Source organism: Microbulbifer sp. GL-2 (assembly GCF_007183175.1).
In the GTDB taxonomy this organism is placed as follows: Bacteria; Pseudomonadota; Gammaproteobacteria; order Pseudomonadales; family Cellvibrionaceae; genus Microbulbifer.
The window spans coordinates 1,110,343-1,225,685 of sequence record NZ_AP019807.1 but is presented as its reverse complement, the minus strand read 5'-3'; the positions used below and the strand labels follow the sequence as shown (position 1 = coordinate 1,225,685).

The following is a 115,343-nucleotide window of genomic DNA, read 5'->3' as shown; positions in this document are numbered from 1 at the left end:
TTCCGAGCAGCTGGGCCTGGATAAGGATAAAGGAGAGGACTCAGAATGAGCACAGAAGTAGAAAATGTAGCGGAAAGCGAAGCAGAGGAGCAATCGTCCAACCTGCTGGAGCAGGCGATTGCCGCAACCAAACAAACTGAGCCACAGGAAGCGCAGGACCTGCTCGCGAACCTCACCGAGCAAGTTCTAAAAGGCACCGTCACCTGGGATCGCAACCTGACCCAGACCATCAAGACAGCGGTCAGCGCTATCGACCAGGCCATGTCCAAGCAGCTGTCTGCCATTTTGCACGATGAAAAATTCCAGAAGCTGGAAGGTTCCTGGCGGGGCCTCAATCACTTGGTGATGAATTCTGAAACCGGGGCAACAATGAAGATCCGCATGCTCAACCTGAGCAAGCGTGAATTGTTCCGCGACCTGGACAAGGCTGTTGAGTTCGACCAGAGCCAGACCTTCAAAAAAATCTATGAAGAAGAATTTGGCACCGCTGGTGGCGAGCCCTACGGCTGCATGATCGGTGATTTTGAATTTACCAGCCACCCTGAAGATATCGAGCTTTTGAGTAAGATGTCCAACGTTGCTGCTGCAGGTTTCTGTCCATTTATTTCCGCAGCTGGTTCCGGCATGTTCGGCTTCGATGACTACACCGAGCTGTCCAAACCTCGTGACCTCGGCGGTATCTTCGAATCAGCCGAGTACATCAAATGGCGCGGTTTCCGCGATAGTGATGACTCCCGTTTCGTCACCCTGGTAATGCCGCGCACCCTGGCTCGCACCCCTTATGGTGCTAACACCAAGCCGATCGAAGCTTTCGATTTTGAAGAGTTTGAAGTTGATGAGTCCGGTGTTTCCCGTCCAGCGGAACATGACCAGTACTGCTGGATGAACGCCTCTTATGTAATGGGTACCACTATGACCAGGGCTTTCGCTGAGAACTCCTGGTGTACCGCAATTCGTGGTGCAGAAGGTGGCGGTAAGGTTGAAGGTTTACCCTCTCATGTATTCAAAAGTGATGATGGCGACCTGGACCAGAAATGCCCTACCGAAATCGGTATTACTGATCGCCGTGAAGCTGAGCTTAGTGCACAGGGCTTCCTGCCTCTTTGCCATTACAAGAATACTGATTATTCAGTGTTCTTCGGTTCCCAGAGCGCGCAGAAAGCCAAGGCTTACGATGATCCGGATGCAACCGCAAACGCTGCTATCTCCGCGCGCCTGCCCTACCTGATGGCCACCTCCCGTATTGCCCACTACCTGAAAGTAATGGCGCGTGACAAGGTTGGTTCTTTCATGGAAGCCAGTGACTGTGAGCGCTGGCTGAACAAGTGGATTTCCCAATACACCAACTCCAACCCTGAAGCGAGCCCGGAAATGAAAGCGAAGTACCCGCTTTCTGAGGCCCGCGTGGAAGTGAAGGAAATTCCTGGACAGCCCGGTAGCTACAGTGCGGTGGCTTACCTGAAGCCCTGGCTGCAGATGGAAGAGCTGACTACATCCATGCGTATGGTGGCTAACATCCCGTCTGCAGGATAATGCCACAGGCCCGCCTGCTACAGGCGGGCCTCCTCCTCAAAAGGCCTTGCTCAAGGCCAGGATTCTATTGAGTCTCTCAGGGACAATGCTTTTGGGAGTATTCCGGTGCCCTGTGCAACACATGACCAGATAATGGAAGATCACGTAGACGTACTACCGGAAAAGTTGGCCAAGGGGGAGCAGAGCGAGCTTCGGCGTTTTTTGCGTGAGCCAGATGACCTGTTTGCCTTTGAATATTGGCTTACTGAAATTTGCCCCTGTTCAAACAAGGAAAATTTTTCCGTTCGCCAATACCTTAGCCGCATGATTATGGAGCTGGATGAGCTGATTTGCGATCAGGTCAACCGGATTATTCATCATCCCCGCTTCCAGCAACTTGAAGCCTGTTGGCGTGGCTTGTCCATGCTGGTTTTCAATACACCACACTCAGAAAGCATCAAGATAAAGCTTTTGGATGCAAGCTGGCGCGACTTGAGCAAAGACATGGAAAGAGCCCCGGACTTCGATCAGTCCGGCCTGTTTCATCTGGTTTACAACGAGGAGTTTGGTACTCCTGGTGGTGAACCTTTTGGTTTGTTATTGGGTGACTATTATGTCAGCCATAGACCGATGCCGGACCATCCCTATGATGATGTTTTTACTCTGCAAGGGATAGCACATACGGCAGCTGCCGCTTTTGCTCCCTTTGTATGTGCAGCCACTCCGCACCTGTTTGGTATCGACCATTTTGATGACCTGGCAAAACCGATCCAATTTTCCGAAGTTTTTCGCCAGAAAGAATATATTCGCTGGAATAGTTTGCGTGATCTGGAAGACAGCCGCTTTGTAGCGATTACCTTGCCGCACGTACTGATGCGTGAGCCCTACAATGTTGAATTCTCTCGCTATCGTGGCCTGCGTTTCCAAGAACAGGTAAACGCCTCTCACAACAGGCATTATTTATGGGGTAATGCCTGTTTTGCCTTGGGTGCAGTTTTATTGCGTGAATTTAGCGAGGTCGGCTGGTTTTCCCATATTCGCGGTGTTGCTCGCGATCACATGGGCGGTGGCCTGGTGACCCAATTGCCGAAAATACCTTATCGGCCAGATAGCCAACCGACCATGGTGCGTATGTCAGCATCGATCCTGGTTACGGATTTTGCCGAACGGGATTTATCTGAACTGGGCTTTGCCTGCTTAAGCCACTGTTACGATACACCCTACAGTGCATTTAACAGTGTGCCGTCTTTGCAGAAAGCTAAGCAGTACACATCTAAGGCAGCCACCGCCAACGCACGGATCAGTTCCATGTTGCAACAGATTCTGTGCGCATCCCGCTTTGCACACTATATCAAGGTGATGATCAGGGATAAGGTCGGGGCATATATGAATGCTGCCGACTGCGAGCGTCAGCTGCAACATTGGTTGGATCGTTACACGACTGGCCGCGACGACCTCTCATGGGAAATGCTTGCGCGTTATCCACTGCGCGAAGCGCGGGTCAGGGTGGTTGATGAGCCGGGTAAGGCGGGTAGCTATCAGAGCGTTATTCACTTAAAGAGCCACTACACAGTTGATCACTTGGTATCTGAACTGAAACTTACTACGGCACTGGCGACCATAGGTGTGGGAGGTACATAAATTTATGGCAAAGGAAAAACGTCTATTGGCGCCTGTGTTGGACAGATTACTGGAGTCCTCCAATAGGTTGGATATGCATCAATCACATCAGGTGTTGCGGCAGTTGCGTGAGGGAGTTCGACGCGACCTCGAATACCTGTTTAATACTCGCTATCGTTGTATCTCTGTTCCTGATGGATTGGAAAACCTCGAATACTCCAATATTAATTACGGTCTCCCGGATTTATCCACGGTGAATTTATCCTCACTGAGCAGTAGGAAGCAGTTTTGCCGAGATATAGAGAAAACGATCTTAAATTTTGAACCGAGAATACGTTCTGTAAAAGTTACCACCCAGGAAAAGGTTGATGCAGAGGATCCGAGTATACGCTTCCGTGTGGAAGCAGTTTTACACGTAAATCCGGCCGCAGAAGTGATTGTTTTCGATTCGGCCCTGAATCCAGTGACCCAAATGGTAGACGTGTCTGAGATTATGTAATGAGTGAAAAATTAATAGATCTCTACGAGCGTGAATTAGCCTTTATTCAGCAAACTTCTGCTGAGTTTGCCCGAATGCATCCCGCAGCTGCTTCACGCCTGCAATTGGATGCTGAAACAGTTGACGACCCGCTGGTAGGACGTTTGCTATCGGGTTTTGCCTATATGAATGCGCGGGTGCAGCAAAAACTCAGCGATGATTTTCCAGAGCTGACAGATGCGATGCTGGAAACTCTATATCCGCATTACCTGCGGCCAATTCCCTCGTTTGCCATTGTCCAGTTTGAACCGGAAGCAGATCTCGACGCTATCACTCCAGTTGAGGCAAGAACTCTATTGGAAAGTGAGAGTTTCCAAGGGCAGACCTGCCGCTTTACTACCAGTTACCCCGTAGATATCAGTCCATTCCAGCCGGTTAGCGCAAGCTTGATGCCGCGGCCTTTTATTGCACCAGGCTGTAATGATATCCAGGGGGCTAATGCGGTTCTAAAACTTTCCTTAAAAGCTTTAAGTCCAGATTTGAGCTTTGCGGAAATGAAACCGGAAAATTTACGCTTTTTTCTGCGCGGTCAAGCCTCGCATGTTTATGCCCTTTATGACCTGTTACTGACAAAGTGTGTAAAGCTTGTTGTTGCTAATGGCGAAAGTGACCCCAAGCCGACCTTCCTTACTCCAGAAGATATTAGGCAGGTAGGGCTGGATGAAGACCAGGGGTTGTTGCCGTATCCAGATACCGCGTTTAACGGTTATCGACTACTTACTGAGTATTTTGCATTTCCGGAAAAATTCCTGTTTCTGGATGTTGCCAATTTGCACAAGGCTTTGAATGATAACTACGGAGATACTTTAAATCTCTATTTTTATCTCTCCGAAACCCATGAAGAACTGGAAAAACAGCTGGTCCCCAGTATGTTTGCACTCGGTTGTACACCGGTTGTTAACCTGTTCAGCCAGAGTGCAGACCCAATACCTCTGAGTCACACACAATATAATTACCAAATTGTGCCCGATGCCCGGCGCAGTGATGGCCTGGAAATATATTCCATTGATGAGGTGGCTGCGACAGATGGAGATGGGGAGACGACTAACTATCGGCCATTTTATGGAATCAAGCACAGCCAGCACCATGCCGAGCAGTCCGCTTTTTGGTACAGTCGGCGCCGCGACGTCATTGAAGGTGAGCATCGCAATGAGCAGGCATCCGAGGTGGACATCAGCCTGGTAGATCTCGACTTCAATCCACACAGAATCAGTGATCAGACACTGGACATAAAGCTGACCTGCTGCAATCGCAATCTGCCAAAAAAATTACCCAGCGGGAATGCTCAGCCTTATCTTGAAGTCGTGGATGGAGATGTTCCAGCCAGTCGAATCAGCAGTGTAGTGGCTCCTACCGCTACGTTGAGACCACCTAGGAGGGAGCGTGGTTACTGGCGATTAATCTCCCACCTGAACCTGAACCATCTCTCCCTTTCTGGTGATCAGGGTTGCGATGCACTGAAAGAGATATTCAGATTGTATGATTTCCGTGACTCTGCCAGTACCCGTAACCTGATCGAGTCACTGTTAAAATTGAATACCAAGCCTGTTACCGCGCCAATTCAGATTGACCAAAGCGTTGTTCTTTGTCGGGGTACCGAAGTGGAGATTGAGCTTGATTCAATGATGCTGACTGGTACCAGCCCACTTTTACTAGCCAGTATTATTGAGCGCTTTTTGGGCCTCTATTGTTCTATTAATTCGTTTACCAAATTGATTGCCACCATGAGTGGAAGAGATGGAGACTTGAAAAGATGGCCACCTCGCGCCGGCGAAAAAGCTTTACTGTAATAGAGCGGCTGCGTCGAGAGCCCTACAATTTTGATTTTTTCCAGGCCGTTCGCCTTGTGGAGCGAGCTGTTTCCATGTCCGATGGGGATTTCTGCAATGAACCCATCGCTGGGGCTGCGCCGCCGTCAAAGGAGTTAATCCGCTTTAGCGCACAGTCTGGGCTGTCATTTGTTGGTTCAGATGTGCTGCGCTTAGAGAAAAAGCAGTCTGCTGGTACAGAAGCGCAAGAACATGATTTAAACCAGTGGCATATGGAGGTTGGCTTTACGGGGCTGATCGGTAGTCAGGGAGTGATGCCTTATTACCTGACCGAGCTGGTACAAAAGGAACTAAGAGAAAATAATACTGCTCTGCGTGATTTTCTCGATATGTTCAATCACCGCCATGTGTCACTCTTTTATCAGGCTTGGTACAAATATCAGCTGCCGGTCAATTATGAGCGTCAGCGTCTGCGCACTGAACGTGATCCCGATCTCTTTACCCAGGCAATTGCCTCCCTGGCTGGACTTGGCACCAGTGAAATGCGTTATCGCATGCCGGTGCCTGATGAGGCAATGTTGGGGATGGCCGGCCATCTTAGCCAGGGGCACTGCTCCGCTGCTGCTCTGACCAGTATGATTAAACACTATTTTGATCTTACTGTGAGTGTTGAGCAATTTCAGGGGCAATGGGATGAATTACCCAAAGATATTCTCTGTCGCCTGCCCTGTGATGAAGCGCCCAGTGGGGTGAATAATTGCCTGGGTATAAATACGATTTTGGGTACACACTGTTTCCAGGCACAGAATAAATTCCGTGTGATTATTGAGCCGATGGCTTATGAGCAATTTATGACAATTGCACCGGGAACCCAGAAACTTGAAGCGTTAAAAGCATTTATTAAATTTAGCGCCGGTGTTGAAATGGACTTTGAACTTTCCGTGTCTTTACCAACTGAGCAGATATCCCCGGTACAGTTAAACAGGAAATCTGAAAGTGAACCCTTATTGGGATGGAATACCCATATGGCCAGTGAGCATGAGGCTGTGGATCCGGTACAAATTACATTGAGTGCTGAAAATTTGTCTCCCGATGAAGCTTTACCAACAGCATAAGTAATATTTAACAATAATTTTTAAAAGGACCTTTACGCCGTGATTAATATTGATCTGAAGCGGTTAGTGGATACCATGACACCGCACATGCGTGATTCTCTTGAGGGTGCTGCCGGCCTGTGTCTGGCACAGAACCAGTACAATGTTGAGCTGGAGCACTGGCTGCTTAAGCTCCTGGATCAGTCCGATACGGACCTATATCACCTGTTAGAAAAGCATGACTGTAATCCGGCCAATTTTGCCAAGCAGCTGGCTACGGCAATTGCTGCATTCCGTTCCGGCAGCAGCCGGCCACCGGCGCTTTCTCCTACGATTGTGGAAGCAGGCAAAAATGCCTGGATGCTTGCCTCTATTGACTACGGCCATAGGGCAATTAGTTCGGGCCACTTCCTGGCGGCTCTATTGTTGGAGGAAACCTCCCGTCGACAAATTCTGGAGTCCTGTCCGGAACTTAAAAATATTGCCCCGGAATCTATTCGCGAAACTGCCAGAGCCATGTTTGGCCAGAGCGGGGAATCCAGCCATATCGGTGCCGCCGCAGCCAGTAGCGATGGTGCTTCCGCGGTAGCTGCTGCGGCGAGTAAGGCACCAGCGCTGGATAAGTACACAATTAACCTTACCGAAAGAGCCAAGAAAGGCGAGATTGATCCGGTACTTGGCCGGGATGAGGAAATTCGCCAGTGTATCGATATCCTCACCCGTCGCCGCCAGAATAATCCGATTCTCACAGGTGAGGCGGGTGTCGGTAAAACCGCAGTCGTGGAGGGCTTTGCCCTGCGCATAGCTAGTGGCGATGTGCCTGCGCCACTACGCGGTGTGGCAGTACGCACTCTCGATCTTGGTCTGTTGCAAGCGGGAGCCAGTGTTAAAGGTGAATTCGAAAACCGCTTGAAATCCGTTATCGAGGAAGTTCGTGCTTCGGCTACACCGATAATCCTCTTTATCGATGAGGCCCACACTATGATTGGTGCTGGTGGTAAAGAAGGGCAGGGCGATGCAGCTAACCTTCTGAAGCCAGCACTGGCCAGGGGAGAATTACGGACTCTCGCGGCAACCACATGGGCGGAATACAAAAAATATTTCGAGCGCGACCCGGCCCTGACTCGACGTTTTCAAGTCGTAAAAGTGGAAGAGCCGGACGAAAACAATGCGATTGATATGATGCGTGGTATTGCCACATCCCTGGAACAGCACCACAAGGTGCGAATTTTGGATGAAGCGATAATCGCATCGGTAAAATTATCGCATCGCTATATTCCAGGTCGTCAACTTCCCGACAAATCTGTAAGCCTGTTAGACACAGCCTGTGCGCGGGTGGCTCTGAGCCAATCTGCAACTCCAGGAGCAATTGAAGACGCTCGCATCAATATCGATCGTACGAATAACACGCTGGCCAAATTAGAGCGTGAAAATGCGGCCATGGGTGAGCATGAGGAACAATTGATTGAATTGCGGGAATTCAAACAGGTTGAAGAACAGCGCCTGGAATCCCTGGAGCAGCAGCTTATACAAGAAAATGAGCTGATTGAGCAGATCCAGAAACTGCGTGATCAAATTGATGCAGAATTTATTAAAACCCAGAGCGGTGAAGAGAGCCCAGATGCCGCTTTGCTATCTGATTACCAGCAACAGCTGAAGACACTTACAGCAGACCTGATAGGAATCCAAGGGGATACCCCATTAATGCAGCCTGCCGTAGATGAGCAGGCTATTGCAGCGGTTGTCGCCAATTGGACTGGAATTCCAGTGGGCAAGATGGTGAGCGATGAAATTGTCGCAATAAAGACACTGGCTGAGCGTTTGAATAAACGTGTTATTGGACAGCCGCATGCAATTGAAGCTGTTGCCCAGGCAATCCGTACTTCACGTGCTGGACTGACAGACCCCCGTAAGCCGGTAGGGGTATTTATGTTCTGTGGAACCAGTGGCGTGGGTAAAACGGAAACCGCTCTGGCACTGGCTGATGAATTGTATGGAGGTGAACAGAGTATAACCACAATTAATATGGCAGAGTTCAAGGAAGAGCATAAGGTGTCCATGTTGCTCGGTTCTCCTCCCGGGTATGTTGGCTATGGTGAAGGTGGTGTACTCACTGAAGCGGCACGCCGTAAGCCTTACTCAGTAATCCTGTTGGATGAAATGGAGAAAGCACATCCTGGAGTACAGGATATTTTCTATAATTTGTTCGATAAGGGCACTATTAAGGATGGTGAGGGTCGTGATATCGACTTTAAGAATACTGTCATCATCATGACTTCAAACGCTGGTGAAGATGCTATCAGAGCTATCTTTAATCAGGTCGAAGAAAAGCCAGAGCCTGACGTCCTGTTGGATAATGTCCGCCCTCATCTGTTACAGAAGTTTAAGCCTGCATTCCTTGGTAGAGCCAATGTGGTAGCTTACTACCCATTGGATGACGAGGATCTGGTTGAAATCTGTAAAATCAATATGCGTAAAATTGAGAAACGGGTTCGTGAGCACTATGGTGCTACTTTCTCATATGATGAGGATGTGCTTATTAATATTGTGGCACGTTGTCATGAGGCGGATACTGGCGCCCGTAATATTGAGGTGATTTTAAACAAAACTCTACTACCAGAATTAGCCAGTGAATGCCTGGATAAGATGGCGAAAGGTGAAGAGGTTAAAGTAATTAAAGTTTCTGCGACTGAGGAAGGCGACTTTGCCTATAGCGTAGAATAATCAGAAAACTAGCCCAGCAGTGGAGTCCACTGGATTGCACTACTGGGCTGGGTACCACTTAATGCCATATTGCTATAGTTACTTATGCTAAACCAGATTAATGGATCATTCGTCCTGCTCTCATTACCAAGTCAGAGATGACCCTGTGCATACGCAAGAACACCATGCGTATAAATGAGACGGTGATATCCACGCCTTCTACGATAGTCATACCGATTAACTGCGCAAATCTACGTATAAGGCGCATTACCCAGAAAGAAATATCTTTACTAACTTGGTAGGCGTTGTGTAAGAATATTGCTAATCTGTCTAAGATTGTAAATGTTGTACTTCCTGCGACAACTAGAGAGATTCCAGCCAAGTGACCAATCTTCTTTAATACCCAGAGTAACGCCTCTCCTGCGATCCAAGCGGTATTCATGGATAATGATAGAATACCATCAGATTTGAGCCATGCCTCGATGCTTTTATCCAAATTGCCTTTTGGCTTTCTTTGTTTAACCATGTCCCAATCAAGGCTCGTTTCATTCGGTGCGACAGAGTCAATATAGGTTTCACTACTATGATTAGTAAGAGGATTATAGCTTGGGCTTGGTAGTTCAAAATCACCTGCTCCGCCGTTAGGTACATGAACAAATGGCCAAGTAGGTACCATGGGAACAGCATCGGCTCGATGATAAACTCGGTAGATATTGTCAGGAGTTAATCGACGTTTACAATTATTGGAGAATTGATCAAGTCCAACCCTGGGGCTCCCATAAGTGTAAAGCTTTACAGTTTTTCCTGTGTTAGAGGAGAGCCAGTCCGCAGCTAGAGTCGCTAAAGCCCCACCTAGGCTATGCCCAATGCAGTGTATTGTATGTATATTAGATGGAAGATTTTGAGAAAAATTTTCTAGCTGGGGAAAGAAGCTTTCGAATGTATAGTAGAAGCCCTGATGTACTGACCCACCAGTATGGAATCGTTTAATACCTGCATTTAGATCTGTTAACAGATCGTAACCGCTGGCAGTTCCTTTTAAAGCTACAAAAGCCTGCCCTTTAAAATTATCTTTACCACATGTCGCGATGCCCATCGCGTGAGTGCTTTTTATTAGAGTAAAAGCACCTGTTTTTCCTTGCATTTTATTAGGGAGGTTTTCTTTTATGTCAAAATCGTCCTTGTATAGATCAAAGAAAAGCTTTTGATCATTAGGTTTCTTGATTAAGTAAATATCTGCAGCAAGCTGAGCACTATATTGTGGTGTGAGCATTGTTTTTTGATCCTTTTTAGTTTTAAATAAATTTGCACGAGGTCTTTACCGCTGACTTGAACTTTCTTTCTGTTTTTGGCTCGTCAGAGAGTTCGCACGTTAGATTAATCGGGTTACCGTTCATCTCTGAATTTTCACCAGGATTTCTTTTTGCATAAATCCAAATTAAATAGTTATTGTTTTTATATTCTACGTTTATGCTTTGCGAGGAAATAAATTCAACAGGTAGCGCCTGAGTAAATGAGCTTTCAAATTTTGCAGGAAGATCAATATTCCCATCTTCATCTGAAGTAAAGAAGTCAACTTGCTCATCTTTCCAGTCAATTGTCCGAATAACTTTTGCACCTGCGGCGGGTTCGCCATTTAAGGTGAGTCGAATTTTCATTTCTGAAAACGTGCATGCTTTAAGGGGGTTTAAAAACGCCATTCCGTAAGTTCCTCCTGAGATAAATAGAAGAGATAAAATTATTGATGTTATTTTGAGAGGTGATATTTTATTGTACATAAGGGTTAGTTTTTCACGTTAGGATATATGAGCTCAATTTTCAGATTTTTCATTTTAAGCCTGATTGGGTTTTTTCATCGTATCTGGCCTGCTTAAAACTCTCTGTAGATGAATGCCTTGGATGCACACACTAACTAAAGGATAATTTCGAAGATTTTCTATGGCAAGTTAGCCTTTATTTGTTAAGCGGTTATTTATCTCGTCGTAGCTGCAGGGCTGAACTATATGAAGTGCATTAAAGAGTTTGAAGTTAATGTTTTTACTTCACGCTAAATGGATGCGAATATATAAATTAATATGCAGCTAATTAACTTTGAAGCTAGTAGATATCAGGCTAAAAACATAAAGGAGCTACTTGGTTTTTATGTGTGGCTCGCTTTTTCGTAACTATCTGTGAGTTGTATTTAAGGTAAATAATTACCTGCTTGCCCAAACAAAGGTGGCTTTTTTTATTTTATGCCCAGACAATCTATTTTTTATATCAAAGCACTATGGGTAGAATATTAATTAACCGCCAATCAAAACTGTCGGACATCCAATTACGATCTTGCCCCCATGGCCAGTTGTATCTCCCATGCGGGCAGCAGGCTTTTTTTGCAGCAATACGGTAGTACTGCCCATAGCTACGGTATCGGGCGGTCCCACACAGGTACAGGCACTGCCGACTGTGGCTGAGGGCATACCGCCGATAATAACGGTGGGTGCTCCGGGGCTTAAAATTGGCCCGCCCACATGGGGCACGGTGCCTGTCACCATTGGACAGACATGCATGTCCGTAATACGCGAAGCCGGCTTGCCCATTATTTAGTCCTCTATCCTGCCATTGCCGCCGCGTGCCAGGTCCAGCCCTTGACTCATATATCGGGCGAATCTTTTGCCGGGATCGACTGGGTCAGATAAAACTGCCGCGAGAGTGACACTACCGGCGACGGCGTGTGCATAAAGATGCTCTGGTGGCTCAACCACAGGCTCGCCTTCAGCCGCCAGACTTCCATGACACCAACTCGCCGCTGTAGCAGCCCAGCTCGCGGGGGTTTTGTGCTTGGTTTTATCGCCCAGTGTTTTGCACTTCAAGCGAATCTCTTCATTGGGCTTCTTGGCCCAGCTTTCTGCGGCTATTAATGCATTTACATTGTCTTCATCAGTTTCAGGACCCTGGATATCCCGAGCCGCGAGACAGGCCCACCAAACAGCTTCACGTTTGGGGAGTCCGTGTGCTAATAGTTTGATGGCATCTGGGTAAAGACACGCATCAACCAGTTGATTAATACTGACTTCGGGAGCGGTATCGGGTACCAGGTGTTCTTCCGCTTCCTCGCTCACCTCAAAATTTTTCAGTAATTCTGCTGCGGTCAATGCCTGTACTTTAATCAGGTCAGTCATTAGTGATTAATCCCCATCAGTTGATCATAGTCACGCCGCCTTTCAGGGTAAGCATGCCGCCGCCCTTCACTTCGGCAGTGGCGTCGCCTTTGCAAGAAAGCATGGTGCCTTTGATGGTGATTCCCGCTGGGGTTAATTTGATACTGCTTCCCCCGACCTTTAATTCAATTGAAGCTTTTGAGGATATCTTGATAGCGCCCATGGCATCTGTGGTTTGTGAGCCCTTGCTAATTTTGAGTGTGTGATTACCTGAACCAATAGTGACAGTCTGGTTTCCTTTATCCACATTCAATTTTTGGTCACCTTTGGCAATAGTGACTACTTCGCTACCATCAGTTACGGTAATGCTACGATCCTGTTTAACTTCGAGGGTCTGTTTATTTTCTATTTTACCGGACTGGTCATTATGGATAACAAAGTTGTGATCCTTGCCGGCCTCCATATAGATTTCTTCGTTGCCACCTTTGTCATCAAACCGCAACTCATTGAAGGTGCTGCCTTCATATTCGGTTTTCCAGCCGCTCTGAGTGGCGGTGTAATTGGGGCCGGGATTATCGCCGTTGTACACCGCTCCGGTAATTAAAGGACGGTCGGGGTCGCCATTGATGTAGGTAACAACCACTTCCTGGTTTACCCTGGGTACAAAGTTTGCTCCCCAGTTTTTGCCTGCAAAGGACTGCATCACTCTAACCCAGCAACTATTTTGTTGTGAGTTCCAGGGGAACTTCACTTTCAGTTGGGTGTAGGGGTCCTGAGAGCTGTCGGATGCGGTTGCTTTAACTTCCAATACACGTGCCACTTGCGGTGAGTGTATTTTCTTCGCAGAGACATTCGGCTGTGGGCGTGGCATTACCGCAGATGGAATACAGCTGAAGGTATTGTGGAAGTGTGTTTCGTTACTGTTACCGTCTGCAGCTGAAACATGCACAGACGTAATAAGATACTTCCCTTTTTCGGACGACAGGCTGTGGTCAAAATTAAAACGCCCGCCGGCAGTAAAGGAAGGGCAGTCGCTACGTCCATGGCTCACATCAAATAGTGCTTCCTGAGCCTCCATGGCGCGCTCCGCCAGAGCCTTGTGGTAGCTATCCGTGAATTTGTGTTTGTGTTCGCCATCAGCCTGGAAGTGGTTCAGGCCATATAAACCACGCAGATAGTTAGAGACATCATTCAGCTTGCTGGTGGTTTTAACTTGCTGCTTATTGTCTTTGGTGGCAGTAAATTCACTGTAATCTTTGAGCTCAAAGCCGCCGCCATGGTAGTTGAAGTTTCTTCTCCAGCTACTCACTGTGTTTTTTGTGGGGTGGCTGCCACCTCCGTCATACTCAATTTTTGCACTTTCACAGTCGTAAAAATCCTGAGGATCATCGCAGAGCACCAGCTCATGCTGTCCTTCAGAGTGCTTGAAGTAGTAGGAGATGCCCTCTTCTGCCATTAAGCGATTGATAAATTCAAAGTCGCTCTCGTCAAACTGTACGCAGTATTCACGGGTGATGTATTCGGCATTTAGCTTTAAGGTCAGTTTGATAACCTTGCTGTATTCACCGAGCACTTCCTCGAGAATTTGCTTGGCAGACTTCTTTTCGAAAACTCTGTTGGAGCCTCCGAGGCTCGTGAACCACAGGCCAGGTTGAAGAATTGCGCTATAACTGCGCACGCCTTCGGCGTTTACATCGTGAAGGGAGAACTGGGTAACATAGCCATTAATATGGCGCGGTGTCTCGGAGTGGTGGATAGAGACGGTTACCGGTTTGCCAACAAGGTCCTTTTGTTCGATTGCGTGATCATCCGACAGAAGCTGTACTTCATAGCGAAAAAGCTTGGAGACATGCTCCTCACCTTGTAAGGTCGTTGCAATCAGCGCATCCGTGCCGACAGGGCTGTCGACCGTAATCATTCTTTTATCTTGATTGAGTGTAGCCATGGGCAGCCCCAACTATCCCTACGGTGCCAAATAAGAAATGAGATTTTGAAAATCTGCAGTTCTTTAGGTCAGTGCTCGTGTAAGCACTCAGCTAAAGAACTGGAGGGCGGTAGCCCGCAGATACTCTGCAGGCCACCGTTCAACCCGAAAAGAGTCGAACCAATTACAGCGGAGTCGCTGTAGTGAGGTCGTATCCAACCTTCATGTTCTTCGGGTTCTTGTTGCTCTTATCAGCGTGGTCCAGCTCTGCTTCGATTTTGGCGAAGCTCAGGGAGATAGATTCCTGAGGTGCACCACCGGCAGAAGCGCCAATGCTGTAAGAAGAGATGATTACGTCGGTCAGCTTGTAAACAGCGTATTTTTCTACAGAGTTAGCACCGGTCTGTACTACGTGGATCTCTACAGGTACGCCTTCGTCACCAGTTACAGAGGACTTGAACAGGCCACCGGAAGCTGCGTCGATGCGCTTGGTGAGGCTAACTTCGCTCAGGCTTGGACGAGAGGCTTCGCGGTTGGAGGTAGCACCGGCTTCCATGGTGATACCGCGGCCAACACCAAAGTTGAAGCTGTCAACTTCGATCCAGTCTTCGTAACCTTTGGCGGTGACGTTACCTTTGGTGGCTTTGTTATTGAAGTTCAGGTAGATAGCCATGGGGATTCCCTCTTGTTTGGCTTTTGATGTTGGTGGTTAATCCTTTACCACGGCGAAGAGTCAGTAGCTCAGGTAACGTCGCAGTGGCAACTGGGGTGATTTAAACAGAGGGAAAAGCAAAAAAAAACAGTATTTTTCTGTTATTAAATCGACTCTGGCACCAATTATTCAAAGCACTTATTCACTTGTCGGGATTATGCCAGCTGTGCGTATTCGACTCTGACACCAATATAATTTGAAATGAAGAAACACTATTGGTGAATCAGGGGGTAGTGAATCTGGTGAAATTTGAAAGGAATGTGAAACCATTAAGAATTGTTAGTTTTTTTAACCTAATTAAACTTATTTTGATTTGGTTGTGTATAAAAAACATGCTGTAAGGCTGCGTAATTGTCTGTATTTATCTGAAGGGCTTACGGTTCGCTGCATCAGTACTGGGGAAGCGTATTGATGGCATCTGTAGGCAAATTATTTCGAGTATACCTTCATTGTTGCTCCCAAGTCTGTTCGATATACTTTGCTCCTTTAATCACCACACCTACTTAGCTCGTAACAGATTTGTTGCGGCATTTGGATATGTCGTAATACTTTCCCAAGGAGGCGGAATTGAACGATAAGACACGTATTGTTCGGCCGAGTGGCACTCCGCCCGGCTCAGACCATCCCGAGAGTGGGCTGACAGAAGATGGTGATGTCACTGTCGTCGTGCGCCAGGATGCCACTGGAGCCAACGACCACCCGCGGATTCGTGGAGCACAGCCGATAACCCCCAATGCCGCTGCAGATTTTGAAGCTGATGCGACAGTCTTCAGTCCTGCTCCACATAAAGCTTCCAGTCACCAAAAGGTCGGCGCTCAATTATCCGGAGGGATTCCGGCAAATCCCACTGAAACCCCAGATTCCTTCGAACCTCTGCCCTCAGGTGCGGTCACCAAGACAGTGATCAAAGGGCGCTTCGAACTGGATAAACTCCTGGGTGTTGGTGGTATGGGGGCAGTATATAAGGCCCTCGACCGCCGTAAGCTGGAAGCCAATGACAGCGAACCCTATGTTGCCATCAAGCTGCTGAACGATGACTTCCAGAAGCATCCTGATGCCTTTGTCTCCTTACAGCGCGAAGCGCGTAAGTCGCAAACACTGGCTCACCCCAATATCGTAACGGTCTACGATTTTGACCGTGATGGGGATCGTGTTTTTATGACAATGGAGTTCCTGGAAGGTGCTCCTCTTGACAAGCTACTGCGTGATCATACGGATGTAGGCCTTGAGCCTGAAAAAGCACGGTCGGTGTTTTCAGATATCTGTCAGGCGCTGATCTATGCACACTCGCATAAAATTGTCCATTCAGACTTTAAGCCAGGCAATATCTTCGTCACCAAAAATAAAGGGGCGAAGGTTTTCGATTTTGGCATCGCCCGGGCTGTATCGGAAGGGGGGATTGCCAACAAGACTGGCGAGACTACGGTATTTGATGCCGGTAGCCTTGGTGCCCTGACTCCCGCCTACGCGAGTTATGAAATGTTAAAAGGGGGTGAGCCTGCGCCCTCTGATGATGTCTATGCCTTGGGTTGTGTGGCCTATGAACTGTTTTGTGGCCGCCATCCCTATGACAAGACTCCTGCAGACAAGGCTTTTGAGCAGAAGTTGCGACTCAAGCGAATCAAGGGGCTTAACCGTCGTGAATGGCGTGCTCTTGAGTCTGCTCTAGAGCTGAAACGGGAAAATCGCACTGATACAGTCGAGAAATTTGTACAGGCCTTTTTTGTCAGCAACACCTGGAAATGGATTCTGGGAAGTGCCTTTGCCATGATGCTTGTTGGCGCTGGGGTTGGTTACAACTATTTGGAACAGCAGAATACGGCTGAACAAGAGAGGGTAAAAGTTGAGCTAGAGCTTAAATTGCAGAAGGAGCTGTTGGAACGGCGTATCAGCGATAAGAAAGAAGCGATTAGCCGACTGATCAAGTTGAGTATCTTGACACCAGCCTGGGAAAATGACCTTCGTTTGGAGCTTAGAGAGTATTCAGAGCTGAACCCAAGTGATGAAAATTTTCTGGATAATTCACGGCGTGAAATATCTGAGCTTTTCCTTGCCGCGGCAACCGGTCAGTTAAACCTGGGTAATCTGGATCAAGCGGATTTAATGTTGAGGAGTGCTGCGAACTGGTATGGAGTATCTAGCCAGGCAGTGGCTATCAAGTCTCAGCTCACCACAGATAGGGAAAACCTGCAAGCCCGACTAGAAACTGAGCGGCTGGAAGCTGAACGGGAAGCCGAGCGTCTTCGCCGACAGGAAGAGCGAGCCGAGCAGCGTCGCCTAACGGCAATCAAGCAGAAACAGATAGATACAATTCTTAATGAGATGGAAGCGACTCTTACTTGTGGCTTCGATATGAATGTGGCCGCTGTTGGAGCCCAACTTTCAAAACTAGCAAAAGTAGATGGTATCAAGGCTCAGCAGATACGTCCGGTTATCGGCCAAGAGCTGAGTAATTGTGCTTCCAGATTAGGCGCCAAGGACCCGATTCAGACAGAGGCCTTAGTAGGTGAGTTCAGGGCTCTTCTCCCCGGCTATCAGCCTCTTAAAGAGTTTAAGTTGGATTTTTGTGGGCATCTGGTACCAGGCAGTGGTGGCAGGGGGGGCGGTTTAGCTGCCGTGATCGCCTTGCAGATGGCGCCAAGGGGCCAGCAATGGTTGTTATTAAAGGGGTAAGTGGCAGACCCCTGGCTATCGGTAAATATGAGGTCAGTAACCGAGACCTCAAGCAGTTCTGCGGTATTACCAAACAGTGCTCCTCAGCGGAGTTCGGTGCAGAAGATTTTCCCGCAAATAACCTGACACTAGCGAACGCTGAGGCTTACCTAAGTTGGTTAAGTGATGAAACAGGTTATGTCTATCGTTTACCTACAGAGCAAGAGTGGTTTGCTGCAGCCAGTGCCAATGGTCAGGAGGAAGTGGCTGATAGAAACTGCCATCTTAAATATGGTGGGATTGAAAAAGGAGCAGAGTTCGTTCCAGCACAGTCCGGCTCCCCTAATAGATTTGGTCTGGTGAATTCAGTTGGCAATATCCAGGAGTGGGCACGAGGCACTGATAATGAGTTGTTGGCGCTAGGTGGTAACCGTCTGGACCCTATGAGCCGTTGTCTTGCTACGACTAAACGACTTCATAATGGTCAAGCTGATGAGTTTACAGGGTTTCGCATCGTCAGGGATGTAAATTGAACAATTAAAAACCGGCCCTTCCCAATAAGAAGTTCAGGGTCGGAATAACAAACAGAATTATCTTGGGGGAGTTATGTTCGGGCTTGAAAAAAGCAGGTTGGCGCTATTTATTGGTGCCAGCTTCCTATTGATGCAACTGCCAGTTTGTGCCCAGGAAGAGGATTCCAGCTTCCGCAGCCGTGTAAGGCAGGCATTTGACCAAAATACACCCACTATTAATGAGGTGGATGTAACTAAAGATTATCTTCAACGGACTTTCGAAGCGGAAGATCCTAACCTCAATACTGAAATACCAGAAATTTCCCAGCGTAATCAGGGACCGCGTATTACTGTTAAGGAATTTCAATTCCATCGGCTGGAAGAATATCCAGAATTTGGTATTGAGCGCGAAAAAATTGAACAGATGGCCGAAGAACTTCGCGTGAAGTTTATGAAAGAGGACAAAATCCTCGCCAGCGGTTATACCGTAGAAAACCTGGAAGAGCTGGCAGTTTTACTAGGTAATATGAATGCCCAGTTTAATCCAAATGGTCTGGGTCCGGCAGAATTAAAAAAGCTTGTCAGCGTTATAGAGAAGCAGAATAAAGAGCGTGGTTTGAGTTATGGGGATCTGGAAGATATAGCAGCGGAACTCACTAACTTTTATCGTCGCCAGGGACTCTTCCTGGCTCAAGTGCAAATACCGGCTCAAGATGTTGAAAATGGAATGGTCACTCTTACCGTACAAGAGGGGCTTCTAGGGCAGGTTGTTGCAGAAGATAATGAAGATTACTCAGACGAAAAACTGGCAGAACCCTTCGATGAACAGCGTGGCCACCTAGTAAATCATGAGAATATCGAGGAAGGGTTATATTTACTTAATGATCTGCCAGGATTAAATGTTACCGGGTATTTTAGTGCGGGTGATAACCCTGGTGAAACCAAGCTTAATTTAAAGGTTCGAGAGACGGATTCCTGGCGTGCATCGTTCAGAGCTGATAATCACGGCTCTCTGTATACCGGTAGTGAAAGGGTTTATGCGACTGTTGACTGGTTGAACCCCCTTGGATTTGGTGATGCTTTAACTTTAGGGTACTTAAAGTCAAACCCAGGGTCTGACAGTTACTATGGGTCTGATCTTGGTCAATTTAGATATAGTTTTCCCCTATTTGGTCCCCGTACCCGACTGGAAATATCAGCTGACCATAATGAGTTCGAGCTTGCTAATGATGAAGATGACAATGATGTGATTAATTTGCTGGAAATTACCGGCGTAAATACAAGTTACGCGCTTTCTTTGGATCATAAGTTTCGACGTTCCAGGGGTTTTAATCTAACAGGCTCCTTCGGCCTAACAGAAAAAAAATCTGACCTAGAAGGTATTATCGAGTTTACCAGTGACCACGTTTATGGCGGGGAAGTTGGTATTTATATGGATAGTCTTTCTAATGGCTTCCTTTCAATGCTGAATATATTAAGTGCTACCGTACAGTACGGTGAGCATCAAAATACGGTTGAAGAGGGTAGGGGGGACGACTTCAATAAGTTGGCAATTAACACCAGTTCCCTGATCTTCCTGCCCATGCCTTTTACCGATGACCACTCAAGGCTGATAGTAAAAGGAAGAGCCCAATACAGTGAAAGCAACCTGCCTGGGTTTGAGCAATTGTCACTGGGTGGAGCCAATGGTGTGCGTGCTTTCTCTGCAAGAGATTTTTCTGCAGATATGGGCGCAGTTGTTTCCGCAGAGTGGTATGTCAACTTCCCTGAATTCATGAATCCGATCCTGTTTAATCAGCGTTTAAATGATATTTTCCAAGTAGCATTGATTGCCGATGTTGGGTATGGCTATGTGAATAACTATGAGGAAACTGTGGAGGATGACTGGGCTCGATTCTCTGGGGGCGGGATGCTTTTTAAGATGAATTGGAGTGACAGATTCTCAAGTAAAATTTCTGTTGCTTGGCCAATTATGTCGAGTTCTTCGATAACAAATATTGCAATTGGTGAAGACGAGCCCACCGTCTACGCTGATTTCTCCGTTTTTTATAACTAAACAAATATTGTTTTCTGGAAACCTAAAAGTAGCAAGGTTCCTCTTCGCAAGGTGCTGGTATGAAAGCCAAAAACAAAAAGCTTGAGTTAAGAAAATTAGCAAGTGCCATTAAGGTATCAAGTTTTGCTTATGCAGGCCTGTTTGCAGGGCTGATCAGCCCTATGGCCCACGCCGGGCCTGAAGGCGGAACGGTAACCGGTGGTAGCGGCACCATTGATGTGAATGGCACGACGACAACGGTCGACCAGGTTACTGACCTGCTATCAATCGATTGGGATTCTTTTAATTTAACTAAAGAAGAACTGGTCCAATTCCTACAGCCAGACTCCTCCTCTATCGTGCTTAACCGGATTTTGGATCAGGATGTCACCACGATCCAAGGCGCGATAGAGGCCAATGGCCACGTTATCTTGGTAAACCCGCGAGGGGTTCTCTTTACTGAAACCGCCACCGTTAATGTCGGCGCGATAACCGCATCCGGACTCGATATGAGTCCTGAAGACTTTATGAATGGTGATTTTGCCTTTAAAGGCGAGTCGGGTTCTTCTGGGGTTGTTATTAACCGAGGTGTGATCAATGCGTCCAGCGCAGTCCTGGTTGGTAAGCAGGTTACAAACGCCTCTACCGGTTTGATCAGTGCTGAACTCGTCAGCCTGGCAGCAGCGGATGAAGCCTTATTAACTTTTGATGCCGATGGAATGATCGGCATCAAGGTCACTAAAGAGGTTATGGAAAATGATCTCGGCCTCGATAGTGCTGTTTTAAACGAAGGGGCCATCGACGGTGCCCAGGTTTTAATGGAAGCCAGCGTTTCCGGTGACCTGTTTACTGCTGCAGTGAACAATGAAGGCACAATAACCGCTCATGGTATTGATACCAGCGGAGGTAAGATCCGTCTGTTTGGTTCGGGATCCGGAGTTGTGAATAGTGGAACTCTGGATGCATCCGGCAGTGTGGGTGGTGAGGTAGTGCTGGAGGGTGACTTTGCCGAGCACAGTGGAGATATTTCAGTAGCGGCTGACTCTGGCAGCGGTGGTGAAGTTAACATTTTAGGTGATGAAGTGGTTGTCAGCGGGGATATTAATGCCCGCGGTACTACCTCCGGTGGTGAGGTCCTTATTGGCGGTGACTACCAGGGGGGCAACGAAGATATTCGAAATGCCAAAACCACCACGGTTACGGCAGAAGCCACTATCGATGCCAGTGGTATTGGCGATGCCGATGGCGGCACTGTTATTGTTTGGGCTGATGACACAACCAATTTTGGCGGCACGATTTTCGCCGAGTCCGGGGAAGATGGCGGTGATGGCGGCCTGGTAGAAACCTCCGGCAAGATTTACCTGAATCTGGATGAAGACAATATGTTTGTCTCCACCCTGAGTCACGGGGATGGAGAGACAGGCCTCTGGCTGTTGGACCCAGGTTGGATGGAGATCACCAGTAGTTGTGCTATTGATGCTAGCAATTGTGTTTCAACTGGGGCCCTTGTAGATGCTCTGGCCACTAGCGACGTTACTATCCAAGTGACGGATGCAGATTCGGGGTCATACAATGGAGATGGTTTGGAGCCAGGTGTCGGTGATGATGCGGATGCTTTTTCCTATGGTATCAGTGTCGTTGACGACATAGATTGGGGTGGTTTTACCACTCTTTTCTTACAGTCATATGCCGATGTTTCTATCGCTGATGGCGTAACAATTTCTGCCGACAATGGTGCTCTGGATATTCAGGCGGGAGGGTCATTTACCAACGCTGGAAGCATCGACGTTGTTGAATTTAACCTCGCTGTCGGGGTCGACCCTTTTAGCGGAACGATATCTGATACCACTAATACACTGGGCGATATTAAGGCTAATACAGCTACTGTCACTGGTGGAAGTGGCACTGATATTTTTATATTGTCAGATAATGATGATGCAATAACAATCGACGACGATAATGAGTTTACACTCGTCACCACTCCTTCTGGTGCTAATAATTCTAGTGCCACTATTTCCTTCACGGGTATTGAAGAAGTCGATTTAGGTGAAGGTGACAATAGCATTGCGGCCATTAGCAATACGACTGCGAGCCTTAGTGGAGTTGATAACGAAGCCAAAATCAGTGCTATTGATTTCAGTAATATCAGTAGCGTGACAGGCGGCAGTCTGGAAGGCTCTGATAGCGCAGATACTTTGGTGGTGACAAGTGGCACCAGCGTGACCGCTAACGGCATTAGCTTCAGCAGTTTATCCAGCACTACGATTGATACAAAAGACGGTGAGGATACTGTCACCGGTGCTGATGATAAAGATTGGACCTTAACCGGTAACAATTACCAAGCCACGAACAATGGCATCACCTTCAGCAATGTAGAATTCCTGACTGCAGTTAATGCAGATCTGATCGGCACGGGTGGTAACGATGCCTTTGTGCTGCAATCTGACACAGACGTTGCCATCTACAACATGACCATCTCCGGCATGTCTTCTGTTGAAGGTAATGGCGGTACGGATAGCCTGGATGCCAGCGCTTACAGCGCAGGTCTGGCTCTGACGGGTGCTGACAACCAGGTAACAGCCGAATCCGGCAACCTGACCTTCAACGCTATCGCCAGCGCGGTGACTGCGGTTCTAACCGGTACCAGCAGCGCGGACAGTTTTACCGTCGATGGCGATAACGCAGTTACCAGTTATGACATTGCCTTCACTGGTGTGAATACAGTGGATGCAGGTTCTGGCGGCGGCAGTGTTGCTGCACAGAGTATTGTGTCCCTGACCGGCACGGATAAAGAAGCTACCACCAACTTAATCGCCTTCAGCAATATCGACAGCGTATCGGGTGGCAGCCTGGAAGGGTCTGATAATGCAGATACCTTTGAGGTGAATAGTGGCACCTCCGTGACCGCCAACGGCATTAGCTTTAGCAGTTTATCCAGCACCACGATCGATACAAAAGACGGTGAGGATACTGTCACCGGTGCCGATGGCGAAGACTGGACCTTAACCGGTAACAATTACCAAGCCACGAACAATGGCATTACCTTCAGCAATGTAGAATTCCTGACCGCAGTGAATGCTGATCTGATCGGCACGACCGGCGCCGATGCCTTTGTGCTGCAGTCTGACGCAGACGTTGCCATCTACAACATGACCATCTCCGGTATGTCTTCTGTTGAAGGCAATGGCGGTACGGATAGCCTGGATGCCAGCGCTTACAGCGTAGGTCTGGCTCTGACAGGAACCGACAATCAGGCTAGCGCCGAATCCGGCAATCTGACCTTCAACGCTATCGCCAGTGCGGTGACTGCGGTTCTAACCGGTACCAGCGGAGCAGATAGCTTTACGGTAAGTGGCGATAATGCGGCCTCAGCATATGGTGTTGCTTTCACAGGCCTGAATACGATTGATGCGGCCGGCGGCACCGACAGTGTTACCGGTGCCAGCGGCGCAGATTGGGCCCTGACCGGGACTAACAAAGAAGCGACCAGTAGCAATATTACTTTTAGCGCTATTGAGACGATCACCGTAGTCAATGGCGACCTGGTAGGTACAGCGGGTGAAGATGACTTCGTACTGCAAGCCGATGCAGATGTTGCAGTCTATGAGATGACCGTTTCCGGCATGTCTGCAGTCGATGGCAATGGCGGCACGGATAGCCTGGATGCCAGCGCCTACAGCGCAGGCCTGGCTCTGACAGGAACCGATAATCAGGTAACTGCCGAGTCCGGCACTTTGACGTTCGACGGAATTGTGAGCGCGGTAACCTCCGCTCTGACAGGTACCAGCGGCGCGGATAGTTTTGTCGTGAATGGCGACAACACCGTGACCAGCTATGACATCGCCTTTACCAATGTGAGCACTGTCGACGGTGACGGCGATAGTGACAGCGTTACCGGTGCCAATGGCGAAGACTGGACCCTGACCGGCACGAATTACCAAGCCACCGGCAGCGGCATGATCTTTAGCAATGTCGAAGCTCTGACCGCCACCAATGCAGACTTGATTGGCACAACGGGTAACGATGCCTTTGTGCTGCAATCTGACGCAGACGTTGCCATCTACAATATGACCATCTCCGGCATGTCTGCGGTGGAAGGCAATGGCGGTACGGATAGCCTGGACGCCAGCACCTACAGTGATGGCCTGGCTCTGACGGGAACCGATAATCAGGTAACAGCCGAATCCGGCAGCCTGACCTTTAACGCTATTGCCAGCGCAATAACCGCCACCCTAACTGGTACCAGCAGCGCGGACAGTTTTACCGTTGATGGCGATAACGAAGTTACCAGTTATGAGATTGCCTTCACTGGTGTGAATACAGTGGATGCAGGTTCTGGCGGTGGCAATGTTGTTGCACAGAGTATTGTGTCCCTGACCGGCACGGATAAAGAAGCTACCACCAACTTAATCGCCTTCAGCAATATCGACAGCGTATCGGGTGGCAGCCTGGAAGGGTCTGATAATGCAGATACCTTTGAGGTGAATAGTGGCACAGCCGTGACCGCTAACGGCATTAGCTTTAGCAGTTTATCCAGCACTACGATTGATACAAAAGACGGTGAGGATACTGTCACCGGTGCCGATGGCGAAGACTGGACCTTAACCGGCAATAGTTACGAAGCCACTAACAATGGCATCACCTTTAGCAATGTAGAAACGTTGGCTGCCACTAATGCCGATCTGGTTGGTACGACGGGTGCCGATACCTTCGTTCTGCAGTCTGATGCAGATGTTGAAATCTACGGCATGACAATCTCCGGAATGTCAGCGGTGGAAGGTAATGGCGGCACGGATAGCCTGGATGCCAGCGCATACAGCGATGGCCTGGCCTTAACGGGTACCGACAATCAGGTGACAGCCGAATCCGGCAGCCTGACCTTCAACGCTATTGCCAGCGCAGTAACCGCCACCCTAACTGGTACCATCGGTGCGGATAGCTTTGCCGTCGATGGCGATAACGCAGTTACCAGTTATGACATTGCTTTCACCGGTGTTAGTACGGTCGATGCGGGTAACGGCGTCGATAGTGTAACGGCTCTAAGTGTTGTCACTCTCACCGGCACAGATAATCAAGCCTCAACGAACTCGATTCTATTCAGCAAAATTGATAGCGTGAGTGAGGGCAGCCTTCAAGCCTCCTCCGGTAATGATTCGTTTGAAGTCACTGGTGCCAATGCACTGACAGCGAATGAAATCGCATTTAGCAGTATCAGCAGTGTGGATGCGTTGGGTGGTGATGACAGCGTTACTGGTGCTGATGGCGAAGACTGGACCTTAACCGGTAACAATTACCAAGCCACGAACAATGGCATTACCTTCAGCAATGTAGAATTCCTGACCGCAGTTAATGCAGATCTGATCGGCACGACCGGCGCCGATGCCTTTGTGCTGCAGTCTGACGCAGACGTTGCCATCTACAACATGACCATCTCCGGTATGTCTGCGGTGGAAGGCAATGGCGGTACGGATAGCCTGGATGCCAGCGCTTACAGCGCAGGTCTGGCTCTGACGGGTGCTGACAACCAGGTAACAGCCGAATCCGGCAACCTGACCTTCAACGCTATCGCCAGCGCGGTGACTGCGGTTCTAACCGGTACCAGCAGTGCGGATAGTTTTACTGTCGATGGCGATAACGCAGTTACCAGTTATGACATTGCCTTTACCGGCGTGAATACAGTGGATGCAGGTTCTGGCGGCGGCAGTGTTGCTGCACAGAGTATTGTGTCCCTGACCGGCACGGATAAAGAAGCTACCACCAACTTAATCGCCTTCAGCAATATCGACAGCGTATCGGGTGGCAGCCTGGAAGGGTCTGATAATGCAGATACCTTTGCGGTGATTAGTGGCACCGCCGTGACCGCCAACGGCATTAGCTTTAGCAGTTTATCCAGTACTACGATTGATACAAAAGACGGTGAGGATACTGTCACCGGTGCCGATGGCGAAGACTGGACCTTAACCGGTAACAATTACCAAGCCACGAATAATGGCATTACCTTCAGCAATGTAGAAACCCTGACTGCAGTTAATGCAGATCTGATCGGCACGGGTGGTAACGATGCCTTTGTGCTGCAGTCTGACGCAGACGTTGCCATCTACAACATGACCATCTCCGGTATGTCTGCAGTGGAAGGCAATGGCGGTACGGATAGCCTGGATGCCAGTGTCTACAGCGCAGGCCTGGCCCTGACCGGAACCGATAATCAGGTAACGGCTGAATCCGGCAGCCTAACCTTTAATGATATCGCCAGCGCGGTGACTGCTGCTCTAACCGGCACCAGCGGTGCAGATAATTTTACGGTAAGTGGCGATAACGCGGCCTCAGCATATGGTGTTGCTTTCACAGGCCTGAATACGATTGATGCGGCTGGCGGCACCGACAGCGTTACCGGTGCTAGCGGCGCAGATTGGGCCCTGACCGGGACTAACAAAGAAGCGACCAGTAGCAGCATTACTTTTAGTGCGGTCGAGACGATCACCCTAGTCAATGGCGACTTGGTCGGTACAGCGGGTGAAGATGACTTCGTACTGCAAGCCGATGCAGATGTTGCAGTCTATGACATGACTGTTTCCGGCATGTCTGCAGTCGATGGCAATGGCGGCACGGATAGCCTGGATGCCAGCGCCTACAGCGCAGGCCTGGCTCTGACAGGAACCGATAATCAGGTAACTGCCGAGTCCGGCACTTTGACGTTCGACGGAATTGTGAGCGCGGTAACCTCTGCGCTGACAGGTACCAGCGGAGCGGATAGTTTTGTCGTGAATGGCGACAACGCCGTGACCAGCTATGACATCGCCTTTACCAATGTGAGCACCGTCGACGGTGACGGCGATACTGACAGCGTTACCGGTGCCAATGGCGAAGACTGGACCCTGACCGGCACGAATTACCAAGCCACCGGCAGCGACATGACCTTTAGCAATGTCGAAGCTCTGACCGCTACCAATGCAGATTTGATTGGCACAACGGGTAACGATGCCTTTGTGCTGCAATCTGACGCAGACGTTGCCATCTACAACATGACCATTTCCGGCATGTCTTCTGTTGAAGGCAATGGCGGTACCGATAGCCTGGATGCCAGCGCCTACAGCGCAGGCCTGGCTCTGACAGGAACCGATAATCAGGTAACTGCCGAATCCGGCAGCCTGACCTTCAACTCTATTGCCAGCGCAGTAACCGCCACCCTAACGGGTACCAGCAGCGCGGATAGTTTTACCGTCGATGGCGATAACGCAGTTACCAGTTATGAGATTGCCTTCACTGGTGTGAATACAGTAGATGCAGGTTCTGGCGGCGGCAGTGTTGCTGCACAGAGTGTTGTGACCCTGACCGGTACGGATAACGAAGCTACCACCAACTTAATCGCCTTCAGCAATATCGACAGCGTATCGGGCGGCAGCCTGGAAGGGTCTGATAATGCAGATACCTTTGTGGTGACCGGCAGTACCAGTGTTACGGCTAACGACATCCGTTTCAGTGGCTTCTCCGGTGCTATTGATGCGAAAGATGGTACAGACAGCGTTACTGGTGCCAGTGGCGAAGACTGGACTTTAACCGGCAATAATTACGAAGCCACGAACAATGGCATCACCTTTAGCAATGTAGAAACGCTGGCTGCCATCAGTGCCGATCTGGTTGGTACGACGGGTGCCGATATCTTCGTTCTTCAGTCTGATGCAGATGTTGAAATCTACGGCATGACCATCTCCGGTATGTCTGCGGTGGAAGGTAATGGCGGCACGGATAGCCTGGATGCCAGCGCTTACAGCGATGGCCTGGCTCTGACGGGAACCGACAATCAAGTTAGCGCCGAGTCCGGCAACCTGACCTTCAATGATATTGCCAGCGCGGTGACTGCGGTTCTAACCGGTACCAGCAGCGCGGATAGTTTTACCGTCGATGGCGATAACGCAGTTACCAGTTATGACATTGCCTTCACTGGTGTGAATACAGTGGATGCAGGTTCTGGCGGCGGCAGTGTTGCTGCACAGAGTATTGTGTCCCTGACCGGCACGGATAAAGAAGCTACCACCAACTTAATCGCCTTCAGCAATATCGACAGCGTATCGGGTGGCAGCCTGGAAGGGTCTGATAATGCAGATACCTTTGAGGTGAATAGTGGCACCGCCGTGACCGCCAACGGCATTAGCTTTAGCAGTTTATCCAGCACCACGATTGATACAAAAGACGGTGAGGATACTGTCACCGGTGCCGATGGCGAAGACTGGACTTTAACCGGCAATAGTTACGAAGCCACGAACAGTGGCATTACCTTTAGCAATGTAGAAACCCTGACTGCAGTTAATGCGGCTCTGATCGGCACGGGTGGTAACGATGCCTTTGTGCTGCAATCTGACGCAGACGTTGCCATCTACAACATGACCATCTCCGGCATGTCTTCTGTTGAAGGCAATGGCGGTACGGATAGCCTGGACGCCAGCACCTACAGTGATGGCCTGGCTCTGACGGGAACCGATAATCAGGTTAGCGCCGAATCCGGCAACCTGACCTTCAATGATATTGCCAGCGCAATAACCGCCACCCTAACGGGTACCAGCAGCACGGACAGTTTTACCGTCGATGGCGATAACGCAGTTACCAGTTATGACATTGCCTTCACCGGTGTTAGTACGGTCGATGCGGGTAACGGCATCGATAGTGTTGCGGCACTGGGTGTTGTCACTCTCACCGGCACAGATAATCAACTCTCTACAAACTCAATTCTGTTTAGCAATATTGACAGCGTGAGTGGAGGAAGCCTGGAAGCTTCTTCCGGTAATGATTCGTTTGAAGTTACTGGTGCCAATGCACTGACAGCGAATGCAATCGCATTTAGCAGTATCAGCAGTGTGGATGCGCTGGGTGGTGATGACAGTGTTACCGGTGCCGATGGCGAAGACTGGACCTTAACCGGTAACAATTACCAAGCCACGAACAATGGCATTACCTTCAGCAATGTAGAATTCCTGACCGCAGTTAATGCAGATCTGATCGGCACGACCGGCGCCGATGCCTTTGTGCTGCAGTCTGACGCAGACGTTGCCATCTACAACATGACCATCTCCGGCATGTCTTCTGTTGAAGGCAATGGCGGTACGGATAGCCTGGATGCCAGCGCTTACAGCGCAGGCCTAGCTCTGACGGGAACCGATAATCAGGTTAGCGCCGAATCCGGCAGCCTGACCTTCAACGCTATCGCCAGTGCGGTGACTGCGGTTCTAACCGGTACCAGCGGAGCAGATAGCTTTACGGTAAGTGGCGATAATGCGGCCTCAGCATATGGTGTTGCTTTCACAGGCCTGAATACGATTGATGCGGCCGGCGGCACCGACAGTGTTACCGGTGCCAGCGGCGCAGATTGGGCCCTGACCGGGACTAACAAAGAAGCGACCAGTAGCAATATTACTTTTAGCGCTATTGAGACGATCACCGTAGTCAATGGCGACCTAGTAGGTACAGCGGGTGAAGATGACTTCGTACTGCAAGCCGATGCAGATGTTGCAGTCTATGAGATGACCGTTTCCGGCATGTCTGCAGTCGATGGCAATGGCGGCACGGATAGCCTGGATGCCAGCGCCTACAGCGCAGGCCTGGCTCTGACAGGAACCGATAATCAGGTAACTGCCGAGTCCGGCACTTTGACGTTCGACGGAATTGTGAGCGCGGTAACCTCTGCGCTGACAGGTACCAGCGGAGCGGATAGTTTTGTCGTGAATGGCGACAACGCCGTGACCAGCTATGACATCGCCTTTACCAATGTGAGCACCGTCGACGGTGACGGCGATACTGACAGCGTTACCGGTGCCAATGGCGAAGACTGGACCCTGACCGGCACGAATTACCAAGCCACCGGCAGCGACATGACCTTTAGCAATGTCGAAGCTCTGACCGCTACCAATGCAGATTTGATTGGCACAACGGGTAATGATGCCTTTGTGCTGCAATCTGACGCAGACGTTGCCATCTACAACATGACCATTTCCGGCATGTCTTCTGTTGAAGGTAATGGCGGTACCGATAGCCTGGATGCCAGCGCTTACAGCGCAGGCCTGGCTCTGACGGGAACCGATAATCAGGTTAGCGCCGAGTCCGGCAACCTGACCTTCAATGATATTGCCAGCGCGGTGACTGCGGTTCTAACCGGTACCAGCAGCGCGGATAGTTTTACCGTCGATGGCGATAACGCAGTTACCAGTTATGACATTGCCTTCACCGGTGTTAGTACGGTCGATGCGGGTAACGGCATCGATAGTGTTGCGGCACTGGGTGTTGTCACTCTCACCGGCACAGATAATCAAGTCTCTACAAACTCGATTCTATTCAGCAATATTGACAGCGTGAGTGGAGGAAGCCTGGAAGCTTCTTCCGGTAATGATTCGTTTGAAGTTACTGGTGCCAATGCACTGACAGCGAATGCAATCGCATTTAGCAGTATCAGCAGTGTGGATGCGCTGGGTGGTGATGACAGTGTTACCGGTGCCGATGGCGAAGACTGGACCTTAACTGGTAACAATTACCAAGCCACGAACAATGGCATTACCTTCAGCAATGTAGAATTCCTGACCGCAGTTAATGCAGATCTGATCGGCACGACCGGCGCCGATGCCTTTGTGCTGCAGTCTGACGCAGACGTTGCCATCTACAACATGACCATCTCCGGCATGTCTTCTGTTGAAGGCAATGGCGGTACGGATAGCCTGGATGCCAGCGCTTACAGCGCAGGCCTGGCTCTGACGGGAACCGATAATCAGGTTAGCGCCGAATCCGGCAATCTGACCTTCAACGCTATCGCCAGTGCGGTGACTGCGGTTCTAACCGGTACCAGCGGAGCAGATAGCTTTACGGTAAGTGGCGATAATGCGGCCTCAGCATATGGTGTTGCTTTCACAGGCCTGAATACGATTGATGCGGCCGGCGGCACCGACAGTGTTACCGGTGCCAGCGGCGCAGATTGGGCCCTGACCGGGACTAACAAAGAAGCGACCAGTAGCAATATTACTTTTAGCGCTATTGAGACGATCACCGTAGTCAATGGCGACCTGGTAGGTACAGCGGGTGAAGATGACTTCGTACTGCAAGCCGATGCAGATGTTGCAGTCTATGAGATGACCGTTTCCGGCATGTCTGCAGTCGATGGCAATGGCGGCACGGATAGCCTGGATGCCAGCGCCTACAGCGCAGGCCTGGCTCTGACAGGAACCGATAATCAGGTAACTGCCGAGTCCGGCACTTTGACGTTCGACGGAATTGTGAGCGCGGTAACCTCTGCGCTGACAGGTACCAGCGGAGCGGATAGTTTTGTCGTGAATGGCGACAACGCCGTGACCAGCTATGACATCGCCTTTACCAATGTGAGCACCGTCGACGGTGACGGCGATACTGACAGCGTTACCGGTGCCAATGGCGAAGACTGGACCCTGACCGGCACGAATTACCAAGCCACCGGCAGCGACATGACCTTTAGCAATGTCGAAGCTCTGACCGCTACCAATGCAGATTTGATTGGCACAACGGGTAATGATGCCTTTGTGCTGCAATCTGACGCAGACGTTGCCATCTACAACATGACCATTTCCGGCATGTCTTCTGTTGAAGGTAATGGCGGTACCGATAGCCTGGACGCCAGCGCCTACAGTGATGGCCTGGCTCTGACAGGAACCGACAATCAAGTTAGCGCCGAATCCGGCAACCTGACCTTCAACGCTATTGCCAGCGCAATAACCGCCACCCTAACGGGTACCAGCAGCGCGGACAGTTTTACCGTTGATGGCGATAACGCAGTTACCAGTTATGAGATTGCCTTCACTGGTGTGAATACAGTGGATGCAGAAAATAGCACTGATAGTGTAACTGGTGCAGATGGCGCCAACTGGACCCTGACCGGTACAGGTAATGAGGCAATTAGCAGCGGTATTACTTTCAGCAATATAGATATTATTGCCGCGACCAATGCAGACCTTTTGGGTAGCACTGGTGCAGATGCATTTGTTTTGCAGTCTGATGCCGATATTGAAGTTTACGGTTTGACGATATCTGGCATATCAGAAGTAGATGGCAATGGCGGTACTGACAGCCTGGATGCCAGCGCTTACAGCGATGGCCTGGCCCTGACAGGAACCGACAACCAGATAACGGCCGAATCCGGAAGCCTGATTTTTAATGATATTGCCAGCGCAGTAACTTCCACCCTAACTGGTACCAGCGGCGCGGATAGCTTTACCGTTAATGGTGATAACCAAGTTACCAGTTATGAGATTGCCTTCACCGGCGTTAATACAGTCGATGCGGGTAACGGCACCGACAGCGTAGCGGCTCTTAGTGTTGTCACCCTCACCGGCATAGATAACCAAGCTTCAACGAACTCGATTCTGTTTAACAATATTGACACCGTGAGTGGGGGCAGCCTTCAAGCCTCCTCCGGTAATGACTCGTTTGAAGTCACTGGTGCCAATGCACTGGCAGCGAATGAAATTGAATTTAGCAGTATCAGCAGCGTGGATGCGCGGGGTGGTGATGACAGCGTTACTGGTGCTGATGGTGAAGATTGGACCTTAACCGGCAACAATTACCAAGCCACGAACAATGGCATCACTTTTAGCAGTGTGGAAATCCTGACCGCAGTGAATGCAGATCTGATCGGCACGAGTGGTAACGATGCCTTTGTGCTGCAGTCTGACGCAGACGTTGCCATCTATAACATGACCATCTCCGGCATGTCTTCTGTTGAAGGTAATGGCGGTACGGATAGCCTGGATGCCAGCGCTTACAGCGCAGGTCTGGCCCTGACAGGAACCGACAACCAGGTAACAGCCGAATCCGGCAGCCTGGCCTTCAACGCTATCGCCAGTGCGGTGACTGCTGTTCTAACCGGTACCAGCAGTGCGGATAGCTTTACCGTCGATGGGGATAACGCCGTCACCAGTTACGATATTGCCTTTACAAGCGTTAGTACTATCGATGCAGGGGATAATACAGACAGTGTTGTTGGTGCTGATGGAGAAGACTGGGCTCTGACCGGCACGAATTATGAAGCAACAGGCAGCGATATTGTCTTCAGTGGCGTAGAAGTTCTCACCGCTACCAATGCAGATCTGGTCGGAACGAGTGATGCCGACGCCTTTGTTCTGCAGTCTAATGCAGACGTTGAAGCCTATGGCATGACGGTTTCTGGCATGTCCGCAGTCGATGGCAATGGTGGAGATGACAGCCTGGATGCCAGCGCCTACAGCGATGGCCTGGCTCTGACAGGTACAAATAATCAAGTTACAGCAGAATCTGGCAACCTGATCTTTCATGGCATCGTTAGCGCTGTCACCTCAGCATTAACTGGTAGCAGCAGCACCGATAGCTTCGTAGTGGATGGAGGTAATGCAGTTTCCAGCTACAGCATTGCCTTTACCGGTGTTAGCACAGTCGACGCAGCTAATGGCACAGATAGCATTACCGGTGCAAGCGGTTCTGACTGGACTCTAACCGGTAATAACAAAGAAGTAATTGGCAGCGGAATCACCTTTAGCGATGCAGAAACTCTTGTCACGGTAAGTGCGAACCTGGTGGGTACTACCGGTGAAGATGTTTTTGTTTTGCAGTCTGATGCGGATGTTGAAGTTTATGGCATGACGGTTTCCGGCATGTCTGCTGTGGAGGGCAATGGTGGTGATGACAGCCTGGATGCCAGTGCTTATAGCGATGGATTAACCCTAACGGGTACCAGCAAACAGGTTACCGCAGAGTCTGGCACTCTTACCTTCGACGGTATTGTCAGCGCCGTTACTGCAACACTTACTGCCACTAGCGGCTCAGATAGCTTTACGGTAGACAGTGCTAATGCCGCCACTGTTTATGACATCGCCTTTACGGGCCTGAGCACCATCGATGCGGGAGAGGGGGCAGACAGTGTCACTGGTGCAAGTGGTGCTGATTGGACTTTAACCGGCAATGATTATGAGGCCACTAACAGCAGTATTACTTTCAGCAGAGTAGAAACTATTACTGCTGTAAATGCCGACCTCATGGGCACGGCCAACGCTGATGCCTTTGTGTTGCAGTCCGCTGGCGATATCGAAGTTTACGGTATGACCGTCTCCGGTATGTCTGCCGTGGATGCGCGAGGGGGTGATGACAGCTTGGATGCCAGTGCCTATAGCGACGGCCTGACATTGACAGGCAGCGACGGCCAGGTAACCGCCGGCTCTCTGGCCTTCAGCAGTATTGCGAGTGCTGTAACATCATCGCTAACCGGTACCAGTGGTGCAGATAGCTTTACTGTGGATGGCAATAATGCTGTCTCTAGCTACGATATTGCCTTTACCGGTGTAAGCACCTTGGATGCAGATGGCGGCACAGACAGTGTGAGCGGCGCAGGCGGTGCTGACTGGACTTTGAGCGGTACCAACAATCAGGCTGCGAGCAGTGGGATCACCTTTAGCAATGTCGATAGCCTGACTATTGTGAATGCGGACCTGGTCGGTACGACAAGTGCCGATGCCTTCGTGTTGCAGTCCGGTGGTGATATTGAAGTTTACGATATGACTATCTCTGGCATGTCCGCAGTTGACGGTAATGGCGGCGGGGATAATTTAGACGCCAGCTCCTACAGTGATGGATTGACTCTCACTGGCGCCTCTAATCAAGTAGCGGCAGGCTCCCTGACTTTTGATGGCATTGTAAGCGCGGTAGCTTCGATACTAACCGGTACTAGCGGTGCAGATAGTATTACTGTGGATGGTAACAATGCCGTCACCAGTTATGACATTGCCTTTACCGGAGTAAGCACCATTGATGCTGGTACTGGTACCGACAGTGTTACCGGTGCTGATGGTGAAGATTGGACTCTAACGGGCTCGGATAACCAGGCCACTGGCAGCGGTATCACCTTTAGCAATGTAGATAGCCTCACCACCGTGAATGCAGATCTGATCGGCACTACAGGTGCTGATGACTTTGTTCTGCAATCGGATGCCGATGTTGAAGCTTATGGCATAACAGTTTCTGGCATGTCTTCGGTCGAGGGCAATGGCGGTAATGACAGCCTGGATGCCAGTGCTTACAGTGATGGCTTGGCCCTGACAGGAACAGATAACCAGGTTACCGCAGAATCTGGTGCCCTGATATTCAATAGTATCTTCAGTGCAGTGAGCTCAACGTTAACTGCAACCAGCGGCTCGGATAATTTCACCGTAGATAGCGATAACGCCACTACCATCTATGACATCGCCTTCACTGGCCTGAGCAGCATTGATGCAGCTGGTGGTGCAGATACTGTGACAGGAGCTGATGGTGCCGATTGGACCCTGACCGGTAATGATTATGAGGCAACGAATAGTGGAATTACTTTTGGCAGTGTAGAAACGCTTATTGCTACCAATGCCAACCTGCTGGGAAGCAGTAGTGCCGATGCCTTTGCGCTGCAATCGACTGGAGACATTGAGGTCTACAGTATGACGGTCTCAGGTATGTCGGCAGTCTATGGCCAGGGTGGTAATGATAGCCTGGATGCCAGCGCCTATAGTGATGGCCTGACGCTCACCGGCACTGACAATCAAGTAACGGCGGGTAGCCTGACTTTTGATGGCATCGTCAGCGCTGTAACTTCGGCGTTAACAGGCACTAGTGGAGCGGATAGCTTTACTGTAGACGGGGATAATGCAGCGACCAGCTACGATATCGCTTTTACCGGATTGAGCACTATTAATGCTCTAGATGGTAACGATACTGCTACCGGTGCAGATGGTGCTGATTGGAGCCTGACGGGAGCTGACAACAAGGCTGTTAACAGCAGTATCACTTTTAGCAATATCGAGAACCTTACTGCCGTAAATGCCGATTTGGTTGCTACAACTGGCGATGACGCATTTGTGCTGCAGTCTGATGCAGATGTGGAAGTTTACGGCATGACCGTATCCGCCATGTCTGCAGTCGATGGTAATGGCGGTGACGACAGCTTGGATGCCAGTGCCTACAGCGATGGGCTTTCTTTAACTGGTACTGATAACCAAGTAAACGCCGGCTCACTATCTTTCTATAGCATTTCCAGTGCGGTCACTTCTATCCTGACAAACACCCATGATTCTGCTCAGTTCGAATTGCAGGGGGATCAGGCATTAGAAACAGCAGGTATCAGTTTTACTGGCCTTGAAGAAGTGAAAACTTCGGGCAGTAATGACACCCTGGTGGCTACAGACAGTGCTGATAACTTTACCCTCAACTCCGATGGCGATATCAGCGTTGCGGGCATCGACTTCAGTGGGTTGGAGATTGTAGATGGCGCAGGTGGTAGCGACACCGTCAGCGCTGATGGAGCCACCTGGACTTCGACCAGTTCCGGCAACTCCCTAGTTGATGGCAGTGTAGAGGCCGAAGTTAATGGCCTGACCGTCTATTTTGAAAACCTCGAACTGGTAGAAGGGGCAGGAAGTTATATTGGCCAGGATATCGATGGTGAGTATGAGTTTAGTGCTCTGGATACCATGACGATTGGCGGAGTAACCTTTGCCGACCTGAATAGTGTTGCTGCGGGTTCAGGCACAGATACCGTTTATGGCGCAGATATTGATGCTGTCTGGGATATTAATGATTCTGAGCACACTGTTTCCAGTGGTGGAACATCGCTCACGATTACTGGTATCGAGTCTATAACTGCCGGCTCAGGTGCTGACAAGTTTAATTTAAATGGTGGTGAGCTCACTGGAATTGATACTGGTGCCGGTAATGATACCGTCACCTTCTCAGGCACTGTGATTGACAGTATTTTCCTTGGAGCGGGCAATGACCTACTGACGGTAGAAACGGATGTTGGTCAAGGTGTAGAGCTTGCTGGTGGAGGCGGATCTGATGATTTCCAATACAACCTGTCCGGTGCGACCTGGGAGCTTTATAGCACTGGCAATCAGGTAGGTAACTTCAGTTTTGCTGGCTTCGAATACCTGGACAATGCCTCTGACAGTATTACCGTCCTGACCGATCTGGCGTTTGATTTTGAAGATGGTGGAAGCAGATCCGAAAGCTTCAATAAAAATGGGGCCGGGCTCCAGTTCAGCGATATGCGGCTGGGCTATGATGGCGAAGGCGATGTATATGTCACGAGTAGCGGAACAGAAACCATTGGCGGCAACCTGACCGCTGATCGTGCCGAACTGGTTGTTGCTGGCGATGTGGATATCGAGACCGATGTGAGCGTCTTGGCTATTGCCACCTCGGGTGCGGATATCAATATCAGTGTGCAGGCTACAGGGGATCTCGTGATCGACGAGATTGATGCAGGGCGGGGCACTGTCTCCCTGGCCAGCTCCAGCTTTGGCACCCTAACGGCTGAAACATATGGAGATACCCATATCACAGCATCTGCTGTGACCCTGGGAACGGAAACTGAGTTGTGGACCATTATTGGTGAGGCGACTAATCCTCTCCGCATGGACGTCACCAATACATTGGATATCTATTCCGTCAGTTACTATGAGCCTGACTTTATTGGACAGATCCCGACGGTGACCAGTACTGGTGATGAGCTGCAGTCAGTTGCCGGTGCCCAGGCATCCCAGGGCCTCAAGTCAGCAGTTCAAAATGCGGTAGAGGATTTCAGCCATGTAGATCCCGCGATCTTTAGCGCTGTGAAGCCTTATAGTAGTGGTGTGGATGCGGTGAACTCCCCTGAGATGCGTCTGAAATCCGGGGAGTTATTGCCTTCCACGGTCTCTACAGACGATGAGTCTGCCCCAGGTTCAGAGTTTGATGCGGTACTGGATGCTGGCGTCAATGAGGTTTCTGATGATATAGCCAGTGCGGGGGGCTGATTAGTCTCGGTGATTCAAGTCACAGCTTAAGTGAATAAAATGCCGGTCTTTATGGACCGGTTTTTTTTGACCTTAAAGCCCCGCAGAGAAATTACGGAATTAGTCAGAGGCCTCTGAGCTAAAAATCCCTGGGCTGGTGCAGAGAAGTTCAGACAGAGTTGCTGGGAAAATTTTAATTCTCCACAACGAAAAAAGGCCAACTCTTACGAGTCAGCCTTTTTAGAATTGGTGCCCAGGAGAGGACTTGAACCTCCACGACCGTTAGGTCACTAGCACCTGAAGCTAGCGCGTCTACCAATTCCGCCACCTGGGCAAATCAACGTGTGCTCCGTTGAGGACGCGAACTATAGAGATCTGTTGCAGGGGTGTCAACGGCTATATAGCGCCTTTTTCAACATATCTTCTGGTGCTAGGGGAAATTCGCCGAAGTCGCTTATAATGCGTGCAATAGCGGCGAAATCTTGATCAATCACTCTCTGTCTCCGCCGCCTGCCTTTGACCGGATAATCTCCGGATGCTGCCTTATATTTGGCGGCTACCTCAACAACGGATGCTGTTTTGACACAAAAAAATACTTCAGAGCCCCTCGACGCTGATCCCAATGCCCAGCGAGAGGCGGAGAAATATGAAAAGCCTGTTCCCAGTCGTGAATTCCTACTGCAATTGTTAGAACAGCAGGCCGGCCCTGTGCCCTGGGAGTCGGTCGCGGATCTTTTGGAACTGCAGGATGATGACCGGCGCGAAGGGGTGCGTCGGCGCTTGATAGCCATGTCCCGCGACGGGCAGATTGCCAGCAACCGCTCCGGTGACTTCGGTGTGCTGGATAAAATGAGCCTGGTGCGCGGTCGAGTCATTGGCCATCGCGATGGTTTTGGCTTTGTTATTCCCGGAGATGGTGGTACCGACCTGTTTTTATCCCACCGACAGATGCGCAAAGTGTTTGATGGTGATGAGGTATTGGTACGCGAGACCCCTGGCGGTTTTCGCGGCAAGCGTGAAGGCGCAGTGGTTCGGGTTATCAAACAGAATACCGAACAACTGGCTGGGCGCTTTTATCGGGAGAACGGTATTTGCTTCGTGCGACCCGACAACCCCCGTATCAACCTCGATATTATGGTGGCAGCAGAGGATGCCGAGGGCACAGAGCACGGCCAGTATGTGGTGGTAAAAATTGTCACCCAGCCGGGGCGAGACCGTGTGCCACAGGGAGAAGTGATCGAGGTACTCGGTGACCATTTGGCGCCGGGCATGGAAATTGATGTCGCAATACGGAACTACGGTATACCGCACACTTGGCCGAGCGCACTGCAGGCAGAGGTGGATGCGATTGCCGATGAGGTAGCAGAGGAGGACAAAAAAGCTCGGGTGGATCTTCGTCAACTGCCCCTGGTAACCATTGATGGAGAAGATGCGCGGGACTTTGACGATGCCGTCTACTGCGAGCTGTTAGCGGATAACAGTTGGAAACTGCTGGTGGCGATTGCCGATGTCTCCCATTATGTGCGCCCCGGCTCTATTTTGGATGAGGAGGCCCACAGTCGCGGCAACTCGGTTTATTTCCCCGATTTTGTTGTGCCCATGCTGCCGGAAAAATTGTCCAATGGGCTCTGTTCTCTCAATCCGATGGTGGATCGGTTGTGCATGGTATGTGAGATGCACATTGGCGGCGCAGGTGAAATCCTCGATTATCGTTTCTTCGAAGGAGCGATGCGCAGCCATGCCCGTCTTACTTATACCCAGGTAGGGCAAATACTGGAAGAGCGTGATAACCGGGATAGCGGCTTGCGCAAGCAGTTTTCGGCACTGACCCCACACTTGGATAATTTACACGATCTATACCTGGCTTTACGCGGGGCCCGCGACCGCCGTGGGGCCATCGACTTCGAAACAACCGAGACCCGTATCCTTTTCGACAGTAATCGTAAGATTGAGCGAATAGTCCCTGTTGTGCGCAACGATGCCCACAAACTCATAGAAGAGTGCATGCTGGCGGCAAATGTCTGTGCTGCAAACCTGATGGAGCTGTCAGGTTTACCTTCACTTTATCGCGTACACGATGCGCCCAAAGAGGAAAAGCTCAGTAATCTGCGTGAGTATCTGGGCGAGCTGGGCTTGCGCTTGCCCGGTGGTGCGGAGCCCCAACCCGGGGATTTCCAGGCGCTTCTACAGCAGGTCGAGGGGCGTGCAGATGCCCACATTATCCAGGTAATGTTGCTGCGCTCCATGAATCAGGCGGTGTACCAGCCGGAGAACCGTGGTCACTTTGGGTTGGATTATCGTGCCTATGCCCACTTTACTTCGCCTATCCGCCGCTACCCTGATCTGCTGTTACATCGGGCCCTGCGTTGGTTGATTCGCAATGGCAGCGCAAATGAGCAGACGGTGGCGAAAAAGGTTCATACAGTACCCGGTGCCAAGCCCATCAATCGAGAGCAGATACTTCCTTACGATATGCCGGCGATGGTGCAGCTCGGTGAGCAGTGCTCATTGACTGAGCGTCGTGCTGATGATGCAACTCGCGATGTAGTCAGCTGGCTCAAATGTGAGTACCTGCAGGATCATGTGGGCGAGGTTTACCCAGGGGTGATCAGTGCAGTGACCGGCTTCGGCTTGTTTGTCGAGCTGGATAATCTTTACGTGGAGGGGTTGATCCATGTTACTGCGCTGCCGAAGGACTATTACCGTTTTGAGCAGGCACACCAGAGACTGATTGGCGAGCGCAGCGGTAAGAGATATCACCTTGGCGATTCGGTTACCGTTCAGGTGGCAAGGGTTGACCTGGAGGAGCGCAAGGTCGATTTTACCCTTGAGGGACTGGTGCCCCGGAGTAAGCAAAAAAATAAAGTGAGCGTAGACAAAGACCATACGACCAAGGTCAGCGCTCGCGCTATGGAAATGGCTGTGGAGCACCAGCAGGAGCGAGAGCGCCGGGGTAAGCAAAAGAAAAGTGCTGAGCGTGAGGTTGGCATAAGCCCATGGGCCAAGCATGCGGAAACCTCAGTGGAGGCGACACCATTTCGTAAACGCAAAGTCGGTTCCAAAGATGCTGTTCCTGTGGAGAAGTCCATGGAGAGCAAGTCGCCCTCCATTGATGAAAAACCGGAAAGCGGAACAGCGGATCAGCAGAAAGCCGATACTCCAATAAAGCGCCGCGGCAGTAAGCGTACACCGACGCGTAAAGGTGGTAAGCGCCCGGCAGTAGCCGCGCGTAAGGCCGCACAAAAAGCGGAAAAGTCCCAGACTCGTTCCGGTAAAGTAAAAAAGAAGAAAGTTTCTTCTAAAAGTAAAAAGAAAAAGTGATTGAGGGTTAAATTGAGCCAGGAATTGGTCTACGGCCTGCATGCGGTGCAGGCCCTTCTAAAAGGTTCTCCACAGAATGTGTCGGAGCTTCTGTTACTGCGTGGCCGCAAGGATCAGCGCCTGCAAAAAATTATCCAACAGGCTGAGAAAAATGATATCGCTCTGCGCTTTGTCGATCGCCGTACACTGGATGAAAAAGTTGAAGAGGAAGCCAACCATCAGGGTGTTGTTGCCGTCTGCGTTGGTAAAACTAAAGTCCACGATGAAAAGTTCCTGTTCGACCTGCTGAAACAATTGGATCAGCGTGGAGAAGTGCCTTTCTTATTGGTGCTGGATGGTGTGACAGACCCCCACAATTTGGGTGCCTGCCTACGCTCGGCAGAGGCCGCAGGAGTACATGCGGTGATTGCACCGAAAGATAAATCTGCCGGGCTGACACCAACAGCCCGTAAAGTGGCCTGTGGCGCTGCCGAAGTATTACCCTTTGTTACTGTGACTAACCTGGCCCGGGCGTTGCAGCAGCTGCAGCAAGCAGGGGTGTGGATATATGGCGCAGCCGGTGAGGCAACACAGGATGTATACCAAAGCCAATTAACCGGCCCCCTGGCACTGGTTATGGGTGCCGAGGGCAGCGGCTTGCGGCGCTTGACCCGGGAACATTGCGATTACCTGATCAAAATTCCTATGGCGGGAGAGGTAAGCAGCTTAAATGTTTCTGTTGCCACGGGTGTTTGCCTGTTTGAGGCTGTGCGTCAGCGTAACGCCTAAGTGGCCTGTCTGATCTGTGCGTGCCAGAGAGCATCTATCTCTGGCCGTACAGGTCGATGATTATGTCACCCTTGAAGCCGAAAAAGTTATTCCCAGGTAACCTATGACTGGCTATCGATAGGCTCCCTTTACTCTCCCTATCACTAAATTAAATGGCAAAAAGCAAAGTTCCTGCGACGTTAGTGTAAAAATAACTTCCGCTACATTTTTATCTGCATCACTAAGTTGATTTTAGCTTGAAGCCTAGCATTCTTGATATCCTTGATAGTCTATATTTCGACTTCATTAACGTAATAAGGAGACCAGTTGTGTTAACCTGTTGCCGTTAAAGCGCAATATTTTTCCCTGAATAAACAGGTCTAAAATCTCTTTAATCTATCGTCGCCAATAATTATTTAAGTTTCATTATTTTTATAAAGTAATAGTCCTTTTGTGATTCTTTAGATGAAATGGATTTAAAATTTAAATATAAGTAATTGAATGTGTTGCAATTGCTAATAACGAAATCCCCTAATGGAACTATAAATTCAACAGTGGATTCAAGGGTTGTCTGCCGATCACGAAGATAGGTGGAGCTTTTGACGGGTTTTGGATCTGGCTCCTTTTAGTTGGTACTGGTGTATCTAAATATTTTGTTCGTTTTTATTTAAATAATAAGGTTGTCTTTACTCTTTGAAGTTTCGAGTTTTAATGAGGTTTATAGTTGGCTGAAATATTTGTAATTTGAAAGACATTTGAATTGCTATATGGCACTTGGCTTTTTATCATGTTGGCTTTATTGGAGGGGGTTTATATGAATGGAGTTACAGGCCAATATCAATCTTGGTATTTGCACATTTTACGTTTCGGGTTATTCACGCTCACTATTGGCCTGCTCAGTGCCTGTGGTGGAGGAGGCAGTAGTAGTAACAACGATAGCGACACGACAGATCCTGTTCCTACTCCTATTACGCTGGAAAGTGTAGGACTGGAACAAGATAGTACGAATGAGTACCAATATCTTTTAACGGCCTATTACAGTGACGACTCTTCTGCGGATGTTACTGGGGATGCGGATTGGTCTGTGAGTGACACTAGCCTGGCAACGGTTGAGGCTGGACTGCTCACCCCACTACATAGTGGTTCACTCACTTTGACCGCCTCTTATGAAGGGATGGATGCGGAGGTTGATGTTGAGTTGGCCCCTATGCTGCAGAGCCTGCAGCTGGATAGGGATGCCTCTAATTTTGATCAATACTATCTCACTGCCCACTATGACGATGATACCTCAGTGGATGTTACCGAAGAGGCGGAGTGGTCGATCAGTGATACCAGTTTGGCAACCGTAGAGGCCGGTCTTATCACTGCGCTGGAGAGTGGCTCGGCTACTCTGACCGCTTCCTTTGATGGTGAAACCGCGGATATGGAGATTGAGCACCTTGTCTATGTGCGTGAAGTTTTTTCCTCTCTACAGGCATTTGCTGCATTAAAAAATGATGGCTCGGTTGTATCCTGGCCTGATGAGTACGGTCCATCAGATATTAGTTTTAGTGCGGTAAGTGCCAGCTTAACCAGTGGTGTGGTAGAAATTTTCCCTGCGGATAATGCTTTTGCAGCGTTAAAGTCTGATGGTTCTGTTATTACCTGGGGAGTATATGATAAGGGTGGTGATAGTAGTTTAGTGAGTGCAAGCCTGGCGGATAATGTCGTTAATATCATTCCAGGGAGCGTTGCGTTTGCAGCGTTGAAATCCGATGGTTCTATTGTCACTTGGGGGGACAGTCGCGGGGGCGGCGATAGCAGTACGGTTAGTGCTCAGTTAGCCAGTGAAGTAGAGGAGGTTTATACAACTGGCTATGATTTTGCTGCGCGAAAAACAGATGGCTCGGTTGTATCCTGGCCTGATGAGTACCGTTCATCAGATATTAGTTTTAGTGAGGTAAGCGCTAGCTTAACCAGTGATGTAGCCACAATTTTTTCAACAAGGGGTGGTGCTTTTTCCGCACTAAAGTCAGATGGCTCTGTTGTGACATGGGGACACAAGATTTCTGGCGGTGATAGTAGTGCGGTGAGCGAGGAAATTTCCAGTGATGTGGTGACTATATTTCCATCAAATAATGTTTTTGCTGCACTTAAATCAGATGGCTCTGTAGTGACTTGGGGATGGGATGAATGGGGCGGCGATAGCAGTGCAGTTAGCACGGAAATCTCCAGCGATGTTGTAGAGATCTTTGGGAGTAGTGGGGCTTTAGCGGCCTTGAAATCTGATGGTTCGGTCGTTACTTGGGGCGATGTCTATTATGGTGGTGATACTAGCGATGTGAGTGACCAGCTTACGGGCGATGTCGATACCATCTATGCGGGCTCCGCTGCTTTTGCCGCATTAAAATCAGATGGCTCTGTTGTCACTTGGGGGCATATTAGCTTCGGTGGCGATAGTAGCGAAGTCAGTTCTGAGTTGAGTGAAAATGTAGAGTCGATCGTTTCGAAAGGATTATATTTTGCTGCAATAAAGGCTGACGGGTCAGTAGTAACCTGGGGTTACGAGAACAATGACTTTGACATAAAAAGCAGTAGTGTTAGTGATCAACTGGCGAGTGATGTGTTAACGATAACCCCAAATCATAATGCCTTAGCGGCGCTAAAAAACGATAAGTCTGTAGTGACTTGGGGGGAAAGCTCACTTGGCGCAGATAGCAGTGATATAGATTTCTATTAGGTAGAAATTATATTGCTGGAAATGTAAGCTATTTACTAAATTTTGATGGTATTACCACTGGTTGACCTGGTGATATTACAAGATGGGTAAGCCATGAGCCGACAATCAAAACAGATATTGATTGTCGGTTCTCTTATTTTTTAGTCCTATTTTGACTGAAAATCATCTTTGCTTTGGTCTTTCATTTTTCAGTCTATGGGCTAGCGTCACTGTTGGTTGTGAGGTTGCTTTCCACAAAGTTTGTACTCACAGTGTCAAAAATTAAGTAATCAAATAATCCTGCCTAAAAGATTTTTTCTACTCCCAAAGATTTTTTTCAATGCTCCCTGATGAACAGTTATAAGGAAAACATAATTCCTGTGAGATCTGTGGGGAAGCCTTTCTCTCTAATAAACTAATTTGATTTATCTCCAGAAGTTCCTCAAGTAACAGGGAGTATCTTTAGGTTGTGAGAGTGTGTTTGAGTGAAAAATTAATCTGATTCTTGAGCCATAACTGCAAATAATTGCACCACTCTTAACTGAAAATAAAGTCTGTAAAATAATAGCCATTAAGTGTGGTCAAAGAAGATCCGCTTAACAGTGATCTGAATTGGGATGTGATTGGATTTAAGCAAATAAAATTATTAATTGGTACAAATATACTTAATTGGTGGTTTGTGTGGTTATTTTTAATAAGGGGGTAGGAGTTTTAGCTTTCCTGATGCCGATATCTACAGGTTGTTCTTAAATATTTAAATCGTAAGTGACGTTTGGATTGCTATATGGCACTTGGCTTTTTATCATGTTGGCTTTATTGGAGGGGGTTTATATGAATGGATTAACAGGCCAATATCAATCTTGGCATTTGCACATTTTGCACATTTTACGTTTCGGGCTATTTATGCTCACTATTGGCCTGCTCAGTGCCTGTGGTGGAGGAGGCGGCAGTAGTAACAACGATAGCGACACGCCAGATCCTGTTCCTACTCCTATTACGCTGGAAAGTGTAGGACTGGAACAAGATAGTACGAATGAGTACCAATATCTTTTAACAGCCTATTACAGTGACGACTCTTCTGCGGATGTTACTGGGGATGCGGATTGGTCTGTGAGTGACACTAGCCTGGCAACGGTTGAGGCTGGACTGCTCACCCCACTACATAGTGGTTCACTCACTTTGACCGCCTCTTATGAAGGGATGGATGCGGAGGTTGATGTTGAGTTGGCCCCTATGCTGCAGAGCCTGCAGCTGGATAGGGATACCTCTAATTTTGATCAATACTACCTCACGGCTAACTATGATGATGATACCTCAGTGGATGTTACCGAAGAGGCGGAGTGGTCGATCAGTGATACCAGTTTGGCAACGGTAGAGCTTGGCCTTATCACCGTCCTGCAGAGTGGCTCAGCGACTCTGAGCGCTTCCTTTGAAGGTGAGACTGCGGACCTGGAGATTGAGCACCTTGTCTATGTACGTGAGATTGTTTCCACAGCATTCGGTTATGCAGCTTTAAAAAATAATGGCTCGGTGGTTTCATGGCCTGATGATTTTTTTGGTGCTGGTGTTTATTTTAGTGACGTGAGTGCCAGTTTAACTGGCGATGTAGTAGAGATTTTTACTACAGAAGGTGCTTTTGCGGCATTAAAGGCCGATGGTTCTGTTATTGTTTGGGGAGGGTCTTCTTATGGTGGAGACAGTAGCTCCGTGAGTGCAGACTTGGCGAATAATGTCGTTAAGGTTTATCCAGGCGCAAAGGCATTTGCTGCATTGAAGTCTGATGGATCTGTTGTGACTTGGGGGAATAGTTCTTACGGTGGCGATAGCAGTGGCGTTAGTGCTCAGTTAGCCAGTGAAGTTGAGGAAGTTTATGGATCTAAAAGAGCCTTTACTGCGCTTAAATCTGATGGCTCTCTTGTAACGTGGGGAGATGCCAATAGCGGTGGTGATAGCAGTGCTGTAAGTGCAGAAATATCCAGTGATGTGGTAACTGTTTTTTCAATAAGCGGCGCTTTTGCAGCACTAAAGTCCGATAGTTCGGTTGTGACTTGGGGTGGTGGGGATAGTAGCGCGGTGAGTACGGAAATTTCCAGTGATGTGGAGACTGTTTTTTCAGCACGAGTTGCTTTTGCCGCACTTAAGTCAGATGAGTCTGTTGTGACTTGGGGAAGTAGCACCGAGGGGGGGATAGCAGTGCGGTTAGTGCGGAAATCTCCAGCGGTGTTTTGGAGGTCTTTGGAAATTGTGGAGCTTTTGCAGCCCTGAAATCTGATGGTTCGGTTGTTACCTGGGGTGATGCAAATTACGGTGGTGATAGTAGCGCTGTGAGTGGTCTGCTCGCGGGCGGTGTAGATACAATTATTGCAGCTTGCCGTGCTTTTGCCGCTATTAAATCTGATGGCTCTGTTGTCACTTGGGGAAATAGTGAATTTGGCGGCGATAGTAGCGAGGTCAATTCTGAGTTAACTGGCAATGTAGAAGCGATCTACTCCCTTAATGAGGGCTTTACAGCATTAACCACGAGTGGGTCTTTAATTACTTGGGGAGGGGACAGCACTGATAGCAGTAGCGTTAGTGACCAACTGGAGAGTGGTGTATTAACAGTTTTTGCACTGATAGAAGATTATACTAGTTTCTGGCCCCACCGTGGTGATGGAGCCTTTGTGGCGCTAAAAGACGATAAGTCTGTCGTAACCTGGGGCGATGAGCTTAATGGCGGTGATAGCAGTGATATCGACTTTTATTAAGTGGTAAGTAAGTAGCCAAGAACTGAGACTATTTATTTATCGCTGATAGAAATATCACTTGTTGACCTGGTGGATACTGCAGCGTAGGTAAATCTTGAGCCTACAATCAAAGTAAGTCTTGATTGTAGGCTCTTATCTTAATAAATACGGGGATTTTCCAATACTCACCTTTTGTATTAAGTGCACTCCAGCACTATTACTTTACAATTTAACGCCCAAGTAATTGTTTTATGTTTCTTTATTGGATATTCCAGTATTAGCTATTTAAGTAATAGTGGTTTTTCCTTGTTTTTTTTTATAAGAGTCACTCAAAAGGTTTGCCTGCGGAACTTTCGTAGATGGCAACAAGGCGGGCATCGATATGCCCCGGCTATATTGCCTCTCTCTACGCCTCTTTAATAAAGGCAGAGTTCAGTGTGCCGTAGTCCAACGCCTTGCTAAACAAATTAGCGTCACTTTTAACCGCTGCCAGCTGTTTTAATGATTCGCTTAAATGGCCATAGACAGATTGGAATAAAGCTGGCCCGGTACTAAAACGTTTTATACCTGCGGCAGAAAATTCCGATAGAGGGGCCATATCCGGAAGCAGCATAATATTTATTGGCAGGTCGATAACCGTTGCCAGACTCCTTGCCTCCTCCATAGCAGTGAGCCCCGGTATAAAGCCGCTGTTAGCACCGGCATTCTTATAAAACTCCAGTCTCTCTAAACACATATTTATCGCTTTATCACCGCTGCCGAGTGCATTGAGATAAACATCGGTACGCGCATTAATAAAAAGCGGGCGGCCGTTAAGTGCCTGGCGAATAGCGCTGATTTTTTCGCCGAGAGATTCGGGGGTATCGTTACCATCTTCAATATTGATACCTGCAACGCCCAGGGCGACCATTTTACAAGCCAGCTCAGCTACCTGTTCGGGGTTTTGGGAATACCCATCTTCAATATCCACGCTCAGAGGTAAAGAGGTCACCCGGGCAATCCGTGCGATAGCGTTTAGGTGTTCCTCAACCGGCAGGGCACCGCCATCGGCATAACCCAGCGACCAGGCGACGGCGGCACTGCTGGTACCTACCGCTTGGGCGCCTGTGTTTTGGCAGATTAAAGCGCTGGCAGCATCCCAGGCATTTGGCAGGATCAATGGGGAGTCAGTTTGGTGCAACTTGGTGAAGGTATTGAATGGGCTGTTGTTCATCGGGATAACCTACTTGAGCGATGTCGTTTGAGTGGTGAATTTACCGCTCGAGAGATTGGTTCACTGGCCACAATCGGAACTGAACCGTGAAAACCGGAAAGACAATTAAGATTGTTAGCTGCGATGTGGTAGAGAGGTGGAGCGGACAGGTTCTATTAATACATGGCTAAGAAAGCTGTGAATTACTTTCTTAGCCATGCAGGAAAGACAGAAAAAGAAAAATCAATTGAGAGCGGGATCTTTATGTAGCCACTGCTGTACCGCTTCAACTACGGGGGCAGGATTCTTGATCCAGCTGAGGTGAGGGTTGCCCTTGGGATAAGTGGGTTTCATCTCCCGGGTTTCGCCGCCGACGATCGCCGCTAATTTACGGGCGGCCTGAACTGGGGCGAAAGGGTCGCCGTCCAGCGCAATATGGAGGGTGGGCTGGTTTGTTTTTTCCATTTGCCCAAAGCGATCTTCCGGCGCAAAGCGGCCATTAAAGATGGATCGGGACCAATCTTTCATCAACTTGCGCGCTTCGCGCCAGCCGAATCCCATACGGGCGCCGGGGAAATAACCCAGCAGGCTTGAAGTCACACTGACAATCGAGGCAAAGAGCAGGATGGCGTATCTGTGCAGGCCGCTCCAGCTGCGGTGGTCGACATGGCCGGAGGCGATGCTGACAACCTTGGCGTTACCGGTGAGGCCGGCGCGGGCTGCCAGGGTACTGGTTTGGCCACCGATACTATGGCCGAGAATCAATGCAGGTCCCTGGGGGAATTGCTGTTCCAGCAGTTGGATTAGCTGTGGGATAAACGAAAACACCAGATCGTTGTAACCGTAGTCGGCATTTCGGTGGGGCCGAGGCAGGCTCTTTCCGGTACCGGGTAATTCGCTGATGGCGGTGCTGTAGCCGAGTTTTTGCAGCTCTTCCAGAAGCAGGCGGTAGCGGTTGGCCGGTACGCCCATCGCGGGAAGCACCAACACAAGGGGGCCTTCGCCGTTGTGCACTGTGGTTACTGGCACCTGGAAGGCGCCAAATTCTAATTGGTGGGTTTGTTGGGGCATGGTACTTCTCCCTTTACAGTCCGGCATCATAGGCGAAGCCAGCATGCCAAACCCATGACCAGACCGAGCAGTGCTGTGTCCCAATCCGCCAAATCCCAGAAACATAGCGGGTGGCAGGGAAATCAGTTTGATCAGCCCGCAACCGGATTGGCGAATGCATTGGGGTGGGGTAGGGGAATTGATCAACTTGCAACCGGGCCGGCGGAGGCATTGGAGTTGGAGTAATTGATCAACTTGCAACCGGGCCGGCGGAGGCATTGGAGTTGGAGTAATTGATCAACTTGCAACCGGGCCGGCGAAGGCATTGAACTTGGAGTAATTGATCAACTTGCAACCGGGCCGGCGAAGGCATTGAACTTGGAGTAATTGATCAACTTGCAACCGGGCCGGCGAAGGCATTGAACTTGGAGTAATTGATCAACTTGCAACCAAATGCGCAAGTGCCTAGAATACGCCGCCCGCAATGGGCTCGGTATTCCCGTGCCCGTTGTACTCCTTGCCTTACCGGACTGTCCGGGAGGCTGATTAACCCGTAAGGAGCTAAAATGCGTCATTACGAAATTGTATTCCTGGTTCACCCGGACCAGAGCGAGCAGGTACCTGGCATGGTGGAGCGTTACACCGCTGCCATCAAGGACACTGGCGGTGAAGTTAACCGCCTGGAAGACTGGGGCCGTCGCCGTCTGGCTTACCCGATCAACAAGATCCACAAAGCTCACTACATTCTGATGAATGTTGAGTGCACCGAAGAAGCTCTGGAAGAGCTGACCACCAACTTCCGTTACAACGATGCGGTTATCCGTAATCTGGTAATCCGTGAAGACGAGGCGATCACCGATGAGAGCCCGATCATGAAAGCGGAAAAAGAAAGCCGTGAGCGCAAGGCCGCCCGTGCAGAGCGCACTGAGCGTCGCGAGCGTACCGAGGAAGACAAGCCTTCTTCCGACGCCGCGGAAGAATCTTCCGATAACGCTGAAAGCGAAGAGTAAGGGGATAATCAGATGGCACGTTTTTTCCGTCGTCGTAAGTTCTGTCGTTTCACCGCGGAAGGTGTTAAGCGTATCGACTACAAAGATCTCGATACCCTGAAAGCCTACGTTTCAGAGACTGGCAAAATTGTACCGAGCCGTATCACCGGCACCAAAGCCAAGTATCAGCGCCAGCTGGCCACCGCGGTCAAGCGCGCGCGCTACCTGGCCCTGCTGCCGTACACGGACAGCCACGAAGCCTAAGCCGCAGTTTGCTTAGACTCATTAATAGAGAAGCTATCTAACTATGCGCGCCGTAGCTGAATTTATTATGCGCGGACGCGTCAGGGCGGTGATCCTCACCATGGTGGGGATACCGTTGATAAGCCCGGCGATCCTCGCTCTGGTGAGTTTACGTCGCGGTGGCAGCGAGGGCCTGATGGTTTTGGCCTGGGCGCTGCTACCGATTGTCGTCATGGGCATGAGCGGGCATGTACCACCTCTGGTGACAGGCATTTCCGCCGGCCATTTTGCCGCAGTGTTCTGCGGTGCTATGGCGCTGCGCAGCAGCCGCTCATGGGTTGCCGCCCTGTTCACAGTAACAGCGGCCTCGGCGGTGGGTATATTGCTCACTTCCGTCTTCAGTGGCGGTCTTCTGCAGGGATTTATGCAGGCGATCGAGAAAGCCGCGGAACAGCCCAACACTGTTCCGTTGGAAGAGCTGAAGCAGGTATTCTCGGGCGAATTGCAGATCACTGGGTATCTGAGCCTGATATCGGCGATGAGCGCCACACTGGCTCTGGTATTGGGCCGCTATTGGCAGGCACTGCTGTATAACCCAGGCGGTTTCCGCCAGGAGTTTCACCAGCTGCGCATGCCATTGTGGCTGGCAGCGGTGAGTATGCTGCTGTGGGTAGTCAGCCTGGTAACACCGGGCTACGCCTTCTGGGGGGCGGTAATCGCTTTTCCGATGGTGATTGCTGGCATCGCCCTGATTCACTGGCTGGTCGCCAGTCGCGGCTGGGGCATTGGCCCTCTGGTAGCGATGTATGTGATGCTGGTGATTGGTGGACTGCCCCTGGCCGGATTCCTGTGTGGCCTGGCTCTGGTAGATAGCTGGATAGATATTCGCGGGCGCTCCGCAAAATAGGCGCGCACCGCACAATACAGAAATTGAGGAAACCGAGATGGAAGTTATTCTGCTCGATAAAGTAGGCAAACTGGGCAACGTGGGTGACCGCGTTGACGTTAAAGCCGGTTTTGGCCGCAACTTCCTGCTGCCGACTGGTAAGGCAATTCCGGCTACCGCAGCCAACGTTGCTGAGTTCGAAGCCAAGCGCGCCGAGCTGGAAGCGGCTGCCGCTGCCAAGCTGGCTGAAGCTGAGAGCCGTGCTACCAAACTGGCCGGCCTGGTTGTTACCATCGCTGCTAACGCTGGTGATGAAGGCAAGCTGTTTGGTTCAATCGGCACTCGTGATATCGCTGAAGCGATCTCCACTGGTGGCGTTGAAGTAGCTAAAGCTGAAGTGAAGCTGCCGGAAGGCGCGCTGCGCGAAGTGGGCGAGTACGACGTAGACGTACAGCTGCACTCCGACGTGATTGCTTCTGTTAAAGTCGTTATCGAAGCCGAGTAAGGTTTTGCTGACGAGTGGTTGGTGCTACGGGCGCCAGCCGCGCTACAATCAGGCGCTGTACCCTGCCGGGTCAGCGCCTGATTTGTTTCTGGTATCCAGTAAAGTCCTATGATTGACGAATACGCCACCCCTGAAGAAGAGATCCACAGCGAAGAGAGTTCGCCGCTACCGCATTCGGTAGAGGCAGAGCAGTCTGTGCTCGGTGGCCTGATGTTGGACCCCGGCCGTATCGATGCTGTTGCCGAGCAGCTGAGTGAAGAGGACTTCTTTACGGCCAGCCATCGCAAGATTTTCGCCGTGATGGGCGAGTTGAGCAATGGCGAGCAACCCCTGGATATTGTTACCCTTGCCGAAGGCCTCGCCAGCCGCGACCTGCTTGGTGAAGTGGGCGGCCCCGCCTATTTGGCAGAACTGGCCGAAAATACTCCCTCTGCTGCAAACATCGTCGCCTACGCCAAGATCGTGCGTGAGCGCTCCATGCTGCGACAGTTGATTGCCGCTGCAGGTGAGATCAGCCGCACCAGTTTCAACCCCGGCGGTCTCGCATCTGCGGACCTGCTGCAAATGGCCGAGCGCCGTGTGGCAGAAATCGCCGAGGGTCGCGCCAAAGAGGGTGGCTTTGTTGGTGTGGATACCCTGCTGAAGAAGACCGTCGAGCGTATCGACGAGCTGTTCAAAACGGAAGGGGATATTACCGGCCTGAGTACGGGTCTCACTGAACTGGACCAGCGCACCTCCGGCTGGCAGCCGGGTGAGTTGGTTATCCTCGCCGCCCGTCCTTCAATGGGCAAGACCGCATTAGCACTGAATTTTATCGAGAGCGCCATGCTGGTCCAGGAGCGACCCACCATGGTGTTCAGTATGGAGATGCCCTCCGATAGCCTGGTGATGCGGATGCTTTCATCCATCGGCCGTATCGATCAGGGCCGTATCAGGAACGGTAAACTGCAGGAAGAGGATTGGCCAAAACTCTCCAGCGCGGTGCAGAAGATGAAGGGTAAGGCCCTGTATATCGACGATACCCCTGCGCTCAGTCCCAGTGAGGTGCGTGCGCGCACCAAGCGCACGGTGCGCGATCACATAAACAAGTTAATGCGTGAGAACCCTAAGCTCAGCCGCGAAGACGCCGAGGCCAGGAGTATGCCCGCCATGATTATGGTGGACTACCTGCAGTTAATGCAGGTGAAGGGGTCTACCGAGGGCCGCACCCAGGAAATCTCAGAGATCTCGCGCTCTCTCAAGGCCCTGGCGAAAGAATACGAGTGCCCGGTAATTGCCCTGTCACAGCTCAACCGGGGGGTGGAGCAGCGTCCCAACAAGCGGCCGATGAACTCAGATTTGCGGGAATCTGGAGCCATTGAGCAGGATGCGGATGTAATTTTGTTTATTTACCGCGACGAATACTACAACGAAGACAGTCCGGACAAGGGCCTGGCTGAGCTGATTATCGGCAAGCAGCGTAATGGTGAGATCGGCACCTGCCGTGCGGCCTTTATCGGTAAATACACTCGCTTCGACAACCTGGCACCAGAGTACTATCAGGGCGAGTAAGTTGACCCGGTAGGTGGGTGCCGGCAGTCCAAGGCTAGCTGTCGACCGGACCCATGGAGATCATACATTGCTTTCAGAGCCACAGATTCGCGCCTTGGTGCTGGAGCGCCAGTTTATCCACAGTCCCTGGTCCGCAGGGCTCTCCGAATTATTGGAACACCTGGGTGCTCTGCAACTGGATGCCATCCAGCGAATTACCCGTGCCCATCACCACCAGCTCTACAACCGCCTGCCGGGTTACCGCGAGTCACACCTGAGCGAAGCAGAACGGTGTCGCGAGATCTTTGAGTACTGGTCCCACGCTGCCGCCTACCTACCCGTGGCCCATTACACTTATGCGCGGGTGCGTATGGATCGAATCCGCGCCGGTCAGCGCCACTGGTTCGAGAAGAATGCCAAGCTGTGCCGCTATGTGCTGGATCGGGTGCAGGCAGAGGGAGCGCTGCGAGCCAGCGATTTTGTGCGTACCAAGAGTGGCTGGTGGGAGTGGTCTGACGAGAAGAAAGCCCTGGAGCAGCTGTTTCACGAAGGTGAACTAATGGTCAGCCACCGTGAAGGGTTTCAGAAAGTCTTTGATTTGCCCGAACGGATATTGCCGCCAGGGTTACCTACCAGCGCTGCTTCAGAACTGGAATACGGCTGCCATCTGGTGCGCACTTTTCTGGGCTGCCAGGGCGTTGGTCGCGCTGAGGAAATCGCCTACTTGCGCCGGGAAGACAAGCCTTTGATACAGCGGGCTATAGAAGCCATGCTGGCGAGTGGTGAACTGTCGCCTCTGGGGAGGGAGTTGATATTGACCGAGCAGCTGGAACAAAATCCGGCAAGGGCATCGCGCAAAGTGCGCCTTTTATCGCCCTTTGACCCGCTGATATTGCAGCGCAAGCGCCTGCGCCGCCTGTTTGGGTTCGATTACCAGTTGGAGTGCTACGTACCCGCTGCCAAGCGCCGTTACGGCTATTTCTGCCTGCCGATTTTATACGCTGACCGATTTGTGGGCCTGGTGGACCTGAAGGCTGACCGGGAGGCGGGGTTGCTGCGGATCGAGGCCCAGCATTGGAATGAAAAACCCGGTGTCACACTCGAGGCGAGCTTTCACCGGGCTCTGGGGCAGTTCGCCCGTTTTCATGGGCTGGAAAGCGAAGCGACGCTTACAGCTTGACCACTACATAGACTTCACGGCCATCGCGCTGAGTGGGCATAAAGTAGTTGCCGCCGTAGCGGTAGTACTGGATGCCATTGATGATCTCAGCAGCGTACCCTGTGGGTAAGGTCTCTACCACCTGCCCGGGCTGAAAGCCGTTGGGACCAGGGTTTGGGGTGTCTGGAACTGTGGCTGGAGCGGGTGCTGCTACCGGTGCTGCTGCAACAGGTACTGGAGCTGGCACAACAGCGACGGGTACTGGTGGCGCTACCACCACATAGGTACGACTGGCTGGAACCCACTGATAGTAGGCATTGCCATATTGATAGTAAGTTACACCGCCCATTTGTACTTGCACTGCGCTGGTTGGCAGGGTTACCACTGAAGCGCCCAGGGGTGCGTTAACAACCACATAACCACGCGGGCCGTGGCGGTAAAAGTGGCCGCCGTGGTAGTAATAGGGGCGCCCTCCTACTGCAACGCGAACATGGCTTCTGGGAAGTACCGGGGCGATAAACCCGATAGAAACCCGCGGTCCGCGATAGTAGCCGCCACGGTGGTGGTGGCGGTGATCCCACCCGCGATCATAGCCGCGCGCGTCAGCGGATGGGCTAAAGGCAAAAGCCGCCAGCGCTATGAAGGCACTGGCGCCAAGAATTAAATTCAACTTGTTCACAGTCTCTCCATCGAAGTGATTACTCACATCGACATACTAACCCTTATTCTGGCACTTAAGACAGGATAATTGGTTAAGAATTGTCAAAGCGCTGGCGTGGATTTCTGGTCAGCGGTTGCGCTGGATAATGCCCATCAATTTATACATCAGCTGTGCAGCAGCGAAATCGTAGGCGTGAAAGCCCTCGATCGGCGCAAATTCCAGAATATCGAAACCAATGATCTCTCTTTGGCGCGCCACTGATTCAAATAAGTTCAGGGTTTGATACCAACCCAGACCGCCGGGTACCGGAGTACCGGTGGAGGGGAAGACGGAGGGGTCCATGCCGTCGATATCGAGGGTAAAGAAGACTTTCTTGGGGAAATTTTCTGGAAGCCGGAATTCCTGCACATTGTTGGGCACCAGTTGGTGGGCATCAAGGTAGCCGACGTTGTGGTCCTTGCGCGCCTGCACCTCCTCTTCGCAGTAGGCCCGGATTCCCAGCTGGAACAGGGGTACGCCGGCTTCCACCACTAGGCGCATCACGCTGGCATGGCTGTGCTTGTGACCTTCGTAGCGGTCGCGCAAGTCGGCGTGGGCATCGATCTGCACCACACCAAAGTCAGTTTCACCGGCGTCAAGCAGCCCTTTGATAATACCCCAGGTCACCGAGTGCTCGCCGCCGATTCCCACCGGCATCTTGCCCAGTGCCAGTACCTCTTTGGTGGCCGCGGCGATATTGTCCATCACCTGTTCTGCGGGGCCAGAAACCGATACCGGCGAGCGGGTGAAGATACCCAGATCACAGGGGTTGGAGAAATTGTCGAAAGTCTCCAGCTGCCAGGAGGCTTCAAGGATGGAAGCCGGACCTTTACCGGTGCCACCGCCGTAAGAGACGGTCTCTTCATAGGGGATTGGGATGATGTGGAAAAGGGCATCTTGCGGCTGCGGTTGCTCGATTTCAGAGCCGAGAAAAATGGGGTAGTCGTTTTCTGACATTACGTTTTGTTCCTCTGGCGACGGGGTTTACTTGCCGCGCTCGCCGTATCTTTATATCCAGATCAGACCTCGAGCAAATTACGCTTCAGGAGAGGCGTCCCTTGAAATCTTCATAGCCGAAGGTTTTGATCATTTTCAGGTCGTCGGTATCCGAGTTCCATAGGGCGATGGCAGGCAGGGGAATACCATTGAATGTATTGGTTTTCACCATGGTGTAGTAAGCCATCTCCTCGAAAACCAGGCGCTCCCCTACCCTGAGAGGATTGTGAAAGCTGTACTCGCCAATGCTGTCTCCCGCGAGGCAACTCTGCCCACCCAGGCGGTAGGTATGAGGCAGCTCTCCAGGGCGCGCAGCGCCAGTGATCTCCGGGCGGTAGGGCATTTCAAGCACATCCGGCATATGGCAGGTAGCCGAGGCATCGAGGATGGCCTGATTCTGGCCGTTCCAGCAGGTATCAATTACCTCGGAGACCAGTATTCCAGAGAACAGGGAAATAGCTTCACCGGGTTCGAGATAGACCTGTACATGGTATTTATCGGCGAAGGTTCGCACCGCCTCCACCAGCTCATCCACTTGATAGTCGCGGCGGGTGATATGGTGGCCACCACCGAAATTGATCCACTCCATTTGCGGGATCAGGTCGGCAAATTTTTCTTCCACTGCCGCAATGGTGCGCTCCAATGGCTTGAAGTCCTGTTCGCACAGGGTGTGGAAGTGCAGGCCGCTGATACCTTGCAGGGATTCGTCTTCAAACAGAGAGCGCACAATGCCCAGGCGCGAGCAGGGCGCACAGGGGTCGTAGAGATCTGTGTGGCCCTCGGAGTGTTCTGGGTTAATGCGCAGACCGAAGCGCAGCTCAGGGCGCTGCTTTTGCATATCCAGGCACAGCTCCCGGTAGCGCTTCCACTGGGAGAAGGAGTTGAAGATCACATGATGGGCGAACTGCAGTATTTCGCGTAATTCCTCCTCTTTATAGCCGGCACTGAATACATGGACTTCCTTGTCCTGGTCGCGGCCGCCGTATTCCTCAAAGCCGAGTTTTGCTTCATACAGGCCACTGGCGCAGGTGCCAGATAGATATTCAGCCACGATAGATCCGGTGCTGAACATGGAAAAGGCTTTGAGGGCTGCGAGAACCTTGGCACCACTGCGTTTTTGAACATCGGCGAGGAGCGCCAGGTTATCGCGCAGGGCGATCTCGTCGATGACAAAACAGGGCGAGGGTACGCGGTAGGGGTCGAAGCTGCCGAAATAATCTACGCGGGGAGTGAGGTCCATGGGGGGCGTTATATCCTGATACGACGGGATGGGCGCCGGGGCCCATCCCGAGGAGTGTGCAAAAAGTACAGTATTACCGGAAGGGCTTGTCCAACCAGGTTTCCTGCCAGGGCAGGCCGTACTTATTCAGGTCGTCCATAAAGGGATCCGGGTCCATTTGCTCCATATTCCACACGCCCGGCTTCATCCACTTGCCTTCCAGCATCATCTTGGCGCCGATCATTGCAGGTACGCCTGTGGTGTAGGAGATCGCCTGGGACTGCACTTCCTGGTAGCAGTCCTGGTGGTCGCAGGTGTTGTAGACGTAGTAGATCTTCTCTTCGCCGTCCTTGGTGCCGCGGATAATGTTACCTATACAGGTCTTGCCTTTGGTCAGCGGGCCCAGGCTGGCGGGGTCTGGCAGCAGCTCTTTGAGGAACTGGATAGGTACAATCTGCTGGCCCTGAAACTCCACTGGCTCAATACCGGTCATGCCCACATTCTGCAGTACTTCCAGGTGCTTCAGGTAGCTGTCGCCGAAGGTCATCCAGAAACGTGCGCGCTCAATTTCCGGGAAGTGCTTGGACAGGGACTCGAGCTCTTCGTGATACAGCAGGTAAATATCCTTGTCGCCGATACCTTCGGGGAAGTTGAAGACACGCTTTTCTTCCATCGGTTTGGTGGTAACCCACTGGCCGTTTTCCCAGTAACGGCCATTGGCGGTGATTTCGCGGATATTAATTTCCGGATTGAAATTGGTAGCGAAGGGCAGGCCGTGGTCGCCTGCATTGCAGTCGAGAATATCCAGGGTGTGGATACGATCGAAGTGGTGTTTCTTGGCGTAGGCGGTAAATACGCTGGTCACGCCGGGATCGAAACCACTGCCCAGCAGTGCCATCAGACCGGCTTTTTCAAACTTCTCCTGATAGGCCCACTGCCACTTGTACTCGAACTTGGCCTCTTCCGGCGGTTCGTAGTTGGCGGTATCCAGGTAGTGCACACCGGTTTCCAGGCAGGCATCCATGATATGTAGGTCCTGGTAGGGAAGGGCCACGTTAATAACCAGATCCGGCTTCACTTTCTCGATCAGTTTGACCAGCTCGGGTACATTGTCCGCGTCCACTTCGGCGGTGTCGATTTTGCGCGGCAGCATGGCTGCAATCTTGTCGCACTTGCTCTTGGTGCGGCTGGCGAGGGTGATATTTTCAAACACTTCCGCAACCTGGGCGCACTTGTGCGCAACTACCTGGCCGACGCCGCCGGCGCCGATGATCAGTACGTTGGCCATAAAGATCTCCTTAATCTGCAGCTTGTCTCGCCGCTATCTTCACAAAGGCGCAGGGCCCTATTTTTCAAAGTAGGTGTAACCGCTCATACTGGCGGTATAGGTTTGTAATATCTGCTTGCGCTGTGCGGCGGTAATTAATCCCTGTTTTACAGCGCGTTCTGCCAGGCGGCGAAACCGCTCAAACAGCGCTTTGGGTTGGTATTCTACGTAACTCAGTACGTCGGAAATACTGTCGCCATGAATCTCGTGACTGAAGTCGATACTGCCGTCGTCCTGGATGCGCACACTCACCACATTGGTATCACCAAACAGGTTGTGCAGATCGCCGAGGGTTTCCTGGTAGGCGCCAATCAGGAAGGTGCCGAGAATATAATCCTCGCCCTCTTTTAATTCGTGCAGGGGCAGGGTCTTTTGCTCTTTTTCGCGGCCGATAAAACGATCAATCTTACCGTCGCAGTCGCAGGTAATGTCGGCGATGATGGCGGAGCGGGTCGGTGCCTCATCGAGACGGTGAATCGGCAGCAGCGGGAATACCTGGTCGATCGCCCAGATATCCGGTACAGACTGGAACACGCTCATATTCGCGTAGTAGATATCTGACAGCACTTCAGGCAATGCCTGTAAATCCGCTGGAATCTCCTCCGCTTCATCGAGAAGCTTGCGAATTTCCTGGGCCCCCTGCAGGAATAAGTTTTCCGCGTTGGCGCGCTCGCGCAGGCTTACCTGGCCGTGCAGGTACAGCGAGCGCAGTTCATCGCGATAGTAGAGCGCATCGTTGTAACTCTCCTGCAGGTTCTTGGGGGTAATACTGCGCACCGCATCCTGCAAGTTGAGCAGCATCTGGTGATCGTCTTCGCTGATCTTGGTGTGCTCGAGCTCCACTGGTTCAAAGCGGGTGGTGTCGAGGATATCGAACAGTAGCACCGAGGAATAAGCCACGGTGGCGCGGCCGGACTCAGTGATAATGACCGGGTGCGCGACGCCCTCGCTGTCGAGGGTGCCCATAATGGCTTCCACCACATCGACACAGTACTCGTCCAGGGAGTAATTCTTGGAGTGGGTATAGTTGGTCTTGGTACCGTCGTAATCCACTGCCAGGCCACCGCCCAGATCCAGGTAGCCCATAGCGGCGCCTTCCTCCACCAGGTCGGCGTAGTAGCGACAGGCTTCCAGCACACCGGTGCGGATATCGCGGATATTCGGCACCTGCGAACCCAGGTGGTAGTGCAGCAGCTTAAGGCAGTCGAGCATATCGTGGTTGCGCAGCTGGTCGACCATTGCGATCAGGTCGTTACTGCCCAGGCCGAAGATACTGCGGTCGCCGCTGGTGGCGTTCCAGTAGCCCCCACCTTGGAGGCGAGTTTGACCCGTGCGCCGATATTGGGGCGCACCTGTTCGCGCTCGGCGCAGCGGATAATCGTCTCCACTTCAGAGGGCGTTTCCACTACGAAAAAAACTTGCACACCCAGGCGCTGAGCCTGAAGGCCGAGGTTGATAAATTCTTCGTCCTTGTAGCCGTTGCAGACGATCAGGGATTCGGTGTTATCCAGGATGGAGAGTGCTGCGATCAGTTCCGCCTTGCTGCCGGCTTCGAGGCCGTGATTGAAGCGTCGGCCGGCACTGGCAATTTCCTCAATCACCTGGCACTGCTGGTTGACCTTGATCGGGAAGACACCACGAAACACATTGCCATAGCCACAGTCATCGATGGCGCGGGCAAAGGATTCGTTGATACGGGCAATTTGCGCATCAAGTAGGTTTTCGATGCGTAATAACAGTGGCATGCCCAAGCCGCGCTCGGTGGCACCGCGGGCAATCTCCATCAGGGAGACGTTATGGGAGTCCCCGTTGGGGCCATCAACCCTGAGTGAGATTTCACCGCTTTCGTTTAAATCAAAATAGCCGGCGCCCCAGTTGCGGATGCCGTAGAGTTCGGCCGAATCTTCGCAAGTCCAATCTTTAACTTGTTGCTTTTTCATGGCGCCTTTCTGTTGATATTTGGCGGGCGCGAATCTTGGGCCCAGTAGGGCTGGAAAGCAATAACTATAGATAAAAAAACGCTATTTTTTACCGGCATAAAACTAAATTTTCATTCGGTTTATCAGCGGGCTATTTGCGCCTGGCGACAATGTCGAAGTTTTGTTCAAATTTGGTGAATATCGGGAGAGGCAAAGCAAAAAAGGCGGCCCGAAGGCCGCAGGAGTGGGGGGATGGTATTGAAGTTAGAGCAACCCGGGTTTGGGTACTACCCGGTAACCGCGTCTTACGTCGTCCCAGAGGTAGTAAGTATCGTACGCCACATAGTAATTGTGTCCTCCTACCACTACGGTGAGAGCGGAGGCTGGCAGGCTGTGTATTATGGCTCCATGGGGGGCGTGGGTGACTACATAACCGTGAGATGCCGGGCGGTAAAAGATGCCGTCGCTGTAGTAAAAACCCGCTGCGCCAATGCTAAGACTGATGAAGTTGTGTGGCAGGTGGCGCCAACGATACCCGTAACCATAGTGTGCTGGACGGTGATGGGGGCGATGCCCGTGGTGGCCGTGACGGTAGTGGGGCCTGTGGGCGGCGCGGTGCGCATGGCGATGGCCCTTTCTGTGGCCTTTTCTATGCCCCTTTTTGTAGCCTCGGTTGTAACCGTCTTTATAAGCGTGGCGAACTTCGCGGCGATGTTGGCGCTCTTCCCTGCGCTGCTCTTTCTTGCGCTCCTGCCTGCGGCGTTTCTTTTCTTGCTGGCGGTTGTGGTGCTTTTTCTCATGGTGCCTGTCGTGGCTGCGCTTAAAATGGCGTTGCTCGCGCTGAGCTCTTCCCTGCCCGTGGTAATCGTGGTCCATTGCACGCTGGTGTCCTCGGTGGACTTCAGACAGCGCGGGGGCTGCTATCAACAGCAGGCCCATAGTGGCGATGGCGGTAGCGAGGTGTCTCATGGCTGCACACTCCTGAGCCTGGGTGGCTCTTTTATGTCGTTTGAGGTCTTTTGTGAATCTTGGCGTGCAGTTTGCCTTGGCGGGTCTGAACACTTCCTGAACTGGATTCATTCCTATACGGAGAGCAGAGAGGGGCGCTAAAAGCCGTGTGACCGGAAATCCAGCTTGTGATGTTTCGCCCTGGAGGTGCTTTGGGATGTACACTCGGGGAATCCCCCGAGATAGTGGCAATTTTGCCTTGTTGAGACACCCGGTCGCAGCGAGTATGATGCCGCGCTGATTCATAGTGAGCGGTAGAGCGATGCAAGTCTTCCACCACGTAGCAAGCCTGCGCGAGGCTTTGGCCGAGGCCCGCAGGGACGGCAAGTCCGTCGGATTCGTGCCTACGATGGGCAATTTGCACGATGCCCATATCGAGCTGGTCAGGATTGCCCAGCAACACTGCGATCTTGTTGTGGTATCTATCTTCGTCAACCGCTTGCAATTTGGATTGAACGAGGACTGGGATACCTATCCGCGCACTACGGAGCGGGATATGGCCAGGTTGCGCGATGCCGAGTGTGATTTCCTGTTTCATCCGGATGAGAATGAAATCTACCCCAACGGTATGGACCAGCAGACCCGCGTAGTGTGTCCCGCTATGACCGATGTGCTGTGTGGCGCAAGTCGCCCAGGTCACTTTGAAGGGGTGACTACGGTAGTATCCAAACTGTTCAATATCGTGCAGCCGGACAAAGCCATATTTGGCATCAAGGATTTCCAACAATTGGCGATTATTCGCCGTATGGTGGAAGACTTGTGTATTCCTGTGGAAATTGTTGCGGCACCGGTACATCGCGAGGTGGATGGTTTGGCAATGAGCTCCCGCAATGGCTACATCACCGCGGAAGAGCGCCCCAAGGTAGCTGTGCTGAACCAGTCATTGAACTGGGTCAAAGATGAGATTGTAGTGGGGTGCCGGGACTTTGCTGAGCTGGAAAAAGAAGCGCGCAGCCGAATTGAAGAACAAGGTTTTCGGGTTGACTACTTCTCCATCTGTTACAGCAAGGATTTACAGCCGGCGGCAGACGACGATAAACAAATTACGATTCTGGGAGCGATGTACACCAGTGCCGCGCGACTGATCGACAACGTATCCCTGGAACTTTGAGGGGGCATCCAACCATGCAAATTGAAATGTTGAAATGCAAACTGCATATGGCCGCGGTGACCCAGGCTGAACTCTGGTATGACGGTTCCTGTGCAATTGATGAGGATCTGGTAGAACTGGCAGGCCTGCGCGAATTCGAGAAAATTGATATTTACAATGTGAGCAACGGCGAGCGTTTTCACACCTATGTGATCCTGGCCGAGCGCGGTTCAGGCATTATTTCTATGAACGGTGCCGCTGCCCGCAGAGTCCAGGTTGGCGATCGCGTTATTATTGCCTCCTATGCCCAGGTGGCTGAGGAGCAGGCTGATAGCCACAAGCCAAAGTTGGTTTACCTGGATGAGAACAACAAGGTAGAGCGCAGCACTAATACGATTCCGGTGCAGCTGGCTGAGGCGTAATTTCCCGGCTACGGGGCTGTACGGCCCTGTAGCATTCATTCCCTTCTTGTTTGCAGCTAAGCGGACCCCAACTTCCCTTGAGTCTAAACCTCTCGGCAGCGGGTCTGACAGTGTCTAGCATTACTCAGCGATCCGATAGCAATAATACTTCCTGCTGGAATCTTTTTTCCAGGTAGGACTCATCCAGAGTGTAGTGCCAGAGTCCTTTCTTTTGTCCCTTATCAAAGGCGATCTCGCCAATTCTACCGGGGTTATATTTGATCGGTTGGGTGAGTTGGTATTCAGCAATCGGATCCTTATAGGCCTCCTCCAAAGGAATGACATCCCAGCCTTCCCGTCTTAGCCGCTGGGCCAGGTCGCCGATAAACAGTGCAGAGATATCCATCTCGTGCAGCAGAAGTACGTGCTTGGGCGAGCGCCCAAGATGTTTAATTGCCACCTCGTCATAGTACTTAATACTCTCCATCAACACATCGACATACATTTTGGAGAGCTTTTGAAGATTTACCGACTTTCCGTCTTTCACTGCCGTCTGGAAGAGTTCTTCGATATACCAGTCGTAATTATTTAAAGTGATATAGGCATTCTTGTACTTATTTTCCCGCAGCAGGTTTCTCATGCCATCCCGCTTTTCGACAGTTTCTCCTTCGCGCAGATAGGGAAAGCGAAAATAGGGTTTGAAGTTGTCAAACTGTTGGAGTAACCGGTGGGCCTGTAGGAAGTCATCTCGATATGTGGGCAGATCTGTATTCAGAAAATTTGGATGGCTGTGCGTATGGTTGCCAATAAGATGTCCGGCCTTGTCGTAGAGGCGCATCCTGTCCAATCCTTCCTGATTCAGAGACTGGGTGTTGGAAAAGAAGGCGACTTTGCCAATTTTATGTTTTTCCAGTGTTTCTATCAGTGTTTTGGCTCGGGTTTGGCCATCAAAGTAGCCGTTCGCGGTACGAGGAGCATCATCGAATGTAATTGCCAGTTGCTTGGCGTTAACCACCGGGATTGTTATCAGGCAGATAATCAAAAGCAAGATTGAACGCTGCATTGTTTTTGTCCCTTATAAGTTTATTAGCGTGCCGTTCGAAAAGCCTGGGATAATCTGTCCTGCCAATCCGGCATGCTGGCTAAATTCGCTTGCCTGGCAAGCAGTATCGCTGGTTGACTTGAAACTTAGTGGCTTCGAACTTGTTTTCCTATTGTGTCCAAATTAGTGGTAGGTGTATATGGCCAAAATATTAGTAAGTGCCTGCCTTCTAGGCAGCGCGGTGCGTTACAACGGCAGCGCTGTTGAGGTTAATAGCATTGATTTCAATTGGCTGGTGGATAGCCAGGAGATAGTTTCTCTCTGCCCGGAAGTTGCAGCGGGGCTGCCTGTCCCGAGGGTGCCGGCAGAGATTTACAGCGGGAGCGGGACTGAGGTTTTAGCGGGTACTGCCAGAGTTATTGGAAGTGATAGGGCGGATATGACTGAATTTTTTTTGTCGGGGGCTAAAATGGCACTGCAACTATGCCGTCAGCACAATATCCGATATGCAGTGCTTACGGAAAACAGCCCTTCTTGTGGTAGTGGTTTTATTTACGATGGCAGATTTTCCGGAAACAAAAAAGTCGGTGCCGGTGTTGTATCGGCTTTTCTTGAACAAGCGGGTATACAAGTGTTTAGTCAATATAACGTAGGTAGACTTAGGGAATTAATTGGTATTTCATAGCCGGTCTGAGTTTTCAGATTAAATAAATTCACGCGAATAAAAGTTGGTGTAAATAAGTGAACACTAAATTTATCAATTTCAAAGAAAAGCTGGATATGTTTTCACGGCATTGGTCTCCCAGGGTGATTGCGAAGATGAATGATTACCAGTTTAAGCTGGTAAAGATTCAGGGTGAATTTACCTAGCATGATCACCCCGATACCGATGAGGTATTTATTGTAATCTCTGGAGATATGGAGATTGAATTCCGCGATAGTGTTGTTTCTCTGGGGTCTGGTGAGATGACTGTGGTGCCAAAAGGGGTAGAACACAAGCCCAGGGCTGAACGGGAGTGTAAATTCTGCTGATTGAGCCCGAGGGCGTTGTTAATACGGGCGGTGCGGGTGGAGAGTTAACTGCTGAGAATGATACCTGGATCTAATGGATTCCTGAAAGATCATGCTATAAATGGTTGAGCTGCTAATCAACCTTCTTCCGTTGCTTAACTTTCTTTGCGGTAGCTCCCCTCAATAAGATTGGAATAGTCTTTACTCCAAACTCATTTGTTATCTCTATGTGATCAGGAGATTGTTTTGCAGCTGCTGTGTTATAAAGTGGTAGGAGTAGAATTATAAATTCAGGTTTCTCTAGGCTAGCCAAGCCGCGCTAATAATAAAGGAGAAGATGATGTCTGAAGTACATACCCGTCCGGTTCCCTCCAGCTTTGCCGCCAACGCCCTTATTGGCGAGGAAGATTATGAAAGGATGTACCGCCAATCGGTGGAGAGCCCAGAGGCATTTTGGGCACAGCAGGCCAAGGACTTTTTACAGTGGAATAAGCCGTTTACCCAAGTCCTTGAAGAGGATCTGCACAAAGGTCATACCGCCTGGTTCTCCGATGGCCAGCTGAATGTCACAGTAAACTGTATCGACCGGCATCTGGCAACCCGCGGTGAGCAGACCGCAATCCTGTGGGAGGGAGATGATCCGGCGGATAGCAGGACGATCAGTTACCAAAATCTTCATGATCATGTGTGCCGGCTGGCCAACCTACTGAAATCCAGGGGTGTGAAAAAGGGGGATAGGGTCTGTATCTATATGCCTATGATCCCAGAGGCAGCCTTTGCGATGCTTGCTTGTGCCCGTATCGGTGCGGTGCACTCTGTCGTGTTTGGTGGTTTCTCGCCAATCTCTCTGAAGGATCGGATTCTGGATTCTGATTGTCGTCTGGTAATTACGGCCGATGAGGCGGTTCGCGGTGGTAAGCGCATTCCCCTCAAAGCTAATGTCGATCTTGCTCTAGCGGAATGTCCCAATGTGCACACTGCGATTGTTGTGAAGCATACCGGCGCTCCGGTGGACTGGGACAGCAAGCGCGATATCTGGTATGCCGAATCTGTTGCCGAAATGGATAGTGAGTGTTCACCGGAAGTCGTCAGTGCTGAAGATCCGCTCTTTATTTTGTATACCTCCGGTTCCACCGGCAAGCCTAAAGGGGTGCTGCACAATACTGCGGGCTACCTGTTAATGGCCACCATGACTTTCAAGTATGTGTTTGATTACAAGGAGGGGGAGGTCTTCTGGTGTACTGCCGATGTCGGCTGGATTACAGGGCATAGTTATATTGTCTACGGGCCTCTTTGTGCCGGCGGCACCAGTCTGATGTTTGAGGGGGTGCCCACTTATCCAGATGCCTCACGCTTCTGGCAGGTTGTGGATAAGCATAAGGTCAACAGCTTCTATACGGCACCAACCGCGATTCGTGCATTAATGGGTGCGGGGGATGAATTTGTAAAGAGCACCGAGCGCAGCTCTTTACGCTTACTGGGCACTGTGGGTGAGCCGATTAATCCAGAGGCCTGGGAGTGGTATTACAAAGTGGTTGGAGAAGAACGCTGCCCCATTGTGGATACCTGGTGGCAGACGGAAACAGGCTCTCACATGATTGCACCTCTGCCCGGCGTTATGGCACTCAAGCCGGGCTCCGCCGCCAAACCATTCTTCGGCGTTCAGCCGGCCTTGTTGGATGGGGAGGGTAAAGAGATTGAGGGGGTAGGTGAAGGCTCTTTGGTCATTAAGAGAAGTTGGCCGTCGATGATTCGTGGTGTTTATGGAGATCGCCAGCGCATGCTCGATACTTATTTCTCCATGTTTCCCGGTTATTACTTTACCGGCGATGGTGCGCGGAGAGATGCGGATGGCTACTACTGGATTACCGGCCGCATAGATGATGTTCTAAATGTCTCTGGCCATCGCCTTGGCACCGCAGAAATTGAGAGTGCTCTGGTACTGCATGACGATACAGCAGAGGCTGCTGTGGTTGGTTATCCGCATGAGATAAAAGGACAGGGTATATATGCCTTTGTTACTTTAAAGGCAGGGCATCAGCCGAGTGATGCCCTGCGCCAGGAGTTAATCGACTTATGCACCAAGGAAATAGGACCTATCGCCAAACCTGACTTTATCCAGTGGGCACCGGGATTACCGAAAACCCGCTCAGGTAAGATCATGCGTCGTATCCTGCGCAAGATTGCCTGTAACGAGCTGGATAATCTGGGCGATATCTCAACACTTGCGGATCCGTCGGTGGTTGAAGAGCTGGTAGAGCATCGCGAGAGTCGTTGATAAGAGTTTTTTGTATCAACATTTATATGACATTGTAAAAATGTGTGGCGGTGTAAAGAAAAAGCCGGGTTATACCCGGCTTTTTTACAGGCAGAAATATAGCCGTTTAATAACTAGCTGTTTTTCAGTAAATTGGCAGCTTGAAAAAAACCTGAGTATACCCGGTTACTTAATGTAGTAAAGGAGAATCCGTTTGGAGCAGGGACAGTATCTTTGTGAGCATTATCGTTTTGCCGCAGATCAGCGACTTAAGGTGTTTAATTTTTTTGTGATCTTGACCATGTTTGTTGAGGGGGGATCTTTACCGCAGTAGAGAAAGATTTCCATCCCTTGATCCTTGCCCTGCTCGGAGGCTTTGTGGTGATTCTGGTCACAGTTTTCTGGTTGATGGATATCCGCAGTCGGCAGCTGCTCAAGCTCGCAGTGCCAGCTCTCAAGACTCTGGAGCAGGACTATCCCGAAGAGGCGCGGATTTTTTCCAATGATGCTATCCGCAGGGGGGACCTGGCCCGGTATACCTTTGCGTTTCGTGTACTTTTGGCCGGCCAGCTTGTCTTTGGTATGGGGGTGGCGGCCTATGGATTGCACCATTGGTATGTCACCCCCTAAGGGGCGCCCAGCACGATATGACTTCCCAATTCCTTTGACTGGTCTCGCAGGCGGTAAAAACCGACACGGTCTTCCTTGTAAATGGCGCACTTCACTCCATTGAACTATCTTGCAGGTTGTCACTATTGCCACTGTGTTTCAGGGAAAGCTAATCAATGTTGGATCACATCAGAATTCCAGTTCAGGACTTTGCACGCAGCAGTGATTTTTACCGTCAGACCCTTGCGCCCCTGGGGTATGAGTTAGTAATGGAGTTTGATAGCTCGGCTGGTTTTGGCTGGGCGGATAAACCAGAATTCTGGATTAGTAGCAGCGATGCCTCAGGTGGGCAGTTGCATATTGCGTTTCGTGCAGAAGAGCGCGAAGTAGTGCGTGATTTCCATCGGGTCGCGCTACAGGCTGGAGGCGTTGATAACGGCGTTCCCGATGTTTACGAGCAGTATCACCCTGATTACTATGCTGCCTATGTTCTCGATCCCGATGGTAATAATCTTGAAGTAGTCTGCCATCTGCCCGGCGACCTGCAGGACTAGCCGAGAGAAAGAAATTACCGATAAAGCCTGGAGACTATTATGGATGATATTGCCCGCGCCAAGTACCTTCCTGTTGCCCTAGTCGTTGTTGGTCTGATTTTTATTTTTGCAATCTATCCGATGATGATGTGGATCTGGCCTGCCGGGTGGGGCTGGACTCCGAGGCAACCGGAATACGAGCAGATGATAATGGGTCTATATGCCACCTTGGGAGTGTTTCTGATTCTTGCGGCAAGAAATCCTGCGGCGAATACCAGCCTTATCTGGTTTACCATTTGGTCCAGCCTGGTACATGCAACCATTATGTTATTTCAAGCGATAGTCGATCATACTGAGCGTCAAAATTTAGTAGGAGATATACCGGCACTTTACTTGGTAGCTGCAATACTCTGGTACTTGATGCCCAAGCATGTCGATAAAAAGCAGGAGTAGCGATAAAAGTAGTGGGAGTAGATAATTTTGGGGCTCCCGATTAACCCCCGCTATAAGAACGATAATAAGGTCCAATTTCTCGCTCATTGTGCGGCCCTATAAGCTCTGTTTATGTAATAGAGACAACTATAGGGACGAACTAATCAATGAAATATATACCTTTATTTGCATTAACTATTGGCCTGATAGGTATCGCCAATGCAGAGACACTCACTCGAGATAATGGTGCACCGGTAGGCGATAACCAGAATGCACAGACTGCCGGGGAAAATGGCGGTAACCTTTTACAGGATGTTCACCTGATTCAAAAATTACAACGCTTTGCTCGTGAGCGTATTCCTGAGCGAGTGGTACATGCTCGTGGTACAGGCGTCCATGGTGAATTTGTACCGACAGAGGACATCAGTAACCTGACTCGCGCAGCGGTTTTTAAGCCCGGTAGCAAAACGCCAGTGTTTGTGCGCTTCTCCACGGTTATCCACTCTAAAGGATCTCCGGAAACCCTTCGTGATCCGCGTGGTTTTGCCACTAAATTTTATACCGGTGAGGGAAACTGGGATTTAGTTGGCAATAACCTACCGGTATTTTTTATTCGCGATGCTATTAAGTTTCCGGATATGGTCCACTCACTAAAACCCTCGCCTGTGACCAACCAGCAGGACCCCAACCGTTTTTTTGACTTCTTCAGCCATGTACCGGAAGCCACCCACATGTTGAGTTGGGTATATTCGGATTACGGAACGCCGGCAAATCTGCGTCAGATGGATGGTTGGGGAGTGCACGCCTACAAGCTTATCAATGAGAAAGGTGATGTTAATTACGTTAAATTCCACTGGAAATCCCGCCAGGGTATTAACAACCTGACCGCTGAGGAAGCAGCAGAAATACAGGCGAGAGATTTCAGTCACGCTACTCGAGATATGTATACGGCGATTGAGAAAGGGAACTACCCCAAGTGGGATCTTTACATCAAAGTGCTGAAACCGTCACAGCTGGATGATTTTAATTACAATCCACTGGATGCCACCAAAATGTGGCTGGATGTGAAGGAAAGCAAAATTGGTACTATGACACTGAATCGTGTGCCGGAGAATTTTTTCCAGGAAACAGAGCAGTCTGCTTTTGCACCGGCAAATATAGTGCCGGGTATCGAGCCGTCTGAGGATCGATTGTTGCAAGGGCGTGTTTTTTCTTACTCAGATACACAAATGTATCGTCTCGGCGCAAACCATCAACAGCTGCCAATCAACCGCCCCGGTGTCGCAGTGCAGAATTGGAATCAGGATGGTGCGGGTAATAATGGCCGGCAAACTTCTGATGTAAATTACCAGCCGAGCCGTATTGATGCACGCAGTGAAGACCCCAAAGGTCTTTATAGCAGCAAGCCGCTGGTCGGTAACACACAGCAAAAAGCGATTGAGAAAAAACTGCCATTTGCTCAGGCGGGATCTTTCTACCTCAGCCTTGCCCCCGAGGAGCGCCAAAACCTGGTTGAAAACCTGGCGGGAGACCTCGGTAAGGTTCAAGACAGTAATACGCTGCACATTATGTTGAGTTACTTCTACCAAGCCGATAAGGATTATGGTGAACGCCTGACCAAGGCTGTGGGTGGAGACCTGAACCAGGTTAAAAAACTGGCTCGATAAATTCCTGTCAAGCGGGCGGCAATTGTCGCCCGCAGCTATTCGAGAGGTGGACCCATGAGGTATGTTTTTCTGACAATACTGTTTGTTGTTTCGGGAGCTTCTGCGCAAGAACCGGCGGCTGTTAGTGACTCTGCTTTTGCTGAACTTTCCCAGTACTATTTTGCCGCAGCTCGTGTCGGTGATGCTGAAGTGCTACGCGAATTCTCCCAGGCAGGCTTCCCCCTGGATTTGAAAAACTCCAAAGGTTATACGGCTTTGATGATTGCCACCTATAACGGTAATGGGGCGGCGGTAGATTACCTTTTGCAGCGCGGTGCCGATGCCTGTTTGGAGGACCGTCGTGGCAATACCGCATTGATGGCGGCAATATTTCGTGGGGAGTTCGCAATTGCCCGTACCCTGCTTGAGCAGGACTGCGATACGGCGCAAACCAATAAGGCCGGCCACTCAGCGGCGGATTTCGCCAAGGTGTTTGGGCGCGAGCGGGTGGTGCAGTTACTAGAGCTGCAGCACAATTAGCTTGGGATAGGTCATTTGTGTCTCTGAGGGTAATCAACAGGGTGCAAAAGAGTCTCCAGGGGGGAATTCAGTGGGGCCTGTCACACTGGCAGGCGGGTGCTTAATCAGTGTTTGTCCCAGCCCCTGCGACCGCGTTAGCATAGCCAACTGCAATCCAGTTGGTATCCGCTATGACCCAGAACCACCACCCCTACGAAGCCCTCACGCCGGATGTGGTGATTGACTGTGTCGAGAGCAGTGGGCTGATCTCCGACGCGCGTATATTTCCCTTGAACAGCTATGAAAACCGGGTTTATCAGGTAGGCATTGAAGGTGCAGAGCCGCTGATTGCCAAGTTTTACCGCCCTGGTCGCTGGACCGATGAGCAGATATTGGAAGAGCACCAGTTTACTTTGGAGCTCGTCGAGGCGGAGATCCCTGTGGTTGCGCCGCTGCAATTCGGTGGGCGCACTCTTCAGGAAGCCGCTGGCTTCCGCTTTGCCCTGTTTCCTCGCCGCGGTGGGCGCCAGCTGGAGTTGGATAATTTTGATCATCTGGAGCAGGTGGGTACCATGCTGGGGCGTATTCATGCGGCTGGCAGCGCCAAACCTTTCGCCCACCGCCCGACCCTGAGCCTGAGGCACTTTGCGATCGATAGTCGCGAATTTATTCTGGATGGCGACTTTTTACCGCGAGAGAACCGCGAGGCTTACGCCTCGGTGACCGATCATATTATCGAACAGGTCGCCCCTTTGTTTGAACGCGACTGGGGCCTAGTACGCCTGCACGGTGACTGCCACAGTGGCAACTTCTTATGGCGTGATGATACCCCATGGTTTGTAGACCTGGATGACTGTCTGATGGGGCCGGCAATCCAGGATATCTGGATGTTGATCTCCGGTAATCGAGCGGAGCAGACAGCCTACCTGGATGCGGTAGTCGAAGGATACGAAACCTTCTATAGTTTTGATCCCCAGCAGCTGCAGCTGGTGGAACCGCTGCGCTGCCTGCGCCAGATGCATCATGCCGCCTGGTTGGCGCGGCGTTGGCAGGACCCGGCATTCCCCCAGGCATTTCCCTGGTTTAATACCCCCCGTTACTGGGCGGAACATATATTGGCATTGCGCGAACAGCAGTCGGCGCTACTGGAACCACCTCTGACACTGGGAGCGGTCTAACATGGAAAAACCTGCAGTGGATGCCACTCATGCAGAGATTAAAACGGATCTGCTGTGGGAGAGAATTCGCACCGAAGTGGCGCAGCAAGTAGAGAGAGAGCCAATACTTGCCAGCTTCCTGCACGCTACCATCCTCAATCACAGCTCAATGGAAGCGGCGCTCAGCTTTCATCTGGCCAATAAGCTGGATAACGCGGTGGCACCAGCGCTGCTTATCCGCGAAGTGATTGACGAGGCCCTGGATGCGGACCCTAGCATTGGCCACGCCGCGCGCGCAGACCTGAACGCAACCTACTTGCGCGATTCCGCTTGCAACTCCCTGTTCGAACCCTTTTTGTATTTTAAGGGGTTCCATGCATTGCAGGTGCATCGGGTGGCGCACTGGCTTTGGGCACAACAGCGCCGCTCACTGGCAATGTTTTTACAGCACCGCGTATCAGTGGTCTTTAGTGTGGATATCCATCCCGCGGCAAAAGTCGGAGAAGGCATACTTCTGGATCATGCCACTGGTATCGTAATCGGCGAAACTGCCGTAGTGGAGAATAACGTCTCTATCATGCAGTCGGTCACCCTGGGGGGCACCGGAAAAGAAAGTGGCGACCGCCATCCGAAAATTCGCTGTGGTGTCCTGATCGGTGCTGGCAGTAAGGTGCTTGGCAATATTGAAGTGGGTGAATGCGCCCAGGTGGCCTCTGGCAGTGTGGTGCTCAAACCGGTGCCGGAGAAGACCCTTGTGGCTGGGGTGCCGGCCAGGGTACAGGGGCCTGCGACCTGTGCGCAGCCGGCCATGTCCATGGACCAGTGTGCTCTTTCGCAAGTGGAGAAGTAGTGATTGTGACCCCGTTTGCTTCAATGGCAACGGGGTGATTCCTATCTGAGGGAAGCGGATAAATGGAACTATCCTTGTACCCATGAAATACAGTCTCAGCGCCAAAAACCTCGTCTGTCGAAATCTTGAGACCCACGCCAGCTACTGTGCGGGTTTACTCAATTCCAATCACACCAAAGAAATCACCGGTATTGTGCGCAGCGATAGCGGTTTTTTGTCGGGGAGTCTGAATCAGGCTGTCTCCAATTCGGTAATGCCGCCGCGAATATTGCAGCGATTTGTGCTGGACTATTTTGCCGAGCGCCACAGCCCTTTCACCCTTTGGCACAGTGCCACCAAACCCTTGGATGACAGGGCGTTGTCCGAACTGGGTTTGCAGCGAAAGCAGTCACAAGTGGCTATGGCTGCAGAGATACAGCGCCTCACCCCGGATGCTGCTGCGGAAGAAGAGGGTGACAAGCTGGTGTTTTCTTCTGTAAAAAAAGAGGATTTGCCTATCTATGCAGAGGTACAGGCCGCGGGGTGTGGCTCTGCCCAGGAGGGTGCACAGCTGAAGAAATTTTATCAGGCACTGGCGGAGATTCCCGAACAAAAGCGTGCACGGCTCCGGTTTTTTCTGGCTCGCTTGGAGGATACTCCGGTGGCGGGAGGCTGCTTGTTTGCTTCTGCTGATGCACTGGGCCTGTATGACCTGCTTACCTTGGAGGGTTATCGGGGCAGGGGTATTGGGCGCGCGCTTTTCCGTCACCTGCTGAAGCAGGCTCTGGCCAGCCACCACCGCAGCCTGGTGGCGCTGGCGCCGGCAGATAAACAGCAGCTGCCGCTGAGTTGCGGTTTTTACGCCGTGGGCGAAGTGGCGCGCTATGTTTACTCACCCTAGATTTACTTCAGTAATAGTGTTTAGGATGTTCAGGCGCGTTCCATGGGGAATGCGATCACATCCTGTATAGAACGATGGCCTCCCGCCAGCATCAGCAAGCGATCCACTCCCAAGGCAACACCTGCGCATTCTGGCATCCCCGCCTGCAGTGCCGAAACCAGGCGCTCTTCGAACGGGTAAGTGCAGCGTTGGTGATTTTGCCGGTAGGTTAAGTCCGCCTCAAAGCGACGCAACTGCTCGGTACTATCAGTCAACTCCCAATAGCCGTTGGCGAGTTCCAGCCCACCTACATAGGCCTCAAAGCGTCGTGCTACGGGTGTGCCCTGCTCATCGGGAATTATTTTGGCGAGTGCCGCCTGGTCTGCGGGAAAGTCATAAAGCAGGGTAATGCCCTTGCCCATGGCAGGCTCCAGGCGGTGGCTCATTAACAGGTCGAGGGATTCACTGCGATCACCCGGGGTGAAGGATAACTCTATTTCCCGCTCTACACAGGCTGCCAGCTCCTTGTCACTGGCACTGTGTGGGTCCAGCTGTAGCTCGCGCAGAAACAGGGTGCGATAACTGAGAGATTGCACCTGGGAAATACCCAGTGTTTGGCTGAGTAACTCCGCTACCTCATCCATCAGGAGGCGGTCGTCCCAGCCGCAGCGATACCATTCCAGCATGGTGAATTCAGGGTTGTGGCGGGTACCTGCCTCACCCTGGCGGAAGGCTTTCCCCAGGTAGTAGCAGTCGCCGATACCGGCGGCCAGCAGGCGTTTCAGAGCAAACTCCGGGCTGGTGGCTAGATAGGCTGGAGCGCCACTGCATTGGACGGTGATGGAGTCGATATGTGGATCAACGGTGGCACGACGCGAGAGGGCCGGTACTTCTGTTTCCAGTACCTGGCGATGGGCGAAAAATTGGCGGATTTCCGCCAAAAGCGCAGCGCGCTGGCGCAGGGCATCAATAGTGGCGCTGGGACGCCAGAAGTCAGCGGTCATGGGAGTTGCTCAGGCGTTGGGCGGCCATCAGACCGCCCACTGGGAAAAGTCGAAATCAGTCTTCTTTGGCGCGGCCCAGGTATTCACCGGTGCGCGTATCTACTTTGATAGTCTCGCCGATTTCCAGGAACAGGGGCACCTTAACCACGGCGCCCGTAACCAGGGTAGCGGGCTTGGTGCCGCCTTGGGCGGTATCGCCGCGCAGCCCCGGATCAGTGTCAGTGATTTCCAGAATCACGTGGTTGGGCGGGGTGACTGCCAAGGGGGCACCGTTATACAAAGTAATGGTGCAGATATCCTGTTCCTTCAGCCACTTGGAAGCATCACCGACGGCATCGGAGCTGGCCTGGTGCTGTTCAAAAGTTTCCGGCTCCATGAAATGGTAGAATTCTCCATCGTTATAGAGATACTCCATTTCGCGGTCCATTACGTCTGCAGCTTCCAGGCTTTCACCGGAACGGAAAGTACGTTCCCAAACACGACCGGTCTTCAGGTTACGCAGTTTCACGCGGTTAAACGCCTGACCCTTACCAGGTTTTACGAACTCGTTTTCCACGATAGAGCAGGGGTCGCCATCCAGCATTACCTTGAGGCCGCCCTTAAATTCGTTGGTGGAGTAATTAGCCATAGCAATTAGAGCCCTTATAATTCATTTATCTATATGATTTTTAACGAGTTTTTCTTCCCGTTCGGCCCCGGGAGTTCCGTTAGCTGCCGCCGAATCTGGTAGCCGCAGGCGACTCGTTTGGCCACGGTGCAAAGATTTCACCGGTGGCCCTGAAAAGATGGTGCGAGATTATACAGGAGGGGGGCGCTTTGAACGAAGCGCTGCGAATACGCTACTGGAAGATTTTGAAACAGTCCGTGAATCTCAGGGCTCACGGACTGGTGTTGCGATTAGCTTAAGGGGTTATCAGTGGTGTTAGCGAATTGCCGCAGCAGGCGTCTGGCGTAATAGGCAAAGGTGGCTTGGCTGCGTTTCTCTTGCAGTATCCAGTCGTGAGCTTCACGGCCCAGCTCTGGGGCTATGTCCTGAATAGAGCCCGCGGACTCCGCCAGCATCTGCAGCTGGGCGGCGCGCTCACACTGCAGGGCCATGGAGCAAGCTTCCTCCACCGAGCGGCATGCAATGATCAGGCCGTGATGTGCGAGCAGGATAGCGCGTTTGTCACCGATCGCTTCGGCAATAATTTCGCCCTCGCTGTTGCCTACAGGTACGCCGGGCCACTCTTTGAGGAAGGCGATATCGTCGTACAGCATACAGGCATCCATGTGAGAGATTTTCAGGGGGCGCTCAAGCATGGAGAGTGCGGAGATATGGATCGGGTGAGTATGTACAATGCACTGGACATCCGGACGTGCGCGGTAAATCCAGGTGTGGAAACGGTTAGCGGGGTTGGCCATGCCGTCGCCGGACAGGACCTCCAGGTCCTCGTTGACTTCCAGCAGGTTCGATGCGGTTATTTCATCAAAACCGAGACCCAGGCGCTGGGTGTAATAATTGCCGTTTTGTTCCGCGCGGGCAGTAATCTGACCGGCCAAGCCAGAATCGTGGCCGTGGGAAAATAAAATACGACAGGTCAATGCCAGCTTTTCCCGCAGGGACCAATTTGGCGCGCCCAAGTGTTGTTTCATGGATTCACTGGCTTGCTTAATCAGCTCGCCCTTTTTCATCGATAGTGTTTCAGCCATGTTGTACTCCAATGCTGGCGACACAGGATTTTCACGGGAGTCCGCTTTGCAGATGCTCCCTGAAAAAATCCTATTTTTTGAATTTATGACAACAGTTGTGGATTGTGTGCTGTTACGTTCACATTCCTGTGCAGTGTCCAGCCATTTTTTTGTTGGCTGGGCGCACACAGCTTAGGCAGGGATGGCTTGGGCTTGCTCGGGAGCCATTGCGCGGTGGGCTGTTTCGATAGAGTCGAAGAACTGTAGACGAGCCTGTACCAGGCGGCGTCCAGCATCGAGCATAACGTCCAGTTGCGAGGCATCTTGAGTGCCGATTTCTACCATAATGTCGCGAATAGTTTCTGCGTGGCCGTCGTCACACTCGATATGCAACAGGAAGAAAGTGAGATGCTCGTCGGCAATACCACAGGAGCGGAACCCGGTAACAACATCACTATACAGATCCGGTACCAAAGCCTCTGCTCCCAGGCACAGAGCACCCAGACCAGAGCTGGCGCGCAGGTCGCGACAGTGTTGGAACATACTGTCGATCAGGTATTGAGTGCCGGGTAGTATTTCTGCACTTTCCAAACTCAGGCCGAAGTGCTCAAGGGTTTCGCGGTAAATCTCTGCATGGGGCTTGGGACTACCGGGCTCCAGACCAAGCTCCTCCATCAGGTTTTCCGCCAGTTCGAGTACCTCTTTATTACTTGGAAGATTTGCCATCATCGCACATAGATAACGCACGAAATAGCTGCTGTAAATTCCTTGCTGTACCAGAAAAATTTTTAGCTCCTGCATGGTTATGGAGCCATCGCGGCAGCGCTTGAGGAATGGATGAGCACGGGTTTGCTCGATCAATAAATCTTTATTCGCCTCAAGTAGTTCGAGCTGCATTTCCATCGAATTTTTCCTTTTTTTAATTCCATTTTACAGGGGCTGGTAGATACCCTGATTTAATTTTTATTGAAATTCGAGCGCACTGAATTCAAAAGAGACAAAGTTATTATTGCTTTGTCTTCGGCTAAATTAACACCGTATTAACCCTGTTGTGAATAAGGGAATTATGAAGAGTTTCCTAAGGAAATTTGCACAAAAAGTAATATTATTTTGCTGTTGGTTATTTTTTTACTAATTGTATTATTGTTTTCGATGTTTGATTTTTAATACTTGTGAGACTGAAGTTTTCACTTCGCCTTTGAGGTATGTTTTATGGGGTATTGCGAAGAAGCTTGGGGTGGATTTGATATTTCTTATGCAGTGTGCCATTAGTTTATTCTTCAACTTTTTTTTATTGTTTATGTGACAAAGTTGAATGGTTGTAATTAAAAAATATTAGGGTAAATCCTCTGTATGGCCCCGGCGACTAGAAAAGTGACTCAATATTCCGGTTCGGGTCGATATTCGTCGGTTAAAAAAACAGGGGTGACCACATGGTTTTATATGGAGCGCGAAGGCATTTCTGTTGTTGCCAGCCAAGTTGATCGCCAATGTAATGGATAGCCTGTGTTAGTTGGGTATCTGAGCTTCGCTTCTCTTCTGGTACAATTGCCCATCTTCTTATGTTTTCCCTCAGTCTCCGCATACTTCTATGGCGAACCCTTCATCTATCAACAGCGATCTGATTGACACCCGTGAACCCCGCCGTTGGCAGGATGAGTTATCGGATCTGGTTACAGATCCCGCTGAATTAATCCGGCTGTTGCAGCTGGACACTGCACTGTTGCCTCAGGCCCTAAGTGCCGGTAGCCAATTTGCCCTGCGGGTGCCGCGTCCATTGATCAAGCGCATGCGCCCCGCAGACCCGAATGATCCGCTGCTGCTACAAGTATTGCCTGGCGCTACGGAGTTGGAAGCGGTAGTCGGCTTTAGTGCTGATCCACTGCAGGAAGCTGAGGCAAACCCGTTGCCCGGGGTAGTGCACAAGTATCATGGCCGTTTGCTGCTAATTACCGCCGGTCAGTGTGCAGTGAACTGCCGTTACTGTTTCCGCCGGGAATTTCCCTATAGCGAAAACCACCTTAGCCGGAACCAGTGGTCGTCTGCACTGGACTATGTGCGTGCGCACACTGAGTTGCGTGAGGTAATTTTGAGTGGCGGTGATCCATTGGTGGTGAGTGACCGCCAACTCTCCTGGCTGAGTAGTGAACTGGCACAGATAAAGCATTTGGATAAACTGCGTATTCACACTCGATTGCCAGTAGTGGTGCCGAGCCGTATCACTGATGAGATGCTTTCCTGGTTTACCGGTTCGCGTTTGAAGCCGGTGCTGGTACTGCACTGCAATCATGCTAATGAAATAGATAATGAGGTGCGTACTGCGCTGACTCGCCTGCGCGGTGCTGGAGTCACGTTACTTAATCAAGCGGTACTGCTTCGCGGTGTCAATGACAGCTATACGGCCCTGGAAAACCTCAGTGAGGCGTTGTTCGATGCGGGGGTGATGCCTTATTACCTGCATCAATTGGACAGGGTCAACGGGGCTGCCCATTTTGAGGTGAGCGATAGCAGAGCGTTGCAAATTGTTGAGCAGTTACGTCACCGCCTGCCCGGATACCTGGTGCCTAAACTGGTCCGGGAAGTGCCCGGTGTTCCCTCCAAATCGCCGCTTGAGGTTACAAAGAATAATTAAAAAATCTGGAACTGGCTTTGCTACAGAGCGCAGGCGCGAAGCGTTTATAAAGTGGCATTGAATTGATCTAGGCTAAATGCGTCTACTCGCCTATCTATATAGTGGCCGCCATGTTTTTTGGGCTGGGTCCGGTTGCGAGCCGAAGGAAAATGCTTTGCCGATCCGATTAGTGATTACTAATTAACAGATAATAATTCTAAGGCGCGCTTTTGTGGCAGCGGGATTAGTGTGACTTGGGTCACGCGTACCATCCAGATGTGCCCTTGTATGCCACCGTAAGGGCCCCCTAAACTTACCGCACGCGGTAGCGGTGCGCCGCCCTGAATAAATAGAGCAAATAATGAGTAGCAACGACACTATCCGACTCCTCCTGATTCACGATACTCCCTCAGAAGCGCAGCGCCTGGTCAGCATGTTGCATAATGCGGGTCGGCCCAACCGGGCCCAGCATGTTTCCAGTGAAGCAGTTTTCACCCGCTTGCTGCAGGATAAAACCTGGGATTTGGTCATTGCTGCGGAAGGCAGTACTCAGATTCCTCCGGCGGTGGCCCTGCGCACTATTAGCAAGTTACAAAAAGATGTACCGGTGATCCTGTTAACCGAGCGCAGCGGTTCACAACCGGTAGTGGAAGGGTTGAAGCAGGGCGCACGCGATGTGGTCACAGTAGATGAAGATCAGCACCTACTACTGGTGATCCAGCGCGAAATGCTCTCTTTGGACAACCGCCGCCAGGCGCGCCTGCACGATCGTCGCTACCACGCGACCCTCGTTCGTGCCAAGGAATTACTGGATAGCTCAAAAGATGCGATTGCCTATGTTTCCGATGGTTTAATTGTCTATGCCAATGACTCTTTTGCCGAACGCTTCGGCCACGAAAGCGGTGAGGATGTAGAGTACCAGCCGTTGATTGACATGCTGGCGGAAAATGAGCAGGAGGGCGCGCGAGGGTTTCTCAAGCGCTGCGCTATCGATAACAATGAAGTGGAAGCCAAGGAGTGGAAGTTTACCGCCAGGACAGTTACCGGCGATCCACTGCCCAGCCGCGCCGAGGTGCTCAGCACCACCTATGAGGAGGAGCGCTGCCTGCAAGTGCGTATTGCCGCAGGCCGGGGTGACACCGAGCAGCTGGAAGCCCAGCTTAGCGATATCAAGAATCGCGATCCACTCACCGGATTGTTTAATCGCCAGCATTTCTTACCGCTGCTCGATTCCACCATTAAGTCTGCGGCGGATTCCCACCGTACCGGCGGCCTGATGTTTATCCAGGTAGACCGCTTTGCTGAAGAGGTGCAAAAAGTGGTGGGCGTCGCTGGTGCTGATGCAGTGCAAAAAGCCATGGCTGAGTTGTTGCAGGGTTGCCAGCGCAGTGGAGACACACTGGCGCGTTACAGTGATGACAGTTTCTGCCTGCTGAGCCCGGACACCACCCCGGACAGCATTGAGCAGCGCGCGCGCGACATCCTGAAAAAAATATCCGATACCATTTTTGATGCGGCTGGCAAAACCCAGCAGATTACTGCTTCCATCGGCATTTCCCTGTTGAGTGAGGCATCAAGTGGTTCCCAGCAAGTGTTGGAGCAGGCGCAGGTTGCACATAAGCAGGCCCAGGGTGATGAGGGGCAGGGAGGTAACTTTGTTCTGTATGAGCCCGATACTGAAAGTGGTGCCGATGCGGATACTTATCACCGGGCACGGGTGGTGCAGGCACTGGAGGCTGGAAACCTGAAGCTGTTATACCAGCCGATTCTTAGCTTGCAGGGTACCGGCGAGCAGATATATGAAGTACTGGTGCGTATGCTTGATGACAAGGAAGAGCTGGCGCCACTGGCCTTCCTGCAGGAGCTGGGCGATGCTGGCCTCTCCGCCAAGATGGACCGCTGGGTGATCCTCACAGCGATCAAAGCTGCCGCAGCCGCCCGCGCCGAGGGCAGGGATGTATCGCTGATGTTGCACATGACCACGGCCTCACTGGTCGACAGCAGTTTACCTGCCTGGTTGGGGGTGGCCTTCAAGGCCGCCAAGGTTCCACCGGGCACTGTAATTTTCCAGCTGCGCCAGGAGGATATCACCAGTAACCTGCATGCGGCCCGTGACTTTACTACTCAGGTACAACAGCTCGGTTGTCGAGTGGCGGTGTGTCATTTTGGTACAGGTCTCAACCCTTTCAAAGCGCTGGAGCATGTGAAGGTGGATATCGCCAAGGTCGATCCGTCTTTTGTGCGCGAAGTACAAGATGAGGGCGAGAGCAGTGAATCTTTGGCAGGGCTGGTGCAGCGTCTTGGCGAGGCGGACACCAAAGTGATCGTGCCACATATCGAACAGGCCAGTATGCTGCCGACTTTGTGGCAGACTGGCACCGACTATATTCAAGGTTATTATGTGCAGGCGCCTGCGGAGGAGATGAGTTTCGACTTCAGCCTGGACTGATTATCATCTGGATATTGTTTACAAAAAAAGCGCGCTTCCCTTCGGGTTGCGCGCTTTTTTGTGGAGCCTTTTTATAAGGCCTCATATTTTTCGGATTATACGCTGTAACGGCTGCGTAGAGCGGCGATAGCGTTGCGAGCCAGGGCGCCATATTCGGGTGCCGGTGCCGGTGTATTCTCCGCGGCTGCGCTCTCGCTCCAGGCACGCTGTACGTGGTTGTGGCCAGCTTTTTGTTTGTACATCCTGGCCAGGGTGGCATTGTAGTTTTTACTGGTTACCGTATCCACATGGTACCAGTGGGCCTTGGCGCGGGAGTGGGAAACGTCCATCAGCAGGTAGCCACGCTGGGTGACATTGACCCACTTCAGGTGCGGGATCAGTCCGTCCATGGCGATAGCGGCTACGTCTGTCAAATGGGACTTGTCGAGGAAACTTGAGGTCACTCCAGGTGTGACAAATTCACCACCCAAGGCACCGCGGCCGGTGAGGCGCCCGTATTCGAGAATACTGAATGGGTTGCTGGCCAGATCCCAGGCCCAGGAGCTGTGGATGTCTCCGGTGAGTACGAAGAAGTTCTCGATATTGTTATTGGCGATGTGATCAAACAGCCGTGTGCGCGAGGCAGTGTAGCCATCCCACTGATCCATGTTGATGGAGAAGTTCTTGGCCAGGGTAAGCTGTGCCATCATCACCTGTTGCCCAAGTACCCGCCAGCGCACACCGTCGGATTGGGATTGGCTCAGGCTGCGGTACAACCATTCCTCTTGCCGCTGGCCTAGGAGACTGCGCTCCGGGTTATCGGCGGTTTTCTGGTCAAACCAGTTGGCCTGCTCATCCCGCGCAGCGATGCGGGTGTCCAACATCATCAGGTCCATCAGGTTACCGTAACGGAAGCTGCGATAGATGGCCCTGTCTCCAAACAGATCCAAAAGGCCGTTATCGCGGATTGGCATCCACTCAAAGTAGGCCTGGTTGGCTACTGAGCGACGCTTGAACCAGTCGCCTTCACCATCCTGGGGATCGTGGTTTTCCGCTCCCCCAGCCCAGGCATTGTTGGTGGTTTCGTGATCGTCCCACACGCAGATAAACGGGTGCTGGCGATGGACTTCCTGCAAGTCGGGATCGGAGCGGTACTGGGAGTAACGCATACGGTAGTCCTGGATATCCACCATCTCCTTTGCCGGGATTGGCTCACGTCCCAAACCGGTGCCAGTGCCGAAGCCGCCGGGGCCATATTCATAGATATAGTCTCCCAGGTGCAGTACCACGTCCAAGTCAGGGCGTTGGGCGATTTCCCTGTAGACATTGAAAAAGCCCATGGGATAGTTGGAGCAGCTGGTGACCGCAAAACGCAGGCGCTCTACATGGCCCACCGGTAGGGTCCTGGTGCGTCCCACGGGGGAGTCCATGTTGTTGGAATAGAAGCGGTAGTAGTAGGTGGTACCCGGCTGAAGACCGCTGGCATCCACCTTGATGGTGTAGTCCACCTCTGGGCCGGTTAGGCCGTTGCCACTGTTCACCACCATCGCCATTTCCGGATCCAGGGCAATTTGCCAGCTGTAGGGCACCATGGATTGAAACAGGGGATCGTCGGACGGGGTGATTCTGCTCCAGAGAATAACGCGGTCCGCCAGAGGGTCGCCGCTGGCGACACCGTGCTGAAAGGGCTGCTGGCCGGAACCATAGGCTTTCAGTAGTGGCAGGGATGCCAGGCTGGCGCTGGAAAATTGTAGAAACCGCCTCCGGGACAAGGACATGGGGTTCTCCTTTTTATGTGGTTTTTATAAAGGAACCGCAGTCTGTCTTGGAAAAGTGAATACTTTGTTAATTGCCAGTCAGTTTTTTTCTACTCGGGGTCGAATAGTCGGTAAATTCGTCGTCAGACGAATAAAATGAGACTTTCGTCTATTTCAGGCGTGAAAGGGAGTATGACTGTCGGTTTAAAGGCGCTGTGAGGGAGGACTTCAGAGTTGTAGCCACTGGGGATTTGCTACCCGTCATTCCGCATCTGCGTGCTCTCGGGTATCCTGTGTCGCGATTAAAAACAGAACACTCTGGGAGTAGGTCCATGTTGCCCCGCTTACTTTGCACCAGCCTGATTGTCGGCGGCCTTGCCGTTGCGGGTGGGTGCTCGAAGACAGAACCTTCCAAAATTGACGCCGAGAGCGCGAGTGCAGCGGTCAAAACCGCCGCTGTCATTGAAAAGAAAACAGTCGCTGACAAGGCGCCGGAATCCGGTGTGGATTACCACTCCTTCGCCAACAGCAATGACTACCAGGTACAGCACCTGGACCTGGACTTGACTGTGGACTTCTCGCGCAAGGTCCTCGAGGGCGAAGCCAAGCTGGACTTCAAACGCCTCAACGACAAGAAACTGCCGATGGTGCTGGATACCCGCGAGCTGGAAGTGGTTTCCGTTTCCGCCAACGGTGCGCCGGTGCAGTTCTCCATGGGCGAGAAAGATGGCCACCTGGGCACTCCGCTCAATATTGAGCTGCCGGAAGATGCCACCAGTATCACTATCCGCTACCGCACTGCGCCGGGTGCTTCCGGCGTGCAGTGGCTGGAACCTGAGCAGACCGCAGGCAAGAAGCAACCGTTCCTGTTCACCCAGGCCCAGGCGATCCACGCGCGCAGCTTTATCCCGCTACAGGATTCCCCCAAAGTTCGTATCACCTATAACGCCACCGTTCATACACCGAAAGAACTGCGCGCGGTCATGAGTGCGAACAACGACCCGAAGGCAGCCAAAGATGGCGTCTACGAGTTCGAGATGCCCCAGCGCATTCCCTCCTACCTGATCGCCCTGGCGGTGGGTGACCTGCAGTTCAAGCCTATGGGTGAGCGCACCGGTGTCTACGCCGAGCCTTCCATGCTGGAATCTGCAGCGGCGGAGTTTGCCGATACCGAATCCATGTTGGAAGTGACCGAGAAGGCCTACGGCCCCTACCACTGGGATCGCTACGACCTACTGATCCTGCCGCCCAGCTTCCCCTTCGGCGGCATGGAAAATCCGCGCCTGAGTTTTATTACCCCCACCGTGATTGCCGGTGACAAGAGCCTGGTGGCCCTGATTGCCCACGAGCTGGCGCACTCCTGGTCCGGCAACCTGGTGACCAATGCCAGCTGGCGCGACCTGTGGCTGAACGAAGGCTTCACCACCTACCTGACCAACCGCATCATGCAGTTTGTCTACGGTGACGAGCGCTACCAGATGGAAATGGCCCTGGGCTATGATGATTTGCAGGCTGACCTGGCCGATAAAGAGCCCCGCGACGAGATTATGGCCATCGACCTGCGTGGCCGTGATCCCGATGAAGTGTTCTCCAATATCCCTTACGAGAAAGGCTCCCTGTTCCTGTACGAACTGGAACAGAAAGTGGGTCGTGAAGCCTTTGATCGCTTCCTGATGGAGTACTTCAGCCACTTCTCCTTCCAGAGCATCACCACTGAGGACTTCGTCAAGTACCTCGATAAGACCCTGCTGGTGGAGCACGCTGACAAGCTGGATCGCGAGCGTATTCACCAATGGATCTTTGAGCCGGGTATCCCCGAGGGTGCACCCCACCCGCAGTCCGATGCCTTCACCAAGTTGGACCCGGTGCGCCAACAGTGGCTGGGCGGCAAGCTGGCGGCCAAAGATATTGACACAAAAGGCTGGACTTTCCACCAGTGGAAGTACTTCCTCGACGGTATGCCGGAGAAACTGACTGAGCCCCAGTTGAAGGAGCTGGACAGCGCCTTTGGCCTGACCGAATCCCGCAACAACGAAGTGGCTTTTAGCTGGTTGATGATCGCTGTGCGCAACGATTACGAGCCGGCATTTGAGCGCCTTGAAAACTTCCTCACCAGCATTGGCCGCAACAAGTTCCTGCGCCCGCTATATCGTAATATGGTGGAGACTGGTAAGAAGGATGTTGCTGTGCGAATTTTTGAGCGTGCCAAGGTGGGTTACCACCCATTGTCTGTGAAAGTGAACAGCTTGGTAATCTACGGCAAGAAAGCGGGCTGAATCAGTCCGGGCTTTTTCCGCGGTTTCGGTACTCTGTACCGGAGTCGCGGCTCTCCTTACAGGTGCGGGCCAATTCAATGTTTGCCATTTGAGCGCTGTATTTTACTCCTTTCCTACTCCCGTTTTGATGTCTCTTCAGGTGGGGGAGGGCCGTGTTGACAAAGTGCCTGTAGCGTACCGTTTAAGCTGCGTAGAGTAAGACAAAAGCCTCGTGTAATACGCTGTGTAGCAAAGTTGAACAAATCGGTACGAAATGAAGGTTTTTGCGTCAATTTTCTGGCATTAAAATCATTAAATCACTGTTCAAAATGGAACCCTTTGCGTACCCTGCTGCTCGAATAAAAAATCCATTTAGGCAAAGGGAGGTACCTATGTACAGACGGATTTTATTATTGGTTGTGCTCAGTTTTTTCACCGTGAGTTGTGGATATGAGCCCAGTGCCTGTTCGGATAACAGTCAGCCGCGCTCTTTCCCCTTTCCCCATGCAATAATCTGACATCTTTTCCTGGAGAGCTGTTAAGGTTGCCCCAGCTCGGCAATTTGCTGGTCATTGAGGCCAAACAGGTAAAGCGCCGCATCGAGCCCGAACAGGGTGATGGCCTGCGGCGCCTCCAGGCGCACTTTGGGTTTTGGGTGAATGGCTATACCCAGGGTGCCCAGATTCAACATGGGGATATCGTTGGCTCCATCACCTACGGCTACCACTTGTTCCAGTGATAGCCCCATATCTTTTGCAGTTGCTTCCAGCAACAGTCGCTTGCGCATTCCATCCACAATGGGCTCTATGATCTCACCGGTGAGTACGCCCTCGGCAAACTCCAGTTGGTTGGCATGAATCAAGTCCACAGCCAGGCGCTCCCTCTGCAGAAAGTTGGCAAAGTAAGTAAAACCACCGGACAGGATCACAGTTCTGCATCCCAGCTGGCGCAGGCAGTGCAACAGTTTTTGTGCCCCTTCCTTCAATGGCAGCTGTTGTGCAATTTCTGCCAGGCGCTGTTCGGAAAAACCTTTGAGTAAGGCCATACGCTTTTTAAAGCTATCGCGGAAGTCCAGCTCGCCGCGCATGGCGGCCTCGGTGATGGCGGCAACCTGCTCACCAATTCCTGTGATCTTAGCCAGCTCGTCTATGACCTCGGCGTCGATTAAAGTGGAGTCCATATCGAAGCCCGCAAGCGCTGGTACTCGCTGGCTAGCGCCATCCTGTAGAACCAGATCGGCCCCTATTTCCTCGGCCAGTTGCAAACAGGCAAAACGCGCCGGGGAAAACTCCAGCTCAGCGCTGAACTGGAAGCGGATTACTGTGCATTCATGCCGGTTGGATAGGGTGTCTACAGTATCGACGTGCCAATGTTGTTCAGCGAAGAACTGAATCAAGCACTGCAGTTGCGACAAGCTTGCCACCGGGCTCAGGAGGGTCAGGCACCAGGGGGATCTCACCGTCTGGGGAGTTGGGCTGAGAGGGTTGAAGGCACAGCTGGTCGTGTCCGGGAATGGTGCAATATCACCGTATTCAAGACCCAAGCGTGCATAGTCACCGGTGTAGTTGAGATATCGCACGGTACAGTCCAGGGGAGACTGAGTAATTTGTGCCAGGGGTAGGTGAAATTCTTGTGCTCTAGTCTTGTCGCCCATGGCGCAATTCCCCAAATCTATTCAATAAGTGACGCATTATAGCTCTAGCTGGAATCTTCGTTAAAATCGACGCCGTATTGCATAGGCCTGTTTATTTGTCGCAGATTAAAACTCTGTGGAACTATTTTGTTGTGGGATCAACAAACGGCACAGGAAATTACAGCTTGCATTAATAGATTTGTATGGGGATTAAAATAACGCCGCGGCTGCAGTCCGTCACGAGCTCAAAAAACGCCAGTAGGTCCACGAACTTGTGCCTGCGTGTTATGAGCAACATCTCAATAAGTAAGGATGACTTGTTGAGGCGCAAGGTAATAAAAAACAAGGCAAGGTAATTTAGCCACTCTATGTCTGTATCGATTATTTCTCTACTACGCAAACTGCCAGAACAGTTTGCCCGTTTATCCAAGCGCATTCGCCAGCGCCTGTTGGCCGTGTCGATCTGGGTGATCCTGGCTGTTTTCTGCAGTGCTGCCCTCGGGCACTACTATGGTCAGCGGCATGCTGATGCTGTGGAAAAAGACCGGGCCTCTGCGCAGGCGGCGGCCAGTTTTCTCGCGGGACAGAGTCTGGAGCGTATCGTCGCCGATGATCGCATCAGTATGCAGCTGTTGGCTCGGCAGTTGTTGGAGTTGCCTGCTGTCAGCGGTATTGCCATTGAAGATGTGGAGTCCAACAGCCTGGCGGAAGTTGGGGATCTGAAAAATGGTGAGACCATCAATGTGCCAGTGGTACTGCACGATAGTATCGCCGGGAATGTCACCGTCGCCCTGGTACCTGGCTCGGATGTAACTTTCCCGTGGGTTAGCCTGTTGCTGACACTGGTGTTTGCCCTGCCGTTTAGTGCTGTAGCGGCACTGATGCTTGGGGGCTTTTCTACACCGCGCAGCTTGCCAGCGGAGGAAGCGCAATCCGCACAGGACTCAGCGGTGGAAAAAGTTGGCGGCATGGGTCTGTACCTGCGGCCGCTAAACTGGGCGCAGCTGACCAATCAACTGAGTCGCAGTGCGCTCGAAGGAATACAAAGAGAGCTTGATGGGCGTATGCAGTTACTGCGACGTATCTATGGAGCTCAGCCACTGAGTTGTGCCGGGCCGCAGATTGGCTTGGGTTTTTCCGGTACAGACGCAGCGTTTCGCGCAGTTTGTTGCGGCCTTTTATTGCGTGAGATGCAGAGTGTTAATCGTGCCACCGGTTTGAAGTTAGCTCTCGCTGTAGTTCCCTTTGAGCCAGGCTCGCCGGACTTTTCCGCCGAGCAGTTGTTGAACCAATCGCGAGGCCTGTTCTTGCATCCGGAGTTATTGGAGGATATCTCTCTGGCTGGACGTATTGAACACCACGGCGCGGGCTGGACCCTGGAGGTCACTGGCCTGACCCCATCCTATCAAAAGCTGCTCGACAACCAACTGCAACAGCTGCTGGGGGCCTGATAGCTCACCGCTGTTATCGCGGAGAGTTAGTGACTCATTGGCTCCCCACAGTTATTCTTTGGTGCCTGCTTTACGTTTACGTTAACGTAAACTCTTGTTAGGCTTTGCTGTATCTCGAGGAAGTACTTATGAAAGCCAAAGCCAGCATCGTAGAGCCCCATAGTTACAGTATTTCGGAGCTGGCGCGGGAGTTTGATATCACCACCCGTGCTATCCGTTTCTATGAGGATAAGGGGCTGCTCAAACCGGAGCGCCGCGGTCAGACCCGGGTCTACAGCCCAGAGGAGCGGGTGCGCCTGAAACTGATTCTGCGCGGCAAGCGGCTGGGTTTCTCCCTGGATGAGAGCCGCGAGATTATCGACATGTACGACCCGGCCCACGGCAATGTGGAGCAGTTACAACGCTTGCTGGAGCGTATCGTACAGAAGCGTATGCAATTGCAGCAGCAACTGCGGGATATCGAGAGCCTGATGGGGGAGCTGGACGAAGTCGAGGTCCGCGCGCAAGCGGCCCTGGTGAGGAGTCGCGAAGATGATACTTCCTAAAGGTTAAACCTAAAAATTTCGGCGCGCGCTGTGTGAATGTCTGCGGTCCCTGAAGACTGAGAGGGGTCAGCCGATGTATTGAGTAGACACAGGTGCGGCCAGTTGAATTCAATATTGTTAATTTTAAGTGGAGTCACTATGAATACCTCCTACCCAACCCTGAATTTCGGTCTCGGTGAAGACATCGATATGCTCCGTGACATGGTCTACAAGTTCTGCCAGGCGGAGCTGGCCCCGCGCGCTGCACAGATCGATGAAGACAACCTGTTCCCGGCAGACATGTGGAAAAAATTCGGTGAACTGGGCCTGTTGGGCATGACCGTGGAAGAGGAGTTCGGTGGCTCCAATATGGGTTACCTCGCGCACGCCGTGACCATGGAAGAGATCTCCCGCGCTTCCGCCTCTGTGGGCCTGTCCTACGGTGCCCACTCCAACTTGTGCGTCAATCAGATTCGCAAGAACGGTACCCGTGAGCAGAAACTCAAGTATCTTCCCAAACTGTGTTCCGGTGAGCATGTGGGCGCACTGGCCATGAGTGAACCCAACTCCGGTTCCGACGTGGTAAGCCTACAGCTGCGCGCCGAGAGGCGCGGCGATCGGTTTATTCTGAACGGCAATAAAATGTGGATCACCAACGGTCCCGACGCCGATACCTATGTGATCTACGCGCGCACTGAGCCGGGCATCAGCTCCGGTGGTATCACTGCATTTATCGTCGAACGCGGATTCGCCGGCTTCTCCCAGGCGCAGAAACTCGACAAGCTGGGCATGCGCGGCTCCAACACCTGTGAGCTGGTGTTTGAAGACTGTGAAGTGCCGGAAGAAAATATCCTCGGTGAACTGAACGGTGGCGTGCGCGTATTAATGAGTGGCCTCGACTACGAGCGTACCATTCTTTCCGGCGGCCCGGTGGGCATTATGCAGGCGTGCCTGGATGTGGTTGTACCCTATATCCATGAGCGCAAGCAATTCGGCAAGGCCATCGGTGAGTTCCAACTGATGCAGGGCAAGATTGCGGATATGTACGCAGACCTGAATGCCAGCCGCTCTTATCTGTACGCTGTGGCGCGAGCTTGTGATCGCGGTGAGGACTCGCGCAAGGACGCCGCCGCAGTAATCCTGTTTACTGCGGAGCGCGCAACCCAGATGGCCCTGCAGGCTATCCAGACTTTGGGCGGCAATGGCTACATCAATGAGTACGCCACTGGTCGCCTGCTGCGTGATGCCAAGCTCTACGAGATCGGCGCGGGCACTTCAGAAGTGCGCCGTATGCTGATCGGTCGCGAGCTATTTAAAGAGACCCGCTAAGGCTGGGCATTTCTTCTCGCCGCCGGCGCCTGCCGGTGGCAGCTGTCTCCAGCCGGGCACCGCGGCGATAAGCCGCGCCCTGTTGGGGTCTTTTCTCCGGGAAAGTGAATCAGACTTTATGAATCAGTTGCAGAGCAAAATAAATACGCGCGATGCCGCCTTTAGTGAAAACCGCGAGCAAATGCAGGCGCTGGTGGCAGACCTGCGTAAGAAAGTAGAAGCCATTGCCCAAGGCGGCGGTGAGCGTGCACGGGAAAAACACCTGGCGCGAGGAAAATTATTACCCCGGGATCGTATCGATGCGCTGCTCGATCCGGGCAGTCCATTCCTGGAATTTTCCCAGCTGGCCGCTCACGAGGTTTACGGTGAAGAGGTTCCTGCTGCGGGCATTATTACCGGTATCGGTACTGTTTCCGGCCAGCCCTGTGTGATCGTCGCCAATGATGCGACGGTAAAAGGCGGTACTTACTATCCGCTCACAGTGAAAAAACACCTGCGCGCGCAGACTGTTGCCGAGCAGAATAACCTGCCGTGTATCTATCTGGTGGATTCCGGTGGCGCCAACCTGCCGCGCCAGGACGACGTTTTCCCGGACCGCGAACATTTCGGCCGTATCTTCTTCAACCAGGCCAACCTGTCTGCCCAGAATATTCCACAGATTGCAGTGGTGATGGGCAGCTGTACTGCCGGTGGTGCCTATGTACCGGCAATGGCAGACGAATCCATTATGGTGAAGGAGCAGGCCACTATCTTCCTAGCGGGCCCGCCTTTAGTAAAAGCGGCCACCGGCGAAGAGGTCTCCGCCGAGGAACTCGGTGGTGCCGAAGTGCACTGCCGCATCTCCGGGGTTTCCGATCATTACGCCAACAACGATGTACACGCCCTGCAGCTGGCGCGTCGCTCTGTAGCGCGGTTGAACCGCATCAAGAATCCTGGCCTGGATATCCAAAAGCCAGTGGAGCCGGTTTATCTGCCGGAAGATATTTACGGTGTGGTGCCGAAAGATTCGCGTCAGCCGTTCGATGTGCGCGAGATTATTGCGCGGGTGGTGGACGGCTCTGAATTCGATGAATTCAAAGCGCTGTACGGCACCACCCTGGTGACCGGTTTTGCCCGTATCAATGGCTACCCGGTGGGTATCGTTGCCAACAACGGCATCTTGTTTGCAGAGAGCGCACAGAAGGGCGCGCACTTTATTGAGCTGTGTGCCCAGCGCAAAATTCCATTGGTGTTCCTGCAAAATATCACCGGCTTTATGGTGGGCAAACAGTACGAAGCGGGTGGCATCGCCAAGCACGGTGCCAAAATGGTGACCGCCGTAGCCACTGCCAAGGTGCCGAAAATTACCATTCTGATTGGCGGTTCTTTTGGTGCCGGTAATTACGGTATGTGTGGCCGCGCCTACGATCCCAATTTCCTGTTTATGTGGCCCAACGCGCGTATCTCGGTCATGGGTGGCGAACAGGCTGCCGGCGTGCTGGCTCAGGTGAAGCGCGACCAGATGGCGGCGCGGGGTGAATCCTGGAGCGAAGAGGAAGAGCGCCAGTTTAAGCAGCCAATTGTGGATAACTACGAGCACCAGGGACATCCCTACTACGCCTCTGCGCGCTTGTGGGATGACGGCGTTATCGACCCGGCGGACACTCGCCGCGTACTTGGTTTGTGCCTGGCAGCGGCCAGCCACAAAGAGCCGCAAGAGACCAAGTTCGGCGTGTTCCGCATGTAACCAAACCGTGGTTTGCGGCGCTTGTGATGCCATTATGCGCCGCAAAAAGATGCCCCATTCGAGGACTGATAATGAGCGATAAATTGCTGTGCGAAGTGGATAGCGAGGGTGTGGCCACGGTCACCCTGAACCGCCCGGAAATCCATAACGCTTTTGACGATGAACTGATTCACGAGCTGGCCACTACCTTTGACACCCTGGCGCAAAATCCCGCAGTGCGCGTGTTGGTGCTGGCTTCCAACGGCAAGAATTTTTCTGCCGGCGCAGATCTCAACTGGATGAAGCGCATGGCGACTTATTCGGAAGAGGAAAACCGCCGCGATGCTGCCGCACTCGCCGCCATGCTGTACAAGCTGGACACTTTCCCCACGCCCACTATTGCGCGGGTTCAGGGTGCTGCCTTCGGCGGCGCCGTGGGCCTGGTGAGCTGCTGCGATATGGCGGTGGCCACTGAGCGTGCCAGCTTCTGTTTGTCCGAAGTCAAAATCGGCCTGTTGCCCGCTACCATCAGTCCCTATGTGATTAACGCCATCGGTACCCGCCACGCGCGTCGTTACTTTGTCACAGCCGAGCGTTTCTCCGCTGAGCGTGCAGAGCAGATAGGCCTGGTATCCGAAGTCTGTGCCGAAGGCGACCTGGATCTGCATGTGCAGAAACTGGTAAACGCTATTGCTGACAACGGCCCCAGGGCAGTGGCTATGGCCAAGCAGCTGGCCATGTCCATGTCTAACCGAGTGATAAATAACGAATTGCAGGGGCAGACCAGTGCGCTGATCGCCGCCGTGCGGGTATCGCCGGAAGGTCAGGAAGGGCTGAGTGCATTTTTGGAAAAACGTGCGCCCAAGTGGATGAATGGTAGCGAAGGATAATTTAAATGATTCGCAAACTGTTAATAGCTAATCGCGGCGAAATTGCCTGCCGCATTATCAAGACCGCCCGCCATCTGGGGGTGGCTACCGTTGCTGTGTATTCCGATGCGGATGCCGACGCTCTGCATGTGCAGATGGCGGATGAAGCGGTGCACTTGGGGCCGGCCCCGGCCAGGGATTCTTACCTGGATATCGGCAAGGTGCTGGGTGCCGCCAAACAGACCGGTGCCGATGCCATCCACCCGGGTTACGGCTTCCTATCGGAAAATGCGGAATTTTGCCGTGCCTGCGACAAAGCCGGTATTGTTTTTGTCGGTCCGCCTACCGGCGCGATCGAGGCGATGGGCTCCAAGTCCGCCGCCAAGCGTATTATGGAAGAGGCCAATGTGCCCCTGGTACCCGGTTACCATGGCACCAACCAAAATGAAGAGCTGCTGGAAGGTCACGCCAACCGTATCGGCTACCCGGTATTGCTAAAAGCTGCCGCCGGCGGTGGCGGTAAAGGCATGCGCCGTGTCGACAGTGCTGATGAATTCCACCAAGCGCTGGCCGCAGCCAAGCGCGAGGCCATGAACGCCTTCAGTGATGACATTATGTTGCTGGAACGCTACGTGGTGAGCCCGCGTCATGTGGAAATCCAGGTGTTCTGCGATCAGCAGGGCAATGGTGCCTACCTGTTTGAACGGGATTGCTCGGTGCAGCGCCGCCACCAGAAAGTAGTGGAAGAGGCCCCGGCACCCGGAATGAGCCCGGAACTGCGAGCCCGTATGGGTGAAGCGGCACTGCGCGCGGCCCACGCCATCGGTTATGTGGGCGCCGGCACGGTGGAATTCCTGCTGGATGCCAGCGGTGCTTTCTACTTTATGGAAATGAATACCCGCCTGCAGGTAGAGCACCCGGTGACGGAAATGATCACCGGTCAGGACCTGGTGGCCTGGCAGCTGGCAGTCGCCGCTGGCGACACCCTGCCCATGAGCCAGGATGAGCTGCAGATCAATGGCCATGCTATGGAAGTGCGAATCTACGCCGAAGACCCGGATAACGACTTCCTGCCGGCTACCGGTGTACTGGTGCGTCACCAGCCCCCAGCAGAAGGCGAGGGCGTACGCGTGGATACCGGTGTGCAGACCGGCGATGAAATCAGCGTTCATTATGATCCGATGATCGCCAAGCTGATCTGCCACGGCCGCACCCGCAAAGAGGCCCTGGCCAAACTGGACCGCGCTCTTCGCGACTATCAGATCGCCGGTGTACGTCACAATATCGAGTTCCTGCGCCGGGTGATCAACCACCAGGCCTTTGCCAGCGGTTGTATCTCGACCCACTTTATTGAGGACTATGAAACGGAAGTGCTGCACCAGGAGCAGACGCTGACGCCGCTTAAGTGCGCGGCTATTGCCGGATACTTACAGCAGCGCGAGGAACACGATCTGCGTAACGGCGCTCCGCAACAGGATCCCTTCTCCCCCTGGCACAATGGCGATAACTGGCGCAATGCCCTGGCTGGCAGTCGTACCCAGACTGTGGATTACCGTGGCCAGCATGCGCAAATTCGTTTTGTCGCCGAAGGCGATAGCCTGCGCTGGACTTGCGATGTCCTGCCTGAGAAAAATAACAGTGGTGAGATTCGCTTGCTGTCGGGCCGCGATTTAATTCTGGTGGATGGTCGCCGCATGAGTTTCTCCGCCGTGGATACCCGCGATGGCGGTGCGGTATTTATCGATGGCACCCAGGTGGAATTCAAACTACTGCCACCGGATATCGGCGAGAGCAATGACCAGGCCCACGGCCTCGATGCCCCCATGAACGGCACCATAATTTCGCTGCTGGTTGAGCCGGGCTCTACGGTGGAAAAAGACCAGCCGCTACTGGTAATGGAAGCCATGAAAATGGAACACACCCTGCGGGCTCCGGCCGCTGGCACCGTGCAGCAGTTCTTCTGTGCCGAAGGTGAATTAGTGGATGGCGGCAGTCTGCTGGTGGATTTTGCCGGGGAGGAGCAATAATGACTTTGCCCAAACAGGTCAAAATCGTCGAAGTGGGCCCCCGCGATGGGCTTCAAAATGAAAAGCAGCCTATCTCTGTGGAGACCCGTATCGCTTTGGTGGACAAGCTCAGTGCCAGTGGGCTGTCGGTTATTGAAGCCGGCAGTTTTGTCAGCCCCAAGTGGGTACCGCAAATGGCCGCCAGCGAGGAAGTGCTGGCGGGTATCCTGCGCAAAGACGGTGTTATCTACAGCGCGCTCACGCCAAACTTAAAAGGTTATGAGCGCGCAGTGGAAGCCAAAGCCGATGAGGTCGCCGTATTCGGCGCGGCCTCAGAAGCCTTCACCCAGAAAAATATTAATTGCAGTATTGCTGAGAGTCTTGAGCGCTTCCGTCCACTGGTGGAAAAAGCCAAGCAAGACGGCATACCCGTGCGCGGATACGTATCCTGCGTACTTGGTTGCCCCTATGAAGGCGATATTGATCCGGCTAAAGTGGCAGAAGTTAGTGCCGCTCTACTGGAAATGGATTGCTACGAAATTTCCCTGGGCGACACCATCGGTGTCGGCACCCCGGAAGCCGCCAAGCGTATGCTGGAGCAGGTGATGGCCCGTGTACCTGTGGAAAAACTTGCGGTACATTTCCACGATACCTACGGCCAGGCACTGGCCAATATCTACGCAGCCCTACAAATGGGTGTCGCAGTAGTAGATTCCGCCGTAGCTGGCTTGGGCGGCTGCCCCTATGCCCGCGGCGCTTCAGGAAATGTTGCCAGTGAGGATGTGCTCTATATGCTCAATGGCATGGATATTGAAACCGGCGTGGATTTGCAGTTACTGGCAGAGGCTGGGAACTTTATTTCTGAACAGTTGGGGCGGGAGACGAACTCCCGGGTGGCTAAGGCTTTGGTGCCTTGTTGAGATTTTGATAGGTTCACATCGGGGTTATATTTATCCTGATGTGAATTTAACCGCTAGGGTTAAGAGTGGAACACCACGCTAGAAGCTATATCCTACGTTTTTTTACTTTATTTTTTGCTTCTGGAATTACAATTTTGTAGCAGTCTACATAACGGCGAATAATAATTCGTTATTTAAAAGTTAAAATTTTCTTCATGGTGTACAGCCTACCTCACTTCTTAACAAGCCATCTTTGTTGAACCCACCCTACCTGATTTACCATCTGTTTAAGATTATGCTCCTGTGATTAAAGGCCGTTAGAGGTGGAATCTGCCTTTATCCAATGTCGATTAAATATGAAGTGGAGTGATACTCACACTTTCTGTGGATGTTTTTTTATTGTTAACTTCACTATTTGAGTTTTGTTGACAATGATGACTATACGGTATTTTTTGCTGGTTCAGATTGAATTCTTTGAATATTTCGTTGGCGTAGACCTACCTTATCTCTTTTTGTTAATCAACTTTGGCATGAGATATCTATCAGGATTCCTCGCAGTAAGTGATGGTGATCTATAGAGCTTTTTGAGCACACTTTCACTATTAATGGATATAGTTTGATTTACTTTTTTTGAACTTTTTTTGCGTGGGTGGTCATACTCAGTGTTTAAAAAAAGTAAAACTATTTTTCAAAAAAATAGGGTATCAAAATGAAAATATGTTTCGCAGCTCTACCGTTGGTTTTTTTTGTAACTGTTAATGCTACTGCTGAAGAGTATAAGTCAATTACTACTGCCGGTTATTCCAATTTGGATTTTAATGCAAGGGATGGGGATGAACTCTCTACTGAATCAACTTATTATTTTTCTGGCAAGGAAACTCTTGGGCCTCTAAGAGAGTTTGAGTTTATTAATAAGGCAAGTAATTTGTCTGCGGCTTACTACCATCGAAGCATTGGGTCTACAAATAGCGATAGTTTCGCGGTCGCTGGTGAATATTTTGCCGAAAATGGATTTGTGTTGGGAGCTAACATAGCAGATCTTGGAGGTGAGAGCTTTAACACTATAGCCTTAGGTTACATGTTTACTCCTAACTTTTTGATGAAGTTTTATAATACTGAGGGCAATACATATAGTAAATTTCGTTATAATTATGATTTAAATGAAACTGATTATATTGGTTTTGATTTTTCTGCCGATGTTGTTTTTGATTGGCAGGTTTTTTCCTCTAAATACTTTTCAAAAATTGGTGATGACCAGTACATATCTATTAATTTAAGCTACTTGAATTATAATGAGTGGAATGACTATTGGGAGGTTGGTACCAATTACTATTTCACTAAAAATACTTCCCTTGAGGCTAGTTATGATGAAAATAATGATTATAAGCTAGGTTTATCTCACTTTTTTAATCGGAATGTTGCGGTGGAGGCTTCTTATAGTACTAGATTAGGGTTTCCATTTAAGTACTCCAGCTTTGGAAGTGATATCTACAAAACCATCTGGAATACGGATACGGAAGTAGATAAGTTTGAATTGGGAGTTACGGTGCAATTCTAATTTAAGAGGGCAAAAGGGTTTGATTGGGTTAATCGATTTGCAGTTATTACTTGAAACCAAGGTCATTTAATGGTTGGGGGCCAACACCTCAAACGGCCGCATCATATCGTAATCCTCATGGGAGAGTAGGTGGCAGTGCCATACATAGAGGCCTTCGCGATCGAAACGTGCAATTACCCGGGTAACTTGGCCGGGAAGGGCAATGACAGTATCTTTGGGGCCGCTTTCTTCCGGTTGTGGTGGAAGGGGTTTTCCCTGTAGAGATTCTATTTCCAGTCGTGCACCCTGAAATATCTTATCGGTATGCATAAATTTCTGCGGCTTGGGAATAAGTTTGCCTTTAAATGGCTGGCGATCCAGCACCTGGAATTCCACCAGATGAATATGGATTGGATGAGCCGATACTGTAGGGTTGTATATCTCCCAGATCTCTACGGCGTTGTGCTGGATAATTTCCGTGGTAGGGTCTTCGAAAAATAGGGAGCCTTCTTTTACTGGACCTAACATCAGCAGATTACGGCCGTAGGGATCGTCCAGACGATAGGTAGCAAGCTGTCGTGTGTGGTTCGCTTGACTAAGCCTTTTAAGCGGAGGGCGCAGGGGAGTATTCAAGGTTAGTTTTAAATCTCCAATCGTATCTTTGACCGCTGCTTTCTGTTTATAGGGAGAAGCTTTTGCAGGTGTCGAAGCAATATGGAATTGCAAAACTTGGCCAGTGGTATTGGGGTCGGTAGCTGGTGTGGTGCCACCGCGCCCATCACTTAATACGCGTTTGCCATCCGGGTTGTATACCAGCGGAATTGAACTCTTCGGATTACTGGCCTGCACAAATCCTTTAAAAGGGATATCTGGCCCAAAATTTCTCAGTGTCAGTTTGTGCCCTGCATAACCACTGAAATCCACTAAAACATCTGCTCGCTCTGCGGGCGCCAATACCAGCTCGTTCAGTTGCACTGGGCGATCGAGAAAGCCACCGTCGCCGCCGACTTGCACAAAGGGGGTATCTTCGTCGATCCTGAGTATTAGTGTGCGCGTATCGGATGCGTTGAGTAACCGCAATCGATAAACGTGTGGAGTAACACTGACTTTGGGCCAGGCCATGCCGTTTACCAGGATAAAATTACCGAAAAACTCATCCAGGTGAGAAGGGTTGGGCCAATTGTCCTTGACCACCTCATGGGAAACGGGTGAAGGAGGCTGATCTCGCCAGCCGGGGAAATAGAGCTGCCCATCTGAGCTAAACAGGCTGTCTGTTATAGCGGTAACCAAGGTCCGCTCTTCTGTGGGAAGTAGCTTTTCCTGTATCAGGAGATCTTCATTGTCGTCGCCAACCAGGTAAAAACCGAATAAGCCTGCATAAACATTAAGTCGGGTCATTCCCAGGGTGTGATCGTGATACCAGATAGTGGTGGCATCCTGGGAGTTGTCGTATTCGTAAATCTTTTTTTCAAATAGCGGGCCCGTCTCGTGATAATTTCGCGTGTACCAAGCGAGGGGATTGCCGTCACTCTTCCACTCTGTATGGCCACCATGAAGATGAATAACAATTGGCACGGCTTTGGAGTTTTTTACATCGGCAAGGTGAATGGATCGATCGACAGGAAAGAGATGTGGTCCGGGTAGCTCATTGGCCCAATGTACAAATACCGGTTGGCCCTCCCGAGCGCGAATGGTTGGGCCGGGAGAGTGGACGTGACCAGCATATTCAAAACCCCAGGCCTTCGTCATTACACGTTTACCATCCTTATCCCTCAAGCCCATCCATACTTGGGTGGGCCGTGCTGGCAATTTGAGTGGAGCTGAGCTCTTGGGTCGGATCTCTACAGGTATTGGCAGCTCGTTAACGAACTTATCCACAGTTGTTGGATCCAGGAGGGTCAGGGGATGGGCCTTGACGACGGAAATTTTTTCCTCGCTAGCAATTAGGGAAATAGGAAGTGATAACAATAGGCAGAAGAGTATCCGAAGCATAGGCTGCTCATGGTGGTTCGTATTTAATAGCCAAGTATAGGTAAGGGAGTACTGTCAGGTCATAGAGACCTCAAGTGCAGGCAAGGCGCAGCATGCCCTTACCTGATGCGACGCTGCACTAGATAAAGTGATTGATCGCCGTTTTGGCATTGTCCTGATAGGTTGAGTTGTCCAGGTCCGGGAAAAGCTTCCGCTGTTCACCAAGAGGTCCAGTCAATCCGCGTTCACTGCCGTAAAAAATACCTGTTCGGAAGGATGTTGTATCCAGCAGGGCATCGATATAGCGCTTGGCGCCCACTTCGACTTTGTGGACTTTGCCCAATAGCAGCATAATACGCATCATGCCCTTCATCATATATTGCTTGAATAACGACAGTGTATTGAAGCCTTCTGTGCCTACAGTAGCCCCTGGGCTCATAGTTACGAAGCGGATATTAGGGAATTCTCGAGCCATGGAAGACATCCACAGGGCGCCCATATACTTTATCGGACCATAGGGTACCGTAGCGTCTTTGGTACTGGCATAGAGCTCTCCTTCACAGATCTGCATAAATTCCTCCACAGAGGCGCTTTTCAGCTCTGGCCGCTTCATACCCATCTCTTTTACGCCGCGAGCGGCCTCGGAGCCGGCATAGATAGCAGTCTGGGTTAATTTATTGGCTTTCAGTAACTCGTTAGTCAGTAGAGCATGCCCGAGCAGGTTGACGGCGAAAATTTGTGTGACTCCCTCAGGGGTCTTGTTGTAAAACTCTTTCCCCCCGGTACCGCCAGCATTCATAACCAGCGCATCAACTGGGGATTCCAGGTTCTTAACTGCCTCTTTCACGGATTGTTGATCCGCGACATCGATCAGCAATACTTCGAAGATATTCCTGCCAGTTACCGACACCAGCTCGGCCTGGGTTTCCTTGGCTTTGTGCAGATTGCGGCAGCCGAGATAGATCTTGTTAATCTGCTGGTATTCCGCCAGTTGCTTGGCGCACTCCCTACCTAAGCCTGCATTCGCTCCGGTAATCAAAACACTCTTAATCATCTTTCTGTCTCTGTGGATATTGGGAACTGGTGCCAGGATATGGATATACCCGGCTGTTGGAGGGAAAGATAAGCGGTTAAGCGCCTCGTCTTTTGACATTTCTTGCTGTCTTAGTGGGATACCAAGACCGCAAGAAATATCAAAAATAGGGCCTTACTGGCCAATATGATTAGGTCATCACTCCAAATACGGCAAACTAAGGTGAAACTATGAATCAGGCGAGTTCTATAGAAAGAAAAATTTTCCAATTGTTAGTGGTAGCGCTGGCGGTGATCTGTTTTGTACCCGGTGGTATCAGTGCATTTGGAGGGCTGAATGGCAGTGCTGCCCTGAGTGGTGGTGCTATGATTTTTGGCCCGGATAGCCCCTTGAGAGGATTTGGGGATAATCAATATCGATTTGCCTTTGGTGTTTTCTTTGCCCAGGGGTTGGTTCTACTGTATTTCCTGAGCAATATCGAAAAACATAAAGCATTGTTTTACTTCGTGGCTTTATCCCTCTTTATTGGCGGTCTGGGCCGCTTAAGTAATATTCTGGAATTTGGATTGGTGGATGATCAGGTCTTACCCCCTACGATTATTGAGCTTGCGATAGTTCCACTTCTGGTTTTTTGGCATAGGCGAGTAGCCTCTCAAAGTTAGTCATTAGAAGCTCTTAGTTAAGCAACTAAAAGTTATTTACACTTAAGAGGTTATTACTTTGTTACCAGTATTTTTACATATAGAGTCTTCACCAAACTTACAGGAATCGCAGGCTCTTCAGCAGTATATAGGTCTGGCACCGCAATTAATGCAACAGTATGGGGGGTGCCTATTGCCTCTTATGATGTAGAAGAGGCCCTGGACGGAGGTAGGTCACCAAAGGCATTTGTTGTGGTATCTTTTCCGGATCGGGAGGCGATCTATGCATTCTTCAATGATCCAGCCTACCAGGCGATTATTCCATTGAGGAACAAGGCATTTGCCCATTTACGCTTTTTTATCACTAGTGAACGAATTTGATTTAAAGGCAAGCTAAACCGGGAAGGTATTGCTCGAAAATCGAACCGTCCCAACGTAAACTGGTAGGAAAGGAGCCTCTCATGCAGCGATTTTTTAAAAGTATCAATTTCGTAGAGCAGCATCTATACGACAAAATTTCTGTTCATGAAATTGCCGCTGCCTCTCATTACTCCACCTACCACTTCAGTCGTATTTTTAAGGCATTAGTGGGGGACTCGCCGAAAGAGTATTTGCGCAAGCGCCGGTTGACCGTCGCCGCAAAGAGGTTGTTGAGTGAAGATATTGGTATTCTTGAGCTTGCCATGGAGTGCCAATTTGATTCCCAAGAAGCTTTTACTCGCGCGTTTAAAGCTCTATTTAATGTAACCCCAGCGCAGTATCGAAAGCAGCAGGACCCTTTTCGGTTGTTGTATAAGGACCAATTTAGCCCTCATATGCTGCATTTTTTGCAAAATGAGCTATCCATGGAGCCACAAATTATTTCGCGCCCAGTGATGCAATTAGTGGGAGTAGCGCAGGAGTACGATCATGAAAACCTCAGCTTGCCAAAGCTTTGGTCGGCATTCAGGCCCTACAGGGATAAGATTCCTAATCGTATTAGTGACGAATCTTTTGGTATCTATGAATGTTACGAGGAAGCGGCTGATGAAATTCGGTTTAATTATATCTGCTGTACGCCAGTTGCTGAGCTGACTCATGTTCCTGAGGGAATGGTGGCCCGTGAACTGCCAGAGCAGCTCTATGCGAAGTTTGTGCATCGTGGTTCTATTACAACCCTGGAACAGACATTGAAGTATATCTGGGGAAGCTGGCTGCCAAAGTCAAATTATGACTATATCGAGAAGCCAGACTTCGAACTCTATCCGCCCAGGTATCAGGTTACCAGCCCGGCAGCTGAAATGTATTTCCATATCCCCGTTAAAGAGAGACAATAATCGTTTAGCAATAACGCAGATTTATCACTATTCAACTTTTCCAGCTACTTGGAGGCTGTTCAAAAGCCACTATACGTTAGGGAAACACCGATGTACCGATCATTATAATACTATAGATGAATAGCTCTTTTGCAGTGAATTGTGAGAATTGTTTTATCTTTCAAAAAGAAGAAAAATTTTTAATTTTATGCAGAACCTCCTTACTCTATATCTCAGTTTTCTTGGCTTCTCTAGATAATGGTTGCCAAAGTGGATAAGGCGCTTTGTCCAGTGGTTTATCTTTAGGGTGGCCCTAGAGAGTAGCAACTATTGACCTTGCTGGTTTCTATCTTTATATCTCTATCGTACTAGTGTCTGCATAATCTGCTAACATCGGCATAAATCCTGTAGTTAGATCAATCCCTATGAAACTATTGCGTTGGCTCTTGCTTATTGTGCTTGTCCTAATGGTGATTTCCGCCCTTGCGGCACCAGGCTTCATCGGTCCCAAGGTAGAGGAGATCTGGAAGCAACAGGTTGGTAGGTTACAAGGTGGTAATTCCACGAGTTATCAGCGTGGTTGGTTTGGTGCTGAGACCAATACTGAGGTCGGACTGCAAAATGGTACTACCGAGCTGCATACTGAAATTCACCATGGTCCTGTACTGTTTACTTCCCAAGGGCCGAGATTTGGGGTTATCTATAGTGAAACACGCTTGGAATTGGAGCAGTTAGCCCCTGAATTGCGCGCACAGCTTGAGGGCATATATGGCCGTTTGCAGGATAGCCCGTTGGTGCTGGAAACTCTTGTAACAGCCGATAACCGCGTACTAAACACCCTGCGTTTGGAGTCCTTCAAAAATACTGGTACCTATGGCCAGCTGGAATTTGATGGCGGTGAAATTGCAGTAAAAACTGATTATAGCGGTACCATGTTGGATGGCGTTATTGATTTGGGCAGCCTGCGCCAGATACGGGATGGTGTTGAAGTGCTGTTTACCGAACCTCTAAAAGGTGAGTTCCAAGTAGAGCCTGGCCGTGGCGGCAAGGCACAACTGCAATTGTCATTGTTACGTGCGGAGTCCGATTCGGGACCTGTGCAGCTGCGGGATATTACCCTCAAATTAGACTTGGAGATGCTTGCCGCCCAGACTTTAAAAATTGTAAGTGACTTGCAGTTGCCCAGCGTAGAGTCCGCAACTCCGATCACCTCTGCTCGTCAGCAGATGACCTTACCCAAGATTTCAGCCGCAGATCTGGGTCACTACCTGGGAGTGCTGCTGCCTAATGCTGAGCGCAACTGGGCTCGTGAGATGCGTCCGCCGCTGCGATTGCAACAGCAGTTAGCTGTGCAGTCACACAATGGTCCAGTGCTGGTGGATGCTGATATCGATTGGCGCGGCATGAAGCGCCCTCCCCGTCACCGTGGGGGGAGTGCCCTGAATCAGTGGCTGAAGCCATTGGTTGGCACTATGACACTGAGTGCAGCGGAGTCCGCGCTATTGCAGTCACCATTAGTAGCACAGGCGATGATGTTGCGGGAGTACGGTCTTTTACTGGAGCAGGATGGCGAACTGCAAATGCATTTGGAAGTGAAGCGGGGGCGACTGGAAGTGAATGGCCAGGATTTACCCCCGGAGTTGTTTATTATGGCGCTTACCGGGCAGTTCTAAGAAAAAATTATTTGGGGAGTGGGTTGGCTGCTCCCCATTTATTAAACTGACAATAAACAAACTTCCATCTATTTTATTATCGCTCACGGCAAACTAGTGTGCCGCATTATGCTGTTAACTGGCTTTTCGGGTTAGCAGTTAGTGTAAAGTCCCTCCAATCCTATCATCCAGTATTGCGCATACCGGCGGCAATTCCGGCAATGGTTACCATCAGAGCGCTTTCCAATACAGTATCACTTTCCCTTTCACGTAAGCGTGCCATCAATTCAGCCTGAAGCAAGTGCAATGGGTCGGTGTAGGGATCGCGAACTCGAATCGACCAACGCATTACAGGGTTGTTATCCAGCAGGCTTTCACGTTCGGTGAGCTGCTGAAGTGCGCTTACGGTTCGTGATAACCGCTCGCGCAGGCTTTCGCCAAGGGAGATCAGATCTTCACTATCTGTCAGGCGCTCTTCATACCAAGAGGCGACACGGGTATCAGATTTGGCCAATACCATTTCCAGCATATCGACCACTCCCTGGAAGAACGGCCATTCACGGCTCATATCACGTAAAATGTCGGTTTCGTCGGCGTGTTTTTGTGCGTGTTCCAGTGCAGTGCCGGTACCCAGCCATGCAGGTAGCATCAGGCGTATCTGGGTCCAGGCGAAAACCCAGGGAATGGCGCGCAGGGTTTCCACACCGCCACCTGGTTTACGCCGCGCGGGGCGACTGCCCAAAGCGAGTCGGCTGAGTTCGGTTTCCGGGGTGACGGTACGCAGGTAGGAGACAAATGCAGGATCGTCGCGTACAACTTCGCGATAGCTATTTACCGAGATTTCCGTGAGACGATCCATCTGGTTGCGCCACTCAGGTCGCGGTTGCGCTGGTGGCATCAAGGTGGCCTCCAGAGTCGCCGCCACATACTGTTCCAGGTTGTAGGCGGCAACCGTCGGACGGCCATACTTGAAGCGGATCATCTCTCCCTGCTCGGTGACCCGGATACGGCCAGCTACAGAGCCCGGCGGTTGAGATAGTAGGGCCATGCGGGTGGGAGAGCCACCTCGGGAAATAGAACCACCGCGGCCATGGAACAGCGTTAATGGGATACCATGATTTCGGAAAATTCCGGTGAGGGCCTCTTGAGTACGATATTGCGCCCAGGCTGCACCGAGGAAGCCGGCATCCTTGGCGGAGTCTGAATAGCCGATCATCACTTCCTGGCCATCCAACACCCGTTGTTTGTACTGGGGGATATTGAGCAGGGTACTCATGGTGGTGGCTGCGTTGTTGAGATCATCGAGAGTTTCAAATAGAGGCACCACTCGCATTGGCTGGTGCACACCGGCGATCTTTTGCAGCAGCATTACCGCCAGTACGTCGGAAGATCTTTTCGCCATGGAAATGACATAGGCACCGAGACCTTCGGGGCCCTGTTCAGCCACTACTCTGCAAGTCTCCAGTACTTCGCGCACATCTTCATCACAGAAATCCGTGCTGTAAAAATCTGCATTGACCAATGGCCTGCGATTGTCCAGCTCGGCGAGTAGAAACTCTAGTTTGCGCTCCTCATCCCAAGTGGTGTAATTGCCGATACCCAGGTAGCGGGTGATGGCATCGAGCGTGTCCGCATGGCGAGTGGATTCCTGGCGTATATCCAGGCGTAATAAAGTAATGCCAAAGCAGTTGAGGCGACGCAGAGTATCTTTTAGTTGCCCATCGGCGATGGCGCAGAGCCCCACTGAACGTAGGGAACGGTCGATAAGGTGTAATTCCTCGGAGAGCTGTTGGCCACTACTGAAGGCTTCACCATCTGGCACCGGTTGGTTGCTGATATGTGCCTCTATCTGCGTGCGGGTATTTCGCAGGCGGTAGCGGACCCTGCGCAGCACAAGGCGGTAAGGTTCGTGACTGGGGCCGGTATGTGCTATCAGCTCTTCACTGGCCATGTGCATCGACAGGTCCGCGAGCAGGTTTTCGATATCCCGCAAATAGAGGTCCGCAGCCATCCAGCGCGCTAACAGTAGTACCTTGCGAGTTACTGAGGCGGTGACATTGGGATTGCCATCTCGATCGCCGCCCATCCAGGAGGCAAAGCGAATAGGCACCCAATCATCTGGCAGAGGTGGTAACTCGGCCAGGGCCAACTCCGCCTCGATAGAGCGCATGCTCTGGGGAACCGCCTGCCACAGGGACTGCTCAATAGTGGCAAAGCCCCACTTGGCTTCATCCACCGGTGTCGGTCTCTCACGCCGAATCTCATCGGTGCTCCAGGCGGAAAGGATTTGCTCATGTAAATGTCGGCGTAACTCCCGGCCTTCTTCTTGGGTAAGATCGGGTCGGTCCAGCGCGGCGAGCAAATCGGCGACACGGTCGTATTTGCGAATCAGGGTGCGGCGGGTAACTTCGGTGGGGTGAGCGGTCAGGACCAGTTCAACGGAAAGATCTTGTAAAACTTCATGAATTTCGCTCGGAGGAATATCGGCCTGTTTCAATTCCTGCAGCACTTGGCGCAGGCCGCGGTCGCTATCCGGGTCACCGGAGAAACGTTGATGCTGTCGGTGCAGGCGTTCGCGATGGCGTTGTTCGGCGATGTTTGCCAGATTGAGGAACTGGCTAAAGGCGCGCGCGACTTCCAACAGGGTTTCATCGTCGAGGGGATCAAGTAGCTGGCGCAGCCGATTCACTTGCATTTCCCCGGTGCTACGACTTTCTACGGCAGCCTGGCGAATTGTTTCTACGGTATCGAATAGCGATTGGCCTGCCTGTTCCCGAAGTACCGAACCTAGCTCCTCGCCAAGCAGGCGTACATCTTCCCTTAAAGGGGTATTTTGATCCTGACTCACGAATTCTGTTCTCCCTAGCGAAATACCACGAGGTAACTATCTTCGCACAATTTCACTTGGTCGGGGGTTGGACATTTTTTGACGTTGAAATAACGGGGAGAGATTTGGAATATAGGAAAACTAGTGTGGGCAAAGTTGCGGCAGTTAAACGGTGGACTGGAGAATTGCTGTCATAAATTTTGGCTAATCAAGAAATAAGGATAATCGGGGTGGGAATAATTACTTGTTGGCCGTTAAAGTCGATCTTTGAAGTTTTTGGTATAAATCTTTAACGCTTAGGTTTCATTTGTAACTAGAGTTACTCTTTTAACAGTGGTCATTAGGTGGAAAAAGAAAGCTCGGGAAGATTAGTTTTTGGAAGATTAATCACAATTAATTGTTAGCTTTCTATGTGTTTTTAATAAAAATGCGAGAATGCCTGCATGAAATATCACACAGGCATACTTTTTTATCAGAGTTATCTTGCAGTGAGTTAGTAAGCTGGGCGGCGATCTACCAGTACCAGCCAGCCACGGATCACACGATAGAAAACCCAGATCCAGTTGATGGCGAGAATGACATATCCGAGCCCGAGAATCCAAACAGAGCAGATACCGACAATGGTCCACAGCAGCCAAAACCAGAAGGTACGAATTTGCCAGCGAAAATGAGATTCTGCCAGGGTGCCGCTTACATCTTTGCGTTTAAAGTAATTGATCAATACGCCGACAAAAATGGGAACCGCGGTAAACAGGCTGATGGCCTGGATCAAATAAACCATGATAGCCAGGTCGCGCCCGCTCTGCTCTCGGGCCTCCTGGGATCGCACGGGGTACTGCTCAGACATAACTTTATTCTCTCGGTAGTTCAATAAAATATAGTGTGGTCCGAGCTATATAATTCAACTTGGCTGCGTTGGAGTGGCATTTTTATGCGACAACCGGATATGGCTGCCGCCATCATAATGGAATAGTCCCTGTTATTTGAGTGCCCACTCGGTATGTACATTGCGCTCACGCCAGGCTTTCAGCTGGCGAACGGATTCGCGCATCAGTTGTAGCAGTTCGGTGCGCTGCTGCCTGCAGTGCTCCCGTCCGCTATCGATAGAGAGATTCGCCGCCAGGCTGCGCAGGCGTGCGGCCACACTATCGAGACCCACTTCTGCAGCCGACCTGGATATTTCCAGGGCCTGTTTCTCCGCATCCAGCCAGTGGCGACCGGTCAGGGCACTGGTCAGAGAGGTGATCCGCTTAGGCAGGGTGGCGCTGCGGTCGCTGAGTAGCTCGGCGAATGTCAGGTGGTCGAGTGTATCCCGCTGGCGGAACAGGGTATTTGTGTTCAGTAATTTGGAGGGACGTGGTTTTTGCTGTGTATTGGCACCTTGACCACGTCGCCCGGCCCAATTCATTAATTGCATCAGCTGGCGATCTGCAATGGGATGAGTCAGCACTCCGGTAAAACCTCGGGCCTGGTAGCGCTCTTTGTCGCCGGAGCTGGCGCTTTGTAGAAGTGCAAAAATTGGTAATTCAACGCCGCGCTCGCGGCGGATTTCACGCACTGCCTCAACGCCATCCATTAGTGGCAGGTGGGTATCGGTAAGAATCAGATCAAATGTTTTCTGTAGGGCGGCGCTACTACCATCGATACCGTTGCACTCTCGTTGCACATAGTGCCCCATGGTCTCCAGTACGGCCTGCAGGGATTCATGTTTATTATTTTCCACCAGTAATACCGAAAGACGATTTTCGCTATTGCCGAGCACTTCCTTTGGCAGTTTGAGCTCTACCATTTCCACTTTGCCAACCTGTCGCAGGTCATCCAAGGATTTAAGCGCCGCGTTTAATTGGCGTTTGCCGATTTCCACCAGTGCCTTGATGTTATTGTCCTCGCTGCGGCCTAGCAGATTAAAGGTGCCGAGCAGAGTATCTAGGGGGTGGTGCAGTTGGTGACGGGCAATAGTGAGTAGATCGGATTTTTCCTGGCGCAATAATTCCAGGCTTTCTCGATTTTCTTCCAGCTGTTTTTCCAGGGCATTAAATTCACTGTTGCGGCTATGTACCTGCTGGAACAAATTGCTATTTTCTGAGCCGAGGCTCTCAATGCGCTCGTCCATTTCCCGTTTGAATTTGCTCAGACTCAACTGTCTATTCAGTGCAAAAGCACAAACAAGCAAAAGCACAGTTGCTGCTGCAGCGAGCCAGGTAATAGGCACCTGTTGATTAAGAGCGGGCAGTTCATAAGCCTGTGCAGTACTGGAGATAAATACTGAGCCACACACAATTGAACCGATCAGAAGGGCGTGCAAAGAAACACGACGAGAGGGCACCCCCCCAGAAGATATGGTCATTATCATCCTTGTAACCACTTTTTTGTTAGGGCGGACTAAATCCTGCAGTCCGCGTTATGTTTTTACGGTAGGTTTCTATAGATACTCCCGAAAACATCAGATCGTTTGATACTGCAATATTGCCTAGGGCACAAGAGGTATTTTTTCGTCGCGGGTCGTAGTGGGGAAGAAGTAACGGTCAGTTGTATGATTGTTTTCTCTACTATCCAAGTAATATTGCGCCACACAGATAGAGAAGGATTTTATTAATCAACGTATATTGTGGGGAATTGCACGCTATTACAATAGCCGAGTGAGTGGGAATATTTAGCGAGAATTTGCGCAATTTGACGAGCTGATGGACCAGGTAAATTGCGCAACATTGCTAATGAATAATTTTCTAAATTACTCAGGCAGCTTGCGGCAGGCGCTGCTGTAAAAGTTGCAACATACGCTCTGAGGGTAGGAAAAGACGAATGCCATCGCAGTGGGCGAGTAGTTCTTTATAGAAATAATCGAAGTGGGTACAGCCCAGGATCAGGATTTGTACGCCACTTTTTACCAGCGCGGCCACCAGGTCGTCTAGGGCGTGCTGCCGTACAATCATTTCCGCGGCGAGGCCGTCCTCAATATCCTCGACAATTTGCAGGTTGCCGATACCAATTACCTTGGCAGTTTTATTGCGCTCGAGGATTTCCCGCTCGATATTGGCACAGCTCTGGCAGTTGGCTGCGAGCAATCCATAGTTGCGATATCGCTGGGTCAGCTCGGCGTAAACCTCTAAAGGCGAGACCACTTCGATCGGAGAGGCTGCAGTGACCGCTGACATATCCACCGCACCGGATAGGGAGTTGCAGTAGATCATGGCGGCTTCGGCACCGGCCTCGTGGAGTTGCTTGATGGCGTCGATCAGCTGTTGCGTGAGGGCGCCGCGCTCCAGAGCCTGCAGTTGGGTCTGGGCTTGGGGCGATGTGGACAGGGAAAGGCCTATTCCGCGAAATTGTCGTGCGGCGAGAAAATCGAGTCCGAAGCGGGTGTCCGTGGGAGTACCTGCGACCACGCCAATGGTCATGGAACTATTTTCAATGGCGTTATAGGTCAACACAGTGATTTTCCTCTCTCGTAATGCTCAGTCGAGTGTCTGTGGCAGTTCAGGAGGCCCTTTTGCTCCACAGGGAACTGACGTTATTAATCCATACTCTGCGAACCCAGTCGAGATAAATCCCATAAGGGCGTCCGAGGGAGCCGGCGATCAGTATGAATGTGATACTGGCGGTGGCGACTTCGTCCCAGCTGGCGCCGCCGAGGCGCATATTGCACAGATATAGGGGAAACTGGAAGCTTAGGAAAACAAAGGTATCCACCAGGTAGGCGTTGACCACGCCACCACCACCAAAGCGGTTTACAACCCAGCTGCGATAAACACTGAAGGGGCGCGCGATCAGCGTGTTGAATACCAATGCCATCAGGCGCACTTTCAGGTGCTCCTTCCAGCCCATACCAGCCAGTACCAGTTCAATGGGGATTGCTACGGCCCAGGAAAAACTGTTCATGGCAAAGATGTCCAGGAGGAAGTCCCAGCGGCGCGTGTTGGGCGCCGTTGTGTCGGCGTCAGGGCTGGTGGGGGTCAATGCGGGCGCGGACATGGAGTAGGAAACCTCGTAGACATCAGGCCGCCTGTAACAGGTTGGCGACAGGCCGGCGATTATATCTTCAATCTGCATAAAAGCTAGCCTTGTATCTCGACTAGCAAGGTCTTCCGAGATAAACATCCTAATAATTATTAGTAAATTAATCTAAATATCTTATTGGCTTCAGGTGTCGCCTGGCCACAACAGCGGCCCACCGGTTAATATGCAACTCTTTGCATAAGCAGAACCGGAGTTTCTATGTCCTTGCGCTACGCCGTCCTCACTCTGCTGGATATCGAACCCGGTAGTGGTTATGACTTGAAGCGTCGCTTCGAGCGCAGCGTGTCCCACTTCTGGAGCGCCAGCCATCAGCAGATGTATCGGGAGCTGCACAAGTTGCACGATGAGGGCCTATTGGACTGCGTGGAGCAGCCGCAGGAGGGGAAGCCGGACAAAAAGGTCTACAGCCTCACCGATAAGGGACGTTTAGAACTTCGTGACTGGGTGACCCAGCCGGCGGCACCACAGAAAATTCGGGAACCCTTTCTCGTGCGGATGTTTGCCGGTCACCACCTGAGTAGTGATGAATTACGCTCGGCGCTGAATGCCCAATTACAGCTGCACAGGGGGTTGTTGGATAACTACTGCGAGCAAAACGAGCGGGTGCTTAAAAGCGATATCGCTTTACAGGAGCGCTACTGGCTCGCGCACCAGACCCTGCTGTTGGGTATAGAGGCGGAGAAAACCTGGATCACCTGGGCGGAAAAGCTGCTCGTGGAGCTGGAAGAAAAATGTGAAGAGTTTGGCGAAAAGGTGCAATAAATAAGCGGGCAGAGCCCGGTTATTTATTGCTGAGGTGCGGAAGGGGGATTAGATACTGACCTTTTCCACCACCAAGCTACCGATAGAATAACCGGCGCCAAAGGAGCAAATAATACCGCGGTCGCCCACCTGCAGGTCGTCACTGTGCAAGTTGAAGGCGATTACCGAGCCGGCACTCGCAGTATTGGCGTAACGGTCCAGCACCACAGGTGCGCGCTCTATGCTGGCTTCATCGCCCATTAGTTTCTTGGCGATCAGGTTATTCATATTGATATTGGCCTGGTGCAACCAATAACGGCTCACGCCTTGCGGATCGGTGTCAGTTTCCTGCAGGTGCTCCTCAATATGGGCTGCGGCCATGGGGCAGACTTCCTTGAAGACCTTGCGTCCGTTCTGGCGGAACAGCTTGCCCGGGCCAAAGGGGTCTACATCCGCGGCTCGGGCTGCATAACCGAAGTTGGAGCGGATATTGTTGGAGTAGACCGTTTTCGCTTTGGTGCCGAGAATTTCCCAGGCGTTGTCCACGGAGCAGGTCTCGCGGCGCTCGATCACACTGGCTACGGCCACGTCACCGAAAATAAAGTGGCTGTCTCTGTCGGTGTAGTCCACCTGAGGGGAGGCCAGCTCCGCATTGATTACCAGCACTGTGCGCGCTGCGCCAGAGCTGATTGCATCGACGGCGCGCTGCAGGGAAAAAGTGGCCGAGGAACAGGCTACTTCCATATCGAAGGCAAAGCCGTCGATGCCGAGGGCGCCCTGGATCTCTATGGCGATGGCTGGGTAAGCGCGTTGCATATAGGAGGCGCCGACAATGACCATATCTACATCGGAGGCACTCTTGCCCGCTTTTTCCAGAGCAAGTTTGGCAGCGTTCACGCCCATTTCGGCCTGTACGCAGAGGTCGTCGTCATCGCGCTCGGGGATAAAGGGACGCATGCGCTCTGGATCGAGGATGCCCTCGCGGGTAACCACATAGCGGCTCTTGATACCGGAGGCCTTCTCAATAAATTCTGCCGAGGACTGGGGTTTGGGCTGCAGTGCTCCGGCTTCAATTTCCTGCGCGTGTTTCAGATTGTACTGCGTGGCGTAGGTGTTATAGGCATCTACCAGCTCTTCGTTGCTGATAGCTTCCGGTGGGGTCCACAGGCCTGTCCCGCTGATGACAATGCCCCGTGGCAACTTGTACTCACTCATCGCTGAATCCCTGGCCCGCACCAAATAAGCGTGCGAGCAATTAGTCACTGAATAGAACCTTAGCAGTGCTGGCGGGTATGGGACTTGGGTGCCAGAACGGCAAGGCATGATATTGTGACGGTAATGTGACCACTGGTCTATCTGCGGTCGCGCCGATGAGTCATGGCGTTCTGGCCAAAACAAAGGCACTTACCCTAGCCGCTCCCTCTTGGAGCAACTTTTGCGCCGCCGCCTCCAGGGTGGCACCGGTGGTTAACACATCATCCACCAGGCCGATATGTAAACCTTCGACGTCTTCGCGCAGGACGAAGCTGCCGAGCAAATTACGCAGACGATGGGGGCGATTCAGCTGGGACTGTGTTTGGGTTGCACTGACTTTACACAACAGACGCGGACGCACTGGCAGTTGCCACTGCCTACCCAGTTCCTCTGCTACCAGCTGTGCCTGGTTGTAACCGCGCTGCCAGTAACGGCGCCAATGCAGGGGTATGGGGCTGAGCAGGTCTGGTCTCTGGTCGACGTCTATGATTTGGGCGGCCATTTGTGCCAGGCTGTGGCCGGCGGTTAGGTCGCCGCAGTATTTAAAACGCTGGATCAGCTGGTTTACCGGATAAGCATAGTGCCAGGCGGCTTGTACTCCACTGAAGTGAGGGGGCTGCCTGAGGCATGCAGGACAAAAGCGGGCGGGTTCCACCAGGGGCAGGGCACAGGTTTCACAGGCATTTTGCAGTGTGGGCAACTCCTCCGCACAGGCGAAGCAGATGCCGCAATAATCAGCCCGGCCGCCGCACAATAGGCACTGGGCCAGGCTTCGGTTCAGCAGTGAAGAAAAGATCCTGTAAACCATAATCGGGAGATTGAGTTGACAGCAATTGGGGCCTGGCTAAACTGGCCAGTCTGTTTGGTCGAGTTTGCCACTGCCATGAGGTGTAGTCACCCCGGCCCCGTGAACCAAAACAGCACATATAACTCCAGCAACTAACTCCAGCAACAGAGAGAGTAAGCCCTGTGACTGCCGCCCAGCAATTACCCGCCGCCGAGATCCGCCACGATTGGACCCGCCAGCAGGTTCTGGACCTTTTCGCCATGCCGTTTAGCGATCTGATGTTTACCGCACAGCAGGTGCACAGGGTGCACTTCGATGCTAACCGTGTGCAAGTGAGCACTCTCTGTTCCATTAAAACCGGTGCCTGCCCGGAAGACTGCGCCTATTGCCCGCAAAGTGCTCGCTACGATACCGGGCTGGAGCGGGAAAAGCTGATGAAGGTGGAGAAGGTTCTGGAGGAGGCCCGCGCGGCCAAAGCCGGTGGTGCCACCCGCTTTTGTATGGGGGCAGCCTGGCGTTCGCCCAAGAAAAAGGACATGCCTTACGTTACCCAGATGGTGCGCGACGTAAAAGCGCTGGGTATGGAGACTTGCATGACCTTGGGGATGCTCAATGATGACCAGGCGCAGGAACTGGCCGGTGCGGGGCTCGACTACTACAACCACAACCTGGATACCTCGCCCGAGTACTACGGTGAGATAATCACTACCCGCACCTACCAGGACCGCCTGGAAACTCTTGGGCGCGTGCGCGCAGCCGGTATGAAAGTTTGTGCTGGTGGTATCGTCGGTATGGGAGAGGGCGATAAGGACCGCGCCGGTCTGCTGATGCAGCTGGCCA

General features: G+C 51.4%; 84 protein-coding genes and 1 tRNA gene (2 of these 85 only partly in view). 53 read left to right on the top strand and 32 right to left on the bottom strand.

Going from position 1 to position 115,343, the window contains the following annotated elements:
- The 7 genes from tssB to tssH all read left to right on the top strand — a co-directional run.
- Positions 1–49, top strand: partial view of a type VI secretion system contractile sheath small subunit gene (gene tssB, locus GL2_RS05290; protein WP_143729618.1) — the 3' portion only. 473 nt of this gene lie to the left of the window's left edge; only the last 49 of its 522 coding nucleotides appear in the window; its start codon lies beyond the left edge, outside the window; the stop codon is at positions 47–49.
- Positions 46–1,533 (top strand): type VI secretion system contractile sheath large subunit, encoded by a 1,488-nt coding sequence (gene tssC / locus GL2_RS05285; RefSeq protein ID WP_143729617.1) that lies wholly within the window; start codon positions 46–48, stop codon positions 1,531–1,533. Before tssB ends, tssC (GL2_RS05285) begins: the two co-directional genes overlap by 4 nt.
- A gap of 132 nt (positions 1,534–1,665) precedes the next feature.
- Positions 1,666–3,153: a type VI secretion system contractile sheath large subunit gene (gene tssC, locus GL2_RS05280; protein ID WP_143729616.1), complete on the top strand. Its 1,488-nt coding sequence runs from the start codon at positions 1,666–1,668 to the stop codon at positions 3,151–3,153.
- Between the two features lie 4 nt (positions 3,154–3,157).
- Entirely contained in the window at positions 3,158–3,631 is a 474-nt protein-coding gene (tssE, locus tag GL2_RS05275; protein WP_143729615.1) for a type VI secretion system baseplate subunit TssE, read from the top strand.
- Positions 3,631–5,460: a type VI secretion system baseplate subunit TssF gene (tssF, locus tag GL2_RS05270; RefSeq protein WP_143729614.1), complete on the top strand. Its 1,830-nt coding sequence runs from the start codon at positions 3,631–3,633 to the stop codon at positions 5,458–5,460. The genes tssE and tssF overlap by 1 nt, the downstream gene beginning before the upstream one ends.
- A complete protein-coding gene (gene tssG / locus GL2_RS05265; protein WP_143729613.1) occupies positions 5,424–6,554 on the top strand; it encodes a type VI secretion system baseplate subunit TssG in 1,131 nt (376 codons plus the stop codon). Before tssF ends, tssG begins: the two co-directional genes overlap by 37 nt.
- A gap of 39 nt (positions 6,555–6,593) precedes the next feature.
- The gene (gene tssH / locus GL2_RS05260) at positions 6,594–9,257 is read left to right on the top strand and encodes a type VI secretion system ATPase TssH (protein ID WP_172621066.1); all 2,664 of its coding nucleotides are present in this window, start codon (positions 6,594–6,596) and stop codon (positions 9,255–9,257) included.
- A gap of 97 nt (positions 9,258–9,354) precedes the next feature.
- On the opposite strand, the gene GL2_RS05255 is transcribed toward tssH, so the two are convergent.
- From GL2_RS05255 to GL2_RS05230, 6 genes are all read right to left on the bottom strand, one after another.
- Complete coding sequence (locus GL2_RS05255) at positions 9,355–10,509, bottom strand: lipase family protein (RefSeq protein WP_143729612.1); 1,155 nt, start codon at positions 10,507–10,509, stop codon at positions 9,355–9,357.
- A gap of 22 nt (positions 10,510–10,531) precedes the next feature.
- Positions 10,532–10,936, bottom strand: coding sequence for a DUF4198 domain-containing protein (locus GL2_RS05250; protein ID WP_143729611.1), 405 nt, complete (start codon positions 10,934–10,936; stop codon positions 10,532–10,534).
- Positions 10,937–11,521: 585 nt separating this feature from the next.
- The gene (locus GL2_RS05245; protein WP_020413592.1) at positions 11,522–11,815 is read right to left on the bottom strand and encodes a PAAR domain-containing protein; all 294 of its coding nucleotides are present in this window, start codon (positions 11,813–11,815) and stop codon (positions 11,522–11,524) included.
- A 3-nt stretch (positions 11,816–11,818) separates the two neighbouring features.
- Positions 11,819–12,397 carry a hypothetical protein gene (locus tag GL2_RS05240; protein ID WP_143729610.1) on the bottom strand — a complete coding sequence of 193 codons (579 nt, stop codon included), beginning with the start codon at positions 12,395–12,397 and terminating at the stop codon, positions 11,819–11,821.
- A 16-nt stretch (positions 12,398–12,413) separates the two neighbouring features.
- Positions 12,414–14,321 (bottom strand): type VI secretion system Vgr family protein, encoded by a 1,908-nt coding sequence (locus GL2_RS05235; protein WP_143729609.1) that lies wholly within the window; start codon positions 14,319–14,321, stop codon positions 12,414–12,416.
- 163 nt (positions 14,322–14,484) lie between these two features.
- Entirely contained in the window at positions 14,485–14,973 is a 489-nt protein-coding gene (locus GL2_RS05230) for a type VI secretion system tube protein Hcp (RefSeq protein ID WP_143729608.1), read from the bottom strand.
- A 606-nt stretch (positions 14,974–15,579) separates the two neighbouring features.
- On the opposite strand from GL2_RS05230, the gene GL2_RS05225 reads away from it, so the two are divergent.
- The 4 genes from GL2_RS05225 (at position 15,580) to GL2_RS05210 (ending at position 38,006) form a co-directional block, all read left to right on the top strand.
- A complete protein-coding gene (locus tag GL2_RS05225) occupies positions 15,580–17,685 on the top strand; it encodes a serine/threonine-protein kinase (protein WP_143729607.1) in 2,106 nt (701 codons plus the stop codon).
- Positions 17,664–18,197: an SUMF1/EgtB/PvdO family nonheme iron enzyme gene (locus tag GL2_RS05220; RefSeq protein ID WP_143729606.1), complete on the top strand. Its 534-nt coding sequence runs from the start codon at positions 17,664–17,666 to the stop codon at positions 18,195–18,197. The genes GL2_RS05225 and GL2_RS05220 overlap by 22 nt, the downstream gene beginning before the upstream one ends.
- 223 nt (positions 18,198–18,420) lie before the next feature.
- Positions 18,421–20,232, top strand: coding sequence for a ShlB/FhaC/HecB family hemolysin secretion/activation protein (locus tag GL2_RS05215; protein ID WP_232053771.1), 1,812 nt, complete (start codon positions 18,421–18,423; stop codon positions 20,230–20,232).
- A 59-nt stretch (positions 20,233–20,291) separates the two neighbouring features.
- Positions 20,292–38,006 (top strand): filamentous hemagglutinin N-terminal domain-containing protein, encoded by a 17,715-nt coding sequence (locus GL2_RS05210; protein ID WP_143729604.1) that lies wholly within the window; start codon positions 20,292–20,294, stop codon positions 38,004–38,006.
- Positions 38,007–38,232: 226 nt separating this feature from the next.
- Here GL2_RS05210 and GL2_RS05205 read toward each other — a convergent pair.
- Positions 38,233–38,319, bottom strand: a tRNA-Leu gene (locus tag GL2_RS05205).
- A 245-nt stretch (positions 38,320–38,564) separates the two neighbouring features.
- On the opposite strand from GL2_RS05205, the gene rnr reads away from it, so the two are divergent.
- From rnr to GL2_RS05180, 5 genes are all read left to right on the top strand, one after another.
- Positions 38,565–41,306, top strand: a complete 2,742-nt coding sequence (rnr, locus tag GL2_RS05200) for a ribonuclease R (RefSeq protein WP_143729603.1) — start codon at positions 38,565–38,567, stop codon at positions 41,304–41,306.
- Positions 41,307–41,318: 12 nt separating this feature from the next.
- The gene (gene rlmB, locus GL2_RS05195) at positions 41,319–42,074 is read left to right on the top strand and encodes a 23S rRNA (guanosine(2251)-2'-O)-methyltransferase RlmB (RefSeq protein WP_143729602.1); all 756 of its coding nucleotides are present in this window, start codon (positions 41,319–41,321) and stop codon (positions 42,072–42,074) included.
- 793 nt (positions 42,075–42,867) lie between these two features.
- The gene (locus GL2_RS05190) at positions 42,868–44,772 is read left to right on the top strand and encodes a hypothetical protein (RefSeq protein WP_143729601.1); all 1,905 of its coding nucleotides are present in this window, start codon (positions 42,868–42,870) and stop codon (positions 44,770–44,772) included.
- Positions 44,773–45,582: 810 nt separating this feature from the next.
- Entirely contained in the window at positions 45,583–47,016 is a 1,434-nt protein-coding gene (locus GL2_RS05185) for a hypothetical protein (protein WP_143729600.1), read from the top strand.
- Complete coding sequence (locus GL2_RS05180) at positions 46,977–47,498, top strand: hypothetical protein (protein ID WP_143729599.1); 522 nt, start codon at positions 46,977–46,979, stop codon at positions 47,496–47,498. The genes GL2_RS05185 and GL2_RS05180 overlap by 40 nt, the downstream gene beginning before the upstream one ends.
- Before the next feature lie 385 nt (positions 47,499–47,883).
- Here the strand turns inward: GL2_RS05180 and GL2_RS05175 are convergent, their stop codons facing one another.
- Together GL2_RS05175 and GL2_RS05170 are read right to left on the bottom strand one after the other, a co-directional pair.
- A complete protein-coding gene (locus GL2_RS05175) occupies positions 47,884–48,690 on the bottom strand; it encodes an isocitrate lyase/phosphoenolpyruvate mutase family protein (protein ID WP_143729598.1) in 807 nt (268 codons plus the stop codon).
- A gap of 222 nt (positions 48,691–48,912) precedes the next feature.
- Positions 48,913–49,740, bottom strand: a complete 828-nt coding sequence (locus GL2_RS05170; protein ID WP_172621065.1) for an alpha/beta fold hydrolase — start codon at positions 49,738–49,740, stop codon at positions 48,913–48,915.
- Positions 49,741–50,285: 545 nt separating this feature from the next.
- Between GL2_RS05170 and rpsF the strand changes: the two genes are divergently transcribed.
- The 6 genes from rpsF (at position 50,286) to GL2_RS05140 (ending at position 55,052) form a co-directional block, all read left to right on the top strand.
- Positions 50,286–50,729: a 30S ribosomal protein S6 gene (rpsF, locus tag GL2_RS05165; RefSeq protein WP_143729596.1), complete on the top strand. Its 444-nt coding sequence runs from the start codon at positions 50,286–50,288 to the stop codon at positions 50,727–50,729.
- Between the two features lie 12 nt (positions 50,730–50,741).
- Entirely contained in the window at positions 50,742–50,972 is a 231-nt protein-coding gene (gene rpsR, locus GL2_RS05160) for a 30S ribosomal protein S18 (RefSeq protein WP_067084304.1), read from the top strand.
- Positions 50,973–51,015: 43 nt separating this feature from the next.
- Entirely contained in the window at positions 51,016–51,858 is an 843-nt protein-coding gene (locus tag GL2_RS05155; protein WP_143729595.1) for a hypothetical protein, read from the top strand.
- A gap of 37 nt (positions 51,859–51,895) precedes the next feature.
- A complete protein-coding gene (gene rplI / locus GL2_RS05150) occupies positions 51,896–52,342 on the top strand; it encodes a 50S ribosomal protein L9 (protein WP_143729594.1) in 447 nt (148 codons plus the stop codon).
- A 108-nt stretch (positions 52,343–52,450) separates the two neighbouring features.
- A complete protein-coding gene (gene dnaB / locus GL2_RS05145) occupies positions 52,451–53,893 on the top strand; it encodes a replicative DNA helicase (RefSeq protein WP_143729593.1) in 1,443 nt (480 codons plus the stop codon).
- A 67-nt stretch (positions 53,894–53,960) separates the two neighbouring features.
- Positions 53,961–55,052: a winged helix-turn-helix domain-containing protein gene (locus GL2_RS05140; protein WP_143729592.1), complete on the top strand. Its 1,092-nt coding sequence runs from the start codon at positions 53,961–53,963 to the stop codon at positions 55,050–55,052.
- Here GL2_RS05140 and GL2_RS05135 read toward each other — a convergent pair.
- The 7 genes from GL2_RS05135 to GL2_RS05110 form a co-directional block, all read right to left on the bottom strand.
- Positions 55,042–55,710 carry a DUF6515 family protein gene (locus tag GL2_RS05135; protein WP_143729591.1) on the bottom strand — a complete coding sequence of 223 codons (669 nt, stop codon included), beginning with the start codon at positions 55,708–55,710 and terminating at the stop codon, positions 55,042–55,044. The two genes, GL2_RS05140 and GL2_RS05135, sit on opposite strands and share 11 nt — an antisense overlap.
- Before the next feature lie 108 nt (positions 55,711–55,818).
- Positions 55,819–56,688 (bottom strand): agmatinase, encoded by an 870-nt coding sequence (speB, locus tag GL2_RS05130; protein ID WP_143729590.1) that lies wholly within the window; start codon positions 56,686–56,688, stop codon positions 55,819–55,821.
- Between the two features lie 85 nt (positions 56,689–56,773).
- Positions 56,774–57,967 (bottom strand): carboxynorspermidine decarboxylase, encoded by a 1,194-nt coding sequence (gene nspC / locus GL2_RS05125; protein WP_143729589.1) that lies wholly within the window; start codon positions 57,965–57,967, stop codon positions 56,774–56,776.
- A gap of 73 nt (positions 57,968–58,040) precedes the next feature.
- Entirely contained in the window at positions 58,041–59,234 is a 1,194-nt protein-coding gene (locus GL2_RS05120; protein ID WP_143729588.1) for a saccharopine dehydrogenase family protein, read from the bottom strand.
- Positions 59,235–59,291: 57 nt separating this feature from the next.
- Entirely contained in the window at positions 59,292–60,536 is a 1,245-nt protein-coding gene (gene speA, locus GL2_RS22310) for a biosynthetic arginine decarboxylase (RefSeq protein WP_370452148.1), read from the bottom strand.
- A complete protein-coding gene (locus GL2_RS22305) occupies positions 60,518–61,213 on the bottom strand; it encodes a hypothetical protein (protein WP_370452115.1) in 696 nt (231 codons plus the stop codon). The genes speA and GL2_RS22305 overlap by 19 nt, the downstream gene beginning before the upstream one ends.
- A gap of 243 nt (positions 61,214–61,456) precedes the next feature.
- A complete protein-coding gene (locus GL2_RS05110; protein ID WP_143729587.1) occupies positions 61,457–62,161 on the bottom strand; it encodes a DUF6515 family protein in 705 nt (234 codons plus the stop codon).
- A 301-nt stretch (positions 62,162–62,462) separates the two neighbouring features.
- On the opposite strand from GL2_RS05110, the gene panC reads away from it, so the two are divergent.
- Together panC and panD are read left to right on the top strand one after the other, a co-directional pair.
- Positions 62,463–63,311: a pantoate--beta-alanine ligase gene (gene panC, locus GL2_RS05105; protein ID WP_143729586.1), complete on the top strand. Its 849-nt coding sequence runs from the start codon at positions 62,463–62,465 to the stop codon at positions 63,309–63,311.
- Positions 63,312–63,325: 14 nt separating this feature from the next.
- Positions 63,326–63,712: an aspartate 1-decarboxylase gene (gene panD / locus GL2_RS05100; RefSeq protein WP_143729585.1), complete on the top strand. Its 387-nt coding sequence runs from the start codon at positions 63,326–63,328 to the stop codon at positions 63,710–63,712.
- Positions 63,713–63,836: 124 nt separating this feature from the next.
- Here the strand turns inward: panD and GL2_RS05095 are convergent, their stop codons facing one another.
- The gene (locus GL2_RS05095) at positions 63,837–64,754 is read right to left on the bottom strand and encodes a polysaccharide deacetylase family protein (RefSeq protein ID WP_143729584.1); all 918 of its coding nucleotides are present in this window, start codon (positions 64,752–64,754) and stop codon (positions 63,837–63,839) included.
- A 178-nt stretch (positions 64,755–64,932) separates the two neighbouring features.
- On the opposite strand from GL2_RS05095, the gene GL2_RS05090 reads away from it, so the two are divergent.
- The 12 genes from GL2_RS05090 to GL2_RS05040 all read left to right on the top strand — a co-directional run bounded on the left by GL2_RS05090 (position 64,933) and on the right by GL2_RS05040 (position 74,627).
- The gene (locus GL2_RS05090; RefSeq protein WP_143729583.1) at positions 64,933–65,418 is read left to right on the top strand and encodes a DUF523 domain-containing protein; all 486 of its coding nucleotides are present in this window, start codon (positions 64,933–64,935) and stop codon (positions 65,416–65,418) included.
- Between the two features lie 56 nt (positions 65,419–65,474).
- Entirely contained in the window at positions 65,475–65,603 is a 129-nt protein-coding gene (locus GL2_RS22105; protein WP_255505831.1) for a hypothetical protein, read from the top strand.
- Between the two features lie 48 nt (positions 65,604–65,651).
- The gene (locus GL2_RS21835) at positions 65,652–65,765 is read left to right on the top strand and encodes a hypothetical protein (protein ID WP_232053770.1); all 114 of its coding nucleotides are present in this window, start codon (positions 65,652–65,654) and stop codon (positions 65,763–65,765) included.
- Between the two features lie 319 nt (positions 65,766–66,084).
- Positions 66,085–68,022 carry an acetate--CoA ligase gene (gene acs, locus GL2_RS05080; protein ID WP_143732797.1) on the top strand — a complete coding sequence of 646 codons (1,938 nt, stop codon included), beginning with the start codon at positions 66,085–66,087 and terminating at the stop codon, positions 68,020–68,022.
- Positions 68,023–68,352: 330 nt separating this feature from the next.
- Entirely contained in the window at positions 68,353–68,631 is a 279-nt protein-coding gene (locus GL2_RS05075) for a hypothetical protein (protein ID WP_232053769.1), read from the top strand.
- A 155-nt stretch (positions 68,632–68,786) separates the two neighbouring features.
- Positions 68,787–69,164 (top strand): VOC family protein, encoded by a 378-nt coding sequence (locus tag GL2_RS05070; RefSeq protein WP_143729582.1) that lies wholly within the window; start codon positions 68,787–68,789, stop codon positions 69,162–69,164.
- 39 nt (positions 69,165–69,203) lie between these two features.
- The gene (locus GL2_RS05065) at positions 69,204–69,596 is read left to right on the top strand and encodes a DUF6632 domain-containing protein (protein WP_143729581.1); all 393 of its coding nucleotides are present in this window, start codon (positions 69,204–69,206) and stop codon (positions 69,594–69,596) included.
- 146 nt (positions 69,597–69,742) lie between these two features.
- Positions 69,743–71,242, top strand: coding sequence for a catalase (locus tag GL2_RS05060; protein ID WP_143729580.1), 1,500 nt, complete (start codon positions 69,743–69,745; stop codon positions 71,240–71,242).
- 54 nt (positions 71,243–71,296) lie between these two features.
- Entirely contained in the window at positions 71,297–71,761 is a 465-nt protein-coding gene (locus GL2_RS05055; protein ID WP_143729579.1) for an ankyrin repeat domain-containing protein, read from the top strand.
- Positions 71,762–71,931: 170 nt separating this feature from the next.
- Positions 71,932–72,918 carry a serine/threonine protein kinase gene (locus tag GL2_RS05050; protein WP_143729578.1) on the top strand — a complete coding sequence of 329 codons (987 nt, stop codon included), beginning with the start codon at positions 71,932–71,934 and terminating at the stop codon, positions 72,916–72,918.
- 1 nt (position 72,919) lies between these two features.
- Positions 72,920–73,747, top strand: a complete 828-nt coding sequence (gene cysE / locus GL2_RS05045) for a serine O-acetyltransferase (RefSeq protein ID WP_172621064.1) — start codon at positions 72,920–72,922, stop codon at positions 73,745–73,747.
- Positions 73,748–73,829: 82 nt separating this feature from the next.
- Positions 73,830–74,627, top strand: coding sequence for a GNAT family N-acetyltransferase (locus GL2_RS05040; RefSeq protein WP_143729577.1), 798 nt, complete (start codon positions 73,830–73,832; stop codon positions 74,625–74,627).
- A gap of 29 nt (positions 74,628–74,656) precedes the next feature.
- Here GL2_RS05040 and epmA read toward each other — a convergent pair whose 3' ends face one another.
- The 4 genes from epmA to GL2_RS05020 all read right to left on the bottom strand — a co-directional run bounded on the left by epmA (position 74,657) and on the right by GL2_RS05020 (position 78,184).
- Positions 74,657–75,610 (bottom strand): EF-P lysine aminoacylase EpmA, encoded by a 954-nt coding sequence (epmA, locus tag GL2_RS05035; RefSeq protein WP_143729576.1) that lies wholly within the window; start codon positions 75,608–75,610, stop codon positions 74,657–74,659.
- 55 nt (positions 75,611–75,665) lie between these two features.
- Complete coding sequence (gene efp, locus GL2_RS05030; protein WP_143729575.1) at positions 75,666–76,238, bottom strand: elongation factor P; 573 nt, start codon at positions 76,236–76,238, stop codon at positions 75,666–75,668.
- A 269-nt stretch (positions 76,239–76,507) separates the two neighbouring features.
- Positions 76,508–77,302 (bottom strand): aldolase, encoded by a 795-nt coding sequence (locus tag GL2_RS05025; protein WP_143729574.1) that lies wholly within the window; start codon positions 77,300–77,302, stop codon positions 76,508–76,510.
- 171 nt (positions 77,303–77,473) lie between these two features.
- Complete coding sequence (locus GL2_RS05020; protein ID WP_143729573.1) at positions 77,474–78,184, bottom strand: TenA family transcriptional regulator; 711 nt, start codon at positions 78,182–78,184, stop codon at positions 77,474–77,476.
- Positions 78,185–78,872: 688 nt separating this feature from the next.
- Between GL2_RS05020 and epmB the strand changes: the two genes are divergently transcribed.
- Both epmB and GL2_RS05010 read left to right on the top strand, forming a co-directional pair.
- Positions 78,873–79,913, top strand: coding sequence for an EF-P beta-lysylation protein EpmB (gene epmB / locus GL2_RS05015; RefSeq protein ID WP_143729572.1), 1,041 nt, complete (start codon positions 78,873–78,875; stop codon positions 79,911–79,913).
- 340 nt (positions 79,914–80,253) lie between these two features.
- Complete coding sequence (locus GL2_RS05010) at positions 80,254–82,341, top strand: EAL domain-containing protein (protein WP_143729571.1); 2,088 nt, start codon at positions 80,254–80,256, stop codon at positions 82,339–82,341.
- A 95-nt stretch (positions 82,342–82,436) separates the two neighbouring features.
- Here GL2_RS05010 and GL2_RS05005 read toward each other — a convergent pair whose 3' ends face one another.
- Entirely contained in the window at positions 82,437–84,098 is a 1,662-nt protein-coding gene (locus tag GL2_RS05005) for an alkaline phosphatase (protein WP_143729570.1), read from the bottom strand.
- A gap of 311 nt (positions 84,099–84,409) precedes the next feature.
- Between GL2_RS05005 and GL2_RS05000 the strand changes: the two genes are divergently transcribed.
- Positions 84,410–86,353, top strand: a complete 1,944-nt coding sequence (locus GL2_RS05000) for a M1 family metallopeptidase (RefSeq protein WP_143729569.1) — start codon at positions 84,410–84,412, stop codon at positions 86,351–86,353.
- Positions 86,354–86,870: 517 nt separating this feature from the next.
- Here the strand turns inward: GL2_RS05000 and serB are convergent.
- Positions 86,871–87,986 carry a phosphoserine phosphatase SerB gene (gene serB / locus GL2_RS04995; protein ID WP_143729568.1) on the bottom strand — a complete coding sequence of 372 codons (1,116 nt, stop codon included), beginning with the start codon at positions 87,984–87,986 and terminating at the stop codon, positions 86,871–86,873.
- A 347-nt stretch (positions 87,987–88,333) separates the two neighbouring features.
- Here serB and GL2_RS04990 point away from each other — a divergent pair, with 347 nt between their 5' ends.
- The 8 genes from GL2_RS04990 to GL2_RS04955 all read left to right on the top strand — a co-directional run bounded on the left by GL2_RS04990 (position 88,334) and on the right by GL2_RS04955 (position 98,306).
- Positions 88,334–89,416: a hypothetical protein gene (locus GL2_RS04990; protein ID WP_143729567.1), complete on the top strand. Its 1,083-nt coding sequence runs from the start codon at positions 88,334–88,336 to the stop codon at positions 89,414–89,416.
- 128 nt (positions 89,417–89,544) lie between these two features.
- On the top strand, positions 89,545–89,961 hold the full coding sequence (locus tag GL2_RS04985) for a MerR family DNA-binding transcriptional regulator (RefSeq protein WP_143729566.1): 417 nt from the start codon (positions 89,545–89,547) through the stop codon (positions 89,959–89,961).
- Between the two features lie 138 nt (positions 89,962–90,099).
- Positions 90,100–91,269 carry an isovaleryl-CoA dehydrogenase gene (locus GL2_RS04980; RefSeq protein WP_143729565.1) on the top strand — a complete coding sequence of 390 codons (1,170 nt, stop codon included), beginning with the start codon at positions 90,100–90,102 and terminating at the stop codon, positions 91,267–91,269.
- A 118-nt stretch (positions 91,270–91,387) separates the two neighbouring features.
- The gene (locus tag GL2_RS04975; RefSeq protein WP_143729564.1) at positions 91,388–92,995 is read left to right on the top strand and encodes a carboxyl transferase domain-containing protein; all 1,608 of its coding nucleotides are present in this window, start codon (positions 91,388–91,390) and stop codon (positions 92,993–92,995) included.
- 71 nt (positions 92,996–93,066) lie between these two features.
- Entirely contained in the window at positions 93,067–93,864 is a 798-nt protein-coding gene (locus tag GL2_RS04970; protein WP_143729563.1) for an enoyl-CoA hydratase/isomerase family protein, read from the top strand.
- A 5-nt stretch (positions 93,865–93,869) separates the two neighbouring features.
- On the top strand, positions 93,870–95,870 hold the full coding sequence (locus GL2_RS04965) for an acetyl/propionyl/methylcrotonyl-CoA carboxylase subunit alpha (protein ID WP_143729562.1): 2,001 nt from the start codon (positions 93,870–93,872) through the stop codon (positions 95,868–95,870).
- Entirely contained in the window at positions 95,870–96,769 is a 900-nt protein-coding gene (locus GL2_RS04960) for a hydroxymethylglutaryl-CoA lyase (RefSeq protein ID WP_143729561.1), read from the top strand. The genes GL2_RS04965 and GL2_RS04960 overlap by 1 nt, the downstream gene beginning before the upstream one ends.
- 688 nt (positions 96,770–97,457) lie before the next feature.
- Positions 97,458–98,306, top strand: coding sequence for a putative porin (locus tag GL2_RS04955; protein WP_143729560.1), 849 nt, complete (start codon positions 97,458–97,460; stop codon positions 98,304–98,306).
- Between the two features lie 66 nt (positions 98,307–98,372).
- On the opposite strand, the gene GL2_RS04950 is transcribed toward GL2_RS04955, so the two are convergent.
- Together GL2_RS04950 and GL2_RS04945 are read right to left on the bottom strand one after the other, a co-directional pair.
- Positions 98,373–100,163 carry a multicopper oxidase family protein gene (locus GL2_RS04950; protein ID WP_172621063.1) on the bottom strand — a complete coding sequence of 597 codons (1,791 nt, stop codon included), beginning with the start codon at positions 100,161–100,163 and terminating at the stop codon, positions 98,373–98,375.
- Positions 100,164–100,395: 232 nt separating this feature from the next.
- A complete protein-coding gene (locus GL2_RS04945; protein ID WP_143729558.1) occupies positions 100,396–101,310 on the bottom strand; it encodes an SDR family NAD(P)-dependent oxidoreductase in 915 nt (304 codons plus the stop codon).
- 209 nt (positions 101,311–101,519) lie between these two features.
- Between GL2_RS04945 and GL2_RS04940 the strand changes: the two genes are divergently transcribed.
- The 4 genes from GL2_RS04940 (at position 101,520) to GL2_RS04925 (ending at position 104,898) form a co-directional block, all read left to right on the top strand.
- On the top strand, positions 101,520–101,951 hold the full coding sequence (locus GL2_RS04940) for a DUF4345 domain-containing protein (RefSeq protein WP_143729557.1): 432 nt from the start codon (positions 101,520–101,522) through the stop codon (positions 101,949–101,951).
- A 165-nt stretch (positions 101,952–102,116) separates the two neighbouring features.
- Positions 102,117–102,311, top strand: coding sequence for a DUF1330 domain-containing protein (locus tag GL2_RS22300; protein ID WP_172621062.1), 195 nt, complete (start codon positions 102,117–102,119; stop codon positions 102,309–102,311).
- An 80-nt stretch (positions 102,312–102,391) separates the two neighbouring features.
- The gene (locus tag GL2_RS04930) at positions 102,392–103,246 is read left to right on the top strand and encodes a GyrI-like domain-containing protein (protein ID WP_143729556.1); all 855 of its coding nucleotides are present in this window, start codon (positions 102,392–102,394) and stop codon (positions 103,244–103,246) included.
- Positions 103,247–103,650: 404 nt separating this feature from the next.
- Positions 103,651–104,898, top strand: a complete 1,248-nt coding sequence (locus GL2_RS04925) for a DUF945 family protein (protein ID WP_143729555.1) — start codon at positions 103,651–103,653, stop codon at positions 104,896–104,898.
- Positions 104,899–105,061: 163 nt separating this feature from the next.
- Here the strand turns inward: GL2_RS04925 and ppc are convergent, their stop codons facing one another.
- The 5 genes from ppc to alaE all read right to left on the bottom strand — a co-directional run bounded on the left by ppc (position 105,062) and on the right by alaE (position 111,754).
- Positions 105,062–107,725 carry a phosphoenolpyruvate carboxylase gene (gene ppc / locus GL2_RS04920; protein ID WP_143729554.1) on the bottom strand — a complete coding sequence of 888 codons (2,664 nt, stop codon included), beginning with the start codon at positions 107,723–107,725 and terminating at the stop codon, positions 105,062–105,064.
- A gap of 472 nt (positions 107,726–108,197) precedes the next feature.
- Positions 108,198–108,551 (bottom strand): hypothetical protein, encoded by a 354-nt coding sequence (locus tag GL2_RS04915; protein WP_143729553.1) that lies wholly within the window; start codon positions 108,549–108,551, stop codon positions 108,198–108,200.
- A 132-nt stretch (positions 108,552–108,683) separates the two neighbouring features.
- On the bottom strand, positions 108,684–110,051 hold the full coding sequence (locus GL2_RS04910; protein WP_172621061.1) for a response regulator: 1,368 nt from the start codon (positions 110,049–110,051) through the stop codon (positions 108,684–108,686).
- 388 nt (positions 110,052–110,439) lie between these two features.
- The gene (locus GL2_RS04905; protein ID WP_143729551.1) at positions 110,440–111,135 is read right to left on the bottom strand and encodes an aspartate/glutamate racemase family protein; all 696 of its coding nucleotides are present in this window, start codon (positions 111,133–111,135) and stop codon (positions 110,440–110,442) included.
- Positions 111,136–111,181: 46 nt separating this feature from the next.
- Positions 111,182–111,754 carry an L-alanine exporter AlaE gene (gene alaE, locus GL2_RS04900; RefSeq protein ID WP_143729550.1) on the bottom strand — a complete coding sequence of 191 codons (573 nt, stop codon included), beginning with the start codon at positions 111,752–111,754 and terminating at the stop codon, positions 111,182–111,184.
- Between the two features lie 165 nt (positions 111,755–111,919).
- On the opposite strand from alaE, the gene GL2_RS04895 reads away from it, so the two are divergent.
- Complete coding sequence (locus tag GL2_RS04895; RefSeq protein WP_143729549.1) at positions 111,920–112,483, top strand: PadR family transcriptional regulator; 564 nt, start codon at positions 111,920–111,922, stop codon at positions 112,481–112,483.
- 48 nt (positions 112,484–112,531) lie between these two features.
- Here GL2_RS04895 and GL2_RS04890 read toward each other — a convergent pair whose 3' ends face one another.
- Both GL2_RS04890 and GL2_RS04885 read right to left on the bottom strand, forming a co-directional pair.
- The gene (locus GL2_RS04890; RefSeq protein ID WP_197736525.1) at positions 112,532–113,677 is read right to left on the bottom strand and encodes a beta-ketoacyl-ACP synthase III; all 1,146 of its coding nucleotides are present in this window, start codon (positions 113,675–113,677) and stop codon (positions 112,532–112,534) included.
- 160 nt (positions 113,678–113,837) lie between these two features.
- On the bottom strand, positions 113,838–114,524 hold the full coding sequence (locus tag GL2_RS04885; RefSeq protein ID WP_143729548.1) for a ComF family protein: 687 nt from the start codon (positions 114,522–114,524) through the stop codon (positions 113,838–113,840).
- Between the two features lie 161 nt (positions 114,525–114,685).
- Between GL2_RS04885 and bioB the strand changes: the two genes are divergently transcribed.
- A protein-coding gene (gene bioB, locus GL2_RS04880; protein ID WP_143729547.1) for a biotin synthase BioB crosses the window boundary here: on the top strand, positions 114,686–115,343 show its 5' portion. Its footprint extends 410 nt past the window's final position; 658 of the gene's 1,068 nt are visible here — the first part of the coding sequence; it begins with the start codon at positions 114,686–114,688; the stop codon falls past the right edge of the window.

Excerpts from the sequence above, each read along its gene's own strand:
- tssC (WP_143729617.1), top strand. The coding sequence starts at position 46 with ATGAGCACAGAAGTAGAAAATGTAGCGGAAAGCGAAGCAGAGGAGCAA.
- tssC (WP_143729616.1), top strand. The coding sequence starts at position 1,666 with ATGGAAGATCACGTAGACGTACTACCGGAAAAGTTGGCCAAGGGGGAG.
- tssE (WP_143729615.1), top strand. The coding sequence starts at position 3,158 with ATGGCAAAGGAAAAACGTCTATTGGCGCCTGTGTTGGACAGATTACTG.
- tssF (WP_143729614.1), top strand. The coding sequence starts at position 3,631 with ATGAGTGAAAAATTAATAGATCTCTACGAGCGTGAATTAGCCTTTATT.
- tssG (WP_143729613.1), top strand. The coding sequence starts at position 5,424 with ATGGCCACCTCGCGCCGGCGAAAAAGCTTTACTGTAATAGAGCGGCTG.
- GL2_RS05255 (WP_143729612.1), bottom strand. The coding sequence starts at position 10,509 with ATGCTCACACCACAATATAGTGCTCAGCTTGCTGCAGATATTTACTTA.
- GL2_RS05250 (WP_143729611.1), bottom strand. The coding sequence starts at position 10,936 with ATGGCGTTTTTAAACCCCCTTAAAGCATGCACGTTTTCAGAAATGAAA.
- GL2_RS05245 (WP_020413592.1), bottom strand. The coding sequence starts at position 11,815 with ATGGGCAAGCCGGCTTCGCGTATTACGGACATGCATGTCTGTCCAATG.
- GL2_RS05240 (WP_143729610.1), bottom strand. The coding sequence starts at position 12,397 with ATGACTGACCTGATTAAAGTACAGGCATTGACCGCAGCAGAATTACTG.
- GL2_RS05235 (WP_143729609.1), bottom strand. The coding sequence starts at position 14,321 with ATGGCTACACTCAATCAAGATAAAAGAATGATTACGGTCGACAGCCCT.
- GL2_RS05230 (WP_143729608.1), bottom strand. The coding sequence starts at position 14,973 with ATGGCTATCTACCTGAACTTCAATAACAAAGCCACCAAAGGTAACGTC.
- GL2_RS05220 (WP_143729606.1), top strand. The coding sequence starts at position 17,664 with ATGGTTGTTATTAAAGGGGTAAGTGGCAGACCCCTGGCTATCGGTAAA.
- GL2_RS05210 (WP_143729604.1), top strand. The coding sequence starts at position 20,292 with ATGAAAGCCAAAAACAAAAAGCTTGAGTTAAGAAAATTAGCAAGTGCC.
- GL2_RS05190 (WP_143729601.1), top strand. The coding sequence starts at position 42,868 with ATGAATGGAGTTACAGGCCAATATCAATCTTGGTATTTGCACATTTTA.
- GL2_RS05185 (WP_143729600.1), top strand. The coding sequence starts at position 45,583 with ATGAATGGATTAACAGGCCAATATCAATCTTGGCATTTGCACATTTTG.
- GL2_RS05175 (WP_143729598.1), bottom strand. The coding sequence starts at position 48,690 with ATGAACAACAGCCCATTCAATACCTTCACCAAGTTGCACCAAACTGAC.
- GL2_RS05170 (WP_172621065.1), bottom strand. The coding sequence starts at position 49,740 with ATGCCCCAACAAACCCACCAATTAGAATTTGGCGCCTTCCAGGTGCCA.
- rpsF (WP_143729596.1), top strand. The coding sequence starts at position 50,286 with ATGCGTCATTACGAAATTGTATTCCTGGTTCACCCGGACCAGAGCGAG.
- rpsR (WP_067084304.1), top strand. The coding sequence starts at position 50,742 with ATGGCACGTTTTTTCCGTCGTCGTAAGTTCTGTCGTTTCACCGCGGAA.
- GL2_RS05155 (WP_143729595.1), top strand. The coding sequence starts at position 51,016 with ATGCGCGCCGTAGCTGAATTTATTATGCGCGGACGCGTCAGGGCGGTG.
- rplI (WP_143729594.1), top strand. The coding sequence starts at position 51,896 with ATGGAAGTTATTCTGCTCGATAAAGTAGGCAAACTGGGCAACGTGGGT.
- dnaB (WP_143729593.1), top strand. The coding sequence starts at position 52,451 with ATGATTGACGAATACGCCACCCCTGAAGAAGAGATCCACAGCGAAGAG.
- speB (WP_143729590.1), bottom strand. The coding sequence starts at position 56,688 with ATGTCAGAAAACGACTACCCCATTTTTCTCGGCTCTGAAATCGAGCAA.
- nspC (WP_143729589.1), bottom strand. The coding sequence starts at position 57,967 with ATGGACCTCACTCCCCGCGTAGATTATTTCGGCAGCTTCGACCCCTAC.
- GL2_RS05120 (WP_143729588.1), bottom strand. The coding sequence starts at position 59,234 with ATGGCCAACGTACTGATCATCGGCGCCGGCGGCGTCGGCCAGGTAGTT.
- GL2_RS22305 (WP_370452115.1), bottom strand. The coding sequence starts at position 61,213 with ATGAAAAAGCAACAAGTTAAAGATTGGACTTGCGAAGATTCGGCCGAA.
- GL2_RS05110 (WP_143729587.1), bottom strand. The coding sequence starts at position 62,161 with ATGAGACACCTCGCTACCGCCATCGCCACTATGGGCCTGCTGTTGATA.
- panC (WP_143729586.1), top strand. The coding sequence starts at position 62,463 with ATGCAAGTCTTCCACCACGTAGCAAGCCTGCGCGAGGCTTTGGCCGAG.
- panD (WP_143729585.1), top strand. The coding sequence starts at position 63,326 with ATGCAAATTGAAATGTTGAAATGCAAACTGCATATGGCCGCGGTGACC.
- GL2_RS05095 (WP_143729584.1), bottom strand. The coding sequence starts at position 64,754 with ATGCAGCGTTCAATCTTGCTTTTGATTATCTGCCTGATAACAATCCCG.
- GL2_RS05090 (WP_143729583.1), top strand. The coding sequence starts at position 64,933 with ATGGCCAAAATATTAGTAAGTGCCTGCCTTCTAGGCAGCGCGGTGCGT.
- GL2_RS21835 (WP_232053770.1), top strand. The coding sequence starts at position 65,652 with ATGGAGATTGAATTCCGCGATAGTGTTGTTTCTCTGGGGTCTGGTGAG.
- acs (WP_143732797.1), top strand. The coding sequence starts at position 66,085 with ATGTCTGAAGTACATACCCGTCCGGTTCCCTCCAGCTTTGCCGCCAAC.
- GL2_RS05070 (WP_143729582.1), top strand. The coding sequence starts at position 68,787 with ATGTTGGATCACATCAGAATTCCAGTTCAGGACTTTGCACGCAGCAGT.
- GL2_RS05065 (WP_143729581.1), top strand. The coding sequence starts at position 69,204 with ATGGATGATATTGCCCGCGCCAAGTACCTTCCTGTTGCCCTAGTCGTT.
- GL2_RS05060 (WP_143729580.1), top strand. The coding sequence starts at position 69,743 with ATGAAATATATACCTTTATTTGCATTAACTATTGGCCTGATAGGTATC.
- GL2_RS05055 (WP_143729579.1), top strand. The coding sequence starts at position 71,297 with ATGAGGTATGTTTTTCTGACAATACTGTTTGTTGTTTCGGGAGCTTCT.
- GL2_RS05050 (WP_143729578.1), top strand. The coding sequence starts at position 71,932 with ATGACCCAGAACCACCACCCCTACGAAGCCCTCACGCCGGATGTGGTG.
- cysE (WP_172621064.1), top strand. The coding sequence starts at position 72,920 with ATGGAAAAACCTGCAGTGGATGCCACTCATGCAGAGATTAAAACGGAT.
- GL2_RS05040 (WP_143729577.1), top strand. The coding sequence starts at position 73,830 with ATGAAATACAGTCTCAGCGCCAAAAACCTCGTCTGTCGAAATCTTGAG.
- epmA (WP_143729576.1), bottom strand. The coding sequence starts at position 75,610 with ATGACCGCTGACTTCTGGCGTCCCAGCGCCACTATTGATGCCCTGCGC.
- efp (WP_143729575.1), bottom strand. The coding sequence starts at position 76,238 with ATGGCTAATTACTCCACCAACGAATTTAAGGGCGGCCTCAAGGTAATG.
- GL2_RS05025 (WP_143729574.1), bottom strand. The coding sequence starts at position 77,302 with ATGGCTGAAACACTATCGATGAAAAAGGGCGAGCTGATTAAGCAAGCC.
- GL2_RS05020 (WP_143729573.1), bottom strand. The coding sequence starts at position 78,184 with ATGGAAATGCAGCTCGAACTACTTGAGGCGAATAAAGATTTATTGATC.
- epmB (WP_143729572.1), top strand. The coding sequence starts at position 78,873 with ATGGCGAACCCTTCATCTATCAACAGCGATCTGATTGACACCCGTGAA.
- GL2_RS05010 (WP_143729571.1), top strand. The coding sequence starts at position 80,254 with ATGAGTAGCAACGACACTATCCGACTCCTCCTGATTCACGATACTCCC.
- GL2_RS05005 (WP_143729570.1), bottom strand. The coding sequence starts at position 84,098 with ATGTCCTTGTCCCGGAGGCGGTTTCTACAATTTTCCAGCGCCAGCCTG.
- GL2_RS05000 (WP_143729569.1), top strand. The coding sequence starts at position 84,410 with ATGTTGCCCCGCTTACTTTGCACCAGCCTGATTGTCGGCGGCCTTGCC.
- serB (WP_143729568.1), bottom strand. The coding sequence starts at position 87,986 with ATGGGCGACAAGACTAGAGCACAAGAATTTCACCTACCCCTGGCACAA.
- GL2_RS04990 (WP_143729567.1), top strand. The coding sequence starts at position 88,334 with ATGTCTGTATCGATTATTTCTCTACTACGCAAACTGCCAGAACAGTTT.
- GL2_RS04985 (WP_143729566.1), top strand. The coding sequence starts at position 89,545 with ATGAAAGCCAAAGCCAGCATCGTAGAGCCCCATAGTTACAGTATTTCG.
- GL2_RS04980 (WP_143729565.1), top strand. The coding sequence starts at position 90,100 with ATGAATACCTCCTACCCAACCCTGAATTTCGGTCTCGGTGAAGACATC.
- GL2_RS04975 (WP_143729564.1), top strand. The coding sequence starts at position 91,388 with ATGAATCAGTTGCAGAGCAAAATAAATACGCGCGATGCCGCCTTTAGT.
- GL2_RS04970 (WP_143729563.1), top strand. The coding sequence starts at position 93,067 with ATGAGCGATAAATTGCTGTGCGAAGTGGATAGCGAGGGTGTGGCCACG.
- GL2_RS04965 (WP_143729562.1), top strand. The coding sequence starts at position 93,870 with ATGATTCGCAAACTGTTAATAGCTAATCGCGGCGAAATTGCCTGCCGC.
- GL2_RS04960 (WP_143729561.1), top strand. The coding sequence starts at position 95,870 with ATGACTTTGCCCAAACAGGTCAAAATCGTCGAAGTGGGCCCCCGCGAT.
- GL2_RS04955 (WP_143729560.1), top strand. The coding sequence starts at position 97,458 with ATGAAAATATGTTTCGCAGCTCTACCGTTGGTTTTTTTTGTAACTGTT.
- GL2_RS04945 (WP_143729558.1), bottom strand. The coding sequence starts at position 101,310 with ATGATTAAGAGTGTTTTGATTACCGGAGCGAATGCAGGCTTAGGTAGG.
- GL2_RS04940 (WP_143729557.1), top strand. The coding sequence starts at position 101,520 with ATGAATCAGGCGAGTTCTATAGAAAGAAAAATTTTCCAATTGTTAGTG.
- GL2_RS04930 (WP_143729556.1), top strand. The coding sequence starts at position 102,392 with ATGCAGCGATTTTTTAAAAGTATCAATTTCGTAGAGCAGCATCTATAC.
- GL2_RS04925 (WP_143729555.1), top strand. The coding sequence starts at position 103,651 with ATGAAACTATTGCGTTGGCTCTTGCTTATTGTGCTTGTCCTAATGGTG.
- GL2_RS04915 (WP_143729553.1), bottom strand. The coding sequence starts at position 108,551 with ATGTCTGAGCAGTACCCCGTGCGATCCCAGGAGGCCCGAGAGCAGAGC.
- GL2_RS04910 (WP_172621061.1), bottom strand. The coding sequence starts at position 110,051 with ATGACCATATCTTCTGGGGGGGTGCCCTCTCGTCGTGTTTCTTTGCAC.
- alaE (WP_143729550.1), bottom strand. The coding sequence starts at position 111,754 with ATGCAGATTGAAGATATAATCGCCGGCCTGTCGCCAACCTGTTACAGG.
- GL2_RS04895 (WP_143729549.1), top strand. The coding sequence starts at position 111,920 with ATGTCCTTGCGCTACGCCGTCCTCACTCTGCTGGATATCGAACCCGGT.
- GL2_RS04890 (WP_197736525.1), bottom strand. The coding sequence starts at position 113,677 with ATGAGTGAGTACAAGTTGCCACGGGGCATTGTCATCAGCGGGACAGGC.
- GL2_RS04885 (WP_143729548.1), bottom strand. The coding sequence starts at position 114,524 with ATGGTTTACAGGATCTTTTCTTCACTGCTGAACCGAAGCCTGGCCCAG.